The organism is Kitasatospora sp. NPDC087315 (genome assembly GCF_044744345.1).
Lineage (GTDB): Bacteria > Actinomycetota > Actinomycetes > Streptomycetales > Streptomycetaceae > Kitasatospora.
The window spans coordinates 173,345-287,825 of the sequence record NZ_JBIUYD010000007.1 but is presented as its reverse complement, the minus strand read 5'-3'; the positions used below and the strand labels follow the sequence as shown (position 1 = coordinate 287,825).

Annotated in this window: 96 protein-coding genes and 1 tRNA gene (2 of these 97 cut by a window edge); 39 read left to right on the top strand and 58 right to left on the bottom strand. The window is 73.5% G+C overall.

Annotation, left to right across the window (positions count from 1 at the left end; genetic code table 11):
* From ACIO5D_RS12990 to proC, 4 genes are all read right to left on the bottom strand, one after another.
* A protein-coding gene (locus tag ACIO5D_RS12990; RefSeq protein ID WP_363605997.1) for an acetoin utilization protein AcuC crosses the window boundary here: on the bottom strand, positions 1-772 show its 5' portion. The gene continues 425 nt to the left of window position 1, outside the view; 772 of the gene's 1,197 nt are visible here — the first part of the coding sequence; it begins with the start codon at positions 770-772; the stop codon falls past the left edge of the window.
* Positions 773-902: 130 nt separating this feature from the next.
* Positions 903-2,090 (bottom strand): MFS transporter, encoded by a 1,188-nt coding sequence (locus ACIO5D_RS12985; RefSeq protein WP_363605999.1) that lies wholly within the window; start codon positions 2,088-2,090, stop codon positions 903-905.
* 142 nt (positions 2,091-2,232) lie between these two features.
* Positions 2,233-2,883 (bottom strand): HAD family hydrolase, encoded by a 651-nt coding sequence (locus tag ACIO5D_RS12980; RefSeq protein WP_363606001.1) that lies wholly within the window; start codon positions 2,881-2,883, stop codon positions 2,233-2,235.
* Positions 2,884-2,937: 54 nt separating this feature from the next.
* Positions 2,938-3,765, bottom strand: coding sequence for a pyrroline-5-carboxylate reductase (gene proC / locus ACIO5D_RS12975; RefSeq protein WP_363606003.1), 828 nt, complete (start codon positions 3,763-3,765; stop codon positions 2,938-2,940).
* Between the two features lie 161 nt (positions 3,766-3,926).
* On the opposite strand from proC, the gene ACIO5D_RS12970 reads away from it, so the two are divergent.
* Both ACIO5D_RS12970 and ACIO5D_RS12965 read left to right on the top strand, forming a co-directional pair.
* Positions 3,927-4,376, top strand: a complete 450-nt coding sequence (locus ACIO5D_RS12970; RefSeq protein ID WP_363606004.1) for a hypothetical protein — start codon at positions 3,927-3,929, stop codon at positions 4,374-4,376.
* Between the two features lie 113 nt (positions 4,377-4,489).
* Positions 4,490-5,842, top strand: a complete 1,353-nt coding sequence (locus tag ACIO5D_RS12965) for a hypothetical protein (RefSeq protein ID WP_400654341.1) — start codon at positions 4,490-4,492, stop codon at positions 5,840-5,842.
* A 15-nt stretch (positions 5,843-5,857) separates the two neighbouring features.
* Here ACIO5D_RS12965 and ACIO5D_RS12960 read toward each other — a convergent pair whose 3' ends face one another.
* The 8 genes from ACIO5D_RS12960 to ACIO5D_RS12925 all read right to left on the bottom strand — a co-directional run bounded on the left by ACIO5D_RS12960 (position 5,858) and on the right by ACIO5D_RS12925 (position 16,707).
* Positions 5,858-6,385 (bottom strand): hypothetical protein, encoded by a 528-nt coding sequence (locus ACIO5D_RS12960; RefSeq protein ID WP_400654339.1) that lies wholly within the window; start codon positions 6,383-6,385, stop codon positions 5,858-5,860.
* A gap of 226 nt (positions 6,386-6,611) precedes the next feature.
* Entirely contained in the window at positions 6,612-8,456 is a 1,845-nt protein-coding gene (gene ilvD / locus ACIO5D_RS12955; protein WP_363606007.1) for a dihydroxy-acid dehydratase, read from the bottom strand.
* Positions 8,457-8,572: 116 nt separating this feature from the next.
* Positions 8,573-9,352 carry a class I SAM-dependent methyltransferase gene (locus ACIO5D_RS12950; protein WP_400654336.1) on the bottom strand — a complete coding sequence of 260 codons (780 nt, stop codon included), beginning with the start codon at positions 9,350-9,352 and terminating at the stop codon, positions 8,573-8,575.
* A 30-nt stretch (positions 9,353-9,382) separates the two neighbouring features.
* The gene (locus ACIO5D_RS12945; protein WP_363606063.1) at positions 9,383-10,186 is read right to left on the bottom strand and encodes a sugar phosphate isomerase/epimerase; all 804 of its coding nucleotides are present in this window, start codon (positions 10,184-10,186) and stop codon (positions 9,383-9,385) included.
* A gap of 554 nt (positions 10,187-10,740) precedes the next feature.
* Entirely contained in the window at positions 10,741-11,700 is a 960-nt protein-coding gene (locus ACIO5D_RS12940) for a Ppx/GppA phosphatase family protein (protein ID WP_363606009.1), read from the bottom strand.
* A gap of 153 nt (positions 11,701-11,853) precedes the next feature.
* Positions 11,854-13,161 (bottom strand): SUKH-4 family immunity protein, encoded by a 1,308-nt coding sequence (locus ACIO5D_RS12935; protein WP_400795052.1) that lies wholly within the window; start codon positions 13,159-13,161, stop codon positions 11,854-11,856.
* The gene (locus ACIO5D_RS12930; protein WP_400795050.1) at positions 13,158-16,208 is read right to left on the bottom strand and encodes a toxin glutamine deamidase domain-containing protein; all 3,051 of its coding nucleotides are present in this window, start codon (positions 16,206-16,208) and stop codon (positions 13,158-13,160) included. Before ACIO5D_RS12930 ends, ACIO5D_RS12935 begins: the two co-directional genes overlap by 4 nt.
* A 67-nt stretch (positions 16,209-16,275) precedes the next feature.
* Positions 16,276-16,707, bottom strand: a complete 432-nt coding sequence (locus ACIO5D_RS12925; protein ID WP_363606013.1) for a hypothetical protein — start codon at positions 16,705-16,707, stop codon at positions 16,276-16,278.
* Positions 16,708-16,990: 283 nt separating this feature from the next.
* Here ACIO5D_RS12925 and ACIO5D_RS12920 point away from each other — a divergent pair, with 283 nt between their 5' ends.
* The gene (locus ACIO5D_RS12920; RefSeq protein ID WP_363606065.1) at positions 16,991-17,797 is read left to right on the top strand and encodes a hypothetical protein; all 807 of its coding nucleotides are present in this window, start codon (positions 16,991-16,993) and stop codon (positions 17,795-17,797) included.
* 72 nt (positions 17,798-17,869) lie between these two features.
* Here ACIO5D_RS12920 and ACIO5D_RS12915 read toward each other — a convergent pair whose 3' ends face one another.
* Together ACIO5D_RS12915 and ACIO5D_RS12910 are read right to left on the bottom strand one after the other, a co-directional pair.
* Positions 17,870-19,039 carry an NADH-quinone oxidoreductase subunit D gene (locus ACIO5D_RS12915; RefSeq protein ID WP_363606014.1) on the bottom strand — a complete coding sequence of 390 codons (1,170 nt, stop codon included), beginning with the start codon at positions 19,037-19,039 and terminating at the stop codon, positions 17,870-17,872.
* Entirely contained in the window at positions 19,036-20,073 is a 1,038-nt protein-coding gene (locus ACIO5D_RS12910; protein ID WP_400654329.1) for an SAM-dependent methyltransferase, read from the bottom strand. The genes ACIO5D_RS12915 and ACIO5D_RS12910 overlap by 4 nt, the downstream gene beginning before the upstream one ends.
* A gap of 129 nt (positions 20,074-20,202) precedes the next feature.
* Between ACIO5D_RS12910 and ACIO5D_RS12905 the strand changes: the two genes are divergently transcribed.
* From ACIO5D_RS12905 to ACIO5D_RS12830, 16 genes are all read left to right on the top strand, one after another.
* On the top strand, positions 20,203-21,429 hold the full coding sequence (locus tag ACIO5D_RS12905) for a sensor histidine kinase (protein ID WP_363606018.1): 1,227 nt from the start codon (positions 20,203-20,205) through the stop codon (positions 21,427-21,429).
* A 29-nt stretch (positions 21,430-21,458) separates the two neighbouring features.
* Complete coding sequence (locus ACIO5D_RS12900) at positions 21,459-22,148, top strand: response regulator transcription factor (RefSeq protein WP_363606019.1); 690 nt, start codon at positions 21,459-21,461, stop codon at positions 22,146-22,148.
* Positions 22,149-22,244: 96 nt separating this feature from the next.
* A complete protein-coding gene (locus ACIO5D_RS12895; protein ID WP_400654324.1) occupies positions 22,245-23,210 on the top strand; it encodes a Rossmann-like and DUF2520 domain-containing protein in 966 nt (321 codons plus the stop codon).
* Positions 23,210-24,115 (top strand): pantoate--beta-alanine ligase, encoded by a 906-nt coding sequence (panC, locus tag ACIO5D_RS12890; protein WP_363606020.1) that lies wholly within the window; start codon positions 23,210-23,212, stop codon positions 24,113-24,115. The genes ACIO5D_RS12895 and panC overlap by 1 nt, the downstream gene beginning before the upstream one ends.
* A gap of 45 nt (positions 24,116-24,160) precedes the next feature.
* A complete protein-coding gene (panD, locus tag ACIO5D_RS12885) occupies positions 24,161-24,637 on the top strand; it encodes an aspartate 1-decarboxylase (protein ID WP_400654322.1) in 477 nt (158 codons plus the stop codon).
* Positions 24,638-24,654: 17 nt separating this feature from the next.
* Positions 24,655-26,328: an L-aspartate oxidase gene (locus ACIO5D_RS12880; protein ID WP_400654320.1), complete on the top strand. Its 1,674-nt coding sequence runs from the start codon at positions 24,655-24,657 to the stop codon at positions 26,326-26,328.
* 4 nt (positions 26,329-26,332) lie between these two features.
* Positions 26,333-27,304 carry a carboxylating nicotinate-nucleotide diphosphorylase gene (nadC, locus tag ACIO5D_RS12875; RefSeq protein ID WP_400795047.1) on the top strand — a complete coding sequence of 324 codons (972 nt, stop codon included), beginning with the start codon at positions 26,333-26,335 and terminating at the stop codon, positions 27,302-27,304.
* A 51-nt stretch (positions 27,305-27,355) separates the two neighbouring features.
* On the top strand, positions 27,356-28,141 hold the full coding sequence (locus ACIO5D_RS12870; RefSeq protein ID WP_363606025.1) for a type III pantothenate kinase: 786 nt from the start codon (positions 27,356-27,358) through the stop codon (positions 28,139-28,141).
* Positions 28,142-28,325: 184 nt separating this feature from the next.
* A complete protein-coding gene (locus ACIO5D_RS12865; protein WP_363606026.1) occupies positions 28,326-29,054 on the top strand; it encodes a hypothetical protein in 729 nt (242 codons plus the stop codon).
* Between the two features lie 66 nt (positions 29,055-29,120).
* Complete coding sequence (gene lysX / locus ACIO5D_RS12860; RefSeq protein ID WP_400795078.1) at positions 29,121-30,725, top strand: bifunctional lysylphosphatidylglycerol synthetase/lysine--tRNA ligase LysX; 1,605 nt, start codon at positions 29,121-29,123, stop codon at positions 30,723-30,725.
* 4 nt (positions 30,726-30,729) lie between these two features.
* On the top strand, positions 30,730-30,852 hold the full coding sequence (locus ACIO5D_RS12855; protein ID WP_030304873.1) for a hypothetical protein: 123 nt from the start codon (positions 30,730-30,732) through the stop codon (positions 30,850-30,852).
* Positions 30,853-30,970: 118 nt separating this feature from the next.
* Positions 30,971-31,387, top strand: coding sequence for a BlaI/MecI/CopY family transcriptional regulator (locus ACIO5D_RS12850; RefSeq protein ID WP_363606030.1), 417 nt, complete (start codon positions 30,971-30,973; stop codon positions 31,385-31,387).
* A gap of 9 nt (positions 31,388-31,396) precedes the next feature.
* Positions 31,397-31,933: an amino-acid N-acetyltransferase gene (locus tag ACIO5D_RS12845; RefSeq protein WP_363606031.1), complete on the top strand. Its 537-nt coding sequence runs from the start codon at positions 31,397-31,399 to the stop codon at positions 31,931-31,933.
* Between the two features lie 92 nt (positions 31,934-32,025).
* Complete coding sequence (locus ACIO5D_RS12840; protein ID WP_363606033.1) at positions 32,026-32,376, top strand: Lsr2 family protein; 351 nt, start codon at positions 32,026-32,028, stop codon at positions 32,374-32,376.
* A gap of 635 nt (positions 32,377-33,011) precedes the next feature.
* Entirely contained in the window at positions 33,012-35,531 is a 2,520-nt protein-coding gene (locus ACIO5D_RS12835; protein ID WP_363606034.1) for an ATP-dependent Clp protease ATP-binding subunit, read from the top strand.
* Positions 35,532-35,883: 352 nt separating this feature from the next.
* The gene (locus ACIO5D_RS12830) at positions 35,884-38,232 is read left to right on the top strand and encodes an immune inhibitor A domain-containing protein (RefSeq protein ID WP_363606036.1); all 2,349 of its coding nucleotides are present in this window, start codon (positions 35,884-35,886) and stop codon (positions 38,230-38,232) included.
* Between the two features lie 97 nt (positions 38,233-38,329).
* Here the strand turns inward: ACIO5D_RS12830 and ACIO5D_RS12825 are convergent, their stop codons facing one another.
* On the bottom strand, positions 38,330-39,499 hold the full coding sequence (locus ACIO5D_RS12825; protein ID WP_363606038.1) for a beta-eliminating lyase-related protein: 1,170 nt from the start codon (positions 39,497-39,499) through the stop codon (positions 38,330-38,332).
* Positions 39,500-39,847: 348 nt separating this feature from the next.
* Here ACIO5D_RS12825 and ACIO5D_RS12820 point away from each other — a divergent pair, with 348 nt between their 5' ends.
* Positions 39,848-40,780, top strand: coding sequence for a M23 family metallopeptidase (locus ACIO5D_RS12820; protein WP_400795044.1), 933 nt, complete (start codon positions 39,848-39,850; stop codon positions 40,778-40,780).
* Positions 40,781-40,935: 155 nt separating this feature from the next.
* On the opposite strand, the gene ACIO5D_RS12815 is transcribed toward ACIO5D_RS12820, so the two are convergent.
* Positions 40,936-41,565, bottom strand: a complete 630-nt coding sequence (locus tag ACIO5D_RS12815; protein WP_363606041.1) for a helix-turn-helix domain-containing protein — start codon at positions 41,563-41,565, stop codon at positions 40,936-40,938.
* Positions 41,566-41,797: 232 nt separating this feature from the next.
* Between ACIO5D_RS12815 and ACIO5D_RS12810 the strand changes: the two genes are divergently transcribed.
* On the top strand, positions 41,798-43,414 hold the full coding sequence (locus ACIO5D_RS12810; RefSeq protein WP_400654307.1) for an MDR family MFS transporter: 1,617 nt from the start codon (positions 41,798-41,800) through the stop codon (positions 43,412-43,414).
* A gap of 75 nt (positions 43,415-43,489) precedes the next feature.
* Here ACIO5D_RS12810 and ACIO5D_RS12805 read toward each other — a convergent pair whose 3' ends face one another.
* Positions 43,490-44,422, bottom strand: coding sequence for an A/G-specific adenine glycosylase (locus ACIO5D_RS12805; RefSeq protein ID WP_400756259.1), 933 nt, complete (start codon positions 44,420-44,422; stop codon positions 43,490-43,492).
* A 196-nt stretch (positions 44,423-44,618) separates the two neighbouring features.
* On the opposite strand from ACIO5D_RS12805, the gene ACIO5D_RS12800 reads away from it, so the two are divergent.
* Both ACIO5D_RS12800 and ACIO5D_RS12795 read left to right on the top strand, forming a co-directional pair.
* On the top strand, positions 44,619-45,485 hold the full coding sequence (locus tag ACIO5D_RS12800) for a hypothetical protein (RefSeq protein WP_400795042.1): 867 nt from the start codon (positions 44,619-44,621) through the stop codon (positions 45,483-45,485).
* Positions 45,486-45,985: 500 nt separating this feature from the next.
* Complete coding sequence (locus ACIO5D_RS12795; protein ID WP_363606046.1) at positions 45,986-47,200, top strand: S8 family serine peptidase; 1,215 nt, start codon at positions 45,986-45,988, stop codon at positions 47,198-47,200.
* A 96-nt stretch (positions 47,201-47,296) separates the two neighbouring features.
* Here ACIO5D_RS12795 and disA read toward each other — a convergent pair whose 3' ends face one another.
* Positions 47,297-48,403 (bottom strand): DNA integrity scanning diadenylate cyclase DisA, encoded by a 1,107-nt coding sequence (disA, locus tag ACIO5D_RS12790; RefSeq protein WP_363614417.1) that lies wholly within the window; start codon positions 48,401-48,403, stop codon positions 47,297-47,299.
* A 138-nt stretch (positions 48,404-48,541) separates the two neighbouring features.
* Positions 48,542-50,086, bottom strand: a complete 1,545-nt coding sequence (gene radA / locus ACIO5D_RS12785; RefSeq protein WP_363614419.1) for a DNA repair protein RadA — start codon at positions 50,084-50,086, stop codon at positions 48,542-48,544.
* A 174-nt stretch (positions 50,087-50,260) separates the two neighbouring features.
* Here radA and ACIO5D_RS12780 point away from each other — a divergent pair, with 174 nt between their 5' ends.
* Entirely contained in the window at positions 50,261-52,123 is a 1,863-nt protein-coding gene (locus tag ACIO5D_RS12780) for a sigma-70 family RNA polymerase sigma factor (protein WP_400795039.1), read from the top strand.
* Positions 52,124-52,240: 117 nt separating this feature from the next.
* Here the strand turns inward: ACIO5D_RS12780 and ACIO5D_RS12775 are convergent, their stop codons facing one another.
* From ACIO5D_RS12775 to ACIO5D_RS12755, 5 genes are all read right to left on the bottom strand, one after another.
* The gene (locus ACIO5D_RS12775; RefSeq protein WP_363614423.1) at positions 52,241-52,912 is read right to left on the bottom strand and encodes a GAP family protein; all 672 of its coding nucleotides are present in this window, start codon (positions 52,910-52,912) and stop codon (positions 52,241-52,243) included.
* Between the two features lie 76 nt (positions 52,913-52,988).
* Positions 52,989-54,365, bottom strand: coding sequence for a DUF1254 domain-containing protein (locus tag ACIO5D_RS12770; protein ID WP_400795037.1), 1,377 nt, complete (start codon positions 54,363-54,365; stop codon positions 52,989-52,991).
* A 102-nt stretch (positions 54,366-54,467) separates the two neighbouring features.
* Positions 54,468-55,793, bottom strand: coding sequence for a DUF1254 domain-containing protein (locus ACIO5D_RS12765; protein WP_400795035.1), 1,326 nt, complete (start codon positions 55,791-55,793; stop codon positions 54,468-54,470).
* 903 nt (positions 55,794-56,696) lie between these two features.
* Positions 56,697-57,746, bottom strand: coding sequence for a family 2 encapsulin nanocompartment cargo protein polyprenyl transferase (locus tag ACIO5D_RS12760; protein WP_363614429.1), 1,050 nt, complete (start codon positions 57,744-57,746; stop codon positions 56,697-56,699).
* Positions 57,747-57,829: 83 nt separating this feature from the next.
* The gene (locus ACIO5D_RS12755; RefSeq protein WP_400659831.1) at positions 57,830-59,257 is read right to left on the bottom strand and encodes a family 2B encapsulin nanocompartment shell protein; all 1,428 of its coding nucleotides are present in this window, start codon (positions 59,255-59,257) and stop codon (positions 57,830-57,832) included.
* Positions 59,258-59,630: 373 nt separating this feature from the next.
* Here ACIO5D_RS12755 and ACIO5D_RS12750 point away from each other — a divergent pair, with 373 nt between their 5' ends.
* Entirely contained in the window at positions 59,631-60,695 is a 1,065-nt protein-coding gene (locus tag ACIO5D_RS12750; RefSeq protein ID WP_400795033.1) for an ATP-grasp domain-containing protein, read from the top strand.
* A gap of 45 nt (positions 60,696-60,740) precedes the next feature.
* Here the strand turns inward: ACIO5D_RS12750 and ACIO5D_RS12745 are convergent, their stop codons facing one another.
* From ACIO5D_RS12745 to ACIO5D_RS12730, 4 genes are all read right to left on the bottom strand, one after another.
* Positions 60,741-61,286 (bottom strand): methylated-DNA--[protein]-cysteine S-methyltransferase, encoded by a 546-nt coding sequence (locus tag ACIO5D_RS12745; protein ID WP_400659833.1) that lies wholly within the window; start codon positions 61,284-61,286, stop codon positions 60,741-60,743.
* Between the two features lie 122 nt (positions 61,287-61,408).
* A complete protein-coding gene (locus ACIO5D_RS12740) occupies positions 61,409-61,642 on the bottom strand; it encodes a hypothetical protein (RefSeq protein ID WP_363614437.1) in 234 nt (77 codons plus the stop codon).
* Positions 61,643-61,781: 139 nt separating this feature from the next.
* Positions 61,782-63,377, bottom strand: coding sequence for an oleate hydratase (locus ACIO5D_RS12735; protein WP_400795031.1), 1,596 nt, complete (start codon positions 63,375-63,377; stop codon positions 61,782-61,784).
* A gap of 90 nt (positions 63,378-63,467) precedes the next feature.
* Positions 63,468-64,802 (bottom strand): MFS transporter, encoded by a 1,335-nt coding sequence (locus ACIO5D_RS12730; protein WP_400795029.1) that lies wholly within the window; start codon positions 64,800-64,802, stop codon positions 63,468-63,470.
* A 203-nt stretch (positions 64,803-65,005) separates the two neighbouring features.
* On the opposite strand from ACIO5D_RS12730, the gene ACIO5D_RS12725 reads away from it, so the two are divergent.
* Positions 65,006-65,833 (top strand): hypothetical protein, encoded by an 828-nt coding sequence (locus ACIO5D_RS12725; protein ID WP_400795027.1) that lies wholly within the window; start codon positions 65,006-65,008, stop codon positions 65,831-65,833.
* Positions 65,834-65,855: 22 nt separating this feature from the next.
* Here ACIO5D_RS12725 and ACIO5D_RS12720 read toward each other — a convergent pair.
* Positions 65,856-65,929 (bottom strand) — tRNA-Thr (locus ACIO5D_RS12720).
* A 281-nt stretch (positions 65,930-66,210) separates the two neighbouring features.
* Here ACIO5D_RS12720 and ACIO5D_RS12715 point away from each other — a divergent pair.
* From ACIO5D_RS12715 to ACIO5D_RS12705, 3 genes are all read left to right on the top strand, one after another.
* Positions 66,211-67,302, top strand: coding sequence for a sn-glycerol-3-phosphate ABC transporter ATP-binding protein UgpC (locus ACIO5D_RS12715; protein WP_363612509.1), 1,092 nt, complete (start codon positions 66,211-66,213; stop codon positions 67,300-67,302).
* A gap of 248 nt (positions 67,303-67,550) precedes the next feature.
* On the top strand, positions 67,551-67,994 hold the full coding sequence (locus ACIO5D_RS12710; RefSeq protein WP_363612507.1) for a hypothetical protein: 444 nt from the start codon (positions 67,551-67,553) through the stop codon (positions 67,992-67,994).
* A gap of 53 nt (positions 67,995-68,047) precedes the next feature.
* Positions 68,048-68,851: an NDP-sugar synthase gene (locus tag ACIO5D_RS12705; RefSeq protein ID WP_400659846.1), complete on the top strand. Its 804-nt coding sequence runs from the start codon at positions 68,048-68,050 to the stop codon at positions 68,849-68,851.
* A gap of 112 nt (positions 68,852-68,963) precedes the next feature.
* Here ACIO5D_RS12705 and ACIO5D_RS12700 read toward each other — a convergent pair whose 3' ends face one another.
* The 7 genes from ACIO5D_RS12700 to ACIO5D_RS12670 form a co-directional block, all read right to left on the bottom strand.
* The gene (locus tag ACIO5D_RS12700) at positions 68,964-70,595 is read right to left on the bottom strand and encodes a DoxX family membrane protein (RefSeq protein WP_400659849.1); all 1,632 of its coding nucleotides are present in this window, start codon (positions 70,593-70,595) and stop codon (positions 68,964-68,966) included.
* Between the two features lie 306 nt (positions 70,596-70,901).
* Entirely contained in the window at positions 70,902-71,897 is a 996-nt protein-coding gene (rlmB, locus tag ACIO5D_RS12695) for a 23S rRNA (guanosine(2251)-2'-O)-methyltransferase RlmB (RefSeq protein WP_363612501.1), read from the bottom strand.
* Positions 71,898-72,031: 134 nt separating this feature from the next.
* Positions 72,032-73,426 carry a cysteine--tRNA ligase gene (gene cysS, locus ACIO5D_RS12690; protein ID WP_363612499.1) on the bottom strand — a complete coding sequence of 465 codons (1,395 nt, stop codon included), beginning with the start codon at positions 73,424-73,426 and terminating at the stop codon, positions 72,032-72,034.
* A 118-nt stretch (positions 73,427-73,544) separates the two neighbouring features.
* The gene (locus ACIO5D_RS12685) at positions 73,545-73,940 is read right to left on the bottom strand and encodes a PPOX class F420-dependent oxidoreductase (RefSeq protein ID WP_400795026.1); all 396 of its coding nucleotides are present in this window, start codon (positions 73,938-73,940) and stop codon (positions 73,545-73,547) included.
* 164 nt (positions 73,941-74,104) lie between these two features.
* Positions 74,105-74,596 carry a 2-C-methyl-D-erythritol 2,4-cyclodiphosphate synthase gene (ispF, locus tag ACIO5D_RS12680; protein ID WP_400795025.1) on the bottom strand — a complete coding sequence of 164 codons (492 nt, stop codon included), beginning with the start codon at positions 74,594-74,596 and terminating at the stop codon, positions 74,105-74,107.
* Positions 74,586-75,344 carry a 2-C-methyl-D-erythritol 4-phosphate cytidylyltransferase gene (ispD, locus tag ACIO5D_RS12675; protein ID WP_363612513.1) on the bottom strand — a complete coding sequence of 253 codons (759 nt, stop codon included), beginning with the start codon at positions 75,342-75,344 and terminating at the stop codon, positions 74,586-74,588. Before ispD ends, ispF begins: the two co-directional genes overlap by 11 nt.
* Before the next feature lie 257 nt (positions 75,345-75,601).
* A complete protein-coding gene (locus ACIO5D_RS12670; RefSeq protein ID WP_030244332.1) occupies positions 75,602-76,084 on the bottom strand; it encodes a CarD family transcriptional regulator in 483 nt (160 codons plus the stop codon).
* A 416-nt stretch (positions 76,085-76,500) separates the two neighbouring features.
* Between ACIO5D_RS12670 and ACIO5D_RS12665 the strand changes: the two genes are divergently transcribed.
* Positions 76,501-77,151, top strand: coding sequence for a DUF461 domain-containing protein (locus tag ACIO5D_RS12665; RefSeq protein WP_400795023.1), 651 nt, complete (start codon positions 76,501-76,503; stop codon positions 77,149-77,151).
* Positions 77,152-77,264: 113 nt separating this feature from the next.
* Here the strand turns inward: ACIO5D_RS12665 and ACIO5D_RS12660 are convergent, their stop codons facing one another.
* Both ACIO5D_RS12660 and ACIO5D_RS12655 read right to left on the bottom strand, forming a co-directional pair.
* Positions 77,265-77,960, bottom strand: a complete 696-nt coding sequence (locus ACIO5D_RS12660; protein ID WP_363612491.1) for a response regulator transcription factor — start codon at positions 77,958-77,960, stop codon at positions 77,265-77,267.
* A gap of 2 nt (positions 77,961-77,962) precedes the next feature.
* On the bottom strand, positions 77,963-79,348 hold the full coding sequence (locus ACIO5D_RS12655) for a sensor histidine kinase (RefSeq protein WP_400795021.1): 1,386 nt from the start codon (positions 79,346-79,348) through the stop codon (positions 77,963-77,965).
* A gap of 307 nt (positions 79,349-79,655) precedes the next feature.
* Here ACIO5D_RS12655 and phoU point away from each other — a divergent pair, with 307 nt between their 5' ends.
* Complete coding sequence (gene phoU / locus ACIO5D_RS12650; RefSeq protein WP_363612487.1) at positions 79,656-80,342, top strand: phosphate signaling complex protein PhoU; 687 nt, start codon at positions 79,656-79,658, stop codon at positions 80,340-80,342.
* 631 nt (positions 80,343-80,973) lie between these two features.
* On the opposite strand, the gene ACIO5D_RS12645 is transcribed toward phoU, so the two are convergent.
* Positions 80,974-81,732 carry a phosphoglyceromutase gene (locus tag ACIO5D_RS12645; protein ID WP_400659861.1) on the bottom strand — a complete coding sequence of 253 codons (759 nt, stop codon included), beginning with the start codon at positions 81,730-81,732 and terminating at the stop codon, positions 80,974-80,976.
* Between the two features lie 162 nt (positions 81,733-81,894).
* Between ACIO5D_RS12645 and ACIO5D_RS12640 the strand changes: the two genes are divergently transcribed.
* Positions 81,895-83,235, top strand: coding sequence for an MDR family MFS transporter (locus tag ACIO5D_RS12640; protein WP_400795019.1), 1,341 nt, complete (start codon positions 81,895-81,897; stop codon positions 83,233-83,235).
* 19 nt (positions 83,236-83,254) lie between these two features.
* On the opposite strand, the gene ACIO5D_RS12635 is transcribed toward ACIO5D_RS12640, so the two are convergent.
* Positions 83,255-83,767 (bottom strand): YbjN domain-containing protein, encoded by a 513-nt coding sequence (locus ACIO5D_RS12635; RefSeq protein WP_363612481.1) that lies wholly within the window; start codon positions 83,765-83,767, stop codon positions 83,255-83,257.
* Between the two features lie 66 nt (positions 83,768-83,833).
* Positions 83,834-85,198, bottom strand: coding sequence for a D-inositol-3-phosphate glycosyltransferase (gene mshA / locus ACIO5D_RS12630; protein WP_400659881.1), 1,365 nt, complete (start codon positions 85,196-85,198; stop codon positions 83,834-83,836).
* A 338-nt stretch (positions 85,199-85,536) separates the two neighbouring features.
* Here mshA and ACIO5D_RS12625 point away from each other — a divergent pair, with 338 nt between their 5' ends.
* Positions 85,537-86,367, top strand: coding sequence for a class I SAM-dependent methyltransferase (locus ACIO5D_RS12625; protein ID WP_400659868.1), 831 nt, complete (start codon positions 85,537-85,539; stop codon positions 86,365-86,367).
* Positions 86,368-86,549: 182 nt separating this feature from the next.
* Here ACIO5D_RS12625 and ACIO5D_RS12620 read toward each other — a convergent pair whose 3' ends face one another.
* On the bottom strand, positions 86,550-87,128 hold the full coding sequence (locus tag ACIO5D_RS12620) for an O-acetyl-ADP-ribose deacetylase (RefSeq protein WP_400795017.1): 579 nt from the start codon (positions 87,126-87,128) through the stop codon (positions 86,550-86,552).
* Between the two features lie 232 nt (positions 87,129-87,360).
* Between ACIO5D_RS12620 and ACIO5D_RS12615 the strand changes: the two genes are divergently transcribed.
* A complete protein-coding gene (locus ACIO5D_RS12615) occupies positions 87,361-88,854 on the top strand; it encodes a SpoIIE family protein phosphatase (RefSeq protein WP_363612473.1) in 1,494 nt (497 codons plus the stop codon).
* A 121-nt stretch (positions 88,855-88,975) separates the two neighbouring features.
* Here ACIO5D_RS12615 and ACIO5D_RS12610 read toward each other — a convergent pair whose 3' ends face one another.
* The 6 genes from ACIO5D_RS12610 to ACIO5D_RS12585 form a co-directional block, all read right to left on the bottom strand.
* Entirely contained in the window at positions 88,976-89,329 is a 354-nt protein-coding gene (locus tag ACIO5D_RS12610) for a DUF2516 family protein (RefSeq protein WP_363612471.1), read from the bottom strand.
* A 152-nt stretch (positions 89,330-89,481) separates the two neighbouring features.
* Positions 89,482-90,066 (bottom strand): hypothetical protein, encoded by a 585-nt coding sequence (locus tag ACIO5D_RS12605; protein WP_363612469.1) that lies wholly within the window; start codon positions 90,064-90,066, stop codon positions 89,482-89,484.
* 18 nt (positions 90,067-90,084) lie between these two features.
* Entirely contained in the window at positions 90,085-90,555 is a 471-nt protein-coding gene (locus ACIO5D_RS12600; protein ID WP_363612467.1) for a helix-turn-helix transcriptional regulator, read from the bottom strand.
* Positions 90,556-90,773: 218 nt separating this feature from the next.
* Positions 90,774-91,901 (bottom strand): MerR family transcriptional regulator, encoded by a 1,128-nt coding sequence (locus tag ACIO5D_RS12595; protein ID WP_400795014.1) that lies wholly within the window; start codon positions 91,899-91,901, stop codon positions 90,774-90,776.
* Positions 91,902-92,199: 298 nt separating this feature from the next.
* Positions 92,200-92,454: a hypothetical protein gene (locus ACIO5D_RS12590; protein ID WP_400659965.1), complete on the bottom strand. Its 255-nt coding sequence runs from the start codon at positions 92,452-92,454 to the stop codon at positions 92,200-92,202.
* Complete coding sequence (locus ACIO5D_RS12585) at positions 92,451-95,765, bottom strand: SNF2-related protein (protein ID WP_400795012.1); 3,315 nt, start codon at positions 95,763-95,765, stop codon at positions 92,451-92,453. Before ACIO5D_RS12585 ends, ACIO5D_RS12590 begins: the two co-directional genes overlap by 4 nt.
* Positions 95,766-96,033: 268 nt before the next feature.
* Here ACIO5D_RS12585 and ACIO5D_RS12580 point away from each other — a divergent pair, with 268 nt between their 5' ends.
* On the top strand, positions 96,034-96,645 hold the full coding sequence (locus ACIO5D_RS12580) for a YceI family protein (RefSeq protein ID WP_363612459.1): 612 nt from the start codon (positions 96,034-96,036) through the stop codon (positions 96,643-96,645).
* Positions 96,646-96,827: 182 nt separating this feature from the next.
* Here the strand turns inward: ACIO5D_RS12580 and ACIO5D_RS12575 are convergent, their stop codons facing one another.
* The gene (locus tag ACIO5D_RS12575; protein ID WP_400795010.1) at positions 96,828-97,796 is read right to left on the bottom strand and encodes a LysR family transcriptional regulator; all 969 of its coding nucleotides are present in this window, start codon (positions 97,794-97,796) and stop codon (positions 96,828-96,830) included.
* Between the two features lie 129 nt (positions 97,797-97,925).
* Here ACIO5D_RS12575 and ACIO5D_RS12570 point away from each other — a divergent pair, with 129 nt between their 5' ends.
* Together ACIO5D_RS12570 and ACIO5D_RS12565 are read left to right on the top strand one after the other, a co-directional pair.
* On the top strand, positions 97,926-99,230 hold the full coding sequence (locus tag ACIO5D_RS12570) for an MFS transporter (RefSeq protein WP_400659954.1): 1,305 nt from the start codon (positions 97,926-97,928) through the stop codon (positions 99,228-99,230).
* Between the two features lie 173 nt (positions 99,231-99,403).
* A complete protein-coding gene (locus ACIO5D_RS12565) occupies positions 99,404-99,886 on the top strand; it encodes a macro domain-containing protein (RefSeq protein WP_400795008.1) in 483 nt (160 codons plus the stop codon).
* A gap of 13 nt (positions 99,887-99,899) precedes the next feature.
* On the opposite strand, the gene ACIO5D_RS12560 is transcribed toward ACIO5D_RS12565, so the two are convergent.
* Positions 99,900-100,493: a GNAT family N-acetyltransferase gene (locus ACIO5D_RS12560; RefSeq protein WP_363612451.1), complete on the bottom strand. Its 594-nt coding sequence runs from the start codon at positions 100,491-100,493 to the stop codon at positions 99,900-99,902.
* 184 nt (positions 100,494-100,677) lie between these two features.
* On the opposite strand from ACIO5D_RS12560, the gene ACIO5D_RS12555 reads away from it, so the two are divergent.
* Positions 100,678-101,511: a TetR family transcriptional regulator gene (locus ACIO5D_RS12555; RefSeq protein ID WP_400795006.1), complete on the top strand. Its 834-nt coding sequence runs from the start codon at positions 100,678-100,680 to the stop codon at positions 101,509-101,511.
* 180 nt (positions 101,512-101,691) lie between these two features.
* Here the strand turns inward: ACIO5D_RS12555 and ACIO5D_RS12550 are convergent, their stop codons facing one another.
* From ACIO5D_RS12550 to ACIO5D_RS12515, 8 genes are all read right to left on the bottom strand, one after another.
* Positions 101,692-103,005: a GNAT family N-acetyltransferase gene (locus ACIO5D_RS12550; RefSeq protein ID WP_400659947.1), complete on the bottom strand. Its 1,314-nt coding sequence runs from the start codon at positions 103,003-103,005 to the stop codon at positions 101,692-101,694.
* Between the two features lie 115 nt (positions 103,006-103,120).
* A complete protein-coding gene (locus tag ACIO5D_RS12545) occupies positions 103,121-104,440 on the bottom strand; it encodes a C40 family peptidase (RefSeq protein WP_400795004.1) in 1,320 nt (439 codons plus the stop codon).
* A 323-nt stretch (positions 104,441-104,763) separates the two neighbouring features.
* The gene (locus ACIO5D_RS12540; RefSeq protein WP_363612445.1) at positions 104,764-105,855 is read right to left on the bottom strand and encodes a hypothetical protein; all 1,092 of its coding nucleotides are present in this window, start codon (positions 105,853-105,855) and stop codon (positions 104,764-104,766) included.
* A 78-nt stretch (positions 105,856-105,933) separates the two neighbouring features.
* The gene (locus ACIO5D_RS12535; RefSeq protein WP_400659942.1) at positions 105,934-107,751 is read right to left on the bottom strand and encodes a threonine/serine exporter family protein; all 1,818 of its coding nucleotides are present in this window, start codon (positions 107,749-107,751) and stop codon (positions 105,934-105,936) included.
* Between the two features lie 129 nt (positions 107,752-107,880).
* On the bottom strand, positions 107,881-108,534 hold the full coding sequence (locus ACIO5D_RS12530; protein WP_400659939.1) for a DedA family protein: 654 nt from the start codon (positions 108,532-108,534) through the stop codon (positions 107,881-107,883).
* A 136-nt stretch (positions 108,535-108,670) separates the two neighbouring features.
* Complete coding sequence (locus tag ACIO5D_RS12525; protein WP_400659937.1) at positions 108,671-111,028, bottom strand: hypothetical protein; 2,358 nt, start codon at positions 111,026-111,028, stop codon at positions 108,671-108,673.
* Positions 111,029-111,114: 86 nt separating this feature from the next.
* Positions 111,115-113,031, bottom strand: coding sequence for an ATP-binding protein (locus ACIO5D_RS12520; RefSeq protein WP_400795002.1), 1,917 nt, complete (start codon positions 113,029-113,031; stop codon positions 111,115-111,117).
* 109 nt (positions 113,032-113,140) lie between these two features.
* Complete coding sequence (locus tag ACIO5D_RS12515) at positions 113,141-113,329, bottom strand: hypothetical protein (RefSeq protein ID WP_363612436.1); 189 nt, start codon at positions 113,327-113,329, stop codon at positions 113,141-113,143.
* 156 nt (positions 113,330-113,485) lie between these two features.
* Between ACIO5D_RS12515 and ACIO5D_RS12510 the strand changes: the two genes are divergently transcribed.
* A protein-coding gene (locus ACIO5D_RS12510; protein ID WP_400756287.1) for an acyl-CoA dehydrogenase family protein crosses the window boundary here: on the top strand, positions 113,486-114,481 show its 5' portion. Its footprint extends 162 nt past the window's final position; only the first 996 of its 1,158 coding nucleotides appear in the window; it begins with the start codon at positions 113,486-113,488; the stop codon falls past the right edge of the window.

Below are 114,481 nucleotides of genomic sequence, written 5' to 3'. Positions count from 1 at the left end.
CCTGCGGGCGGAACGCGGCCAGCAGTTCGGGCACCAGGGCGTGGAAGGCGCGCAGCCAGCCGGTGTCGCCGGTGCCGGCCGGCAGCGGCAGGTTCGCGGCGGAGCCGGGGGCGTCGGGGCCTCCGGTCTCGGTGGCCCAGCCGGTCTGCGGGAAGAGCGTGGCGGGGTGCTCGTGCAGCGAGACGGTGAGCACCCGCGGGTCGTTCCAGAACGCCTGCTGGACGCCGTCACCGTGGTGGACGTCCACGTCGACGTAGGCGACCCGCTCGGCGCCGAGTTCGAGCAGCCGGGCGATGGCGAGCGCCGGGTCGTTGTAGATGCAGAAACCGGAGGCCCGGCCGGGCATGGCGTGGTGCAGCCCGCCGGCGAAGTTGACGGCGTGCGGGGTCTCGCCGCGCCAGACGGCCTCGGCGGCGGCCACGGACTGGCCGGCGATCAGCGCGGAGGCGGAGTGCACGGCGGGGAAGGCCCAGTTGTCGTCGGTGCCGAGCCCGTGCCGGGCGTCCTGCTCCTCGGGGTGGGCGGCGGCGTGCTTGACCGCCGCGACGTACTCGCGGGTGTGCACCAGGCGCAGGGTGGACTCGCCGGCCGGCGGCGCGGCCCGGACCGTCACCCCGGGGCCGCTGCTCAGCCCGAGGGACTCCACGAGGCGCATGGTGAGCGCCAGCCGGGTCGGGTCCATCGGGTGGCCGGGGCCGAAGTCGTAGGCGGTGACGGCCTCGTCCCAGAAGAGGTGCAGGCCGCAGGGGGTGTCACGCTCGGCTTCGGGCATGGCCTCCACCGTAGCGGGTGGCTCCGCTCCGGCGGCCGCCAGGGCGCGCCGGTTCCGGGCCGCTCCGGCCGTCCGCCCCGGCCGTGGGTGCCGGCCGTCCGCTCGGGCGGTTCGCTCGGGCGGTTCGTGCTCAGGCCACCGCGGGCCGGGCGACCGGGGCGGGGGCGAAGCGGCCGGCGAGCGGGAGGACGGCGAGCACCAGCAGCATCGGGGCGAGCAGTGCCCAGCGGTAGGAGCTCGCGCCCGCGATCGCCCCGACCAGTGGTGAACCGACCAGGAAACCCACGTAGTTGAAGAGGTTGAGCCGGGCCACGGCGGCGTCCGAGTCGGCCGGGAAGAGCCGTCCGCCGGCCGCGAAGACCTGGGGGATGATCGCGCAGATTCCGAAGCCGAGCACGGTGAAGCCGGCGATGCCCGCCCCGGCACCGGGCGCCGCGGCGGCCACCGCGAAGCCGAGCGCGGCCAGCGCGGCGCCGCCGCGGACCACGGGGACGGCGCCCCAGCGCTGCACCGCGCGGTCACCCAGGGCCCGGCCGAGCAGCATCGCCACCATGTAGCCGAGGTAGGAGAGCTTGGCGACGTCCTTCGGGCTGCCGAGGCCGTCGGTGAGGTACTTGACGCTGTAGTTGGAGACCGAGGCGTCCGCGATGTACGCGAAGGCCATCGCCAGGCAGAGCGGCAGCAGTGGCCGCCACGGTACGGACCGGGCGGCGGCCTCGGCGGCCTCCCGGACGGCGTCGCCCAGTTCGGCGGGCCCGGCGAAGCGGGTGCCGGCGAGGACGGCGAGCGGGGCGATCACCGCGGCGGCCGAGCCGAACAGCACCGGCAGGCCGAGGTCGTAGCGTGAGCCGAGGCCCGCGACGGCGGCGCCGAGGATGCCGCCGAGGCTGAACGCGGCGTGGAAGCCGAGCATGACCGAGCGCCCGTAACGGCGCTGGAGGCCCACCCCGAGCATGTTCATACTGGCGTCCAGCGCACCGACCAGAAGCCCGAACGCGCCGAGGGCCAGGGCGAGTTGCCAGAGCGTGCCGCCGAGCCCGGCGCCCGCCAGGCTGAGGCAGACGGCGGGCTGGACGACCCGCAGCACAGCCCGGGCCCCGGTGCGCCGCACCAGCCATTCGGAGCCGATCGAGCCCACCCCGGCCAGGATCGGCACGGCCGCCAGGAAGACCGGCAGCAGGGCGTCGCTCAGCCCGTACCGGTCCTGGATCTCGGGGATACAGGTGACCAGCAGGGCGAAGGTGACGCCCTGGAGCAGGAAACTCGCGGCGAGCGCGGCTCTGCCCGCGCGCAGCCGAGGAGGGATCACGGTACTCATGCCAACCTCGCTACTGGCCGGTACAACGATGTTGGCGAGAGCGTAGGCGGTGGCGCGCGATCGCGGGAGGGGTCGCGCAGCAGTTCTGCGAACAGCCGTTCCGCGCGGCTGTTCCGCGGCGGCCCTCCCCGGCCGGGCGGGCTCAGAGCAGCGCCGGGACCTCCGCCAGATCGGCGATCAGCCCGGTGGCACCGGCGGCGGTCAGCTTCGCCGGGTCGGTGAGCGCGGTGTACCCGTACACGTCCATACCGGCGGCCCGGGCGGCCAGCACGCCGTTGACGCTGTCCTCCAGGACCAGGCAGCGGCCCGGCTCGACGCCGAGGGTGCGGGCGGCGTGCAGGAAGAGGTCGGGCGCGGGCTTGCCGACGCCGACGTCCTGGGCGCTGAAGATCCGCTCCTCGACGAAGTTCCCGCGCAGGCCGGTGACGTCGAGCGCGGTCCGGATCCACTCGTGGTGCGCCGAGGAGGCCAGGCAGTAGGGCACGGAACGCTGCTGCAACTCCTTCAGCAGACGCTCCGCGCCCCGGACGGCGGCGAGTTCGGCGCCGAACGCGGCGAACACCCGGGCGTGGAACAGGTCGTCGAAGCCGTCCGGCAGCTTCGCCCCGTCGAACCGCTCGGCGATCACGTCGTGGACCCGGTGGGCGGCGGTGCCCATGAAGTCCCGGTACGACTCCTCGACGGTGGTCGGGTAGCCGAGTTCGGTCAGGTACTCGGCCAGCAGCCGGTTGGAGAGCGGCTCGCTGTCCACCAGGACACCGTCGTTGTCGAAAATCACCAAGTCGTAGGACATGCCGTCGAGCCTACTGGGCCCCGCCTCCGGGCCCGCCGGGCCTTGTGTCCGGGCCTACTTGCCGCCGGAGGCCAGCTCCCGGGAACGGTCCCTGGCCGCCTCCAGGGCGCCCAGCAGGGCCGCCCGTACACCGTGGTTCTCCAGCTCGCGGATGGCGGCGATGGTGGTGCCGGCCGGCGAGGTGACGGCCTCGCGCAGCTTCACCGGGTGCTCGCCGGAGTCCCGCAGCATCACCGAGGCGCCGATCGCCGACTGCACGATCAGGTCGTGCGCCACCTGCCGGGGCAGGCCGAGCAGGATGCCCGCGTCCGTCATCGCCTCGACCAGGAAGTAGAAGTACGCCGGGCCCGAACCGGAGAGCGCGGTCGCCGCGTCCTGCTGGGACTCGGGCAGCCGCACCGCCTTGCCGACCGAGCGGAAGATCTCCTCCGCCCGCTCCAGGTGCGCCTCGGTGGCGTGCGAGCCGCCGGAGATCACGCTCATGCCCTCGTCCACCAGGACGGGCGTGTTGGGCATCACCCGGACCACCGGGGTGCCGGCCGCCAGCCGCGCCTCGAACCAGGCGGTGGGGACGCCGGCCGCCGCCGAGATCACCAGCCGGTCCGGGCTGACGTGCGGCGCCAGCTCCTCCAGCAGGGTGCCCATGTCCTGCGGCTTCACCGCGAGGATCAGGGTGTCGGCGAGCTTGGCGGCCTCGGCGTTGGTCGCGGTGCCGACGCCGTACTTCCCGGCCAGCTCGGCCGCGCGCTCCGGGCGGCGGGCCGTCACCAGCACGTCCGCCGGGTCCTTTCCGGCCCTCAGCAGACCGGAGAGCAGGGCCTCGCCGATCTTGCCGGTGCCCAGGAAGGCGATCTTCTGTCCGTGTGCTCCGCTGCTGGCCATGGCCGCTCCTTACCTCCGGTACTGCGGCCATCCTCGCACCGCGACCGGGCCGGCGGCGGGAGCGTCCACCCAGCGGTCGGACTGCCGCCCGCCACGCCCTAGGGAGAAACTCGGGGTTCTCCCCTATGGCCCCGGGCCGTGTGCGGGCGCACCGTGGAGGTATGGCACACGAAGAGATGTCCCGACGTGAGAACCGGCAACTCGCCGTCGCCGCCGCGACGGTGGGACCGTGGCGGACGGCCGCGGGAGTCGGTGCGGTGGTGGGGGCGACGGCCCTGGGGATCGATGCGATCACCGGTGACTGGTCGCTGAGCATGCTGGCCGGACCGGCCGGCTGGGCGCTGTTCTTCTTCTTCCTGGTCGGCACGGTGGGCGGCCAGCTGCGCCGCGACACCGGCGACCGGCGGCTGCGCCGGTGGGCGGCCGAGCACCCGTGGCAGTCGGCGCTGCCGGCGGCCGGCGGACTGCTGGTGCTGAACATGCTGGCGCAGACGTTCCTCGGCGACGCCGGCCTGTTCGGCGCGTTCTTCCTCTCGCTGCTGCCGGCCGGCGTCCTGCTCGCCGTGGCGGGCGTGGTGGGTTCGGTGAAGCAGGCCCGGGGCAAGGGCTGACGCCGTTTCCGGAACGGCGGAAACAGGGGCGATCTCCGCACATCGCGCACGCGTTCACCACCTGGTGTGCCCCCGATCAGCGAATCGTCACACCCCGTCGGCATACTGGCGCGATGCCGATAGCCGAAGATCCAGAACCGCGCCCGTCCGAGGGCCGGGAGCCGGGCGGGTCCGACCCGTCCGAGGCGGGCGGGAAGGACCCGTTCGCGGACCTCGTTCTCGACGAGGAGTTCGTCAAGGGCGCCACCGTGAAGGAGCAGTCCGGCCGGACCCGGATGCTCGCCGCCCGCTGGCGCCACACCCCGCCGGTCGACCCGGGCGGCCGCCGCTCGGTGAACGACGGCCCCTCGAAGGGCAAGCGGTTCGGCCGCGGGCCCCGGCGGCCCGACGCCTTCGGCAACCCGGGCCCGCGCCGCCGCCTGGAGTGGCGGGCGCCGCTGTACGTGGTGCTGACCATCGCGGTGCTGCTCGCCGCGCTCAACATCGACGGGCTGCGGAGCTGGTACTCCGAGCACTACGGCGACGCCGGCACCCCCGGCCCGTCCGCCGTCGCGCCGGCGCCCACCGTCGCCCCGGAGACCGCCCGGCCGACCGCCGCCCCGCCGTCGGCGGCCGAGCAGCAGCCGACCGTCGACCACCCGTGGGCCGGCTCCCCGGCCGAGGGCTGGCCGAGCGGGGCGGAGGCCTTCGTGCTGCCTGCGGCGCAGGCCACCGGGGTCTTCGGCGCCGAGGAGGTGGCCGGCCAGCTCCAGCTGGTCAAGGACTACCTGACGGCCGCCAACCTGGACCCGAAGGTGACCGCGGGCGGCCGCCCCGAGGCGGCACTGGCCCTGCTGGACCGCGGCGACCGGGACAGCGCCGAGGCGGCGCTCGCCAAGCCGTCCGAGGAGCGGAACGCCATCTCCTACTTCAGCCGCTTCAACCCGGCCGAGGCGATCCCCGTGACCGACGTGGTCAAGGTGCAGGGCCGGACGACGTTCGAGAGCGACGGCGAGAAGGGCGTGCTGGTGCACACCGACTACACCTTCGTCTACGCGATCCGCCCCGGGCCCGAGGCGGCCAAGCAGGCCCTCCCCGGGAAGCCGTCCACCAGGCCGTCCACGACGGGCGAGCCCGCGCCCGGCCTGCCGAGCGGCCCCGGAGTGGCCAAGCCGGTGGCGCTGACCAGCGTGAACGGCGATGTCCCCGGCGACACCTGGACCGCCAGGACCATCGTGCGGCGGATCACGGACTTCCGCTTCTACGACCCGGCCAGGTACCAGTCCAACCCGAAGAAGATCAACCTGCGGCGGTACGACTCCGAGTCCGGCAACAGCGCCTGCAACGTCCACGACGGCTACTACCACCCGCAGTTCGACCAGTTCGCTCAGCCGGACCCGGAGCGGACCGGGCCGAGCCTGGACCCGTACGACCGCAGCAAGGACATCGACGGCGAGCGGGAGTGCGGCTCGGTCAGCCGCAGCTGACCGGTCCGGTCGCGCTCAGCGCCTGCGCTTGCCCCGGCCCGGCGCCTTGGTGTCGGGCCGGCCGCCGCGGGTCGCCTGCCGGCGCTCGTACTGGGCGACGGCCCGCTCGTACCCGGCCCGCCGGACGGCCTCGCCGGGGGCCTCGATGAGGCTGCGGACGAAGTAGGCGAGGAGCGCGCCGACCCCGCCGATGAGCCAGACCACGCCGAGCGACTTGTCCTCGGCCATCCAGCCGCTCAGCTGGTCCCTGCCCTCGCTGAGCAGCTTCCAGGTGCGCAGACCGGCCATCAGCGAGCAGACCGCGATGGCCGCGACCAGCAGCCCGTTCACGAAGCCGCCACCGGAGGAGAGCCGGACGCCCTCGACGCCGAAGCGCAGCACGAACGCTCCGGCCAGCGCGGCCAGCAGGGCGCCGATCGGCACGACGACCCGGCGCAGCCGGTAGTCGGCGCCCCGGTCGACCCAGCTGGTGCCGAACCAGCGGATCGGTTCCGGCTCGGGGGCGCCGGCGGGCTTGGGGGCGGGGGCGGGGTCCTGGGTCACAGGTCCGATTATCACCCGGTGTCGCGGGAACGCGGAGGGGTGGGGGCGCCGCGGGGGGGGGGCCCCCCCCCCGGGGGGGGGGGGGGCCCCCCCCGGGGGGGGGGGGGGGGGGGGGGGGGGGGGGGGGGGGGGGGCCCGGGCCCCCCGCCCCACACCCCCGGGGGGGCGGGGCCGGGGGGGGGGGCGCCCCCGGGGGGGGCCCCCACCCCTCCTCCGTGCTGCGGGCTCAGCCGAGCCTGGTCACGTCGCGGACGGCGCCCTTGTCGGCGGAGGTGGCCATCGCGGCGTAGGCGCGCAGGGCCTGGCTGACCTGGCGGTCGCGGTTCTTCGGCCGGTAGCCGCCCTCGGCCTCCAGCTTCAGCCGGCGCTCGTGCAGTTCCTCGAAGGAGACCTCCAGGGAGATCTTCCGGCCGGGGATGTCGATGGCGATGAGGTCGCCGTCCTCGACCAGCGCGATCGCGCCGCCGGACGCGGCCTCCGGGGAGGCGTGGCCGATCGAGAGGCCCGAGGTGCCGCCGGAGAAACGGCCGTCGGTGACCAGGGCGCAGGCCTTGCCAAGGCCGCGGCCCTTCAGGAAGGACGTCGGGTAGAGCATCTCCTGCATGCCCGGGCCGCCCTTGGGGCCCTCGTAGCGGATGACGACGACGTCGCCCTCCTTGACCCGCTTGGCGAGGATCGCCTCGACGGCGTCCTCCTGGGACTCCACCACGACGGCCGGGCCGCTGAACGTCCAGATCGACTCGTCGACGCCGGCGGTCTTCACGATGCAGCCGTCCTCGGCGAGGTTGCCGTACAGCACGGCGAGGCCGCCCTCGACGGAGTAGGCGTGCTCGACGCCGCGGATGCAGCCCCTGGCGGCGTCGGTGTCCAGCGAGTCCCAGCGCTCGGACTGGGAGAAGGCCTCGGCGGAGCGGACGCAGCCGGGGGCCGCGTACCAGAGTTCGACGGCCTCGGCGGACGGGGAGCCGCCGCGGATGTCCCAGGTCTTGAGCCACTCGTCGAGCGAGCCGGAGTGGACGGTGTGCACGTCCTCGTTGAGCAGTCCGCCGCGGTACAGCTCGCCGAGCAGGGCGGGGATGCCGCCGGCCCGGTGGACGTCCTCCATGTAGTACGAGCCGTTGGGCGCGACCTTGGAGAGGCAGGGCACCTTGCGGGAGATCGCGTCGATGGCCCGCATGTCGAAGTCCAGCTCGGCCTCCTGGGCGGCGGCGAGCAGGTGCAGGATGGTGTTGGTCGAGCCGCCCATCGCGATGTCCAGCGCCATGGCGTTCTCGAACGCGGCGCGGGAGGCGACGGAGCGCGGCAGGACGGAGTGGTCGTCCTGCTGGTAGTGCCGGTTGGTGATCTCGACGACCGTCCGGCCGGCGTTCTCGTAGAGGGCCCTGCGGGCGGTGTGGGTGGCGAGGAGCGAGCCGTTGCCGGGCAGCGAGAGGCCGATCGCCTCGGTGAGGCAGTTCATCGAGTTGGCGGTGAACATGCCGGAGCACGAGCCGCAGGTGGGGCAGGCGTTCTCCTCGATGATCGCGATGTCCTCGTCGGAGACGTTCTCGTTGACCGCCTGGGCGATCGCGTCGACCAGGTCGAGCTTGCGCACGGTGCCGTCGACCAGGGTGGCCTTGCCGGCCTCCATCGGGCCGCCGGAGACGAAGACGGTCGGGATGTTGAGGCGCAGCGCGGCCATCAGCATGCCGGGGGTGATCTTGTCGCAGTTGGAGATGCAGATCAGCGCGTCGGCACAGTGGGCGTTGACCATGTACTCGACCGAGTCGGCGATCAGGTCGCGCGAGGGCAGCGAGTAGAGCATGCCGCTGTGGCCCATCGCGATGCCGTCGTCGACGGCGATGGTGTTGAACTCGCGCGGGATGCCGCCCGCCTGCTTGATCGCCTCGGAGACGATCCGGCCCACCGGCTGGAGGTGGGTGTGGCCGGGGACGAACTCGGTGAAGGAGTTGGCGACCGCGATGATCGGCTTGCCGAAGTCCTCGCGGGCTACGCCGGCGGCCCGGAGAAGCGCCCGGGCGCCTGCCATGTTGCGACCGTGGGTGACCGTACGGGACCTCAGCTCGGGCACTGTGCTCCACTCCTTCGGGGCTGCTGGCGGCCCCGCGGGTAGGAGGGTGCGGCGCCGCTGTGGCTATCGAGCCTACGCCCGCCGTCCGGGCGGTGGACGGCGCGTCCGCGATGCGGTCAGGCGTCGCCGCCCGGGGTGATCGCCACCGTGAGGTCCAGCAGGTACGACTCGGTCACCCAGCCGTCGGGGAATTCGGCGAGCAGCGCCTCGCGTTCGACGGCCAGCAGCGGCTCGCGCTCCTCGGGGGCGAGGGCGGCGATGTAGGAATGCGAGGTGAGGTCGGTGATGACGCCCTCGACGGTGATCCGGCGCTCCCAGCGCAGCACGGCGGTGCGGGTCCGCAGGCCGAAGGGGAGCAGCTGATCGGTGACCTCGTTGAGCCGGCCGTACCAGCGGTAGGGCCCGGGCAGCGCGACGGAGAGCCGCTCGCCCATCGCCCGCACCCAGCCGACGCCGCCGTCCCTGACATTCCACCAAGTGGCGAGGGCGCCGCCGGGGCGCAGCACCCGGATCGCCTCGGGGACGGAGCGCTCGGCCACCGTCCAGTGAAAGGCCTGGGCGTAGGTGATCAGGTCGGCGGAGCGGTCGTGGAAGGGCAGCTCGTCACCGGTGCCCTTGACCAGGGGGATCTCCGGGGAGACCGCGTGCAGTCGGGCGGCCATGCCCGGGCTGGGCTCGACGGCCACGACATCGGCACCGCGGGCGGCCAGCAGGCGGGTGGAGATGCCGGTACCGGCGCCGACGTCCAGCACCCGGGCACCCTTGAGGCTGCGGCCGGCCAGGCGCTCCAGTTCGTCGAAGAGCTCGTCGGGGTAGGAGGGCCGGGCGCGGTCGTACTCGGCGGCGACCGAGTCGAAGGACTTGGCGAGGCCCCGATAGTCCTGTTCGCCCGTCATATCCCCTCCAGGGAAACCTGGTTCGTTCGGTCAGCGTACGCGGGAGGGGGTCGCGAGGTGCAAGCGGGTGAAGGCGAGCGCCTCGGCGAGGTCGGCCTCGCGTTCGGCGGGGGAGGCGGAGCGCCGGGTGTTGACCTCCAGCACCACATGGCCGTCGAAGCCGGTCCTGGCCAGGTGTTCCAGCAGTTCGGCGCAGGGCTGCTTGCCGCGGCCGGGGATCAGGTGCTCGTCCTTGCCGGAGCCGCTGCCGTCGGCGAGGTGGATGTGGGCGAGGCGGTCACCCATCCGCTCGACCATGGTGAGGGCGTCGATCCGGGAGGTGGCGGCGTGCGAGAGGTCGATGGTGAAGTGCCGGTACTCCTCCTCGGTGACGTCCCAGCCGGGGGCGTAGGCCAGCATCTCGCGGTCGCGGTAGCGCCAGGGGTACATGTTCTCGACGGCGAAGCGGACGTCGGTCTCGCCCGCCATCCGGTCGATGCCCTCGACGAACTCGCGGGCGTACTGGCGCTGCCAGCGGAACGGCGGGTGGACGACGACGGCGTCGGCGCCGAGCTTCTCGGCCGCCGCCCGGGCCCGGACCAGTTTGGTCCACGGGTCGGTGGTCCAGACCCGCTGGGTGATCAGCAGACAGGGCGCGTGGACGGCCAGGATCGGCATCCGGTGGGCGTCGGAGAGCCGGCGCAGCGCCTCGATGTCCTGGCTGACCGGGTCGTTCCAGACCATCACCTCGACACCGTCGTAGCCCAGCTTCGCGGCCAGCTCGAAGGCGATGGCGGTGCCGGCCGGGTACACCGAGGCGGTGGAGAGGGCGATCCTGGTGTCGGGGATGTGCAGGGCGGGGTGCGGGGGCAGCACCAGGCGGTCGGTGGTGCGCAGCAGCGGGGCGGGGCGGGCCGCGGCCTGCCGGGCGGCCTTGACGGACTTCACCGACTGCACGGCGGCCTTGGCGGCGCCGGCGGCCCGGGCCGTCCGGGTGTCGCGGGGGCTCTTGGCGGCGCGGGCGGTGGCCCGTCCGGTGCCGCGGCCGCGTTCCGGGCCGCGTTCGGCGCCGGGGGTCTTCTGGACGGCTTTCTTCGCCGCCGTCTTCACCGCCTGCACGGTCTTGGCGGTCTTCGACGCCCCGGCCGCCTTGGCGGCCTTGGCGGCCTTGGCCGTCTTGACGCCCTTCACGGCCTTGCCGAGCTTGCGGGCACGGCCGGTGGTCCCGGGTTCGGCGCCGCCCTCGTCCGGGCGGGTGCGGCGCGGGCCGTCCGGCCGCGGCTGCCCGGTTCCGGCAGCGCGGCCCCCCTGCGTCCCGTCCTCGTCCGCTGGTTGCGCCACGGGAGACAGCGTAAGCGGACCGCGCCCGGAACGGAGCCAGGTCCCCCCGCCGGTGCGGGCCGAAGGCCTCAGCCGGCGAGGGCGGGGTGCCGGTCGGTCGGGCTGTCCATGGCGTCCAGGCGGCGCAGGATGATGCCCTCGCGCAGCGCCCACGGACAGATGTCGAGCTCGTCCAGGCCGAAGAGGTCCATCGCGGCGTCGGCGACCAGGGCGCCGGCCAGCAGCTGCTTGGCCCGGCCCTCGGAGACGCCGGGGATCTGCGCCCGCTCGGCGACGGTCATCGCGGAGAGCCGGGGCACCCAGGCGGCCAGGCCGCTGCGGGTGAGCCGGCGGTCGGTGTACGGGCCGGCCTCGGCGGGGGCGGCGCCGCTCATCCGGGCGAGCTGCTTGAAGGTCTTGGAGGTGGCGACGGCGTGGTGGGGGGCGCCGAGCCGGGAGATCTCGCCGACCACGCTGGCGATCTCGGCCCGGATGTGGCGTCTGAGCTCGCGCAGGCCGTCCGGGTCGGCGACGTCGCCGGGCAGCCAGCGGGCGGTGAGCCGGCCGGCGCCGAGCGGCAGCGAGCAGGCGATGTCGGGCTGCTCGTCCTGACCGCAGGCGATCTCCAGCGAGCCGCCGCCGATGTCGAGGTTGAGCAGCCGGCCGGAGGACCAGCCGAACCAGCGGCGGACGGCGAGGAAGGTGAGCCGCGCCTCGTCCTGTCCGGAGAGCACCCGCAGTTCGACGCCGGTCTCCTCGGCGACCCGGCGCAGCACCTCCTCGCCGTTGGCCGCCTCGCGGACGGCGGAGGTGGCGAAGGGCAGGATGTCGACGACGCCCTTGTCCTCGGCGACCCGGATGGACGAGGCGACCATGCCGACCAGCCGCTCCACCCCGGCCTCGCTTATCGCCCCCTGCTCGTCGAGGAGTTCGGCGAGCCGCAGCTCGGCCTTGTGGGAGTACGCGGCCAGCGGGGCGGCACCGGGATGGGCGTCCACCACGAGGAAGTGGACCGTGTTGGAACCTACGTCGAGAACACCGAGTCGCATAACTCTCCACGCTACGCGATACGGTGCCGCGCCCACCCGGCCGCGGCGGTATTCGCGCTGGTCCGGGTGGGTCGGTACGGACCCCGGCCGGTCACCGCGCGCGACGGGCCGACGCGGGCGCCGGTGCGGGCGCCGACGGGCCGGCGGCGGGGCTCACAACAGGCCGTCCCAGAGCTGCTCGACGATGACGGCCCACCAGTTCTCCGGATCGTCGAAGACCGTCGGGTCGATCGCCGCCAGGCCCCGCTGGAGGTCGGCGACGGCGGTCCCGGCGGCACGTCGGTCCGGGCCGCGCAGACCGGGGAGCCGCCCGGCGAACAGCTCCAGGCAGCGGACGAAGGCCGCCGGGCCGTCGTTGCAGTGCCGGGCGGTGGCGTAGTCGGGGTCGACCGCCCGGACGGCGCCGCGGGCGGTGTCCACGGTGATCAGCGCCCAGCCGTCGGTGCCGAGCAGCAGCTGCGGGGCCAGCGCCCGGCGCTCCCGATCGGCGATCCTGGTGCCGCGTCCGGCGTCCGCCAGGTGGGCGGCGAGCGGCGGCAGCACCGGGCCGGGCCGGGTGCCGTCCGCGATGGCCTCGGGCCGGGGGTGGTGCAGCGCGAAGAAGCCCTCGACGGCCACCGGCACGCCGACCGTGAGCAGCAGTCCGGCGCAGTCCTCCGGCAGATCGGCCCGGGCGACGTCGTCCGGGCCGAAGCGCTGGACGCCGCCCGCCCCGAACCGCCGCACCAGCCGGGCCGCCAGGGCACCGGCCGGCTCGGCGGCGGCCCGCTCGACGGCGGCCGACGGCGCGGTGCGCGGGAACGGCACCCGGTTGGGGGCCGGTTCGCCGGGCACGGCCGGCAGCGCCCGGACGGCCGCCGCCCGGTGGTCGAAGCGCGGCCCGTACGGCAGGTCGAAGCCCACCCGGGCCCCGGGCAGCTCGGCGGCCAGCGCGTGCGCCCAGTAGCCGCCGGGCAGCGCGCCCAGCCGCAGGTCGGTGTGGACGGCCAGCACGTCCTCGGCCCGGACGCCCTGTTCGCGCAGCCGCCACCAGCCGCGCAGCGCCGGATGCGGCAGCCCGGGCGCCGAGCGCAGCGCCATGGTGCGGACCTCGCCGAAGCCGTCCCGGTAGGTGAGTTCGGCCCGGGTGCCCCGGCCGGTGGCCGGTGGCAGGGCCGGGTCGTACCCGCCCGCGCCGAGGAAGTCCCGGTACAGCGCGACCACCTCGTCCACCGGCACGGACGGCCAGACGGTGAACCGCCCGGTCTCCCGGTCCACCACGGCGCAGGCCGCGCCGATCTCCTCGGGGGCCCGCCGCTCGCCCGTCCTCGGGTCGACCCGGACCGGCGGTGGCTCGGCCCAGAGCACCCAGCCGAGGTCGAACTCGTGCGAGCGCACCGGGCGGCTCCCGGCCGAGGCCCCGGGCAGTTCGCCGTTGATCCAGCGGTGGGCGGCCTCGATCGCCTGCGCGCGAGTGGTCACGGGGTGGTGCTCCTTGCGGCGGCCCGGCCGGAACCGGAAGGGACGGACGGCACGGTCGTCGAGGCCGCACCCGGCGCGGGCGCGGCTTCGACGGCCTCGGCAGCTTCGACGGCCTCGACGGCCTCGAACCGGCGGACGGCGAGATCGAGCGGGCGGCCCTCGGGGTCGAGGGCGATCGCCCAGAGGCCGTGGCGGCCGTCGTGCAGCGGGGCCGGGCCCTGGCGGCCGACCTGGTGGTCGAGATAGGTCACGGTGTCCCGGTGGTTGACGGCGTTCCAGGCGTGCGGGCGGCCGAAGCCGTCCAGGGTGAGCAGGAGCGCCTGGGAGCCGTGGCCGGCCCGGCGCAGTTCGCCGGCCAGCCGGCCGAAGGCCGGGCCGCCGTCGCCGAGGTCCCGGAACGGCGCGCCGAGTTCGCGCTCCGCGCGGTCGCGTCCGCCGCGCTCGCCCGCGTCGCCCTCGGTGGGGACGCGCGGTGCGGCGCAGGTCGGCCGGCCGGTGAAGGTGTCCACGGCCGAGAGCGCGATCTCCAGGCTGTTGTTGGCCCGGCCCGGTTCGCGGGGGCCGCCGTCGTTGACGGCCTCGGCCCAGCCGCCGGCCGCCGGGGCCGGGTGGCGGACGGGCAGGCCGTCGCCGTCCCGGGGCGCGCGGCGTTCGACCTCGCGCTGGTGCTCGGGGTCGACCTGGGCGAGCCCGCCGGGCCGGCCGTACGGGCGGCTGTCGGCGATGGTCCGCAGGCGGACCACCGGACCGCCGGGGGCGGTGCCGGTGCGCGGGGCGCGCAGGGCGAGCTGGAGGGCCATCGCGTGGGCGGTGGCGACCGGGACGGCTCCCCAGCCGGTCCCCGGCTGGCCCTCGGCCGGTGATCCGTCCGGACGGCGGCGGGTGTCGCCCGGGTGGGGCTCGGGGCGTCCGCCGCCCGGCCCGGCCGGCGGCGGGACGGGCAGCGGTGGGGCGACCGGCGGCGGGGGGACGGGCAGCGGGCCGGGGGTGGTGACCGGGTGCGGGGCACCGGTGGCCGCGCGAGGTCCGCCCGGGCCCGCTCCGACGGCGCCCGGACGCGGTTCGGTGGGCGCGGGCTGTCCGGGGGCGGCCGGGCCTGATCCGGGCTGCCCGGGCACCGGGGCGCCCGCGCCGGGGAGCGCGACCGTGATGGCCGGGCCCGCCGGTCCGGGGTGGAGGGCACCGGCCCCGGCCGGGGCGCCCGCGCCGATTCCGCTGCCGAACGGCGCCGGGCCGTGCCCGGCCGCACCGGGGCCTCCGCCGTAACCGCCCGCGCCGCCCACGCCGCCCGCACTGCTCGCGAGCGGGCCGGGGCCGACCGCTCCCGCGCCCACCGGCCCGCCGTAGCCGCCCCCGTACGAACCCCCGTACGCACCCGGGTAGGAGCCGCCGCCCGGGCCGCCGGTGGCCGCGTCCGGACCGGGGTGGTACGGCGCGGACCAGGAGGGCGGCGCCGCGGACGCGGGCGGCGCGAGCACCGAGTCCGTCCGCACGGTGACCGGCACTCCGCCGCCACCAGCTCCTCCTCCACCACCGCCGGAGTGCGAGGACGCGGGCGCCAGGGTGTAGTCGCCGCCGTCCGAGCCGCCGCCACTCTGGTGTGCCGGGGCCGCCGGGGCCCGGACCGGGCTCTCGGCCTGGGCGGGGGCCCGGTCGGCAGCGCCCACCGGCCCGGTCCGCACCTGCCGGCCGTCACCGGAGCCGCCCGCCGCAACGCCGGGGTCACCCGCCAGGCCGACGGACCCGCCGGAGCCGGACTCCTGGCCGGCCGCCCGCACCACGGCGTCCGGCCCGGCGCCCGGCACCACCGGACCGGGCTCCCCCGGCGGTGTGCCGTCCGGGGAGCCGCCGAGGACACCGTCCGGCCCGACACCCGCGCGGTGGGCCCGGCCCGGCCCGGCGTCGCCCGCCGCGAGGCCGGTCAGCGGCACACCGAGGACCTCCGTGCCGTCCTTGTCGGTCAGCACCGGCCGGCCGTCCCTGCCGAGCAGCGGCCGCCCGTGCTCGTCCAGCCGCACGGTCAGGTCCTCGACCCCGACCACCGGCCTGCCGTCCGGGCCCTGGACGACGAGCAGCCCGCTCGCGTCCGCCACCGGTGTGCCGTCCGCCCGGACGATGACCGGGTTGCCCGCCTCGTCCAGCACCGGCCGGCCGGCCTCGTCGAGCCTGACGCTCAGACCGGGCACCCCGACCACCGGCTGCCCGTCCGCACCGGCCACCGGCTTTCCGTCCGCGCCGATCACCACCGCCAGGCCCGCACCGCCCGCGCCCAGCACGCCCGGCTCGGCGAGCGCGGCCGGCAGCCCGGCGGCCAGCGGGTCGAAGGCCCCGCCGGGGCCGGTGGCGCAGGAGGCCGTCCGCACCCCGGCCGCGCCGGGCGTGCTGGGCCCGAGGCGCAGCAGGGCGACCACCGCGGGCTCCTTGAGCGCCGTGGCCAGCCCGTCCTTCATGGCCCGGCCGAGTTCGTCCAGCAGCCCGCCGATCCTCAGCCGGGCGGCCTCGACGGCGACCGCCGCCATCGCCTCGGCGACCTGCCCGGTGGCCGTGTTCCGCACCCCGGCCGCCAGCCCGCCGAAGACCCCGCCGGGAGCGGCGCCGCTCCCGTTCCGGGCGGACTCGGCGGCCTCGGCGGCCTTGACGGCGGCCGCCCTGGCCCTGGCCGCCTGTTCCTCGGCCTGCTTCAGCTCGGCGGCCAGCTCGGTGAGGGCCGCGACGACATCGGCCTTGCAGCCGTCCACGGCCCGGGCGGCCCGGTCGAAGGCGCCGGCCACCAGCCCGGCGGCGGAGTGGGCGTCGTCCAGGTGGCCCTTGCCACCGCCGCTGAACGCCCGCCAGTACTCGCCGAAGGCCTCCACCGCCCGGCCGGAGTTCTCCCCGGTGACGCGCCTGGCGGAGTCGCCGCCGCGCCTGCCGAGGCGCTCCGCCTCGGCGCCGAGTTCGCGCCAGAGCCCGGCCGCCTTGCGCAGCCCGTCCTCGTCGGCCTGCGGCCACCGGTGGCCGGTCCTGGCCAGCAACGGTGCGAGCTCCTCGGGCAGCTTCCGGGACACGCGCGTTCCCCTTTCGGGAGGCGGATCACCGCCGGGCGGCGGCACGGGCGGGCGGGGAGGGCCGGTGTCAGGCCGGCCTGTCCTCGGGGACGGTCCCCACGGCCGCCGGGGTTGCGGACGTCACCGGGGCCGTCGAAGGTGCCGGGGCCGCCGTCGGCCTGCCGTCCGGCCCGGTGCCGGCCGTCGCGCCGAAGCCCGCCGCGGCCGAGGTGTCGGCGTCCGTGGTCCGCTCGGCCATGGTGTGCAGCCCGGCCCCGACCTGGCCGAGCCGCCCGGCCAACCCGCGCAGGCCGCCGAGCAGTTCGCCGTGCGCCTCGCGGTAGACGGTGGCGAAGCCGCTGCCCGGCCGGTCCGGTCCCCAGGGGCTGCCGAGCGCGGCGAGGCCCTGTTCCAGGGCGGCCGCGGCCTTCCCGAGGTCCGCCGAGATCTTCTCGAACTCCCGCCCCTCGCCGTGCAGTTCCCAGGGCTTGATGACGAACTTGCCGCTGCCGCCGGCCATCCCCGTACCTCCCGTCGCGGACCGGCCGCCCATCCTAGAGCTGAAGTCCTGGAGCCGGATCCCGCCCCGGCCGCAGGACGCCGGTGACCTCTTCGCCCCGCCTCCACCTCCCCCCGAGGCCCCCGCCGCGGGCCCACGGGCGGTGGACCGCCGGTGAAATCACCGCAAATGCCCCGGCCACGGGCGGTTCGCACCTCCGCGAAGGCTCTACCCTTGCCGGGTGGCAGCAGCAGAAACGTCCAAGAAGAAGCCCAGGGCCGGAACGACCGCGATCGATCTCGCCATGCCGACCCTGCGCGCCGAGGTCCCGCTCGACTTCCCGCGCGCCTGGGTCGAGTTCACCGACCCCGACGACGAGGAGCAGGTCTTCCGCTGCGACCTCACCTGGCTGACCTCCCGCTGGACGTGCATCTTCGGCCGCGGCTGCCAGGGCATCCGCGAGGGCCGGGGCGAGTCGGACGGCTGCTGCACGCTCGGCGCCCACTACTCGGACGAGGACGACGAGCAGCGGGTGGCCGGTCACGCGGCCCGGCTGACGCCGGAGATCTGGGAGAACTTCGAGCACGGCACCGACGACAGGGGCCGGATCAGGCTCGACGGCGGCATCACCATGCTGGACGAGGACGGCGACCGGCAGACCCGCCGGGTCAACGGCGCCTGCCTCTTCCTCAACAGCCCGGGCTTCCCCGGCGGCGCCGGCTGCGCGCTGCACACCCTCGCCCTCAAGGAGGGCAAGGAGCCGCTGGAGACCAAGCCGGACGTCTGCTGGCAGCTCCCGGTGCGCCGCACCTACGACTGGATCGACCGCCCGGACGACACCCGCTACCTCCAGGTCACCATCGGCGAGTACGACCGCCGGGGCTGGGGCCCGGGCGGCCACGACCTGCACTGGTGGTGCACCGGCAGCCCGGACGCGCACACCGGCCCGGACCCGGTGTACGTCAGCTACCGCCCCGAGCTCACCGAGCTGATGGGCAAGGCCGCGTACCAGGTGCTGGCCGGCCTCTGCGAGCAGCGGATCGCCACCAAGGGCGACCGCAAGGTGGCCCCGCACCCGGCCGACCCGGCGAAGCCGAAGAAGAAGGCGTAGCCGCGGCGCGCGGGTGGCCGCCGTACCCGGCCGGCCCGCCGCGCGCCGGGGTCGCGGACGGCTACCCGCCGGTCACTTGTCGATGTCCCCGACGACGAAGAACATCGAGCCCAGGATCGCCACCATGTCGGCGACCAGGGTGCCGGGCAGCAGCTCGGTCAGCGCCTGGATGTTGTTGAAGGACGCCGAGCGGAGCTTGAGCCGCCACGGCGTCTTGTCACCGCGCGAGACCAGGTAGTAGCCGTTGACGCCGAGCGGGTTCTCCGTCCAGGCGTAGGTGCTGCCCTCGGGTGCCTTGAGCACCTTGGGCAGCCGCAGGTTGACCGGCCCGGGCGCCAGCGTGGCCAGCTTGTCCAGGCAGGCGTCCGCCAGGTCGAGGGAGTTGACCGTCTGCTCCAGCAGGCACTCGAAGCGGGCCAGGCAGTCGCCCTCCTCGCGGGTGACCACGGTCAGCACCCGGCGCAGTTCCTCGGAGCCGTACGCCAGGTAGGGCTCGTCCCGGCGCAGGTCGAAGTCGAGGCCGCTGGCCCGCGCGATCGGGCCGCTCACCCCGTACGCCTCGGCCTGTGCCCTGGTGAGCACGCCGACGCCGGCGGTGCGGACCCGGAAGATCTCGTTGCCGAGCACCAGCTCCTCGAAGACCGGCAGCTGGGAGCGGACGGTGGCGACCGCCGCCCGGACCCGGCCGAGCCAGCCGGCCGGCAGGTCCTCCTTGAGGCCGCCGACCCGGTTGAACATGTAGTGCATCCGCCCGCCGGAGGCCTCCTCCAGCACGTGCTGGAGGTCCTCACGGCCGGTGAAGGCGTGGAAGATCGGGGTGATGCCGCCCAGTTCCAGCGGGTAGGAGCCGAGGAACATCAGGTGGTTGAGCACCCGGTTCAGTTCGGCGAGCAGGGTGCGGATCCACACCGCGCGCTCGGGCACCTCCATGCCGAGCATCCGCTCGACGCCCAGCACCACGCCCAGTTCGTTGGCGAAGGCGGAGAGCCAGTCGTGCCGGTTGGCCAGCATGATGATCTGCCGGTAGTCGCGGGCCTCGAAGAGCTTCTCCGCGCCCCGGTGCATATAGCCGATCACCGGCTCGGCGGTGACGATCCGCTCGCCGTCCAGCACCAGCTTCAGCCGCAGGACGCCGTGCGTCGCGGGGTGCTGCGGGCCGATGTTGAGCACCATGTCGGTGCTGCCGGCCTCGCCCGTGAAGCTCTCGGCTCCCGCTCCGATGCCGACCGTGGTCTCCCTCATGGGGTCAGAGTCTGCCATCCCGCCGGCCGCTCCAGCCCCTGTGCCCCCTTCAGGATTTCGGGCAGCGGCATCCGGACGGCCTGCGCCAGCCAGCCGAAACCGCCGAGGCCGGCCGGGTCGGTCAGCTCCGCGCCCTCGCCCGCGCCACCGAGCGCGCGCAGGTAGGCCACCGGGTCGGAGGAGGCCAGTGCGAGCGGCGGCCTGGTCCCGCTCACCCCGAGCGCCCGCAGCGCCTCCCGCTGCGTCGTCCACAGGCTGTGGACGGCGGGCACGGCCACGGCGTCCAGCGCGACGTGCGCGGTGAGGTCGCAGGAGCCGTCCGGCACCGGGGGCACCTCGCGGCCGGCCCGGAAGCCGGTCAGGGTGGTCAGCGGCGGGCGGGCGGCGGCCGTGTGCCCGTAGTCCACCGCGACCGCCAGCCCGCGCTCCAGGGCGCCGACGGCCGAGGCCCAGGCGGCGTCCCGGGGGCCGCCCAGCTCCACCACGTCCCCCGGACGGCCGCCCGGCCACCAGCGGGCGGCCCAGGCGGCGTCCGCCTCGGTCACCGGCTCGCCCGGGCGCTCCGCGCCCGTCGCGGTGTCCACCTCGACATAGCGCAGCCGCCCGTCCTCGCCCACCTCGGCCAGGTCCAGCGGCACGTTGTCCAGCCACTCGTTGGCGAACAGCAGGCCGGTGACACCGCGCGGCACCACGGTCGTCCACAGGGCTGTGGACGGCAGTCCCGCCGGGCGCGGCGCCCCGATCTCCACGCCGTACGGCCGCAGCCGGGAACGCACCGCGTCCGGCAGCTCGGCCAGCACCCCCGTCAGCAGTTCGCCGCGCCCCGCCCCGACGTCCACGAAGGCCAGCTCCGCCGGACGGCCGAGGGCCGCGTCGACCTCCAGCAGCAGCCGGGCCACCGCGCGGGCGAACAGCGGGGAGGCGTGCACCGAGGTGCGGAAGTGCCCGGCCGGGCCCTCCGGCCGGCGGTAGAAACCGCCCTCCGGGGCGTACAGGGCCTCTTCCATGGCGGGCCGCCACCGCATCCAGCTCATGCGGCGGGACGCTACCGGGACCGGCCACGACCCGCCCAACCGGAACCGGGGCTTCTCCGACCTAGGGAGTAGGCGGGATCGCCCTCCCGGTGGACCTGAACACGCCAGGTGGCTGCCTACCCTTGAGGCGTGCATCGACTCAACGCCTGGCTCCGCCGTCACCCCATGGTGGTCGACGCCGCCTGGGCGTCGATCGTGCTCTTCCTCGGCGTACTGCCGGACAACGGCAGCAACCACGGCTGGCGGTACGGCGTCCAGCTCGCCATCGCGGTGGTCCTCCCGCTGCTGATGGTCGTCCGGCGCCGGTGGCCCGACGCCACCGTGGCCACCGCCGCCGCGATCGGCGTCGGCCAGGTCGCGCTGGACGTCGATCCCGCCATCTCCAGCATCGCGTACCTGGTCTTCGCCTACACCGGTGCCGCGTTCGCCTCCACCTGGGTGTCCCGGCTGGCGCTGGCGGCCGGGCTGGCGGCCGGACCGCTGGTCTTCTGGCGGCTCCACCCGACCAAGACACAGCTCGACGGCGAGGGCAACATCCTGCAGCAGCCGTACCACCTGGGCGAGTCGGTCGTCATCACGCTCCTGATGAGCACCCCGTTCATCCTCTGCTGGGCGTGGGGCCGGCTCACCCGGGTCCGCCGGGCCTACCTGGTCGAGCTGGAGGACCGCGCCGCCCGGCTGGAGCGCGAGCGCGACGCCCAGTCCAAGGTGGCGGTCGCCGCCGAGCGCGCCCGGATCGCCCGCGAGCTGCACGACGTGGTCGCGCACAACGTCTCCGTCATGATCGTCCAGGCCGACGGCGCCGCGTACGTCCTGGACAACTCGCCCCAGCAGGCCAAGCAGGCGCTCAGCACGATCGCCTCCACCGGCCGCCAGGCCCTGGTGGAGATGCGCCGCCTGCTGGGCGTGCTGCGCACCGCCGACACCGCCGACGAGTACATGCCGCAGCCCGGCGTCGAGGAGCTGCCCGAGCTGCTGGACCAGGTCCGCACGGCCGGCCTCCAGGTGGACTTCGCCACCTCCGGCGACCCGCGTGAACTGCCGCGCGGCGTCGAGCTGACGGTCTACCGGATCGTCCAGGAGGCGCTGACCAACGTCCGCAAGCACGGCGGCCCCGACGTGCACGCCCGGGTCGCGGTCGACTTCGGCGAGCGCGAGCTGGCCGTCCTGATCGAGGACGACGGCCGCGGCACCACCGACGAGCAGTTGTCCTCCGGTGGCACCGACGGCCAGGGCCACGGCCTGATCGGCATGCGGGAGCGGGTCGGTATGGTCAGCGGCAGCCTGGACATCGGCCCCCGCCCCGGCGGCGGCTTCCGGATCCGCGCCGTACTGCCGCTCAAGGCAGCCCACTGACCCCGCCGCCGCGCCCCCTAGGAGCCACCTTGACCATCCGCGTGATGCTCGTCGACGACCAGGAGCTGCTGCGCACCGGGTTCCGGATGATCCTCCAGTCGCAGGGCGACATCGAGATCGTCGCCGAGGCCGGCGACGGCGCGCAGGCCGTGGAGAAGCTGCGGCACACGGAGGTGGACGTGATCCTGATGGACGTCCGGATGCCCCGCCTGGACGGGGTGCAGGCCACCCGCCGGATCTGCCTCGCCGAGGACGGCAGCCCACTGCCGGACGCCCCGCACGTGCTCATCCTCACCACCTTCGACCTCGACGAGTACGCCTTCGCCGCGCTCAAGGCCGGCGCCAGCGGCTTCCTGCTCAAGGACGTGCCGCCGACCGAGCTGGTGGCCGCGATCCGGGCGGTGCACGGCGGGGACGCGGTGGTCGCCCCGACCACCACCCGCCGCATGATCGACCGCTTCGCCGAGGTGCTGCCCACCCCGCACAACGCGCCGGGCCCGAACACCCTCGGCCCGCTCACCGAGCGCGAGCGCGAGGTCTTCCTGCTGGTCGCCCAGGGCCTGTCGAACGGCGAGATCGCCGCCCGGCTGGTCCTCTCCGAGGCCACCGTGAAGACCCACGTCGGCCGGATCCTGGCCAAGCTCGGCCTGCGCGACCGGGTCCAGGCCGTGGTCCTCGCCTACGAGGCGGGCCTGATCCGGGCCGGGGCCTCGGACTGATCCCGGCCCGGGGCCGCCGGGCCCGGCCGTAGAATGGGCCGGTACGTCCGGTACCCGAGGAGGACCGGAACGGAGAGTGAGGACGAGGGCCTGGCCGTGAGCACGTCCGACAGTGCCGACTTCCCCGCGTTCGGCGACCCCGCCCCGTTCCCCGACGGCTTCGGCGACCCCACCGACCCCGGCAACCGCCCGGCCCGGCTCTCCGTCGGCGTGGTCGGCACCGGCCGCGTGGGCCCCGCCCTCGGCGCCGCCCTCCAGCTCGCCGGGCACCGCGTGGTCGCCGCCTCCGGGGTCTCCGCCACCTCCCGCCGCCGCGCCGAGGCGCTGCTGCCCGGCGTCCGGATCGTCACCCCGCCGCAGGTGCTCGCCGCCGCCGACCTGGTGCTGCTCACCGTCCCCGACGACGCCCTCGCCGACCTGGTCGCCGGCCTCGCCTCGACCGGCGCCGTCCGCCCCGGCCAGCTGGTAGTGCACACCTCCGGCGCGCACGGCGTCGCCGTCCTGGAGCCCGCCACCCGGGCCGGCGCGCTGCCGCTCGCGCTGCACCCCGCGATGACCTTCACCGGTACCTCCGTCGACCTCGCCCGGCTGGCCGGCTGCCCGTTCGGCGTGACCGCCCCCGAGGAGCTGCGCCCGGTCGCCGAGGCGCTGGTGGTCGAGATGGGCGGCGAGCCCGAGTGGGTGCCGGAGGGCGTCCGCCCGCTCTACCACACGGCCCTCGCGCACGGCGCCAACCACCTGGTCACGCTGGTCGCGCAGGCGCTGGAGCTGCTGCGCACGGCCGGCGTCGCCGAGCCCGGACGGCTGCTCGGCCCGCTGCTCGGCGCCGCCCTGGACAACAGCCTGCGCTCCGGCGACGCGGCCCTCACCGGCCCGGTCGCCCGGGGCGACGCGGGCACCGTACGGCGCCACCTGGCGCAGCTCAGTACGGTGTCCCCGGACATCCCGGCGGCCTACCGGGCGATGGCCAGGGCCACCGCCCAGCGGGCGCTCGCCAACGGGACGATCGACGAAGCGTCGGCGGCGGCGCTGCTGGACGTACTGAACGAGGAGAAGCACTGATGGCACGCGGCAAGCAGCCCGGCAAGGCGCAGCGGGCACCCAAGGTCCACCGGGCCGTCGTCACCCACACCGTCGCCGACTTCGAGGCCGCCTTCTGGCCGGACGAGCAGCCGGTCGACAACGCGGTCGTGATGACCATGGGCGCGCTGCACGAGGGCCACGCCGCGCTGATCCGGGCCGCCCGCAAGCAGGTCGGCCACGAGGGCCGGGTGGCCGTCACGGTCTTCGTCAACCCCCTGCAGTTCGGCGCCGGCGAGGACCTGGAGCGCTACCCGCGCAGCCTGGACGAGGACGTCCGGCTGGCCGAGGAGCACGGCGCCGACGTGGTCTTCGCGCCGTCCGTCGAGGAGGTCTACCCGAACGGCGAGCCGCAGGTGCGCCTGGCGGCCGGCCCGATGGGCGAGCGCTACGAGGGCGCCACCCGGCCCGGCCACTTCGACGGGGTGCTGACCGTGGTCGCCAAGCTGCTGCACATCACCGACCCCGACTACGCCTTCTTCGGCGAGAAGGACGCCCAGCAGCTGGCGATCGTCCAGCGGATGACCGCCGACCTGGACTTCGACGTCGAGATCGTCGGCGTGCCGACCGTCCGCGAGGAGGACGGGCTGGCGCGGTCCTCCCGCAACCGGTACCTCTCCGCCGAGGACCGCGAGCACGCGCTCGCCCTCTCCAAGGCGCTGTTCGCCGGCCGCGACGTGGCCGCGCAGGGCCCGAAGGCCGTGCGCGAGGCGGCCGCGGCCGTCCTCGACGCCGCCGGGGGCGTCACCCTCGACTACCTCGCCCTGGTCGACCCGCACGACTTCACCGAGGCGGCGGACGGCTTCCAGGGCGAGGCGGTGCTGGCCGTGGCCGCGAAGGTGGGCACCACCCGCCTGATCGACAACGTCCGCATGATCGTCCGATAACGCAGCAGCACCCCTCAGGCATGCACTCACAGGAGGCGTGACCCCATGCTCCGCACCATGCTCAAGTCCAAGATCCACCGGGCCACGGTGACCCAGGCCGACCTGCACTACGTCGGCTCGGTCACGGTGGACGAGGACCTGCTCGACGCCGCCGACCTGCTCCCCGGCGAGCTGGTCCACATCGTCGACATCAACAACGGCGCCCGGCTGGAGACCTACACCATCGCCGGCCCGCGCGGCTCCGGCGTGATCGGCATCAACGGCGCCGCCGCCCGCCTGGTCCACCCCGGCGATCTGGTCATCCTGATCGCCTACGGGCAGATGGACACCGCCGAGGCCAAGGGCTACCTGCCCAGGGTCGTCTTCGTGGACGACCGCAACCGGATCACCGGCCTGGGCGGCGACCCGGCCGAGGCCGGGGAGGGCACCGGGCTGGTCCGCGGCGACCTGGGGGCACCCCCCGGCCGCCGGGCCGGGGGCGCGTACGGTGACCGCAACGGCGCGGCCCCGACCGCGCGCTGAAGGAGCCACTGAACGCCATGTCCGTCACGCACCGCCTCACCGCCCCCGCCCCCGGCTGGACGGCCACCACCGACGTCGTGGTGGTCGGCTCCGGGGTGGCCGGCCTCACCGTCGCCCTCAACGTCCGCAAGGCCGGCCTGCGGGCCACGGTGGTCACCAAGGCGATGCTGGACGACGGGTCCACCCGGTGGGCCCAGGGCGGCATCGCCGCCGCCCTGGGCGAGGGCGACACCCCCGAGCAGCACCTGGACGACACCCTGGTGGCCGGCGCCGGTGTCTGCGACGAGGAGGCCGTCCGGGTCCTCGTCACCGAGGGCCCGGAGGCCGTCCGCCATCTGATCGCCACCGGCGCGGCGTTCGACCGCGACGCCGAGGGCGAGATCCTGCTCACCCGCGAGGGCGGCCACCACCGGAGCCGGATCGCGCACGCCGGCGGGGACGCCACCGGTGCCGAGATATCGCGCGCCCTGGTCTCCGCCGTGCGGTCCGACCCGGACCTCGAGCTGATCGAGCACGCGCTCGTCCTCGACCTGCTGACCGACGCCGACGGCCACGCGGCCGGCCTCACCCTGCACGTGATGGGCGAGGGCCAGCGCGACGGCGTCGGCGCCATCCGGGCCCGCGCGGTGGTGCTCGCCACCGGCGGCATGGGCCAGGTCTTCTCCGCCACCACCAACCCGGCGGTCTCCACCGGCGACGGCGTGGCGCTCGCCCTGCGGGCCGGCGCCGCCGCCGCCGACCTGGAGTTCGTCCAGTTCCACCCGACCGTGCTCTGGCTCGGACCGGACGCCGAGGGCCAGCAGCCGCTGGTCTCCGAGGCGGTCCGCGGCGAGGGCGCCCACCTCGTCGACGCCGACGGGACGCGCTTCATGGTCGGGCAGCACGAGCTGGCCGAACTGGCCCCGCGCGACATCGTCGCCAAGGCCATCACCCGGCGGATGCAGCTCCAGGGCACCGATCACATGTACCTGGACGGGCGGCACTTCGGCGCCGACATGTGGGAGCGGCGGTTCCCGACCATCCTCGCCTCCTGCCGCGCGCACGGCATCGACCCGGTCACCGAGCCGATCCCGGTCGCCCCGGCCGCCCACTACGCCTCCGGCGGCGTCCACACCGACCTGCGGGGCCGCACCACCGTGCCCGGCCTGTACGCCTGCGGCGAGGTGGCCTGCACCGGGGTGCACGGCGCCAACCGGCTGGCCTCCAACTCGCTGCTGGAGGGCCTGGTCTTCGCCGAGCGGATCGCCGCCGACCTGATCGCCCGCCACCGGGCCGGCGAGCTGCCCGAGCGGTCGGTGGACGTGGCCGCGGCGCGCGCCGCGCACCCGGTGCCGCTGCCCGCTCCCGAGGCACGCGCCGAGATCCAGCGGCTGATGTCGCGCGGCGCGGGCGTGCTGCGCTCGGCCACCTCGATGGCCGACTCCGCGGCCGGGCTGGCGCTGCTCGCCGAGCAGGCGTACGCGGACGCCGCCGAGGCGAAGCCGGCCGACCCCCGGGTGGAGACCTGGGAGGCCGCCAACCTGCTGCTGGTCGCCACCGCCCTGGTCACGGCCGCCGCGCAGCGCGCGGAGACCCGTGGCTGCCACTGGCGCGAGGACTTCCCCGAGCGGGACGACGCCCACTGGCGGCGCCACCTGATCACCACCCTCACCGCCTCCGGCGATCTTGTCAGCACCCCTGAGGAGCAGTAGAACCATGACCCACTCCCACGAGGAACTCTCCCTGGCCGACTCCCAGGGCGGTTGCGGCGACGGCTGCGCCTGCGGGGACGGCGAGGGCTACGAGACCGGCCTGGACCCGCAGCTCGCCGAGCTGCTGGAGGAGGCCGGGCTGGACCCGGTCGAGGTCGAGGACATCGCCACCCTGGCGCTGGCCGAGGACCTGGCCGGCGGCGAGGACGTCACCTCGGTCGCCACCGTGCCCGCCGACGCCGTCGCCACCGCCGACTTCACCGCCCGCGAGGCGGGCGTGGTGGCCGGCCTGCGGATCGCCGAGGCCGTCGTCTCGCTGGTCTGCGAGGAGGAGTTCGAGGTCGAGCGGCACGTCCAGGACGGCGACCGGGTCGAGGCCGGCCAGGTGCTGCTCTCGGTCCGCAGCCGTACCCGCGACCTGCTGACCGCCGAGCGCAGCGCGCTCAACCTGCTCTGCCACCTCTCCGGCATCGCCACCGCCACCCGCGCCTGGGCGGACGCCCTGGAGGGCACCGGCGCGGTGGTCCGCGACACCCGCAAGACCACCCCGGGCCTGCGCGCGCTGCAGAAGTACGCGGTGCGCTGCGGCGGCGGCGCCAACCACCGGATGGCGCTCTCCGACGCCGCCCTGGTCAAGGACAACCACGTGGTGGCGGCCGGCGGTGTGGCCGAGGCCTTCCGGGCCGTCCGGGCCGCCTACCCGGAGCTGCCGGTCGAGGTCGAGGTGGACACCCTGGAGCAGATCCCGCCGGTCCTGGAGGCCGGGGCCGACCTGATCCTGCTGGACAACTTCACCGTCCCGCGGCTGAAGGAGGCCGTCGACCTGGTGGCCGGCCGGGCCCGGCTGGAGGCGTCCGGCGGTCTGACCCTGGCCACCGCGCGCGAGGTCGCCCAGACTGGTGTCGACTACCTGGCCGTGGGCGCGCTCACGCACTCCTCGCCGATCCTGGACATCGGCCTGGACCTGCGCGCCTAGGGCTTGTCGGTCAGCTCGACCCCGCCCGCTCCGACCCGCAGAAAGCACCCCATGCTGCTCACGATCGACGTCGGCAACACCCAGACCACGCTCGGCCTGTTCGACGGCGAGGAGGTGGTCGAGCACTGGCGGATCTCCACCGATCCACGCCGTACGGCCGACGAGCTGGCGGTGCTTCTGCAGGGCCTGATGGGCGCCCACACCGCGGTCGCCGAGGCCGCGGTGGAGGGCCTGGCGATCTGCTCCTCGGTCCCCGCCGTGCTCCACGAGCTCCGTGAGATGGCCCGCCGCTACTACGGCGACGTCCCCACGGTGATCGTGGAGCCGGGGGTCAAGACCGGCGTGCACGTCCTGATGGACAACCCCAAGGAGGTCGGCGCCGACCGGATCGTCAACGCCCTGGCCGCCAACCACCTGTACGGCGGCCCGTGCATCGTGGTCGACTTCGGGACCGCCACCACCTTCGACGCGGTGAGCGCCCGCGGCGACTACGTCGGCGGGGCGATCGCCCCCGGCATCGAGATCTCGGTGGAGGCGCTCGGTGTCCGCGGCGCCCAGCTGCGCAAGATCGAGCTCGCCCGGCCGCGGAACGTGATCGGCAAGAACACCGTCGAGGGCATGCAGTCCGGCATCCTCTACGGCTTCGCCGGCCAGGTCGACGGCCTGGTCGACCGGATGGCCCGCGAGCTCGCCAAGGACCCGGACGACGTCCAGGTCATCGCCACCGGCGGGCTCGCCCCGCTGGTCCTCGGCGAGGCGACCACCATCGACGTCCACGAGCCCTGGCTGACCCTGATCGGCCTGCGCCTGGTGTACGAGCGCAACCGCCCCAGCTGAGGCCTTCCCGCAGCTTCACCCGATGGCGTGTCCCCCCGCGGACACGCCATCGGCGTGTGGCGGGCGCCACATCCCGGCGAACGGGGCACCTCACCCGCGGCCCGGACCCCCGGCACCGGGCCGAACGTGCGGATTCGGCGCGACGCTACCGACAAATCGGATATTCCTCACGTAGTGTCAGCCCATGCCTACGCCACACGGATCGCGCGGCGGCATGGCCTTCAGCGCCGACGAAGTCCGCGTGCTGCGCCGCGCCCTCGCCCAAGCCCTGCACCCCGCCGTACCCGTCCACCTCCAAGGACCGCTGCCGTTCGCCGGCGCGGGCGCCGAACTGTGGGCGGAGGACGTCCAGGACGCACTGCGCCTGACCGAGGCGATCGACGAAGCCGTCCAGGAAGGCGGCCGGCTCCGCGCCTTCCTCCTCGCCGACCTCGGCCGGTACCGGTCGGCGCTGCCCGGCAGCGCCAGCGGCTACCTGGAACGTCTGGAGGAGGCCGTGGCCGACGGCTACCTGCCCGGACCCGAGGACCTCACCGCGCTGCGCGGCCTGACCCGTCAGCCGTGCGGCCACGGCGAGCGGGTCCGCCGTTCCCGGCTCGCCGGGCGCTGCCACGCGCTGGCCGAGGCCGCCGTCCGCGAGCGGCTCGCCCTCACCACCGGCCAGCGCCACCTCATGGCCGTACCGAGTCCTGCCGCACCCCTGCGCAGTCTCCCCACCCCTGTTGGAGGACGGATTCCGATGAGCAGCACCGACTCCCCCGCCGAGCAGCCCGCCGCTCCCCCGACCGAGCCCCGCCCCCACCGGATGCCCACCCCCGCCGAGCTCTTCGGCCGCCGCCCCAAGCCCCCGGTCCGCCCGGCTCCGCCGACCGACGGCCCGGAGGAACTGGAGCTCGCCACCGGCACCGGCTGACCGTCCGCCGCACCCGCCGGAGGGGGAGACCGCAGCCGCGGTCTCCCCCTCCGGCGTGCGACGCGGATATCCCGTGGCGGAGCACCGACGGGGGCTGGCTACCCTTGTGGGGTGAGCGATCAGAGCCCCATCCCCGCGACCGACGACCTTCCCGAGCAGATGCGCGTCCGGCGCGAGAAGCTCGACCGGCTCCGGGCGGCCGGCGTCGACCCGTACCCGGTCGGCTTCCCCCGCACCAGCACCATCGCGGATCTCCGCGCCAAGCACCCCGACCTGGCCCCGGACACCGCGACCGGCGAGCGGGTCGGCATCACCGGCCGGGTGATCCTCTCCCGCACCGGCGGCAAGCTCTGCTTCGCCACGCTGCGCGACGGGACCGGAGACCTCCAGGTGATGTTCTCCCTGGACAAGCTGGGCGAGGAGCGGCTGGCGGCCTGGAAGTCGGACATCGACCTGGGCGACCAGGTCGGCGTCGAGGGCGAGGTGATCACCTCCCGCCGCGGCGAGCTGTCGGTGATGGTGGACCGCTGGGCGCTCACCGCCAAGTGCCTGCGCCCGCTGCCGGACAAGCACAAGGGCCTGACCGACCCGGAGGCCCGGGTCCGCCAGCGGTACGTCGACCTGATCGTCAACCCCGAGGCCCGCGAGATCCTGCACCTGCGCAGCAAGGTGGTCCGCTCGATCCGCCGCACCTACGAGGAGCGCGGCTACATCGAGGTCGAGACCCCGATGCTGCAGCCGGTGCACGGCGGCGCCAACGCCCGCCCGTTCAAGACCCACATCAACGCGTACGGCATCGACCTCTTCATGCGGATCGCCCCGGAGCTGTACCTCAAGCGGCTGGTGGTCGGCGGCGCGGAGAAGGTCTTCGAGATCAACCGCAACTTCCGCAACGAGGGCGCGGACTCCACCCACAACCCCGAGTTCACCTCGCTGGAGTCGTACGAGGCCTACGGCGACTACGACACCCAGGCCGAGCTGATCCGGGCGACGATCGTCAACGCCGCCCGGGACGCGCTGGGCACCACGGTGATCCGCGGCCTCGACCCGCACGGCGTCGAGCACGAGATCGACCTGGCCGAGCCGTGGGACGAGGTCGGCGTCTACCCGGGCATCTCCGCCCGCCTGGACACCGAGGTCACCCCGGAGACCTCGGTGGAGGAGCTGCGCGAGCTGGCCGCCGAGCACGGCATCCCGTTCGAGAAGGACTGGGGCCACGGTCAGATCGTGCTGGAGATGGTCGAGCGCCTGCTGGAGGAGAACGCCGTCCGGCCGACCTTCATCAAGGACTACCCGACCGAGGTCTCCCCGCTGACCCGCCAGCACCGCTCGGTCCCGGGCGTGGCCGAGAAGTGGGACCTGGTGATCTTCGGCACCGAGATCGGCACCGCCTACTCCGAGCTGGTCGACCCGGTCGAGCAGCGGGCCCGCCTCACCGCGCAGTCCCTGCTGGCGGCCGGCGGCGACGTCGAGGCGATGCAGGTCGACGAGGACTTCCTGCGGGCCCTGGAGTACGCGATGCCGCCCACCGGCGGCCTCGGCCTCGGGGTGGACCGCCTGATCATGCTGCTCACCGGCAAGAACATCCGGGAGACCGTGCTCTTCCCGCTGGTGAAGCCGGAACCCAAGGCGTCCGCCGCCACCGCGGCGGAGAAGACCGAGGAGGAGTGACCTGATGGACTACGTCAGCGCGATCGTCCCGCCGCTGGTCATGGCGATCGGCTTCGGCTTCCTGGTGCGGGCCATCATCCGCAGCCAGGGCGGAGCCCAGAAGGCCAAGGAGGATCTGGCCGACTGACCTGTCGGCCGTCCGCGAACACCACCGCGCCGCCATTCCCGATTCCGGGGGTGGCGGCGCGCCGGTTTGGCGGTACTTCACAAGATTTGCCCCATTCACTCCCTATCCTGGCCGCACTATGGTCCGGCAACTCGGCGAACTTGAGAACGCCATCATGACCCGGGTGTGGCAGTGGAACCGACCGGTGACGGTTCGCGAGGTTCTCGTGGATCTGCAGTCGGAACGCGATATCGCGTACACCACCGTGATGACCGTCCTCGACAAGCTCCACAGAAAGGGCTGGCTGCGCCGCGAGCGCGCCGGACGGGCCTATCGATATGAGCCGGTCTCGTCCCGCGAGGCCTACACGGCGGCCCTGATGAACGATGCCTGGGCCACCAGTGACAATCCCGCGGCGGCCCTGGTGCACTTCTTCGGCCTGATGTCCCCCGAGCAACGGGAGGCACTCCGCGACGCGTTGCGGGTGGCCGCTCTGTTCCCGCCCGATCCGGATAGCCCGGATACCGAGGAGACCGCGCCGGGCCCGACGCGATAGCGTCCCGCCATGGAGGTCACCATCCGCCGGGCGCGGACCACGGACGTGCGGGCCGTACGCGGGCTCATCGACGCCTACTCACGCGACGGCATTCTGCTCGACAAGCCCACCGTCACCCTGTTCGAATCCGTCCAGGAGTTCTGGGTCGCGGAACGCGACGACAACGGGGCCGTGGTGGCCTGCGGCGCGCTGCACGTGATGTGGGAAGACCTCGCCGAGGTGCGCACACTCGCGGTGGATCCGTCCTGCCGCGGACACGGGGTGGGACACCTCCTTCTGGAGAAGCTGCTGCAGACCGCGCGCTGGCTCGGCGTCCGTCGGATTTTCTGCTTGACGTTCGAGGTGCCCTTCTTCGCGAAACACGGTTTCGTCGAGATCGATGAGCTCCAGGAAACCGATGATGGTACGACAGACCCGGCGGCGGTCGCTACGGATGTCTATGAAGAACTTCTCCGCTCGTACGATGAAGGTGTCGCGGAGTTCCTGGACCTGGAGCGGGTGAAGCCCAACACACTGGGCAACTCACGCATGCTGCTGCACCTCTGAGCGGCTCCCGGCGCGGTCAGGGGTTTGTGTTTTCCGGGGAAAGGCGCTTTCCTTTCCTTAGGCAATGGGTCGTTTAACGGAAAGGGAAGCCCGTGGCACAGAGGGTGCAGGTCATTCTTGAAGACGATCTCGACGGTGGTTCGGCGGACGAGACGGTGACGTTCGCGCTCGACGGCGTTGCCTACGAGATCGACCTGAAGAGCGCCAACGCGGACAAGCTGCGCGGTCTGCTGGCGCCGTATGTGGAGAAGGGCCGCAAGCAGAGCGGCCGGCTGGCCGGCGCCCGGCGCCCCGGCCGCGGCACGGCACCGCGCCCGTCCGGCAGCGCTCCGGACACCGCCAAGATCCGCGCGTGGGCCAAGGAGCAGGGCCTGGAGGTCAACGACCGCGGCCGGGTGCCGAGCACCGTCCGCGAGGCCTACGACAAGGCCAACGCGTCCTGATTCCGGCGCCGTCCGACCGCCGGAGCGGATGCGGGGCTCCGGCGGCCGCGTGAGACGTCACACGGCACACGTGCGGGGCGCGGGGGGAATCTCCTCCGCGCCCCGCGGTGCGCCCCCGGTGCCCGCCGCCGGCCCGGGCGTCCGGGGCACCGGCTCGGGCGGCGGAACAATCACGAGCCGTGCAACGCTGTAAGGGCGAAGCGGTAACGCGGACACCACCGGGACGGTGCGACGGCCGCGGCTGAACCACCGTCACCGCCGGCCGACTTCTCGCCAGGCGAACACCATCGCCACGGAAACTGCGCGAGAACCACCCCGATACCGGGTATGAATGCCGGTGGACGGGGTCGTGTACCCCGCCCGGGGCAGTACGCGTGACCGGCCGGGGGCCGTCCGGCTGCGCCGAGGCAGGTGTTGTTCGCCGATGGCGTAGCGGTATCCGGTGCATCCGGCCCACCTGTGGGAACACCGTCTCCCAGCATCAGGTTGGGATTGGTGTCGGCTGGTCGCGCAGCATCTCGCTCCCGTAGCGGGGAGTGAATCCGTGGGCCGCGCCGCTGAGCGGGACTAGCATGCGGAAGGACAGGGCGGGGACCGACCCCGAACTGCCCGACCGCTCTGAGGAGCGATAAACGATGTTCGAGAGGTTCACCGACCGCGCGCGGCGGGTTGTCGTCCTGGCTCAGGAAGAAGCCCGGATGCTCAACCACAACTACATCGGCACCGAGCACATCCTCCTGGGTCTGATCCACGAGGGTGAGGGTGTCGCCGCTAAGGCCCTGGAGAGCCTCGGGATTTCTCTTGAGGCCGTTCGCCAGCAGGTCGAGGAGATCATCGGCCAGGGCCAGCAGGCCCCGTCCGGTCACATTCCCTTCACCCCCCGGGCGAAGAAGGTCCTGGAGCTGTCGCTCCGGGAGGCCCTGCAGCTCGGTCACAACTACATCGGCACCGAGCACATCCTGCTCGGCCTCATCCGCGAGGGCGAGGGCGTCGCCGCCCAGGTCCTGGTGAAGCTCGGCGCCGACCTCAACCGGGTGCGCCAGCAGGTCATCCAGCTGCTCTCCGGCTACCAGACCGGGGGCGGCAAGGAGTCGGCCACGGCCGGCGGGCCCGCCGAGGGCACCCCGTCGACCTCGCTGGTCCTGGACCAGTTCGGCCGCAACCTCACCCAGGCCGCCCGCGAGGCCAAGCTCGACCCGGTGATCGGGCGCGAGAAGGAAATCGAGCGGGTCATGCAGGTGCTGTCCCGCCGCACCAAGAACAACCCCGTGCTGATCGGTGAGCCCGGCGTCGGCAAGACGGCCGTGGTCGAGGGCCTGGCCCAGGCGATCGTCAAGGGCGAGGTCCCGGAGACGCTCAAGGACAAGCAGCTCTACACGCTGGACCTGGGCGCCCTGGTGGCCGGCTCCCGCTACCGCGGTGACTTCGAGGAGCGCCTGAAGAAGGTCCTCAAGGAGATCCGCACCCGCGGCGACATCATCCTGTTCATCGACGAGCTGCACACCCTGGTCGGCGCGGGCGCCGCCGAGGGCGCCATCGACGCCGCCAGCATCCTCAAGCCGATGCTGGCCCGCGGCGAGCTGCAGACCATCGGTGCCACCACCCTGGACGAGTACCGCAAGCACCTGGAGAAGGACGCCGCGCTGGAGCGCCGCTTCCAGCCGATCCAGGTCGCCGAGCCCTCGCTGCCGCACACCATCGAGATCCTCAAGGGTCTGCGCGACCGCTACGAGGCCCATCACCGGGTCTCCATCACGGACGCCGCCCTGGTCGCCGCCGCCACCCTGGCCGACCGGTACATCTCGGACCGCTTCCTGCCGGACAAGGCCATCGACCTGATCGACGAGGCCGGTTCGCGCATGCGCATCCGCCGGATGACCGCGCCGCCGGACCTGCGCGAGTTCGACGAGAAGATCGCCGACGTGCGCCGCGAGAAGGAGAGCGCGATCGACGCGCAGGACTTCGAGAAGGCCGCGTCCCTGCGCGACGACGAGAAGCAGCTCCTGCAGGCCAAGACCAAGCGCGAGAAGGAGTGGAAGGCCGGCGACATGGACGTCGTCGCGGAGGTGGACGAGGAGCTCATCGCGGAGGTCCTGGCCACCGCCACCGGCATCCCGGTCTTCAAGCTCACCGAGGAGGAGTCCTCGCGGCTGCTGCGCATGGAGGACGAGCTGCACAAGCGCGTCATCGGCCAGAAGGACGCCATCAAGGCGCTCTCCCAGGCCATCCGGCGCACCCGTGCGGGCCTCAAGGACCCGAAGCGCCCCGGCGGCTCGTTCATCTTCGCCGGCCCGTCCGGTGTCGGTAAGACCGAGCTGTCCAAGACGCTCGCCGAGTTCCTCTTCGGCGACGAGGACGCACTGATCTCGCTCGACATGTCCGAGTTCTCGGAGAAGCACACCGTCTCCCGGCTCTTCGGTTCGCCCCCCGGCTACGTGGGCTACGAGGAGGGCGGCCAGCTGACCGAGAAGGTGCGCCGCAAGCCGTTCTCCGTCGTCCTCTTCGACGAGGTGGAGAAGGCCCACCCGGACATCTTCAACTCGCTGCTGCAGATCCTGGAGGACGGTCGGCTGACCGACTCCCAGGGCCGCGTGGTCGACTTCAAGAACACCGTCATCATCATGACGACCAACCTCGGCACCCGGGACATCTCCAAGGGGTTCAACCTGGGCTTCGCGGCCACGGGCGACTCCACCACCGGGTACGAGCGGATGAAGGCGAAGGTCGGCGAGGAGCTCAAGCAGCACTTCCGCCCCGAGTTCCTGAACCGTGTCGACGACATCGTGGTCTTCCACCAGCTGTCCGAGGAAGACATCATCCAGATCGTCGACCTGATGATCGACAAGGTGGACGGTCGGCTCAGGGACCGTGACATGGGCCTGGAGCTCAGCATCGAGGCCAAGAAGCTGCTGGCCAAGCGCGGCTACGACCCGCTGCTCGGTGCCCGTCCGCTGCGCCGCACCATCCAGCGCGAGATCGAGGACCACCTCTCCGAGAAGATCCTCTTCGGCGAGCTGCGGGCCGGCCACATCGTGGTCGTCGGGGTCGAGGGCGAGGGCAAGGAAGCGAAGTTCACCTTCCGGGGCGAGGAGAAGTCCGCGGTCGCGGACACTCCGGCCGCGGTCGCCTCGTCGGGTCCGGACCTGACGAAGTAGCAACAGTTAACAGATAACAGCACACGGTCTGGGCCCCTGGCGTTCGCGCCAGGGGCCCGGGCCGTTTTGCGTGGCATCGCGGAAGCCGTGACGCGTCCCACGAAGTCGCAGCTGGCGGGCCCGGCCGGGGGCTGGTGTGCGTGCGACCGGATTTCAAGGCAACTTTAACGCTACGGATATTGACAGATCGTCAGCTGATAGGGAGTCGCGGAGCATAGCGCTGTGGCCATGTCACGGTCAAGGTCTATCTTTTCCGCCCCCGCTTGGATCAAATACGTCCCACCTGTCTTTCATTGGTTCACCGGAAGGCCAAGAGCCGGACCGGTTTGGGGAGGACGTCACAACGTTGAAGATGACCAGGAAAGCCGCTGCGGCCGCCACGGCCGGGGCGGTCATAGCCGCGCTCGGCGCGGGGCTGTTCCCGAGCATGGCCGTCGCGGCCGGCTCTGCCCCCGTCCCGAACGACCCGGCCGACGCCGTTCAGATCAGCACTGATCACAACATTCCGGGCCCGCTGACCGAGAAGGTCGAGGCCGAGCAGAAGCTCGCCACCGAGCAGCTGCTCGCCGGCACCGCCAAGATCGAGCAGCACGGCGGCGGCAGCAGCATCAAGCTCGGCAAGGACAAGTACGTCGAGCTCGCCCGTGAGCGCACGGACAAGATCTTCACCATCCTGGTCGACTTCAGCGACCAGGTGGACAACACCACCAAGACCGCCGATGGCAAGATCAAGTACGGCGGCACCCCCGGCCCGCAGCGCAACCAGATCGAGAAGCCGGACCCGGCCACCAACAACTCGACGCTGTGGCAGGCCGACTACAACCAGCAGCACTACCAGGACCTGTACTTCAGCAAGAACCAGGACTCGCTGAAGACCTACTACGAGAAGCAGTCCTCGGGCCGCTACTCGGTGGACGGTCAGGTCACCGACTGGGTGCGGGTGCCGTGGAACGAGGCCCGTTACGGCTCGGACTTCTGTGGCCAGCACGTCTGCAACAACGCGCAGGACCTGATCCGCGACGGCATCAACGCCTGGGTCGCCGACCAGAAGGCCAAGGGCCAGACGGACGCTCAGATCAAGGCCACGATCTCGCAGTACGACCAGTGGGACCGGTACGACTACAACCACAACGGCAACTTCAACGAGCCGGACGGTTACATCGACCACTTCCAGATCGTGCACGCCGGTGAGGACCAGTCGGCCGGCGGTGGCAAGCAGGGCACCGACGCGCTCTGGGCCCACCGCTCGTACGTCTACAGCACCCAGGCCGGCTCCACCGGCCCGTCCGACAACAAGCTGGGTGGCACCCCGGTCGGCGACACCGGCATCTGGATCGGCGACTACACCATGCAGCCCGAGAACGGCGGCCTCGGTGTCTTCGCCCACGAGTACGGTCACGACCTCGGCCTCCCGGACCTGTACGACACCACGGGCAGCGGAATCGACAACTCGGTCGGCTTCTGGTCGCTGATGTCCTCCGGATCCTGGCTCGGCGAGGGCAAGAACTCGATCGGCGACATGCCGAACGACCTCGACGCCTGGAGCAAGCTCAAGCTCGGCTGGCTGAAGTTCGACAAGGCCAAGGCCGGCACCGAGTCGACCCACCACATCGGCCCGGTCGAGTTCAACACCAAGCTGCCGCAGGCACTGGTCGTCGACCTCCCGAAGAAGCCCGTCACCACCGTGATCAACACCCCGTACGCGGGTGCCAACGAGTGGTGGAGCGGCAGCGCCGACGACCTGAACGTCACGCTGACCCGCGACGTCGACCTGACCGGCAAGACCACCGCCTCGCTCACCGCGAAGGCCTGGTACGAGCTGGAGCAGGACTTCGACTACGCCTACGGCGAGGTCTCCACCGACGGTGGCGCCACCTGGAAGGCCCTGGACGGCACCTTCAACGGCGTCGCCCTCCCGCACGACCCGGCCGACAACGCCGCCCTGAGCGGCACCTCGGGCAACAAGTGGGGCGACCTGGTCTTCCCGCTGGACGCCTACGCCGGCAAGGCCGTCAAGGTCCGCTTCCACAACACCACGGACGGCGGCCTGCACCTCAAGGGCCTGGCCCTGGACGACATCGCCGTCACCGCCAACGGTGCCACCGTCTTCTCCGACGGTGCCGAGAACGGTGACAACGGCTGGACCGCCAACGGCTTCTCGCGGACCACCGGCAAGTTCACCCAGGACTACGCCCAGTACTACATCGCCGAGAACCGTCAGCCGATCTCGTACGACCGGACCCTGAAGACCGGCCCGTACAACTTCGGCTTCGCCGACAGGCCGAACTGGGTGGAGCACTACCCCTACCAGGCCGGTCTGCTGATCTGGCTGTGGGACACCTCCCAGAGCGACAACAACGTCACCAACCACAAGGGTTCGGGCCTGCTCCTCCCGATCGACTCGCACCCGACCCCGCTGAAGTGGAACGACGGCACCCTGATGCGCCCGCGCATCCAGGGCTACGACTCCACCTTCGGCTCGCGCAAGGTCGACAGCCTGACCCTGCACAAGAACGGCGTCGAGACGGTCGTCCCGAAGGCCAAGGGCATCGACTCGTTCAGCGACCTGAAGTCGTACTGGTCGGCGGACAACCCGTACAGCAGCGTCATCGTCCCCAAGACCGGCACCAGCATCGAGGTCGAGAACGAGTCCTCGAACTACCTCGAGACCTGGATCCGCGTCCGCCCCGTCGACAACTGATCGAACCGAGCAGTGACGATCAGCCTGTGACCAGGCAGCACTGATACACCCTGTCCGGCCCGTCCCCGCACCGCGCGGGGGCGGGCCGGACGTCTGTTCAGGCCGACCGGCGCGGCAGCAGGGCGAGGAAGGCCGCCGCGGCCTCGGCGACGTCCGCGGCCGTCCACTCCAGGGCGTCGGCGGCCACCGTGACCTCCGTCATCGACAGACCCGGCAGGCCGTTCTCGCGCCAGCCGCCGAACAGCGCGGTCCGCGACTCCTCCGCCAGCCGCAGACCCGCCTCCTCCAGCTCCCCGGGAGCGTGGGGAAGCCAGAGCTGGAACTGGTGGGTGTGCGGCGGGGCCGGGTGGACCCGGGCCCCCGGCACGGCCGCGAACGCCTCGGCCAGGGCCGCCGCGACGGTCCTCGCATGCGTCACATACCCCTCCAGGAGCGGCAGTTCACGATCCAGCCCGGCGAGCGCGGCCAGCGCGGCCGGCCACTGCTGGAAGAGCTGGCCACCGTACCGGTGCCGCCAGGTCCTGGCGGTCCGGACGAAGCCGGCCCCGCCGGCCAGCGCGGCGCCGCTGAGCCCGCCGAGGGTCTTGTAGAAGGAGACGTAGACCGAGTCGGTCAGCGCGACGATCTCCGGCAGCGGGCGGCCGAGATGGACCACCGACTCCCAGATCCGGGCGCCGTCGAGGTGCAGCGCCGCGCCGTGCTCCGCCCGGACGACCTCGGCGACGGCCGCCAGTTCCTCCCAGTCCGGCAGGACGAACCCGGCCTCGCGCAACGGCAGCTCCAGGATCATGGCGGCGTACGGCTCGTCGAAGCCGCGGAGCTCGGCCACCGTGGGCAGACGCGGCGCGATGGTGGGCCAGACGCTGCGCAGCCCGCTGAGGGCGCTGAGCGCGTGCCGCTCGTGCTGCTCGGTGTGGCCGAGCGGATGCGCCGCGACGGTCCGCAGCCCGGCGGCCTCGGCGTGGATCCGCAGCGCGATCTGCTGCGCCATGGTGCCGGTGGGGAAGAAGGCCGCGTCCTCGGTGCCGAGCAGCCCGGCGATCCGGCACTCCAGGGTCCGGACCACGCCGTCGCCGTACATGTCCGGCCGGCGGTCCAGGTCGTACACGCTCGCGCCCTCCTCGGCCAGGGCGGCGAGGCGGTCGCGCAGGCTCTGCGGCCGGGCGCCGGAGAGCAGCCGCTCACAGCCGCGCAGTGCGGCGAAGCGGCGGTCCTGGATGCTCTGCCGGTCGCCGCCTTCGGTCTCTTTGCTCCTATTGGCATACATGCGTTGATGGTCCCGCAGCAGGACCGTCCGGTCAGCGGTGCGGACAGGGGCGGACGGCCAAACCCCGGCGGCGGGTGGCACTGGTCACAGCGCCGCGCTCCGATACGAGCGGCGGTAGTAGAGCGGTGCGGTGGCCGGCCGGGGCGACGAAAGCCGTGAACTGACGATCGGATCACGTGATCGTTACTCCGTCGGCTTGAATCTCCGACGCAACGCTGACTACACGCCGTAGTAGGTCACGCCGTTTGGGACTCCGCTCGGTGACGGTTAAACCTGAGTGGTCCCCCGCTCAGCACGCCCGAACGGGCCCCTGTGCTGCCCCCGTACGTTCGTGAGGTTGAGCTACCGATGTCCTCTGTCCCGCCCATGGGGCCGGCTCTGCGCCGCCTCGCCGCCCGCACGGCGGCCCAGGCGGCGGCCTGGCAGCCCAGGCTCGGCCGCGCCGTCCGCACCCATACCGCACCGCTGCGCGCACTCGCGGCGCCCGCTCCCGCCCTGCCCTGCACCCGGCTCTGGGACGACCGGCACCGCACCGTCACCGCGGTCGGCGCCACCGCGGTGATACTGTCCGGCGCCCTGCTGGTCGCTTCCCCGGGCAGCGCCTCGGCCCAGACGGTCATACCCACCACCCCCGGCAGCTCGGCCTTCACCGCCCCGCAGGGCGCGGCCCCCGCCCCAGGCCTGGTCCAGGTGTCGGGGCCGAGCCCGTACAAGCTGCCGCACGAGCAGGACTCGGCACAGGAGTACGTGACGGTCGCCGCGAATCTCCTGCCCGTCGAGCCACCCGTCGAGGTGCCCGCCGAGCCGGCCCCCGCCGAGGACCAGGCGCCCGCGCCCGAACCGGCCCCGGAGCCGGCGCCCGCCCCCGCGCCGGAGTGGTCCGCCCCGGTGCCCGGCGCGCCCACCAGCAACCCGTACGGCGTGGCCAACCCGGAGTACGCGGCCGGCTATCACACCGGGGTGGACTTCGCGGTCGCCCCGGGCACCCCGCTGCTCGCGGTCGGGAACGCCACCGTGGTCTCGGCCGGCTGGGACGGCGCCTACGGCAAGGAGGTCGTCCTGCGGCTGGCGGACGGGCGCTTCGCGCAGTACGCGCACCTGTCGTCGGTCTCGGTGTCGACGGGCGACCGGGTGGCGGCGGCCGAGGAGATCGGCCGGTCCGGGAACACCGGCAACTCGACCGGGCCCCACCTGCACTTCGAGATCCGTGCCAGCAACCACTACGGCGCGGTGATCAACCCGATCGCGTACCTCTCCGGGCACGGGGTCACCGGGTTCTGACGACCGCGCCGGTGGCCGGGCGGCCCGGTCACCGGCGCTTTCGCCGGTCGGGCCGCCCTTCGGTGTGCTCCGCCGCGGGGCGGCCCGGGCGGCCACGAGCCGGCTGCGGGTCGGACGTGTGGACCGGACGTGTGGACCGGACGGGCGCGGGCGGGTCAGACGTGCGCGGCCGGGTGGCCGATCAGGCCGCCGATCTCCAGCGCGACCTGCTGCGCGGCCGTCATGGCCTCCCCCAGGGTGGCCACCTTCGCCTCGCCGTCCTGCGGGTGGTCCGCCGCCTGGCATTCGGAGATGTCCTGCTTGAGCATGAACAGCGCCGAGTTGATGGTGAACAGCGACATCGCGGCGCGCAGCCGGTTCTGGAAGCTCGCGTCCGGGCCGTGCACCAGCCGGATCATCGCGACCATGCGCTCCTTGAACTCCAGCCCGGCCGGCGACTCGCGCAGCGCGGGCTGGTTCTCGTGGAAGAACCGCAGCAGCGGCGCCCGCTCGGACATTCCGGCCGCGAACCGCCGGATCAGCTCGTCCCGGAGCTCCGGCGTCCACGGCTGCTCGCGGCCCCACGCGATGGTGTCGTCGATCGGCGCGGCCATGCTCTGCACGATGCCGTGGACGATGTCGTCCTTGGTCTTGAAGTGGTAGTAGAGCGCGGCCTTGGTGACACCGAGCCGGTCGGCGATCTCACGCAGCGAGGTCTGCTCGTAGCCGTGCTCGGCGAAGAGCTCCAGTGCGACCGCGATGATGCGGGCCCGGGTGTCGCTACGGGGGCTGTGCGTGGTGCCCATGGCCTGCCTCATGACTGCGTCGGTGACTGCTGCTGCGCTCGGCGGGCGCCGGTCGGAGCGCCCGCCTCGGGCTCATTCTCCCTGGCCCGGAGATCCGTGGGAAAACTGGCTTGACGCCCGGCTGGTAAACAACCTACCGTGCCGACGGTCAGGAAACTAGCCGGGCGACAAGTAAGTAAGCCGTTGCAGGCCCGACGGTCGTCCAACATCCAGTCCGGGAGACACGGAACCCATGTCACAACCGAAGGCCGACAACCCGGCACCGGAGAAGAGGACGGCCGAGGAGGAGGTACCGCGGTCACCCCGCGAGATCCGCCTGGTCATGGTCGGCCTGGTGGTCACCATGCTGCTGGCCATGCTCGACAACCTGATCGTCGGCACCGCGATGCCGACGATCGTCGGCGACCTGGGCGGTGCCGAGCACCTGTCCTGGGTGGTCACCTCGTACACCCTGGCCACCGCCGCCTCCACCCCGATCTGGGGCAAGATCGGCGACCTCTACGGCCGCAAGGGCACCTTCCTCACCTCGATCGTGATCTTCCTGGCGGGCTCGGCCCTCTCCGGGCTCTCGCAGAACATGAACGAGCTGATCGGCTTCCGCGCCCTCCAGGGCCTCGGCGCCGGCGGTCTGATGGTCGGCGTGATGTCGATCATGGGCGCGCTGGTCCCGCCGCGCGACCGCGGCAAGTACCAGGGCATGTTCGCCGCGGTGATGGCGCTCGCGACCATCGGCGGCCCGCTGGTCGGCGGCTTCATCACCGACCACCTGAGCTGGCACTGGACCTTCTACATCAACCTGCCGCTCGGCGTCGTCGCCCTCGCCGTCGTGGTGGTCACCCTGAAGCTGCCGAAGGTCCGCAGCAAGGCCCGGATCGACTACCTCGGCGCCGTCCTGCTCACCACCGGCATCACCTCCCTCACCCTGATCACCACCTGGGGCGGCCAGGAGTACGCCTGGGGCTCCAAGCAGATCCTGGGCCTGGCCGCGCTCGCCGCCGCCACCCTGATCGCCTTCTGCTACGTCGAGCAGCGGGTCCAGGAGCCGATGCTCCCGCTCGACCTGTTCAAGAACCTGAACTTCACCCTGGTCTCGCTGATCGGCTTCATCGTCGGCTTCGTGATGTTCGGCTCGACCGTCTTCCTGCCGCTCTACCAGCAGACCGTGCAGGGTGCCTCGGCCACCAACTCCGGCCTGCTGCTGATGCCGATGATGTTCGGCATGCTGGTGGTCTCGCTGGTGGTCGGCCAGGCGGTGACCAAGACCGGCAAGTACCGGATCTTCCCGATCATCGGCACGATCGTGATGACCGTCGGCATGGCGCTGCTCTCCACCCTCTCCACCGAGACCAGCAGCTTCACCTCCGCCTGCTGGATGGTGGTACTGGGCGCCGGCATGGGCTTCCTGATGCAGATCACCATGCTGGTCGCGCAGAACAGCGTCGAGCTCAAGGACATGGGCGTGGCCAGCTCCACCGCCACCCTGTTCCGCACCATCGGCGGCTCCTTCGGTGTGGCGCTGTTCGGCGCGCTGTTCAACAACCGGGTCACCGCGACCATGAAGGAGCGGCTCGGCGACGCGGCCTCGGGCGGCGGCGCGCAGGCCGACCCGGGCCAGATGAGCCCGGCCGCGCTCCGGGCGCTGCCCGCCCCGGTCCAGGACGCCTACCACCACGCGGTGGCCAACGGCATGCACACCGTCTTCCTCTGGGGCGCGGGGGTCGCGGTGATCGCGATCGCCGCCGCGGTCTTCATGCGCGAGGTGCCGCTGCGCGGCGCCGGGACGCCGCCGGAGGACGGGAAGGACGGCGGGAAGTCCGCCGAGCTCAACGCCGAGGCAGTGGCGATCTGACCTTACGCAAATCCCCCCTCTCACCCGAGAGGGGGGATTTCTTTTTCTCCGGGCTCCGCCCCGGAGTTCGTCACGTCATTGCGGCAGGCGGTAGACACCCTGCTCGACCGGCTCGACCAGGCCGTCGGCCACCAGCCCGTCCAGCGCCCGGGCCCGCTGCACCGCGTCCGGCCAGACGGCGTCCAGCCGGGCCTGCTCCACCGAGCCGTGCGCGTCCCGCAGCACCGCCAGCAGCTTGCCGCGCACCTGCCGGTCGGTGCCCTCGTACGACTGGCCGCGCCGGGCCGGGCCCTCGTAGGGCGGGCAGCCGGCCCGCTGCCAGGCGCAGTGGCTGAACAGCGGGCAGCCGCCGCACTCGGGGCTGCGCGCGGTGCAGACCAGCGCGCCCAGTTCCATCACACCGACCGCCCAGGTCGCCGCCGTCTCGGCCGCGTCCGGCAGCAGCGCGGTCGCCGTCCGCCGCTCGGCCGCCGTGGTGGCCTGCGCGGGGTACTCCACGCCCGTCACGGCGCGGGCGAAGACCCGGCGGACGTTGGTGTCCAGCACCACATGCCGCTGGCGGAAGGCGAACGAGGCCACCGCCGCCGCCGTGTACTCCCCCACCCCGGGCAGCGAGAGCAGCGTCGCGTGGTCGTCCGGCACCTGGCCGTCGTGCCCCTCGGTGATCGCCACCGCCGCCGCGTGCAGCCGCAGCGCCCGCCGGGGGTAACCCAGTCGCCCCCACATCCGGACGGCCTCGCCGGGCGCGTCCGCCGCCAGGTCCGCGGGGGTGGGCCAGCGCTCCAGCCACGCCCGGTACGCGGGCAGCACCCGCTTCACCGGGGTCTGCTGGAGCATGAACTCGCTCACCATCACCGCCCAGGGCGAGGCCTCCGGCGTCCGCCACGGAAGATCGCGCGCGTTGGCCTCGTACCAGCCGAGGACGGTCGAGTGCAGCACCGGCAGCGGCAGCGCCGACGGGGCGGCGGCGGGTGCGGGGACGGCGGGGGTGACGGTGATGGCAGCCATGGCCCTTCGATCCTCCCACGACCGCGCTCACGCCCGCGCCCCCGGCCGAATCGGAGCGCGCTGCTCCGGATGGTCTACGGAAAAACCCTCGTTTCGGTCTCCCCCGAACGGCGCAAATGGCGGATCATGTGAAGGAAGGGGCGACTGTGCGGTGTTGGTACGTCAAGGGACACACACTGTCTCGTAGAGTTTGGGCGTGCCTTCTCTGCGTCAACCCGTGGGACCACTGCCGGCCTCGATCTACTGGCGCCGGCGCATCGTCGTGCTCGCCGCCGCCGTCGTGGTCATCGCCCTGATTCTCTGGCTGATGTCCGATCAGGGCGGCGGTGGCGACGACTCCCAGGGCAAGGCCGCCCAGGCCGTGCCGTCCCAGTCCCAGTCACCCGCCCAGGCGATCACGCCCGGCGCCTCCCCGAGCGGCCCCGTGAGCGGCGCACGCCCTGGCGGCGGTGCCGCTCCGAGCGGCGGCGCGGTCGCCGGCTCCGGCGGCGGCGATGTCAGCCTCAGCACCGGCGGCACCGGCGGGGGCAGCGCGCCCAGCCCGGCCCCCGGCGGCGCGGGCGGTGGTACGGGCGGCGCGGGCGGCAGCGGCGGCTCGACCGGCGGCAACGGTGGCGGCACGCCGCCGGTGAACACCACCGAGGTGATGGCCCTGCCGGTCTGCGCCTCGTCGCAGGTGACGCTGGAGCTGGCCAGCGCGCAGAACTCCTACCAGCCCAAGGACAAGCCCCGGCTGGCGCTGACCATCCACAACTCCGCCGGCAGCAACTGCCGAGTGGACCTGGGCCGGACGACCTCCGCCATCACCGTGACGGCCGCCAACGGCGACCGGATCTGGTCCTCCGGCGACTGCCCGGCGGACCGTGGCAGCAGCTGGGTGCAGGTCCCGGCGAACGGCGGCATGACCGAGACCTTCACCTGGGACCGCAGCCGCAGCAAGCAGCAGTGCGCCACGGCCGACCCGGCGCCCGCCACGGCCGGCACCTACCTGGTGGTCGCCGACCTCGCCGGCCTCTCCGGCGGCCAGGTCTCGGCGCGCTCCTCGATCCGGCTGGAGAACTGACCTCCACTCAGCCGTCCCGTCCGAAGCCCCGGCCACCGCGCCGGGGCTTCGGCGTTTCCGGCCCTTCCCGGCGTTCCCAGCACCTCCCCGCACTTCCTGTGCCTCCCGCACTTCCCGGGCACCCCTGGCACCCCTGACACCCCTGGCGCCCCCGGGCACGCCGCCCGGACGGCGTTCCGCGGCGCCGTCCGACGCGTTCCGGCCGCCTCGACGGGGCACCGCGCGACCACGGCGTTGAGGAACGGTATCGGCCGGTGACGCCCGGATGGCCCCGGGTGGCACCGAGGCCGGGCCGACGCCCGCCGGATGCCCGTTTCATCCGCTTTGGCCGCGGCTCCGCGTGTCCCCGGAGTGTCTCCGCAATGTCCCCGGCATAGCGACCCCATGACGACCCGAAACCCTTCTTGTCGCGTTCCTGCCATCGGCCGAATCCTGATGACCCCGGGCCGTGACACCGCCCGGACCCCGCTCCGCACCACCGACGAGGAGGAACACCTCTCATGGCAGTGCAGCGCATCACCCGCCGCCGGACCGCGGCCGCCCTCACCACCGCGATCGCCACCGCCGTCCTCTGCGGCGCCGCCACCCTGCCGGCCGGCGCGGCAGAGCTCCCGGAAGGCGTCGTCCAGCAGGCCGACTCGCCGACCGCCGTCCCGGGCAGCTACATCGTCATCCTCAAGGCGGCCTCGGGCATCAAGGCCGGCTCCGCGCAGGGCCGGCAGGTGGTGGCCCGGCACGGCGGCCAGGTCCGGCAGACCTGGGACCGGGCGGTGAACGGCTACGAGGCCGCCCTGACGGCCGAACAGGCCCGCCGGCTGGCCGCCGATCCGGCCGTCGCGGCGGTCGAGGCCAACCAGACCTTCACCGTCGCCGCGACCCAGGTCAACCCGCCGTCCTGGGGCCTGGACCGGATCGACCAGCCGGCTCTCCCGCTCGACTCCCGCTACACCTACCCCGACGCGGCCGGCGCCGGGGTGACCGCGTACGTCATCGACACCGGCGTACGGGTCTCGCACACCGACTTCGGCGGCCGGGCCTCCGACGGCTACGACTTCGTCGACAACGACGCCGTGGCCCAGGACGGCAACGGCCACGGCACGCACGTCGCCGCGACCATCGCGGGCAGCGCCTACGGCGTGGCCAAGAGCGCCAAGGTGGTCGGCGTCCGGGTGCTCGACAACAACGGCTCCGGCACCACGGCCGGCGTGATCGCCGGCGTCAACTGGGTCACCCAGAACGCGAAGAAGCCCGCCGTCGCCAACCTCAGCCTCGGCGGCTCGCCCAGCACCACGCTGGACAGCGCCGTGGCCAACTCGATCGCCTCCGGCGTCACCTACGCCATCGCGGCCGGCAACTCCGCCGCCCCGGCGCAGAACTACTCCCCGGCGAGGGTCCCGACCGCGATCACCGTCGGCGCGACCACCGACACGGACGCCAAGGCCAGTTACTCCAACTACGGCAGCCGGGTGGACATCTTCGCCCCCGGCACGAACATCACCTCGGCCTGGAACACCAGTGACACGGCCACCAACACCATCTCCGGTACGTCGATGGCCAGTCCGCACGTGGCCGGCGCCGCCGCGATCTACCTCTCGTACCACCCGGGGGACACCCCGGCGAGCGTCACCAGCGCCCTCACCGCGGCCGCCACCAGCGGCGTGCTCACCTCGATCGGCAGCGGCAGCCCCAACCTGCTGCTGCGCGTCACCCAGTAGGACGGCCGGAACGACCGCAGTACGGCCGGAACGACGGACGGCCCCCGGGGAGTGGAATCCCCGGGGGCCGTCCCGTGCGTGCGGGTGCGCCGACCGTCAGACGTAGCGCTCCAGGATGGACGACTCGGCCAGCCGGGACAGACCCTCGCGGACCGAGCGGGCCCTGGTCTCGCCGACGCCCTCGACCGTCTGCAGATCGTCGATGCTGGCGGCGAGCAGCTTCTGCAGCCCGCCGAAGTGCTCGACCAGCCGCTCTATGACGGTGTTGGGCAGCCGCGGGATCTTGGCCAGCAACCGGTAACCCCGCGGCGAGACCGCCGAGTCCAGCGACTCCGGCGAGCCCGAGTAGCCGAGCGCCTTGGCGACGGTCTGCAGGTCGAGCAGTTCGGCGTGGGTCAGCGCCTCCAGGTCGGCGAGCACCTCGGCGACCGTCCGGCCCTTCTTGGCGGCCCGCTCCGGGAAGTAGTCCCGGGCGACCAGCTCGCGCTCCGGCTCCACACCGGCGATCAGTTCGTCCAGCTGGAGCGAGAGCAGCCGGCCGTCGGTACCGAGCTCCAGCACGTAGCCGGCGATCTCGGTGGCGATCAGCCGGACCATCTCCAGCCGCTGGGCGACGGCGGTGACGTCCCGGACCGTCACCAGGTCCTCGATCTCCAGCGCGGAGAGCGTGCCGGCCACCTCGTCCAGGCGGAGCTTGTACCGCTCCAGGGTGGCGAGCGCCTGGTTGGCGCGGGAGAGGACGGTGGTCGAGTCCTCCAGCACCCGGCGGGTGCCGTTGACGTACATCGCGATCAGCCGCATCGAGTGCGAGACCGCGACCACCGGGAACCCGGTCTGCCGGTTGACCCGCTCCGCGGTGCGGTGCCGGGTACCGGTCTCGTCGGTGGGGATGGTGGAGTCCGGCATCAGGTGCACCCCGGCCCGGACGATCTTGGTGATGTCCTTGTCCAGCACCACCGCGCCGTCGAGCTTGCACAGCTCGCGCAGCCGGGTGGCGGTGAACTCGACGTCCAGGACGAACCCGCCGGTACAGATCGACTCGACCGTCTTGTCGAAGCCGAGCACGATCAAACCGCCGGTGTTGGCCCGCAGCACCCGCTCCAGGCCGTCACGCAGCCCCGTGCCGGGCGCGATGGCGCTGAGGGAGGCCCGCAGCAGGGCCTCCTCGCGGGAGGACTTGTCCGCCCGGTCGCTGGCTGCCACGTGACTCCTCCGGTCGACCCGTACCGCGCGCCTCGCGCGTGCGCCGGCCTACGGTCTGTTGCTCTGTCGCTTATTACTGCCTTATCGGCAATTAGACAGGGGAAAGTCTAACTGCGTGCGGCATCGACAGGGCTTGGGTCAGCGCAGTTCGTCGGAGTCGACCGGCTCCCACCCCTCCATGAGCTCCTCCGGGTAGGCCGCGACCGGGGTTTCGCGCCGCCCCGCGCGAGGGGCCGGCGGCGTCTCGCGCGGGGCCTCCGAAGCCCCGCGGCGGGTCGACGGTGCCTCACCACGCGGCTTGGCGGCGGCCCGACGGCGGCCGGGAATGGCCCGCAGCGCCTCGCCGATGTCCGCGACCTCGACCACCGTCATGCCCGCCGGCACCTTGCCCGGGTCCGGCGGGACCAGCGCGTGGGTGAAGCCCAGCCGGTGCGCCTCGGCGAGCCGCCGCTGCACACCCGTCACCCGGCGGACCTCGCCCGCGAGACCGACCTCGCCGATCGCCACCAGGTTGCTCGGCAGCGGGGTGTCGGAGGAGGAGCTGGCCACCGCGAGCGCGATCGCGAGGTCCGCGGACGGCTCGGTCAGCTTCACCCCGCCGACCGTCGCGGTGTAGATGTCCTGCTTGCCGAGCTTCACCCCGCCGTGCCGCTCGACCACGGCCAGGATCATCGCGATCCGGGGCGACTCCAGACCGGAGGTCGTCCGGCGCGGGGACGGGATCTGCGAATCCACCATCAGCGCCTGCACCTCCGCCACCAGCGGGCGGCGGCCCTCCAGGGTGACGGTCAGGCAGGTACCGGGAACGGGCTTGTCGCGCCTGGTCAGGAAGAGGCCGGAGGGGTCGGCCAGGCCCGTGATGCCCTCGTCGTGCAGTTCGAAGCAGCCGACCTCGTCGGTGGCGCCGTACCGGTTCTTGATACCGCGGATGATGCGCAGCCGGGCGTGGCGGTCCCCCTCGAAGCTCAGCACCACGTCCACCAGGTGCTCCAGCAGGCGGGGGCCGGCGATCTGGCCGTCCTTGGTGACGTGGCCGACCAGCAGGGTCGCCATGCCGCGGTCCTTGGACGCCCGGATCAGCGCGCCCGCCACCTCGCGGACCTGGGCCGGGCCGCCGGGGGCGCCGTCCAGCTCGGCGGAGGCGATGGTCTGCACCGAGTCCAGGATCAGCAGGCCCGGGCTGACCGCCTCGATGTGGCCGAGCACCGCGCCGAGATCGGACTCGGCGGCGAGGTAGAGGTGTTCGGAGAGCGCGTTGATCCGGTCGGCGCGCAGCCGGACCTGACCGGCCGACTCCTCACCGGTGACGTACAGGGTGCGGTGCCGGGCGCCGGCGGCCTTGGCCGCGACGTCCAGCAGCAGGGTCGACTTGCCGACGCCGGGCTCGCCGGCCAGCAGGACCACGGCGCCGGGGACGATGCCGCCGCCGAGCACCCGGTCGAGCTCGGGGACGCCGGTGGAGCGGGCCGTCGCCACCTGGCCGTCGACCTGGGCGATCGGCCGGGCGGGCGCGCTGACCGGGCCGGCGGCGGTGGTCCTGATCGGCACCGCGCCGTACTCCTCCACCGTGCCCCAGGCGTTGCACTCCGGGCACCGGCCGACCCACTTGGGCAGCTGGTTGCCGCACTCGGTGCAGCGGTACGCCGGGCGCGGCTTGGCGGTGGTCTTGGTACGGGCAGCCATGCGGCCCACCGTAGCGCCTGGGTCCGACAGCCCGGGTACGACGGCGACGACGGTGGTCGGGGCTCCGGTCGTGGACCGGGGTGGGTCCACAGATGGGCGATGTTGTTACCCGAAAGAAGTACAACAGCAGGGAATGGCCCGGGTGCGGCCTCCGGGCTCTCTACCGTCGGACAGGTGACGACGAGTGCTGAAGAGCCGCGCGACGCCGTGCTCGCGGCGTACGACCGGCAGGTGGACGGCCTGTTCACCTACTGTCTCTCGGTGCTGTGCGAGCACGACGCGGCGGCCGACGCCCTGCGGGAGGTACGGGAGCTGGCGCTGCGGCACGGGGCCCGGCTGGCCGAGCCCGGGCTGCTGCGGGCCTGGCTGTACTCGTTGGCTCGGTACTGCTGTCTGCGCCGGTTGCAGAACGGGCCGGGGACCTGGTCCGGTGCGGGCCACGGGGCCGGTGCGGCGCACGGGCCGCGGCCGGGGCTCCCGGCCGTCGAGGCCGCCCGGCGGCGGCGCGAGCTGGCCTCGCTGGCCTGGCCCGCGGCGGCGGGCACCGATCCCGAGCAGCGCGAGGCGCTGGAGCTGTCGGTACGGCATCGGCTGAGCCCGATCGAGGTGGCGGCCGTGCTGGGCGTGCCGTTCGACACCGCCCGGACGCTGCTCGCCTCGGCGCAGGCGGAGGTCGACCAGACCGGGGCGGCGCTGCTGGTGCCCGGCGTCCGCGGCTGCCCCGGGCTGGACCGGCTCGGCGGGGCCGGGGCGGAGAGCCGGCGGGACCGGGTGCTCGGCCCGGCGCCGCGCCGGGAGCTGGTGCGGCACGTGATGGACTGCCCGACCTGCCGGGGTACGGCGGAACGGGTGGCCGGAGGGGCGGCCGAGAGTGCGGCGGGGCTGTCCGGGCTGCCGGTGCTGTCCGCGCCCGCCGCCCGGCCCGGGCGGAGCGGCGGTGTGGTGTTCCTGCCGCAGGCGGCCCGGACGGTGGGGCGTGCGGGGTCGGCGGGACGGGTAGCGGTGGTCGAGCCGGGGCTGCGGTTCGACCAGAGCGGTTTCCCGCGTCACCGCGCGCCGGACGCGGGTCGTGGGTCGGCGGTGCGCCGGCGGGTCATGACCACCGGGGTGCTGGCGGCTGTGCTGTTCGCTCCGGTGGCCGCGCTCTGGGCCGGCCACCGGAGCGGTGGCACCGCACGGGTCGCCGCTTCGGTCTCGTCGGTCCGGGTGGACGCGCACGGGCGGCCCGCCGGATACCGGCCGGAGGGCCCCGGGTCGGCCGTGGACCGGCCGGATCCGGTGGGCCGGATGGGCCAGGACGGTGCCGCACCGGCGACGGCCGGGCTGGAACTCGCCGGTACCGGGGTGGTCAGTGCAGAAACGTTGCCCCCGGGGGCCCCGGGCCCCGCAATCGCCGTACCGAGCCGTGGCGCGACCCCGCTCGGCAGCCCCCTGCCGGTCACCGCGTCGGCCCCCGGCGGCGGCCTCCCGGCCGGGCCCACAGCCGGCGGACAGCCGGCGCCGCCCGCTCCGGCCGGACAGTTGACCGTCGAGGCGGGCGAGTACGGCAACCGGACCGTACTCACCCTGACCAACTCCGGCAGCACCGAGATCCGCTGGCACGCCGCCGTGGACGCGGCCTGGCTCCGGCTCGGCCGGGACGCCGGGACGCTCGCCCCGGGCCAGCGGATCACGGTGATCGTCACCGTGGACGAGGAGCTCGCCCCGGCCGTGCACTGGTCCGCCCGGATCGCGCTGCCGCCCTCGCAGGCCGTGGTCGCCCTGGAGGGCGGCCCGCACAACCGGGGCGGTGGCACCTCCGCCTCGACCGACCCGACCACGAGCCCCGCCGACCCGGACCGGCCGTCCCAGGGCGGCACGCCGGGTGGCACGCCGTCCGCGACTCCGACGGGTCCGGGGCCCACGGCGGTCCCCTCCTCCCCGGCGCCGACCGCCTCACCGACGGCCGCCCCCAGCACGCCCTCGCCCTCGCCTTCGCCCCCGGCCCCGACCGTCACCGCGTCCACACCCGCTCCGGTCTCTCCCTCGTCGCGCTGAGCCGAGACGCGGGCGAGGCCCGAACCGGGCGGATGCCGAGCCGGGCGGATGCCGGACCGGGCTGGGTGCCGGACCGGGCTGGGTGCCGGGTCGTCGGGCCACCAGATGGCCGGTTCGTCAGATGGTCAGCCTGGAGATCGCGTCGCCGACGTACGTCGCGCCGAGGACGACCAGGGACACCAGCACGATCGCCGGGTTGTGGGCGGCCGTCCACGCCTTCCACTCCCCCAGCGTCCTGGCCGCCCCGTCGCCGCCGAACAGGTGGACCGCCGACGGCAGCAGTGTGCAGAGCGAGCCGACCAGCACCAGCAGCGCGGCCGCCACCGCCTTGCCGCTGCCGGACGCCGTGCTGGTGGCGATCGAGAGGGCGCCGCCGACCGCCAGCACCAGGTTCTTCGGGTCGGCCGTCAACAGGACGGCGGCCAGGCCGACCACTCTGCCGGGGGTGGACCGGTGGACCGTCCGCATCCATGTCGGCGGGCCGTGCACATGCCCCTCGCGCGGGCGGTCCTTCCACCGCGTGAGGCCCAGGAGGAGAAGGAACACGCCGATCGCCAGCTTCAGCCACCACGCCCAGACCGGTTTCGAGGAACCGGTGGTCAGCCCCGAACCGGCCAGCACCACCACGGTGACCACCGCCGCCAGCGCCACCGCCCAGCCGGCCGCGAACGCCGCTCCGTTGACCCGGCCCTTCGGCGTGGCCAGCATCAGGATCACCGCGATCAGCGGCAACGGGCTGATCGCGATACCCACGGCCGAGGCCAGCATCTGGCCGACGGCGTCGCCCATGCTCCTGCCTCTCGTCGGTACGACGCCTCGGGGCTCCGCGAACCGGGCGCGGTGACCCTCGGGCGGCTACTCGGGGTCAGTCGCTCGGGGTCAGTTGCTCGGACTCGGAGAGCCGGGTTAAGTGCCGCTGGATCGGTGGCACCCGGTAGGTGCCGTCCAGGGCGGGCCGTTTCGGCTGGTAGAGCCGGATGATCGGCCGGAACCCGCCCTCCGGGGTGGGCAGCCAGTTCGCCACCGCGGCGGGGTGGGCGGGCGGTTCGTGCTGGAGCAGCAGGGTCAGCGAACCGTCCTCGCCGTACACCAGGCCGGGGGTGCGGTCGCCGATCGAGTAGCGCGCGATCGGGTTCGCCACCAGGTGGTACTCCGGCAGCCCGTACATGGTGACGGACCAGAAGGCGTCCGCCGGCGGGGGTTCGTCGAAGCGCAGCGTGTACGCGTGCGCGCCGCTGAGCGGCCGGCCGTCGGCGTCGTCGTACGTCGTCGCGTAGACCGCCTCGTACGCGTGGTTGCCCCAGAGGCCGGCGCGGGCGGCGGCGGCCCGGCTGAGGTAGGCGGCGCGGCGGTCGGGGATGCGCCACTCGGAGTCGTCGATGGTGCCGGGGCCGAGGAAGTCGACGTTGTAGTCGAAGAGGTGCAGCCCCGCCCGCCACTCGCCGGCCGGGTGGTCCTCCGGTGGCCGGGTGGCGGCCTCGACCCGTTCGCGGCCCGCCGCCATGCCCTTGAGCAGGGCCAGCGTCCATTCCGGCGCGGGGGCGCGGTAGGGGGAGGGGCCGACGTCGAGCAGGCCGAGCGGGGCGAACCGCTGCTGGTACTCGATGTCGGCCGCGGCGGGCGGGAAGGCCGCCATCCAGATCCGCAGCCGTTCGAAGAAGGCCAGCCGCTCGGGCACCTCGAAGTCGGGTTCGGGCAGTCCGGCGACCAGGCCGCCCGGCTCCAGCGGTTCGAGCGTCAGCCCTTCCTGGAGCGCCCGGACCCGTGGCAGGTCGTCGGGGCCCGTGCAGGCGAAGCGGCCGACGATGCAGGCCACCGTGGTCGGCGCGACGATCACCCGCTGGGGGTCGGCCGGGGTGCCGTGCCAGTCGGGCGGGACGATCAGCCAGGTCTGCCCGCCGGTGCCGGTGGCCCGCGAGCCGAGGTAGGCGAAGTTGTCGGTCCACGCGTCGACGAACTGCAGCACGTAGTACGCCCCACCGGTGTCCGGCACGCTCAGCACCTGCGGGCCCTCGGAGAGGTCGAGCTGGGCGACCGAGTAGACGGTGTCGTTGTTGACCGAGGCGAAGGGGTCGTCCGGCCCGGCCAGCCGGGTGGCGTGGCTGAAGTGGTTGAACGGCGCCGCCGGCAGGATCCCCACGCCGCCCTGGGTGAAGCGCTCGACCATGGTGAGGTCGGAGACGAGCGGGTAGCCGTAGACGTAGGCGTCGGCGGCCAGGGCCTCCAGCTCGGGCTGGGTCATCGGGAGTCCTTCTCGGGTCCGGGGGAACGGGCGGTGCGGCTCGGGGTCGGGGTCGGGGAACGGGCGACGGCGCGGGTTCGGTGCGGGGGGTCGGAGCGGAGGTCAGAGCGGGGTCAGTGGCGGGAGTCGCCAACGGCCGTCGAGGACGGACTGGTCCGGACCGTAGAGCCGGACGACGATCGTGAACGGTCCGTCGGGCGCGGGCAGCCAGTTGGCCGAGTGCTGGGTGTTGGCGGGCCGCTTGTGCTGGATGTGGAGGGTGAGGCCACCGTCCGGCTCGCGGACCAGCCCGGGGGTGCGGTCGCCGATCGCATAGCGGTCCAGGGTGTTGTCGACGAGCCGGCGCTCCGGGAGCGCGTACATGGTGGCCGACCAGAAGAAGCGGGCGGGCGGCAGGTCGTCCGGGCCGAACCGGACGACGTAGTCGCGGTCGCTGGCGTTCGGCGGCTGGTTGCCCGCGCTGTCGGCGGCCCAGCCGCCGTACCAGGTCTCTTCGGCGGGCAGCCCGTACAGATCCACGGCGGCGGCGACCGCCTGCTTGAGGTACTCGGTGCCGATCTGCTCGCGGGTGCCGAAGAGACCGGTCGAGGTGGTGGTCCGGTCGGCGGCGCTTCGCAGTTCGGCCTGACCGTCGGCGATGCCGCGTTCGATCTCGGCGCGCACCACGATCGGCAGCGCGGCGGGCTCGAAGTCGCCGCGGCCGTCGATGCCGAGGTCGGTCAGGCGGGTACGGAGATCGGCCTCGGCGGGGAGCACCGGGAAGAAGCCGAGCAGGAAGTCGAGGAAGCTGAAGAACTCGATGCCGTCCATGACCTCCTCGCGCCAGACCGGCCAGACCGGGTGGGGGGCGGGCGGGGGCGCCGGCGTGCCCGCGTACTCGTGCAGCGGGCGCAGCCGGTAGCCCTGCTGGACCAGCTTCAGCTCCTCGACCGCCTCGGGTGCGGGCCCGGCGAGGTGGGTGCGGCCGAGGATGCCGACCAGCTGGGTGGCGGTGCGGATGACGCCCTTGATGCCCGTGGGGACCTCGCCCTGCCAGCCCGGGCCGGCCACCAGGTAGTCGCCGGCCTCCTGGCCGGTGGCCCGGGCGCCGATGAACCCGGCGTACACGGTGTCGAGTTCGTGCAGCGGGAGGACGTAGTAGCGGTCCTCGGCGGGGACGGAGACCACCCAGGGCTCGGTGCGCAGATCGAGCCAGGCCCGGGAGCGGGAGGTGTCGTTGTCGGGGGTGTCGGCATCGGTGTCGGCCGGGGTGAAGGGCTGCGGATAGTGCCGGAAGACGCCGAAACCGCCGACGTACCCCGGGTCCGCGTCGTCCACGGCCTGCGCGTACAGGGTGCGGTAGTTCCGCAGGATCGGGTAGCCGCGGATCCACGCTTCGGCGGCGGTCGCACGGATGGTGGCCGGGTCCACGAGTGCCGGGTTGCCCATTGCTGTCGCTCTCCCCAGTGGTCGCTCGCCCCGGTGCCGGAGCACCGCTCCTATACGGACATATCGATACAAAGGGGATGCTATGCGGGCCGGATTCGATCAGCACCTCGGCCGGGGGCGCCGACGGCCGGTCCCCGCCGCACCCGACTGCCCTGCTCCCCGGGCTCCCCTGACTCCCCTGCGCCTCCGCTCAGCGCGAACGGGGGCATGCGGGCGAGGGGGACAGAAGAGCTTTCCGGTATGAAGATCCTCCTGCTTGGGGGTTCGTCCTTTCTGGGGCGCGCCTTCGCCTCCGAAGCCCTGGCCCGCGGCGATGAGGTGACCACCTTCAACCGAGGCCGTCCCGGCACCGACCTGCCCGGCGCCCAGGCCGTCCGGGGCGAGCGTGACTCCGCCGCCGACCTGGCGCGCCTGGTCGAGGGGCGGCACTGGGATGCCGTCGTGGACACCTCGGCCCAGCAGCCCGCCCAGGTGGCGCTCTCCGCCGGGCTGCTGCGCGAGCACGCCGGGCACTACACCTTCGCCTCCTCCGCGCACGCCTTCGCCGACTGGCCGGCCCGAACGGTGGACGAGACCTCACCGCTGCACCCCTGCCCCGCCGGCACCCCGCCCGGCCAGCCGTTCAGCAATGCGCTCAAGGCCGGTTGCGGGCGTGCGGCGCTGGAGCGGACGGCCCAGTGCCGGCCCCGGGGGATCCGAACCGGACGATGCAGTTGGAGAACACCGATGCCGACGGCCGAAAGGGCCGCCCGGGTGGCACGATGCCCGGCATCACGCCGGCCAAGGGGCAGCGACTGCTGGCCGTCCTGCCCTAAGGCCTGTCTGAGCCATGCCGACCGCAGGGCCAGGAGTGGAACGTTGGCCGGTCCGACGCCCCACTCCCCTGCATCCACCCCGGACCGCTCAGTGGGTACGGCGCGTGACCAGCTCGGCGAGCGCGAGCAGCTCATCGGCGGCGGACGGCTCGGGAACCGCCGTAGCCAGCTGGGCAAGAGCGGCCGCCATCCGCTCGCAGGACTCGCCCTGCGCCCAGCCCCGCCCGCCGGCCCCTTCGACCGCGACCGCGCAGTGCGCCAACTCCTCGGTACTGAGCGGCCGTTCGAGTGCGTAGAGCTCCGCGAGCCGGGCGCCGTCGGTGGTGCCGGAACCCAGGGCCGCCACCACCGGCAGTGACTTCTTGCGTGCGACCAGGTCCGCACCGACCGGCTTACCGGTGACGGCCGGATCTCCCCAGATTCCGATCAGGTCGTCGATGAGCTGGAACGCCAGGCCGATCTCCCGGCCGAAGCCGTCCATCGCCTGCGCGACCTCCTCCGACGCGCCCGCGTACTGTGCGCCCATCGCACAGGCGGCACCGAGCAGCGCGCCCGTCTTCGCCTCCGCCATCGCCAGGCACTCGGCGAGCGAGACGTCACTGCGCTGTTCGAAGGCGCAGTCGATCTGCTGACCCTCGCAGAGTTCGACCACACAGTCCGCGAGCCGGCGGACGGCCCCCTGGGCGGCCGGGTGGGTGTCCTCGGCGAGGATCCGCAGCGCCAGCGAGTGCATGGCGTCCCCCGCCAGAATGGCCTCGGTGGTGCCGAACACCCGCCAGGCGGTGGGACGGTGGCGCCTGGTCTCGTCACGGTCGATGACATCGTCGTGGAGCAGGGTGAAGTTGTGGACCAGTTCGACGGCGGCGGCCGCAGCCGTGGCCGTGGCCGGCGTGCCGCCGAGGGCCTGGGTGGCGGCGAGGACCAGGGCCGGGCGGATGGCCTTGCCCGAGGGGGCGGCGACCGGCGAACCGTCGGCCTCCCACCAGCCGAAGTGGTAGCCGGCCACCCTGCGCATCGCGCCGGGCAGCGAGTCGACGGCGGTGCGCAGGACCGGATCGACCAGGGCACGGGCGCGGGCGAGCACGTCCTCCGCCTCGTGGCCCTCTCTGTGGTCCCGCTCCAACGTGAAGATTCCCATGGGTTCCTCCCCCTGGTGTTCGGTGGGCGCCACCGGGCCGGGGCGTGGCTGCGACCCGGCGGCGCGGTTCCGGCCGGACCCGGTCAGTCTCGGCGGTGTGCGACGTCGACGTTCTCCAGCACACCGATCGCGTCGGGCACCAGAATGGCGGCGGAATAGTAGGCACTGACGAGATAGGAAATAACGGCCTTCTCGTCGATCCCCATGAAACGCACCGAGAGGCTCGGCTGGTATTCGTCGGGAATTCCGGTCTGGTGGAGTCCGATAACGCCCTGGTTGTCCTCTCCGGTGCGCAGGGCGATGATCGAGCTGGTACCCCCGCCCAGGACCGGGATCTTGTTGCACGGGAAGACCGGCACGCCGCGCCAGGCCGTGACGGCCCTGCCCTGGACATCGACGGTGCCCGGGTAGAGGCCCCGGCGGTTGCACTCCCGCCCGAAGGCCGCGATGGCCCTGGGGTGGGCGAGGAACATCTTGGTGCTGCGGCGGCGGCTGAGCAGCTCGTCCATGTCGTCCGGGGTGGGCGGGCCGGAGTGGGTCTGGATCCGCTGGTCGTACTCGGCGTTCCGCAGCAGCCCGAACTCCGGGTTGTTGATCAGCTCGTGCTCCTGGCGCTCGCGCAGCGCCTCGATGGTCAGCCGGAGCTGGTGCTCGGTCTGGTTCATCGGCTGGTTGTAGAGGTCGGCGACCCGGCTGTGCACCTTGAGCACCGTCTGCGCCACGCTCAGCTCGTACTCGCGCGGCTTCAGCTCGTAGTCCACGAAGGCCCCGGGCAGCTCGTACTCGCCCTGATGGCCGGCCGAGAGCCCGATCTGGGCCTCACCGTGCTTGTTCTGCGCCTGCTGGAACCCGGCCAGGTACTCCATGATCTGCAGCTGCAGCGCCTCGGAACGGTCCGCGAGCTCCTGGAAGTCGGGCCAGGAGAGCACCAGCGCGGTGCCGGCGGTGGCTGCCTTCACCGTGTACGGCCAGGCGCCGTCCTCCTGCCGCAGGGCCTCGTCGCCCAGGTGGTCGCCGTCCGCGAGGGAGCCGAGCACCGCCTCCTCGCCGTACTTGCCGGTGGCGAGCCGGTCGAGCTTGCCGTGCGCGATGATGAAGACCTCGGCGATCGGGGTGCCGGCCGTGACCAGCACCTCACCGACGGAGAAGTCACGCTGGACGAAGCGCCCGGCCAGCTCCTCCAGCACCGCGTCGTCGTCGAAGCCGCGCAGCACCGGCACCTCGCGCAGGCTGGGCGGGACGATCCGTACCTCGGCGCCCGTCTGGACGAAGCTCACCCGGCCCCGGCCGACCGAATAGCGCAGGCGGCGGTTGACCCGGTAGGTACCGGCGGACACCTGGACCCACGGCAGCATCCTGAGCAGCCAGCGCGGGCTGATGCCCTGCATCTGCGGCGCGGACTTGGTGGTCGTCGCGAGATTCCTCGCGCCCTCCGTGCCGAGACTCTGCTGCTGCCGGGTTGGCGACGGCCCACCCTGCGCAGGAATACCGACGTTGGTTTCGGTCGACATGGGGAGCCCTTCGCGTGCCCGATGAAGTGTCGCCTTGCAGCCCTCATGGTGGGCCCATTCGGGGGAGTATGGCAATCACTCTTTCGAGTGGTTGAAATAGCGGAACAAATAGTACGAATGGATCATTTGATCGATATTAGTTCGAGAATTATTCGAAAACTCCGGAACGAGTCCCTCCGCCTCTCCGGCACCGGCACCCCCGGCCCGCCTCCCACGCGCGGCCCCGCGACCACCCGCCGAGCGGACCACCCGCCGTCCACGCCCGCGCAAGGGGCCGCTAAGGTGCCACCTCAAAGGGCCACGGGGCCAGTTGACGAGTGTGTGGCCGCACCGGATGCCCTCCCCTCGTTCACCCCTGCCCTGGGAGGCCTTCATGAGCGCCCCCGTACGTGTCTGGCTCAACCGCACCTACGCGGAGAACGTGTTCTTCGTCGAACAGCTGCGCGAGGCGCCGCGCCCCGTCGAGGTCTACGCCACCCACGCCGACCCCGACTCCCCCGTCCTCGCCGCAGCCGACCACGGCACCCTCGAACCGGCCGACCTGCCGCCCGACGCCTACGTCGCCTTCGCCCTCGACTACTGCGCCCGCCACTCCGTCGACGTCTTCCTGCCGCGGCTCAACCAGCTCGCGATATCCCTGCACCACAAGGAGTTCGAGGCCATCGGCACCGCACTCGCCTGCCCGCCGGCCACCGCGATCGCCGCCTTCCACAGCAAGGCGGACGGCTACGCGGCGATGGCCGACGCCGGGCTGCCCACCCCGCCGTGGTGGCAGGTCCGCACCGCGGAGGAGCTGCTCGCCGCCGTCGAGCGGATCGAGTCCGCCGGGCTCACCGCCTGCCTCAAGCCCGCCTCGGGCGCCGGCGGCGAGGGCTTCCGGCTGCTCACCCGCGAGCCGTTCGGCCTGCACCGGCTGGCCGGCTGGGACAGCCGCGTCCAGGTCGACCAGGTGGCCGCCGCGCTGGAGGCCGCCGACGAACCGGCCGACCTGCTGGTGATGCCCTACCTGAACGGCCCCGAGATCTCCGTGGACTGCCTGGCCGACCGGGACGGCACCCTCCTCACCGCCGTCGGCCGCAGCAAGCGGGGCCGCCGCCGCGGTTTCACCACCGACCCCCGGTACCTGGAGCCGGCCCGCCGACTGGTCGAGTCCACCGGGATGGCCTTCCTCTCCAATGTGCAGTTCCGCCACCTGGCCGGCGAACCGGTGGTGATCGACGTCAACACCCGCCCGTCCGGCGGCCTGCACCAGCTGCGCCTCTGCGGCCTCAACCTCCCCTGGAACGCCGTGCAGTTGGCGCTCGGCGAGCGGCCGGACACCGAGTGGAGCACGGACCCGGACCCGATCGAGTACACCCTGGTCTCCGGGATCCAGCCGGTGCCGCCGCGCCGGCTCCCGTTCGCCCGGAACCTCGCCCCGGCCGAACTCGTCCACTAGCTTCTACGGGCCAGGCCGGGCGGCCCGCGGAACCCATGACCGGCTCTACAGCGGGCCGTTCCAGTCCAGCGTCGGCTCCAGCACCCCCTCCAGGGTGAGCAGCCAGCGCTTCACGTCGATCCCGACCCGGCCGCCGCCGAAGCCGCCGATCCCGTCCGCCGCCACCACCCGGTGGCACGGCACCAGCAGCGCGACGGGGTTGGCGGCCATCATCTGCCCGACCGTCCGGGCCGCCAGCCCGGGCTCCGCCACGTCCTCGAACACCCCGCTGCGGGCGGCCAGTTCGCCATAGGTGATGGTCCGTCCGTACGGCACGTCGGACAGCAGCGTCCGCAGCACCGCCCGATGCGGACCGGTACTCAGGCTCCAGTCGATCGGCAGCCCCAACTCCCGCCGCCGGCCGGAGAGATACTCACCTATCCGGTCGGTCACCGCGGCGGTCTTCGACTCGTCCGTACAGCGCGGCGACTCCCCCGCGCGCTCCCCGTACCCGGCCGCCGCCACACCCAGCGGCGTGACCGCGATGTGCATCGGCCCGCTCGGCAGCGGCGTCGGAACCGTCAGCCAGGACATCGACCAGGACTGCGACACGCTCGGGCTCCCGCCCTCCACCGGACCGGCCGCCGGTTGCACCGGCACCCGGAAGGCGCGCGAGGACCACCCGCCCCGCGCGCCATCGTACGGCGGCTGCGACCGGTCCGGCGCGGCCGTCGTCAGAGCCGCCCCTTCAGCTGCGCGGCGATCCCCCGCGACCAGTGCGACAGCTCGGCCCGGTCGGGCGTCCGGCCCTCGCACAGGGCGCCGAGCTGCGTGTCGTTGAGCCGGTTCGGCCCCGGGATCTCCAGCAGATAGGCCAGTTCGTCCAGCACCGCGGCGAGCCGCTTGGCGTCCGAGTGGTCCAGGGTGACCGCCGCCTCGTGGTGGCTGATGGTGAGAGAACCGGGCATGGCCAACCTCCTCCGTTCGCCCCCGCACTCCCTCCACCGTACGACCGCCCCGGCCGCCGCGCCCGCCATGGTGCGGCGGGGGTACGGCGGCCGGGGCGGGGCGGGAGGGCCGTGGGCGGGGCGCGCTCGCCGTCCGGGCTCAGCCGAACGCGGTGCGCAGCGCGTCGAAGGCGACCTTGGGGTCCGAGAGCCCGTGGTAGATCCCCGGGATCTCCCGGTCGACGCCGAAGAGCTCGTACACGGCGTGCATCGCGCCGCGCACCGAGTACTCCACGGTGAACACCACGTCCTCCGGGACCTCGGTGTACTGCCCGAGGAAGGCGAAGTTCGCCGAACCGGCCGGCACCACCAGCGGGCGGTCGCCGATCGCGCGGCGCTCGAACTGGCTGGTGATGTACGGCATCATCACCGTGACCACCTGCGTGGTGCGGCGGATCTCCGCCAGGTCGTCCTGGAAGCCGAGGTGGCCGATCAGCTCGGTGAGGATCTCCTGCCCGGTGGCCTGCGACATCGGCTTGCCGATGTAGTCGCCGTCGTTGTCACCGAGCAGGCTGTAGCCCCAGAGCGTGAAGACGTCGTCCGGCTGGCCGTCGAAGTGCGGCTGGTGCGGCACCACGATCGACAGCAGCCAGCTGGAGTCCGCGAAGGTCATCAGTGCGCCGGTGCCGGGCGCGTTGCCGGAGAACTCCGTGATGCGGTGGAGCAGGAGCGGACTGCGCATGGTGAGGGTGAAGGACTCCCACTTGGTCTCCTCCACATTGCCGTTGAACGCGCCCGGCCGGCCGAAGTCGGGCGCCTTGCGGGCGATGTTCTCCCAGAGCGACCATCCGCCGTCGCGCTTGTCGCGGATCAGCTCCGGTACCGAGTCGTCGTATCCGTACGAGGCATCGGCCGTCATCGAGCCGATGGTGATGAACGCGTGGTCGTCATCGCCGAGTTCGATCGTGCCGGGCGTGCCGTCACGCTCGACGTGCAGCCGGGTGGCGCGCCGCTCGCCGTCGTTCCCGGCGAAGTCGACGTCGGTGACCTTCACCCCGTAGTCGGTGCGCACTCCCTGTTCGGCGAGCCAGCGCTGCACCGGACGGACGATGGAGTCGTACTGGTTGAGCCTGGTGCGGCGCACCCCCGAGAGGGTGTGGATCCGGGGGAACTCCTGGATGAAGCGCAGGAAGTAGCGCTTGAGCTCGATCGCGCTGTGCCAGTTCTGGAAGGCGAAGGTGCTGCGCCACATCGCCCAGAAGTTGGTCCGGAAGAAGTGCTCGGAGAAGAAGTCCTCGATCCGGCGGGTGCCGATGACCCGCTCGGGAAGGGCCAGCAGCCTGGTCATCTCGGCCCGGTCATGGGCGTTGAGGCCCAGGTCGGCGGCGTCGAGGACGGTGTGGTCGCGGTCGATCAGCCGGGCCTGGGCGTTGGTGTGCCAGACCTTGTTGAAGGCGACGATCTCCTCACGGACCGTCGTCTCCGGGTCGGTGAGGGTGGGGATGCTCTCCAGCAGGTCCCAGAGGCAGACGTACGCCTCGTCCTCCAGCATCCGCCCGCCGCGGGAGACGTAACCGCGCTCGGGGACGGGCGCCGGGGCTCCGTCGAGCGCGCCGCCCGCGATCCGGCTCTCCTCCAGGATGTGCACGGAGGAGCCGGGAAGCTTGGCATCGCGCACCAGGAACACCGCGGCGGCCAGGGAGGCGATGCCTCCGCCGACCAGATAGGCCTGCGGCTGCGAGTCTGCTGAGGTCATGACGTCACCCTTCATCGAGAAGACGGGAGTCGGTTCCGGCCCGGTGGGCCGCAGCTCGGCACCCATCTTGGTCCATATGCGAAGGAATTTCTATTTGCCCGTTTTGTGACCCAGCCCACGTTCGCCCCGCACCCCCTCGACGGCCTGCTCCCACCGTCGCCGACGGACCACCGGAACGGCCAACACCACGCCACCGGCGATGAGTTGCCAGAGAGCACCGAACAACAGCACCCTCGCGGAACCGATCTGATCAGCCGCCGGACCAGCTGCGGCCAGCCCGACGGGCCCGAGCACAAAGGCCCCCAGCGCCCCGAACGAGGCCACCCTGGCGAGCACTTCGGGCGGCACCCAGCTCTGCATGGTGGTGCTGTACAAAGTGCCGCAGACCGCCGAACCGGCGCCCGCCAGCAGCGCCGCCGACACCACCCACGCCAGCGACGCACCGGCCGCGAGCGCCGCCGACGGCAGCACCCACCCGAACGTCGCCAGCGTCGCCACCGCGAGCGGCCGGCCGGGCCTGCGACCCAGCATCAGCAGACCGCCCATCACCGCACCGACCCCGTACACGCCCATCACCAGCCCCCAGCCGCGCGCGCCGCCGAGACCCTGCCGCGCGGCGAGCGGCCCGAGCACCAGGAACGGCGCCCACACCAGCAGGTTGAACAGGCCCATGTGCGCCGTGGTGATCCAGAGCCACGGCCGCGAGCCGAACTCCCACCAGCCGGACCGCAGATCGCCGAGCATCGAGCCGGACCGGTCCGCGCCCCCTTCGGCACGCCCGGGCAGGCTCAGCCGGGCGAGCGCCAGGGCGCCGACGCCGTACGTCACCGCGTCGACCAGCAGCACCGCGGCCGGCCCCTGCGCCGCCGTCACCACGCCGGCGACGGCCGGGCCCGCGACCGTCCCGACCGAACGGGCCAGGCCGAGCAGCGTGTTGGCGTCCGGGAGACGGCTCCGGTCACGCACCAGGCCGGGCACCAGCGCACCGAGCGCCGGCATGAAGAGCCCCTCACCGACGCCCCAGACGGCGACCAGCACCACCATCGCCCAGACCGGGGCCCGACCCGCCATCAGCACCGCCGCGAACACCGCCTGCACGACACCGCGCAGCACATCCGAGGCCAGCATCACCCGCCGGCCGCCCAGGCGGTCCGCGATCACCCCGCCGGCCAGCAGCACCAGCACGATCGGCAGGATCCGGGCCGCCATCACCCAGCCCAGGTCGGTGCCGCTCCCGCCGTGGCCGCCGCTCCCGCCCCCGCCGTCCAGCACCGCGAAGGCCACCGCCACCGGCGCCATCGAGGAGCCGAGCAGCGAGGTCGCGTACCCGACGAAGAACCACCTGAAGTCACGCTCGCCCAGCACGGCGAGACGGCCGGCGAGCCGCCGTTGGCGGGCCGGAATCCGTTCCATGTCCACTGCCATGGGCGGCAAGTCTGCCTCCGCGCCGGAGGGGTGTTCAAGGCTTTCCGGCGAAAAACCTGAGCCGACTCGCATCAATTTCTCGAAACCCTGCCACCACCGCAGTAAATGACCCCAACAGGCCACTCCTACCTGCCATTTACTGCATCAACCCGATATTCTCCAGACGGCCCGTCGCCCATCGTTTACTGCGGAAAGAAGGCTCCATGCCCGAGTCGCCACCGGTCGAGTACACAGTGGCCGTCGAGCGCTATCTCGCCGCCTCCGGGCTCGGCGCCGGCTCCCGCCGGATCTACCGGATCGCACTGAACACCTGGGCCTGGGCACTGGCCGACCGCCCCGCCCCCACCGGCCCCGAACGGCGGCGCGCCCGACCGCCCGTCCTCCCGCTGGCCCTGCTCGACCACCCCGGCGCGGCCACCCGCCTCCGGACCGCCGCCGCCCGTCGCGCCGCCGCGACCGACCCGCGCACGCTCAACCGCGAACTCTCCACCCTGCGCGCCGCGGTCACCTGGTGGCGCGCCCAGGGCTGGATCGACACCGACCCCACCACCGCCCTGCGCCCACGCCCCCTGCCCGGCACCGGCCCGGCACCGCTCACCCCCGCCGAACTCCGCGCGCTCCTCACCCTCCGCGCGCCGCTGCGCGAGCAGACCCTCTGGCACCTGCTCCACGAGAGCGGCGCCGCCATCGAAACCGTCCTCGCCCTGAACGCCGACGACCTCGACCTCCGCCACCGCCGCACCCGCCCCTCGGCCGCCCCCCTCCAGTGGCAGACCGGGACCGCCCGGCTCCTCCCCCTCCTCCTCGCCGGCCGCACCGCCGGCCCCCTCTTCCTCACCGACCGCCGCGCCCCCGCGTCCACCCCCGCCCCCGACCGCTGCCCCCACACCGGCCACGCCCGCCTCTCCTACCGCCGCGCCGCCGAACTCTTCACCACCCTCACCCGCCACCTCTCCCCCACCACCCCCTGGACCCTGCGGCAACTGCGCCCCAACGACACCGGCCCCGGGCACAGTGCCCGGGGCCGGTGATCAAACGATGAGTGGCGCGCTGAGCCCCCTGTCGGGTTCGAACCGACGACCCCCGCTTTACAAGAGCGGTGCTCTGGCCAGCTGAGCTAAGGAGGCATGGTGGCCGTCCGCGACGGATCACGGCGGCACCGGGGGCAGTCTACCGGGCCGGGGCGGGGCGGTGCTGGCATATCCGGGGGTTGGCGGGACGGGTGGGCGTGATGGAACCGATGCCGAAATCGGGCTTGCTGGGGGCTGACAAGCGACGGAAGCGCAGGTAGCGTCGCCGGGAGTCGGTTCGCACAGTGGTTCAGACCACTTGACGGGCCGACGGGTACGACATCCGCCCTTTACTCGGATCGTCCGGCACGTTCCTGCCGGTGAAGGAGAGCACAGCCATGGCTTCTGTGACGTACGACAAGGCGACCCGTGTCTACCCCGGGGCCGACAAGCCCTCGGTGGACGCGCTGGACCTGCAGATCGAGGACGGCGAGTTCCTCGTGCTGGTCGGCCCCTCGGGTTGCGGCAAGTCGACCAGCCTCCGGATGCTGGCCGGCCTGGAGGACGTCAACAGCGGTGCGATCCGCATCGGCGACCGCGACGTCACGCACCTGCCGCCGAAGGACCGGGACATCGCGATGGTGTTCCAGAACTACGCGCTGTACCCGCACATGACCGTCGCCGAGAACATGGGCTTCGCGCTCAAGATCGCGGGCGTCAACAAGGCGGAGATCCGCGCCAAGGTCGAGGAGGCCGGGAAGATCCTCGACCTCACCGAGTTCCTGGACCGCAAGCCGAAGGCGCTCTCCGGCGGTCAGCGCCAGCGTGTCGCGATGGGCCGTGCCATCGTCCGCGAGCCGCAGGTCTTCCTGATGGACGAGCCGCTGTCGAACCTGGACGCCAAGCTCCGCGTCTCGACCCGTACCCAGATCGCCGGCCTGCAGCGCCGCCTGGGCATCACCACGGTGTACGTCACCCACGACCAGACCGAGGCGCTCACCATGGGTGACCGCGTCGCGGTGCTCAAGGGCGGCGTGCTGCAGCAGGTGGACAGCCCGCGCACCATGTACGACCGGCCCGCCAACCTCTTCGTCGCCGGCTTCATCGGCTCGCCGGCGATGAACCTGGTCGAGGTGCCCCTGGTCGACGGCGGCGTGAAGTTCGGCGGCTCGGTCGTCAACATCTCCCGCGAGGACCTGGCCGGCTCCGGCACCGACAAGACCGTGACCGTCGGCATCCGCCCGGAGCACTTCGAGGTCGTCCCGTCGGGCGGCATCGAGGGCGTCGCCGTCACCGTCAACGTGGTCGAGGAGCTCGGCTCGGACGGCTTCGTCTACGGCACCACCAAGATCGGCGGCGAGGACCGGGACCTGGTCGTGCGCGTGCACGGCCGTCAGGTCCCGCAGCGCGGCGAGACCATTCACGTGGTGCCGATCGCCAACGAGACCCACGTCTTCTCCACCAGCACCGGCGCCCGCCTCTCCAGCTGAGGCCCGCGCAGGACAGCGGCCGGAGCCCCGTCGGACCACCCGTGGTCCGACGGGGCTCCGTCGTGTCGGGGGTGCTCCGTCGCCTCGGCAGCCCTCGGCCGACCCCGGGCCCGCAGGGTCACCGGCACCCGCTTCCCCGCCCGGAGCGCCGCCGCGTCAACACGGTGAGGGGACGAACCCGGACACGATGTCACTCGATGGGGTAACGGAGGGCAATCCGGACCACACTCAGCGCTACTCTCCTGATCGTGAAGCAGCTTGTTCGCCGTATCGGCCAGACCATCGCCCTCACCCTGCCCGTCGTCCTGGTGACCACCGGCACCCTCGCCGTGACCAGGGTGCCGTGGGCCCCTCCGACCGGGCTCGACCAGCAGGTCGTGGCCGCGTCCAGCGGCGACGGCGCCGGGATCGGCCGGGCCTCCGGAGCCGGCAAGCCCCAGGACGGCCTGGCTCCCCAGGAGTCGCTGCGCGTCGCGCTGCTGGACGAGCTGCGCGCGCACAACCCGGGCTCCGCGCTGGACCTGCTGGAGCGTTCGATGCGGGAGCAGCCGTCGCTGACGCCGTACTGCTCCTCGCTCGCCACCGAGCTGGGCAAGGCCGCGGTGCGCAAGTACCAGGGCGACGTCCAGCGGGCCCGCTCCTTCGCCCGCCCGGTATGCGACGGCTCGTTCGCATCGGGTATCGCGGGCTAGGGTTTGTCAGACAGCCCTATGAGTCCATCGCGGGGCGCGCCTATTGTTCAGGCATGACCGCTGACTCCGGCCCCACCGCCGACCTCACGTCCCCGCAGCCCCTGCCGGCCCCGTCCGCCGGGGCGAGCGCCCGGCCGGCCGTGACGCAGGCCGTCATCCTGGCCGGCGGCCAGGGCTCCCGGCTGCGGCCCTACACGGACGACCGCCCGAAGCCGCTGGTGGAGATACCGGGCACGGGCACGCCGATCCTGGGGCACCAGCTGGCCTGGCTCGCTTCCGAGGACGTCACCGACGTGGTCATCTCCTGCGGGCATCTGGCCGACGTGCTGGAGGAGTGGCTCGACAAGGCCGACCTGCCGCTGAACGTCCGCACCGTCGTCGAGGCCGAGCCGCTCGGCCGTGGCGGCGGCCTCAAGCACGCCGCCAAGGCGCTGCCCCGCCCGGACGAGCCCTGGTACGCCACCAACGGCGACATCTGGACCCGCTTCAGCCTGCGCGACATGGCGGCCTTCCACTACGAGCGGGACGCCGTCGCGACGCTCGCGCTGGCCCGCCCGCGCATCCCGTGGGGCGCGGTGGAGACGGACCAGTTCGGCAACGTGCTGGACTTCATCGAGGCCCCGCCCTCGCCGTTCCTCATCAACGCCGGCCTGTACGTGTTCAGCCCGGAGTTCGCGGAGCTGCTGCCGGACGTCGGCGACCACGAGCGCACCACCTTCCCCCAGTTGGCCCGGGGCAAGCGGCTGGCGGGCTACCAGCTGCCGCAGGGCGTCTACTGGCGCGCCATCGACACCGCGAAGGACCTCACCGAGGCGGCCAAGGAGCTCGCCGCCGGGGCCGGCCGCGCCCCGCAGTAGGGCAGGCCGCCAGGACCGGCTCAAGGCCCCGCGCGGCGGACAGCACACCGGCCGGGTGCTCCCCCATGGAGCACCCGGCCGGTGTGTCCGCCCCGAGGGGCCGGACGGCCCGTCAGGTGGACGTCGGCGAACCCGGCCGCGAGGACCGGCCGTCGGCACCGGACAGCTCGGCCAGCGGCCCGCTGCCCAGCACCCCGCCGAGCAGACCGGGGCCCGACCCGGAGGCCGCACCACCGCTGGGGCTGGGCCTGGACGCCGACCCCGAGCCGCCGCCCGGGGCCGGACTGCTGCGCTGCGCGGGCGCCGCCCCGGCCGACGCCGGGCCGCCCGACGCCGCCGTCGACGGGGCCGGGCTCGCACCGCCCTCCGGCTTGGTCGAACGCGCCTTGCCGGTCGGGGTGGCCGTCGCGGCCTTCGGCGAGGCCGGGGCGGTGGACGGCGGTCCGGACGAACCACTGGGCGCGGGAGCTCCCGGGCGCGGGCCCCCGGGCGAGGGCGAGGCGGACGGGCCCGGCCCGCCGGGGGCGACGGACGGTCCGCCGCTGGGCCAGATCGGGGTGCCGTAGTCGGTGGCCGGCCGGGACGGCGCCGGGTGCGGCCGGCTGCCGGTCCGTACCGCCGCACCCAGCATGGAGCCGAGCAGCAGGGTCAGACCGACGACCACCGCGGTGACCACCGCGCCCCGGCGCAGTACCCGGCGGCGCAGCGCCGCCGGGGCCCCGGAGCCGTGCCGCCGCCAGGCCTCCAGGTTGAGCCGCCCGTCCAGCGAGGCGAACGGCGCACCGGCGATCAGCAGCGGGCTCCACGCCGCGAGGAAGATCAGGTCGGGCGTGTCGTAGACCGGCACGGCCCGCCAGCTGACGGTGAACAGCAGCACGGCGGAGAGGAGCATCGCCGCGCCGGCCGCGAGTCGCTGCCAGAGGCCGAGGACGGTCAGCACGCCGACCACGATCTCGGCGAACGACACCACCAGGCCGGAGCCCACCGGGTGCGCCATGGCGAAGGCCAGCAGCGGCTCGGCGACCTTCCATGGGTGCAGCGAGGAGAGCCAGCGCATCATCGAGCCGCGCTCGCCGCCGTCAAAGTACACCGGGTCGCAGAGCTTGCTGAACCCGGCGTAGACGGAGAGCGAGCCGAGTACGGCGCGCAGCGGCAGCAGCACCAGGCCGAGGTCGACCCGGCGGCCGGGGTACCAGGGCTGCCTGGCGTCGCCCGCCGTCGCGGAGACCTCGGGCAGCTCGCCGCTGGGTGTCCAGCCCTGCGGCGCGCCGACCGGGCCGTGGCCGGCCTCGGTGGCGGTGCCCCCGCCCTCGCGCGGCTGGCGCGGGACGGTGCGGGCGCCCGCGTACGGCGGGATCAGCCGGGTGTCGTCGCCGACCACGGCCGTGCCGCCCCTGGCCGGTGCCGGTACGCCGGTCAGCCGGACGGCCTCCAGCAGTTGGGTGGCCGCGAGGTCCCCGGGGGGTGCCTGGCCGGTCCAGGTGACGGCGGTGACCCGGCCCTTGCGGCGCGGCGCGGCCCCGCCGCCGGCCCCCGCGAGGGCCGGCACGGCGGAGGCGGGCACGATCACCTGCGGGGTGACCAGCGGACGGCGGATCAGGCCCTGGGTGGCGTACGGGTCGCCGAACGCGGCACCGGTGGACAGCAGTCCGGCCGGGGCCTCGATCAGCGGCGCCACCGGGGCGCCGAGCCGGAGCCGGAAGCTCGCCTGGGTGATGCTGAGGCGCGCGGGGTCGGACGGCACCTTGACCGTATTGAGGCCGGGGCCCGCGTCTATCCCGGTGCTGCCTTCGCCGAACAGGGGGCGCCGAGGTGTTCTGGTGTCCACGCCCGTCTAACGGGCGACCCCCGGTTAGGACACTCTCCCGAGTGGACATCCGGCGCACACTTGAAGTGATCATGAGAAAAGCGATCGGGCCCGGTCGGGCCCGATCGCTTTCACCAGGATTGCGGAGAGTTCAGAAGATCTCCTGCGCGCCGCACACCCCGTGTGATCGGCGCGGACGCGGCGGCGTCAGGCACTCCGCCGACGCTCCTCCGGCCCGGCGGCTCAGCCGACCTTGCTCCGCAGCCGCGCGGCCTCGTACAGCACGATGCCCGCCGCGACACCGGCGTTCAGCGACTCGGTGGCACCCGGCATCGGGATCCGCACCCGGATGTCGCAGGTCTCCGAGACCAGCCGGGACAGGCCCTTGCCCTCGCTGCCCGCGACGATCACGACCGGGCCGGTCAGCGCCTCCAGGTCACCGATCTCGGCCTCGCCGTCGGCGGCCAGGCCGACCACCAGCAGGCCGGCCTTCTGGTAGGCCTCCAGCGCCCGGGTCAGGTTGGTGGCACGGGCGACGGACAGCCGCGCCGCGGCACCGGAGGAGGTCTTCCAGGCACCGGCGGTCATCCCGGCCGCCCGGCGCTCGGGGATGACCACGCCGTGCGCGCCGAAGGCGGCGGCGGAGCGGACCACGGCGCCGAGGTTGCGCGAGTCGGTGACGCCGTCCAGCGCCATGATCAGCGCGTCCTGGCCGGCGTCCGCGGCCTCGCCGAGCAGGTCCTCGGGGTGCGCGTACTCGTACGGCGGGACCTGGAGCACCAGGCCCTGGTGGTTCAGGCCGCCGGTCATCTGGTCCAGCTGCGGGCGCGGGGCCTCCATCAGCGGGATGCCGCGGTCGTTGGCGGCCTGGAAGGCGTCCCTGACCCGGTCGTCGGTGTCGATGAACTGCATGACGTACAGCGCGGTGGCCGGTACGCCGCCCTGCAGGGCCTCGACCACCGAGTTCCGGCCGACGACCAGCTCGGCGGCGCCCGCCCCGCCCCGGCCGCCACGACCGCCGCCACCGCTGCGGCGCATGCCGGCCCGCGCCTTGGCGTCGCGCTCGCGCTTGACCGCGGCGTTGGCGGCACGCTGCTTCGGGTGGCCCTTGCGCTCGGCGCCGGGCGGGGTCGGGCCCTTGCCCTGGAGTGCCTTCCGGCTGTGGCCGCCGGTACCGACAGACGCGCCCTTCTTCGATCCGGCGTTGCGGCGGTTCCTGCGCTGGCTGTTGCCGGCCATGGCTGTACTTCCTGTCTGTCCGGCATGCCCGGCCGCCCCGGTGAGACCGGTGACGGCCGACGGCATGCGCTACGTCATGCGGGAGGGCCGCACCGGTCCGGTACGGCCCACCCTCACCCCATGGTCAGATGGGGTTACTGGCTGTTGATCGTCCAGCGCGGGCCGGACGGGGTGTCCTCGATCGCCAGCCCGGCCAGGCCGAGCTGGTCGCGGATGGCATCCGCGGTGGCGAAGTCCTTGCGGGCCCGGGCCGCCTGTCGCTGCTCCAGGACGAGGCGGACCAGCGAGTCGACCACGCCGTGCAGGTCCTCGCCGCGCTCCGCCCCGGCCCACTGCCGGTCGAGCGGGTCGAGACCCAGCACTCCGAGCATCGCACGGACCTCGGCCAGACGCGCCACCGCGTTCTCCTTGTCGTCCGCGGTGAGGGCGCTGTTGCCCTGGCGGACGGCGGTGTGCACGATGGCCAGCGCCTGCGGCACGCCCAGGTCGTCGTCCATCGACTCGGCGAAGGCCGGCGGCACCTCGGGCGCGGCGTCGACCGGGCCGAAGCGCTCGACCACGCGCTGGACGAAGCCCTCGATCCGGCCGAATCCGGCCTCGGCCTCGCGCAGCGACTCCTCGCTGTACTCGATGGTCGAGCGGTAGTGCGGGGCCGCCAGGTAGTAGCGGAGCACGATCGGACGCCAGCGCCCGACCATCTCGGAGACCAGCACCGAGTTGCCGAGCGACTTGCTCATCTTCTCGCCGCTCATGGTGACCCAGGCGTTGTGGACCCAGAAATTGGCGAAATCGTCGCCGTACGCCTTGGACTGCGCGATCTCGTTCTCGTGGTGCGGGAAGATCAGGTCGATCCCGCCGCCGTGGATGTCGAACGCCCGGCCCAGGTACTTGTGCGCCATCGCGGAGCACTCCAGGTGCCAGCCGGGACGGCCGCAGCCCCACGGGGTGTTCCAGCTGGGCTCGCCCGGCTTGGCGGCCTTCCACATCGCGAAGTCGCGCGGGTCCCGCTTGCCGGTCTCGCCCTCGCCCTCGGGCTGGCGCAGGTTCTCCAGCTTCTGGTTGGAGAGCGACAGGTACTCGGGGAAGGACTTCACGTCGAAGTAGACGTTGCCGTCGGCCGCGTAGGCGTGGCCCTTGGCGATGAGCGCCTGCATCATCTCGATCATCTCGGGGATGTGCCCGGTGGCCCGCGGCTCGACGGTCGGGGGCAGGCAGCCCAGCACCGAGTAGCCGTCGTTGAAGGCCCGCTCGTTGGCATAGGCGATCTGCCACCAGGGCGTGCCGAGCTGGCGCTCCTTGGCGATGACCTTGTCGTCGATGTCGGTGACGTTCCGGGCGAAGGTCACCTGGTAGCCGCGGTAGGCGAACCACCGCTGCATGATGTCGAAGTTCAGGCCGGACCGGATGTGCCCGATGTGCGGGGCCGCCTGGACGGTAGCGCCACACAGGTAGATCGAGACACAACCCGGTACAAGCGGGACGAAGTCGCGTACCTGGCGGGTGCTGGTGTCGTACAGGCGAATGCTCACAGCGTCAAGCGTAGTGGGCAGCAGGGGGTGCCCCGCGACATTCTCAAATGTCAATACCGCGGCAGCGCCGTTTCTTCTCCATGACGGGGAGGAGGCACCCCCTCCGCTCAGGGTCGGCTCAGAGGTGGCCGACCACCTTGTGCGGGGTGAGCCGGACGACCACGCGGACGTCGTCCGGGCCGTCGAAGCCGTAGGAGTCCGCCCCCTGGTACTTCCGCGCCAGCTGGTCGATCAGCTCCCTGCCGCCCTCCCGCGTGACGGTGACGGAGCCGCGCACCTCGACGTAGGAGTACGGGTTCTCCGGCGGGTTGACCAGCAGGGAGGCCCGCGGGTCCTTCACCAGGTTGAGGTGCTTGCGGCGGCCCTCGACGGTGGAGAACAGAATGTCGTCGCCGTCCCGCGCCACCCAGACCACGGAGGACTGGGGGCTGCCGTCCGGCTGGACGGTGGAGACCACGGCGAAACTCTTGCCGTCGATCAGGGCTTTGGCCTGGTCGGTGAGATGGGCGGTCATCGGGAACCTCTTCTCGTCACGCGGCGTCGGACGCGGGCCCGGTAGCGAGGGCCTGGCCTCGCGGGGCCCGCGTCGAACGGTAGCGACCCGGGCCCCGGCAAAGGCTTCTGAACACCCGTCACCCGACGGTTATTCCCGAGGGGCCCGCCCGCGGCCCCTCGGGTTCAGCGGCGCTCGTAGACCAGGGCGGTGGCGATCGCCGCCAGCCCCTCGGCCCGGCCGGTCAGGCCGAGACCGTCGGTGGTGGTGCCGGAGACCGAGACCGGCGCGCCCACCGCCGCCGAGAGCGCGGCCTGCGCCTCGTCCCGGCGCTTGCCGATCTTCGGCCGGATCCCGATCACCTGGACCGAGACGTTGCCGATCTCGAATCCCGCCGCGCGGACCAGCCGGGCCGCCTCGCCGAGCAGCGTCACGCCGGACGCGCCGGACCACTCCGGCCGGTCGGTACCGAAGTGCGCGCCCAGATCGCCGATCCCGGCGGCCGAGAACAGCGCGTCGCAGGAGGCGTGCGCGGCCACGTCGGCGTCCGAGTGCCCGGCCAGGCCGTACTCGGCGCCCGGCCACTCCAGGCCGGCCACCCAGAGCGGGCGCCCGGCCTCGAAGGCGTGCACATCGGTGCCGATGCCGATACGGGGCAGGATCGGGTCAGTAGCCATCGGAGGCCCTCCTGCGGGCGAGTACGGCCTCGGCGAGCACGAGGTCCAGCGGACGGGTCACCTTGAACGCCTCCTCGTGGCCGGGCACCACGACCACCGGGCCGCCGAAGCGCTCCACCAGGCCGGCGTCGTCGGTGACCGGCGGCAGCGCGCCCGCGCCGCCCGCGCTCTCCTCGGCCAGCGCCTTGGCGTGCACCTCGACCAGCGTCGTCCGGCGGAAGCCCTGCGGGGTCTGGACCGCGCGCAGAGTGGCCCGGTCGGGCGTGTCGAGCACCGGTTCCGGCCCGCCGGACCTCGGCTCGACCCGCTTCACGGTGTCGGCGAGCGGCACGGCGGGCACCACGGCCTCGGCCCCGCCCCGGACGGCGGCCGCGACGGCGTCCACCACCTCGACCGGGACGAGCGGGCGGGCCGCGTCGTGCACCAGGACGATCTCCACCTCGGCCGGGATCACGGCGAGGCCGAGCCGGACCGACTCCTGGCGGGTCGCCCCGCCGGCCACCACCCGGATGTCCTTGCCGTCCAGACCGTGACTGTCGAGCAGGGCGGCCACCTCGGCCACCCCGTCCGCCGGCGCGGCCACCACGACCAGGCCGACCGCCCGGCTGCGGGCCAGCGCCCGCACGGCGTGCACCAGGAGCGGCACTCCGCCCAGTTCCCGCAGGGCCTTGGGGGCGCCGGGCCCCAGCCGCTCGCCGCGTCCGGCGGCGGGCACCACTGCTGCTGCGACTGCTGCTGTGGCGTTCAGGTTTCACTCCTTCGGCGAAGTGGGTATGGCCATGGCGTGCACGACGGGCGGGTGGACCCCTTCCGAAGAACCATGGTCCCGCCGCCCGCAGAACAGCAGAAACGATCTTGCATGCCCGGGTCGGCTCGGGGTGAGAGGCGTCGTCCGGACACGCCTCAGCGCCCGAGGTGTCAATGCACCACTCGCAGGACATCACATCCGGTGAGTGGCGCGCCGACATCGGGCGCTGTGAGCGGGCGGGCGGCAGCCCGACTGCGCTACGAGGCGAGGACCTCGTCGAGCAGCGTCTCCGCCTTGTCCTCGTTGGTGTTCTCGGCCAGCGCCAGCTCGCTGACGAGAATCTGGCGAGCCTTGGCGAGCATGCGCTTCTCGCCGGCCGAGAGACCGCGCTCGCGCTCGCGACGCCAGAGATCGCGCACAACCTCGGCGACCTTGATAACGTCACCCGAGGCGAGCTTCTCCAGGTTCGCCTTGTAGCGACGGGACCAGTTGGTCGGCTCTTCGGTGTACGGTGCGCGGAGCACCTCGAAGACCCGGTCCAGACCTTCCTGGCCGACCACATCGCGAACGCCGACGAACTCCGCGTTCTCAGCGGGCACGCGGAGCGTCAGGTCTCCCTGCTGCACCTTGAGCACCAGGTAGGTCTTGTCCACACCTTTGATCTGGCGAATTTCGATGGCCTCGATCAGCGCGGCCCCGTGATGGGGGTAGACCACCGTGTCGCCAACCTTGAACGTCATGTGACAGGACCCCTTCCGTGGCTTTCCAGAATAACACGCTTTTCGGCGCACCCGAAGGGCGTTTTCGCAGGTCAGGGCCGGTCTCGGGGCTTGACAAGGACCCCCATGACGTGCTGCGACCGGCCTTCGGCGGGGGCTTCCCGCAGGTCGGAGGCGGTTCCGGCGCTTGCCGAAACCTGCGGCAACACTCCCGAAACCGTGATTGGATCTTGGGTTTTCACCGTTTATCGGGCCGTTTCCCGATCGTGATCCGATCTTGGTCGACTGTTGACCTGAACACGCGGAAGTGCCGCCGTATGGGGGCCCCACGAACCTTCGGCGCACGACACGGGGGACCACCCCGTGAGGGGCGTATAAGTGGGGTCGATAATCTGAGGCCTGACCATCCGCCACGCGACCTAGGAGAAGCCGCCGCCGTGAGCCGCAGCCTTCGACGCGGCAGCATCGCCGCCATCGCCGCCCTTGCCATCGTTTCGCTGTCCTCCTGCGCGGCCGGCAACACGCCGGAAACTCTGGAGATCAAGCCCGACAACGCCTCGGCGACACTCGGCACCACCCTCCGACTGAACAACATCGTCGTCGTGACCGGGGACGAGTCCTCGGGCGAGCACACCGGCCCCGCCAATGTGACGGTGAACATCAGCAACACCGGGACCGAGCCGGCCGAGCTGCAGTCCATCACCGTCGGCAACGGTGCCGGCGCGGTCTTCGCCGACGACAAGGGCGCTCCGCTGAGCAGCATCGTCGTCCCGGCCGGCGGCGCGGTGCTGCTCGGCGGGAGTGGCAACCCGTCCGCCAAGGTCGCTTCCGTCAGCGTGAACGTCGGCGGCTTCGTGCCCACCGCCTTCGCCTTCAAGGACGGGAGCAAGGTCGAGACCCAGGCCGCCGTCAGCCCGAACAAGGGCCTGTACAAGGGCTGGGGCCCGACCGCCGGCCCGGCGGCCGCGCCGTCCAAGGCCGTCGGCTCCCCGGCCGCCACCACCCCGGGGGCGACCGCCCCGGTGACGACACCCGCCGGTGCGACCACGCCGTCCGGTGCCACCACCACCCCCGCCGGCACCCACTGACGTCCGCCCGCCCGGGCGCGGCAGTACGAGAAGACCCCCTCCGGCGCTTGCCGGAGGGGGTCTTTCGTCTGGCCCGGCACCGGTTCGGTGGCCGGTGCCGGGCCAGACGCGGTTTACGGCTCGAACTTGTAGCCGAGGCCACGCACGGTGACCAGGTAGCGCGGCGCGCCCGGGTCCGGCTCGATCTTCGCCCGCAGTCGCTTGACGTGGACGTCCAGGGTCTTGGTGTCGCCGACGTAGTCCGCGCCCCAGACCCGGTCGATCAGCTGCATCCGGGTGAGCACCCGGCCGGCGTTGCGCAGCAGCATCTCCAGCAGGTCGAACTCCTTCAGCGGCAGGTCGACCTTGGCACCGTCCACCGTGACCACGTGCCGGTCGACGTCCATCCGGACCGGGCCCGCCTCCAGCGCGCCGGGGCCGCCGCCGTTGTCACCGGCGCCGCCGTCCTCGCCGCGGCGGCGCAGCACCGCGCGGATCCGGGCGACCAGCTCCCGGGTGGAGTACGGCTTGGTGACGTAGTCGTCCGCGCCTATCTCCAGGCCGACCACCTTGTCGATCTCGCTGTCCTTGGCGGTGACCATGATCACCGGGACGTTCGAGCGCACTCGGAGCTGGCGGCAGACCTCGGTGCCGGGCAGCCCCGGCAGCATCAGGTCGAGCAGGACGAGGTCGGCGCCGTTCCGTTCGAACTGCTCGAGCGCGTCGGGGCCGGTGGCGGCGATGGCCACCTCGAAGCCTTCCTTGCGGAGCATGTACGAGAGAGCGTCGCTGAACGACTCCTCGTCCTCGACCACCAGTACTCGGGTCACGATCAGGCCTCCGGGGCAAGCTGGGTTGTCTCTGACAGGGGTTCTTCCCGCTCCCCGGCGGGGAGCGACCGGTCCGCGCGGCCCGTGCTGGCCGTCCGGTCCGTGGTGAGGGTCCTCGGTGCCGCCGGCGACGCCGTGGCGGCGGTCGGTCCGGCGTCGGTCGTGTCGGTGGCGGGGGCCTGACCGGCGGGCAGGCGCAGGGTGAAGGTGGAACCCTGGCCCTCGACGCTCCACACCGAGACCGTACCGCCGTGCGAGGCGGCCACGTGCTTGACGATGGAGAGGCCGAGGCCGGTGCCGCCGGTGGCCCGGGAGCGGGCCGGGTCGACGCGGTAGAAGCGTTCGAAGACCCGCTCGCGGTCCTTCTCGGAGATGCCCATGCCCTGGTCGGTCACCGAGATCTCGATCAGCTCACCGTCGGCCTCGCCGAGGGCGGCGGCGCTGGAGATCCGGCGGGTGGCGATCGCGACCCTGGTCCGCGGCGGGCTGTAGTTGACGGCGTTCTCGACCAGGTTGCCGAGGGCGGCGGCCAGCTGGCCGCGGTTGCCGTACAGGTAGAGGCCGGCGATGCCGCCGGCGGCGATCAGGATCTGTTTGGCGGCGGCCTGCTGGCGGCAGCGGTCGATCGCCTCGACGATCAGTTCGTCCACCGCGACCGGCTCGGGGTCGACCATCAGCCGGTCGTCCTGGACCCGGGAGAGGTCGATGATCTCCTGCACCAGGCTGGCCAGCCTGGTCGCCTCGATCTGCATCCGGCCGGCGAAGCGCTGGACCGCCTCCGGGTCGTCCGCCGCGTCGGCGACCGCCTCGGAGAGCAGCGACAGGGCGCCGACCGGAGTCTTGAGCTCATGGCTGACATTGGCGACGAAGTCGCGCCGGACCGCCTCGACCCGGCGGCGCTCGGTCTGGTCCTCGACCAGGACCAGGACCAGCCGGGAGCCCAGCGGGGCCACCCGCACCGACACCGCGAGCGGTTCGACGGCGCGCGCGGTGCCCGGGCGCGGCAGCTCCAGCTCGACCTGGCGGATCTCGCCGTCCCGGCGGGTGGCGCGGGCCAGCGAGAGCATCTGGTCGACGGCGACCGCGCCGCCCCGCACCAGGCCCATCGCGTACGCCGCCGAGCTGGCCTTGACCACCTCGTCGCCGTCGCCGAGCACGATCGCGCAGGAGCGCAGCACGGAGAGCACCGTGTCGACCCCCGGAGGCAGCGGGGCCTCATGGGTGGGGGCGCTCAGCCCCTGGTGCCGACCACTGCTTCTGCCGCTGGTGCCGCTGTTCCTGCCCCTGGCCTGTTCGCGCTCGCTCCAGCGGAATGCGATGGAGGCCGTGAGGCCGACTCCGAGCCCGGCTATGGCGCAGGCAGCGGCGGCGGCCACATTCACGTCCATGCGGCCAGCCTAAGCGCACGGCCAGGGCGCTCCCCAAGGATCGGATCAAGGCATCGGCTGGACGTTGCCGAGAATTCACCTTCACGTAGCTGCCGGTTCACCGCACGGGTCGTGCGTGGTCGCCCGGACGGCCCAGAGTTGGCCGGGCAGCCAGTGCGGGAAGGGGCGACGGACCGGACACCCGCCTGTCGCCCCCGGTGCGCGCGTACGATTCGCGCCACCAGCAGCGGTTACCCGAAGGCCGGACCGACGGTCGTACGGGACGACCGGTCGGCACCGCCACCGACACAGCTACTGAGGAGAGAGCATGCGCGACGCGTACCACGAGGAACTCGACTCGATCGGCGACAGCCTGGTCGAGATGGCCCGGCTGGTCGGTTCGGCCCTGGGCCGGGCCACCACCGCGCTCCTCGATGCGGACCTGGCGCTGGCGGAGAGCGTGATCGCCGCCGACGAGAAGGTCAACGACCTGCACCATGACCTGGAGAACCGGGCCATCGACCTGCTCGCCCGCCAGCAGCCGGTCGCCACCGATCTGCGCATCGTCGTCACCTCGCTGCGGATGAGCGCCGACCTGGAGCGCTGCGGCGACCTGGCCCGGCACGTGGCCAAGGTGGCCCGGCTGCGCTACCCCGAGTCGGCGGTGCCGGCGGACCTGCACGCGACGGTGCTGGAGATGGGGCAGCTCGCCCAGCGTCTGGTGGCCAAGGTCGGCCTGGTGATCGCCACCAAGGACGTCGACAAGGCACTGGAGCTGGAGCAGGACGACGACGCGATCGACGCGCTGCACCGCGAACTGTTCGCGCACCTGATCGACGACCGCTGGCACCACGGCATCGAGACGGCCGTCGACGTCACCCTGGTCGGCCGCTACTACGAGCGGTTCGCGGACCACGCGGTGTCGGTCGCCAAGCGGGTGGTGTACCTGGTCACCGGTGAGCACGTGGACGAGTTCGTGGCCTCCACGGAGGCCGCCGCCGCCGCTGGGGAGTGAGGCCGCCGGGGGCCTCGGCGCCTGGGCCCCCCGGGGTGGGGCCTCAGGGGTGGGGCCCCGGCGACGGGGCTCCCCCCGGAGGGTGAGTAAACCTCGAACAGGAGTGGTGGGGGCGCACGACCTCTCGGGCTCCCCACCACTGCGCGCCTGTTGACGCTCCCTCCGATTGGCGGTTTCACTCGATGCCGTAGGCACCGAAGTGTGCCCGTCACAAGGAGGAGCCAGCGCGATGAAGGCAAACCCGACCCGACCGGCACCGGCACACGCCACCGTTGAGCCGCCCACCCCGAACCTGCTGCCCGTCCTCGCGGCCGGCTGCGGTTGTGGCCCGGGCTGCGGCTGCGGCTGCCAGTCCGGCGCCCCCTGCCAGTGCGGTGGCGTCAGCGGCGGCTGCTGCGGCCACTGAGAACCCTGCACCCCCGAGGCCCCGCACCCCGGGGCCCTGAGCGCCTGCGCGGCCGCTTTTACGTCCACCTGATGCCGGAACAGCCGGCACCGGGCCCGGAAGGCGATCGGGGAGGTGTTCAAGCCCCGGGATCACCAAGGCTGACGGCCCACAGCCGGTCCGGAAATGACGACGGCCCCTCACCAGCGCCATACGCGCAGGTGAGGGGCCGTTACGTCTTCGGGCTTACTTCTTGCCCTGGTTCTTGACCGCCTCGATGGCGGCGGCGGCGGCCTCCGCGTCGAGGTAGCGGCCGCCCTTGGTGACGGGCTTGAAGTCGGCGTCCAGCTCGTACACCAGCGGGATGCCGGTCGGGATGTTGAGGCCGGCGATGTCCTCGTCCGAGATGCCGTCGAGGTGCTTGACCAGCGCGCGCAGGCTGTTGCCGTGCGCGGTGACCAGGACGGTCCGGCCGGCGGCCAGGTCCGGCACGATGGCGTCGTACCAGTACGGGAGCATCCGCTCGACGACGTCCTTCAGGCACTCGGTGCGCGGACGCAGCTCGCTCGGGATGTCGGCGTAACGGGCGTCACCGGCCTGCGAGTACTCGGCGCCGTCGGCGAGCACCGGCGGCGGGGTGTCGTACGAGCGGCGCCAGAGCTGGAACTGCTCCTCACCGAACTCGGCCAGGGTCTGGGCCTTGTCCTTGCCCTGGAGCGCGCCGTAGTGCCGCTCGTTGAGGCGCCAGCTGCGGCTGACCGGGATCCAGTGGCGGTCGGCCTTGTCCAGGGCGATCTGCGAGGTCCGGATCGCGCGGCGCAGCAGCGAGGTGTGCAGCACGTCGGGGAGCAGACCCTCGGCGGCGAGGAGCTCGCCACCGCGCGCGGCCTCCTTCTCGCCCTTCTCGTTGAGGTCGACGTCGACCCAACCGGTGAACAGGTTCTTCTGGTTCCACTGGCTCTCGCCGTGACGGAGCAGGATGAGTCGGTACGTCGTGTCAGCCATGGCCCCCAGCTTAGTGGAGCCCGGAAAACCCCTGGTCGGGACCTATGGCCATGTGTAATGTGTGCTCAGCAGTTTTGACTCTTACCTATCTGCTGGGCGGTTCCGCCTGCCCCGCCCAGCGGACACCCTGCCAACGCCGCCTGCCGCCCCGGGGAGCCCCGCATGCCCGCCTCGTCCGACCTGCCCCTCACCGACCGGATCCGAAGAGCGGCGGGCGAGACGATGGGCGGGCTGCCCCGGCAGTTCTGGTGGCTCTGGACCTCGACCCTGATCAACAAGCTCGGCGGGTTCGTGGTCCCGTTCCTGTCGCTCTATCTGACCACCAGCCGGGGCTATCCGCCCTCGTACGCGGGCCTGGTCGCGGCGCTCTTCGGCCTGGGTTCGTCGATCTCGGCGGTGGGCGCCGGCGTGCTGACCGACCGGATCGGGCGCCGCCCCACACTGGTCGCCGCCCAGTTGGGCACCGCCCTGTTCACGGCGGTGCTCGGCTTCACGGACGGTCAGGTGGCCATCGCCGTGGTCGTCTTCCTGGTCGGCCTCTGCAACAACGCGACCCGGCCGGCCACCTCGGCGATCATCGCGGACATCGTGCCCCCCGAGGACCGGGTCCGCGCCTACTCGCTGAACTACTGGGCGATCAACATCGGCTTCGGCCTCTCGGCGGCGGCCGCCGGCCTGATCGCCACCCACGGCTACCTCACTCTCTTCCTGCTGGACGCGCTCTCCACCCTGATCTGCGCGGTGGTGATCTTCATCCGGATCCCGGAGACCAGGCCGGCCGAGCCGGTCGGCCGACCGGACGAACCGAGGATCGGCCTCGGCACGGTGTTCCGGGACACCCGCTTCATGACGGTGGTGGCGCTCAACCTGCTGCTCGCCCTGGTCGCCCAGCAGGGCAGCACCACGCTCGCCGTGGACATGGGCCTGGCGGGCATCACCTCCGTCCAGTACGGCCTGGTGATCGGGCTCAACGGTCTGCTGATCGTGCTGCTTCAGATCCCGCTCACCCGGTGGATGGAGGGCCGCGACCGGACGGCCCTGCTGGTCGCCAGCGCGCTGTTCATCGGCTGGGGCTTCGGGCTGACCGCGCTCGCCGGGTCGTCCGCGTGGTTCTACGCGTTCACCGTCGCGGTGTGGACGATCGGCGAGATCCTGAACGCGCCGACCATGATGGGCCTGATCGCGGAGTTGTCACCGACCCACGCCCGAGGCCGCTACCAGGGCGTCTATTCGCTTTCCTGGTCGCTCGCCTCGTTCCTGGGCCCGGCGGTCGGCGGTGTGCTGCTGGAGTGGGTCGGCAGCACGGCGGTGTGGGGCTCCTGCGCGGTCTGCGGCACGGTGGCGGCGGCCGGGTACGCGGTGCTGGGCCGGCGGCCCGGAGCGGCGACGGCCGCCGCCGTCCCGGGCCGCCGGAACGGCACGACGGCGGTCGGCGGCCCCGCCGACACCGGGCCCGAGCCGGCATCGGCGCCGGCGCCGGCGTCGGCCTCCACGGGCTCCTGAGCGGCGGCCGGGCCGATCGTTACTCGGCCGCCGGGGCGGCGAGGTGGGCGAAGGCGGCCAGGTTGCGGGTGGACTCCCCGCGCTTGGTCCGCCACTCCCACTCGCGCCGGATGGCCGACGCGAAGCCCAGCTCCAGCAGTGTGTTGAAGGGCTCGTCGGCGTTCTCCAGCACCGTCCCGAGCAGCCGGTCGACGGTGTCCGCGGCCAACGCCTCCAGGGGCAGCCGGCCCGCCAGGTAGACGTCCCCGAGCTGGTCGATCGCGTAGGCGACGCCGTACAGCCGGGTGTTGCGTTCCAGCAGCCAGCGGTAGACGCCCTCGTGGTTCTCGTCCGGGCGGCGGATCACGAAGGCGTTCACCGAGAGGGTGTGGTCGCCGACCCGCAGGGCGCAGGTGGTGCTCAGCTTGCGGGTGCCCGGGAGGGTCGCGACCAGCGTGTACGGATCGGCGGTGGCCGGCTCCCAGGCCACCCCGGCGTCGTCCAGGGCGGTGCGCAGGAGGGTCAGGGCCTCGTCCTTGGTGCGGATAGCCATGAGGGTGACGTTACTCGGCGGTACCGGCCGCGCGCAGCAGCGACCGGCCCCGACCGGTGCCCGTGCTCAGGCCAGCCGCAGGCGGGAGCCGGTGAGCCGGCCCGCCGGCCTGGACAGGCTGCCCGCGTACACCTCGGCGGTGGCCGCCGCGGCGGTGTCCCAGCCGAAGCCGGCCGCGTGCCGGGCCGCCTCCTCGCCCCGCCGGGCGACCAGGCCCGGCTCCGTGGCGTACGGCTCCAGCGCGTGTGCCCAGGCCTGCGGGTCGTGGCCGTGGACCAGTGTGCCCGTCACACCGTCCCGGACGGCGACCGGCAGACCGCCGACCGAGGCCGCCACCACCGGTGTGCCGCAGGCCTGCGCCTCCAGCGCGACCAGCCCGAAGGACTCGCTGTACGAGGGCATCACCAGCGCCGTCGCCGCGCGGTACCAGTCCGCCAGCTGACTCTGGCCGACCGGCGGGTGGAACCGGACCACGTCCCCGATGCCCAGCTGGGCGGCGAGCTTGTGCAGGCTCTCCGGCCTGGCCAGCCCGGTGCCGGACGGGCCGCCGACCACCGGCACCACCAGCCGCTCCCGCAGCCGGGGCCGCCGCTCCAGCAGCGCCGCGACCGCCCTCAGCAGCACGTCCGGCGCCTTCAGCGGCTGTATGCGGCCGGCGAAGAGCAGCACGGCGGAGTCCTGCGACAGGCCGAGCCGGGCCCGGGCGGCGCGGCCGTCCCCCGGGCGGAAGACGTCCAGGTTGACGCCCGGGTGGACGACGGCGAGCTGGTCCGGCCGGGCGGAGTAGTGCAGCGCCAGCTCGGCGGCCTCCTCGGTGGTGTTGGCGATCAGCCGGTCCGCGGCCTCCACCACCTGGGTCTCGCCGATCACCCGGGCGGCCGGCTCGGGGGTGTCCCCCTCGGCCAGCGCGGCGTTCTTGACCTTCGCCATGGTGTGCATGGTGTGCACCAGCGGCACGCCCCAGCGCTGGGCGGCCAGCCAGCCGACCTGGCCGGAGAGCCAGTAGTGCGAGTGCACCAGGTCGTAGTGGCCGGGGCGGTGGCCGGCCTCGGTACGGAGCACCCCGTGGGTGAAGGCGCAGAGCTGCGCCGGCAGGTCCTCCTTGAGCAGGCCCTCGTACGGCCCGGCGGTGACGTGCCGCACCAGCACGCCCGGGGCCAGCTCGACGGTGGGCGCGTCGTCCGAGCAGATCGACCGGGTGAACACCTCGACCTCGATGTTGAGGTCGGCGAGCCGCTTGGCCAGCTCCACGATGTAGACGTTCATCCCGCCCGCGTCGCCGGTGCCGGGCTGGTGCAGCGGCGAGGTGTGCACGCTGAGCATGGCTATCCGGCGGGGCCGGCGCTGGCGGCCGGTGACGAGCGACTGGAGCCGGCCGCGTACGGGCGGGGTCGGCTGGGCACGGCGTACCGAACGGACGGGGTGCTGGATCACCTGGCTGAAGCCTCCTCTGTGCTGCCCGGTCGCTGCAGCCTGCCTGCTGCCTGCTGTTCGGTCTGTGCGCTGCCGCCGGCGCCACACCGCCGCGTCGCGGGTGCGGCGCGGCGGCGTGCTGCCCCGTCCGGGCAGACATCGCCACCAGTGTGCCAACCACCAGGTCATCGATCGGCATTCCCGTCCCGGCACATGAGATGGCGCACGCCCTGAGCGGGCGGGGCGGCCGGTGGTCGGGGCCCGGCCCGAGGCGGGCCGGGAGCGGGCGGGTCCGGAGGGCCGGCGGCCGGGCTCGGACGCGGAGGGCGGGTGGGCGCGCGCGTACCCTTCTGGGCATGGCCGCCTCCTTCGACTCCGTGACCGCGCCCGCCCGAGGGCGGGCGGGGCGGCCGGTGGGGACGGTCACCCGGGGCACCACCAACACCAACCGGCTGCGGCGGATGGACCGCTGGATCGCGCACACGCTGGGCCACGCGTTGCGGTCCGCCGACCGGCCGCCGGTGGCCGTCGACCTCGGATACGGCGCCGCGCCCTGGACGGCGGTCGAGCTGGCCGGACGGCTGCGCGCGGTACGGCCGGACGTCCGGGTGGTGGGGATCGAGATCGAGCCGGAGCGGGTCGCGGCGGCACTGCCGTACGCCCAGCCGCCGCTGCTGACCTTCCGGCGCGGCGGGTTCGAGGTGCCGCTGGACGGCGGCGCGCCCGCCCGGCTGATCAGGGCCGCCAATGTGCTGCGGCAGTACGACGAGGCGGCGGTGGCCGGGGTGTGGGAGCGGCTCTGCGCCCGGCTGGCGCCGGACGGGCTGCTGGTCGAGGGGACCTGCGACGAGATCGGGCGGCGGCACGTCTGGGTCGCGCTCGGCCCGGAGGGGCCCCGCACGGTGACCTTCGCGGCCCGGCTCGGCGGCCTCGGGCAACCGTCCGACCTGGCCGAACGGCTCCCGAAAGCACTGATCCACCACAATGTGCCGGGCCGGCCGGTGCACGCCTTCCTCACCGACTTCGACCGGGCCTGGGCGGCGGCCGCGCCGTACGGGGCGTTCGGCGCCCGGCAGCGCTGGGTGGCGGCGTGCACGGCGCTGTCGGGCAGCTGGCCGCTGGTGGACGCGCGCGGGCGATGGCGCCAGGGCGAGGTCACCGTGCCGTGGACGGCGCTCGCGCCGTAGTGGGCGTTGCCTCCAGCCGGCAGACGATGGCGGGCGGCGGGGCGGCACCGGCAGGAGCTGGTGAGCGATCCCAGGGATTCACTCGAACGAGTTATCGAATACCTCTGGCATGTTGACGCCTTGTCACGCCACCATGGAGGCATCCGATCGGCGCCACCACCGTCGCTCGGGCCCCACCCTGCTCAGTCGTTCCGCTCGAACCCGCGCAACTCGTCCGCCACCCGCAACGCCCGCTCGAACACCCCGTACGCCTCCCTTCCGAACAGCACGAACCGCACTTCCTCCAGCTCCACCGCTTCGCCCGCCCTGTCGCCGCGCACCACCTCGGCGACGGTGCCCACGGCGATCCGGGCCGCATCCTCCAGCGGCCACCCGTACACCCCGGCCGACACGGCCGGGAAGGCCACCGTGCCCGCGCCGAGTTCCACCGCCACCCGGATCGACTCGCGGTAGCAGGAGGCCAGTTGCTCCGCCCTCTTGTCGTACTCGTCCGCCCAGTAGACCGGCCCCACGGTGTGCACCACCCAGCGGGCCGGCAGCCGCCCCGCCGTCGTCCCCACCGCCTGCCCGGTGGGCAGCCCCTTGCCGTAATGCGAGGCTCGAAGCCGGCGGCACTCCTCCAGAATCTGCGGCCCGCCCTTGCGGTGGATCGCACCGTCCACCCCACCACCGCCCAGCAGAGAGGAGTTGGCCGCATTCACCACCGCGTCCACCCGCTGTTCCGTGATGTCACCCTCGACCAGGGTGATCCGCGTCACCATCGCGTGCTCCTTCTCCGCCCGCCCGCGCGTCCCCGGTACGGGCCTCATCCGTCGTCCACGTCCATTCACCACACCGCCACCGGCGTGGCAATAGCCACAACGGTGCCGGTCGGCCAGAGAAATCCCCGGAGATCACGTTATGGTCGCGAGAAGTTCCCCGCCGCACCGTGCCAGGCGGGCACTGCGGACGGGCGCCGGCCGTTACGCACTCGGGGAAAGGGAGGATCGACCGATGCCCGCAACGGGAGACGGGCGGGCACCTGGTGCCGCTGACCTGACGGGCGCCCTCAACGGCGCTCTCTCCGGCCATGCCCGCAACCGCCCAGGCCCCGCCGAACGGTCCGTGGGCCCGGCCACGGCCACCGCGCCGATACCGCACCCCCGGTCGGACGCCGCGGCCGCCACCTCCCTCTGGCACTCCCCGGCCGGACGTTCCGCACCCTCCGCCGCCCCGCTCAAGCTGCTGGTGATCGAGGACGACGCCTCCGACGCCCAGTTGATCAGGGCGGCGGTGGCCGACAGCGGCACCTCCATCGAGATCCACTGGGCCCGCGGCCTGGACCAGGCCACCGAGCTGCTGGCCCCCGCCCCGCCGTGGAACCGGCGCGGCCGACCGCGCGGCTCCGACTTCAGCTGCGTCCTGCTCGACCTCGCCGCACCCGCCGACCTGCCGCACCCCTCGGACGCCTCCGACGGTCTGGAGGGCCTGCACGAGCTGCTCCGCCGAGCCCCGCACACCGCGGTCGTGGTGCTCACCGACGCCGCCGGGGCCGAACTGGGCGCCGCCGCCGTGGCCGCCGGAGCCCAGGACTTCCTGATCAAGCACGAGACGGACGGCCCCCTGCTGGCCCGGGCCCTGCGGTACGCGGTGGAGCGCAAACGCGCCGACGAGTCGCAGCGCCGACTGGTCGAGGCGGAGCTGCGCGGCCAGGAGAACGCCCGGCTCCAGCGCCATCTGCTGCCCACCCCGCTGCTGGACGGCGCCGGTCTCTCCTTCACCCGGCGCTACCGCCCGGGTCGCCGCCGCGCCCTGCTCGGCGGCGACTTCTACGATGCCGTCCGCACCGACGACGGCAGCGTCCACGTGGTGATCGGGGACGTCTGCGGGCACGGCCCCGACGAGGCCGCCCTCGGAGTGGCGCTCCGGATAGCGTGGCGCACCCTCGTCTTCGCCGGTCTCACCGGGGAGACGCTGCTGACCACCCTCCAGCACGTCCTGGAGCACGAACGACGCAGCGACGAGATCTTCGCGACGCTCTGCATGCTGGTCATCGAGCCCGGCGGTGCGTCCGGCGAGCTGGACTCGCTGGGTGCTGTCGAGCACGCCCGGCTCTACCTCGCCGGGCACCCCGCTCCGCTGCTGCTCGGCCATGACCACAAGCCCGAGATGCTTCCGTCCGACCTCGCCGGGCCCGCGCTCGGCCTGCTGCCGTGCGACGACGGCCAGGCCGTCTGGCCGTCGCACCGGTTCGAACTCCGTCGCGGCTGGCGGCTGCTGCTGTACACCGACGGGCTGATCGAGGGCCGGGTCGGAGCCGGCTCCCGCCGCCTCGGCCAGGACGGGCTGGCTGATCTGGTCGGCGACCACCAGTCCGCCGGGCTGACCAGGGGCCGGCTGGTGGACAGCGCGATCGCCGAGGTCGAGGAGCTGAACGGCGGCGCGTTGACGGACGACGTCGCCGTCCTGCTGCTGGAGCGCAACCCGGTCCAGCTGATCCTGGGCTGACGCGGCACCGGAGCAGCGGCGTCCGGCTGACCGTCCCGGTGACCGGAGCCCTGCGCACAAAGCCCCGGCGCTCGGGGTGGTCCCGCGCGCCGGGGCTCGCTGTTCGTCTGGGCCGACCGGTCTACCAGGGTCCGTACGGCCCCATGTTGCGCCGGTCGCCGCGCCCGCCGCCGCGGTTGGTCAGCTCCCGGATCGCCGGGCGCACGTCGACCATGTAGACGATCGCGGCGACCAGGCCGCCCAGGGTCAGGAAGCTGGTCAGGAAGTTCGCCCCGAACAGCAGATCGAGACCGAAGGCGATCCCCAGGATCGCCAACCAGAACGGCTTGGTCTTCTTGTCCGCCGCCCGGTAGGCGTCCTCCGGGCGGGCGGCCGCGTCGATCAGTGCGAAGAGCTTGAAGCCCAGAATCGCCACGGCCAGCCACCAGAACGGATTCAGGTAAGCCAAGTCCAGGATCTGACCCACTCCGCCCATCACGGTCTCCTCTGTGTCTCGGCTCCGGCGTCCCGGTCCCACCCATCCTGGCACGGTGAACCGTCCGCCGAGGTGTCAACGTCCCGGGGCCACCGGATGTGCCCCGGACCACTGCTCCGCGACCGGCCTTCGACCGGTCCGGGCCGGAGCGGCTACTCGGCCGCCCCGCTGCTCTTCCGGGCCCGGGGGCCCTTCTTCGGCCCGGACTCCTCGGCGGCCCCGGCCGGCGCACCGTCCTCGACCAGCTCTGCCTCGACCAGTTCGGCCTCGACCAGTCCGGCCTCGACCGGCTCCTGCTCGGTCTCCGCCCGCTCCGGCTGCTGGTCCCGCGCCGGCTCGGTGAGCGCGTCCGCGCCACCCGGACGGCCCCGGTCCACCACGCCCTTGCCGCGCTCGGCCAGCTCGTCGTACGTCTCCTTGGCCTTCACCGCCAGCTCGACCGCCCGGCCCACCTGCTGGAGGGCGAAGGTCTGTGCCTTCTCCTGGAGCACCTTGAGGTCGGTGGGCAGGGTGGTCACGGTACCCGCGACCTTCGCCTGCGCCTCGACCAGCCTGGCCTGCGCCTCCTGGAGCTTGACCGTGGCCTTCTCCTGCGTGCCCCTGCGGTCCGCGGCGATCGCCTCGACCTTCCCCGGGACCTCGCGCAGCTTCTCGTAGGCGAGGTCTCCCGCGCCGGCCAGGGCGTAGAGCGGGGTCGGGTCGCTCAGGGTCTTCTTGATCTCGTCAGTGATCGGCATGACCGGTCCTCCCGGTGTCTAGGTTGCTGGGCCGACGGTTTTCGGGCCATCGGTCGTGGGACCTGCGGTCCCGAGGCGATCGGCCTTCGAACCGTCGGCCTGCGGGCCACCGGTTTCCGGGCCGTCGGAGACCGCGCCCTGATGAGCGGCGTTCTCCTTGAGGAAAGCGTCGTAGACCGCGAGCAGCGCCTGCTTCTGCCGCTCGTTGATCAGCGGATCGGCCAGGATCGAGGCCCGTAGCTCCAGGCCCTCGTCCCGCCGCTCCTCCAGAATCCCGGCCTGGACGTACAGCGTCTCCGCCGAGATCCGCAGCGCCTTCGCGATCTGCTGCAGGATCTCCGCGCTCGGCTTGCGCAACCCTCGCTCGATCTGGCTGAGGTAGGGGTTGGACACGCCGGCGGCCTCCGCCAACTGCCGCAACGAGTACTGCGCATTTCGTCGCTGCTCGCGGATGTACTCGCCCAACGAGCCGACATTCAGTGAGGCCATGCGACCACCCTGCCCCACCCTGCTTGCATGTGCAAGCAGGGTGCTAACAACAGCAAACGCGCCGGGCCGGGCCGGCGCAGTTCGCCCAGCTGCGCACCACCGTCCCCGCCGACGCGCTGGGCCCCGGAAGATCCGCTGGACAGGTCGCCGCAGGGCGCAGTGGCCCCCGGTGCTTCCGGTGGGGCCGGGCCGGGGAGGGCGGGACCGCGCCCGGCGGATCACCCGAGGTCGGGGACCCGGATCGGCATCAGGATGGAGAAGGTGCCGTCCCGGTCCGCCGAGCGGATGGCCAACGGGGCGATCGGACCGGTCAGTTCGAGGACGAGCTGCTCGGGTCGGCCGGCGGCCCGGAGCGCCTCCAGCAGGAAGTCGCGGTTGACGGCCACCCGGACCTCGCCGGGTGCGGCGGCGGTGTCGGCCGGGGCGACGGTGAGCCGTCCGTCCTGGCCGAGGGCGAGGACGGTGACCTCGCAGGCGGCCCCGTGCGGCCCGGAGGGCAGGGTCCGGGTGGCGCCGGACTCGACGGCGCCGCGCAGTTCGACGGCGGGCAGGCCGACCCGGTGGACGGGGTCGAGGCGGATCAGCGACCGGTAGTCGGGGTAGTCGTGGTCCGGGGTGGCACCCTCGATGCGGTGCCCGCCGGTCTCGACCCGGACCAGGCCGCCTCCCAGGGTCAGCTCCGCCTCCTCGCCACCCGCGCCGAGCAGCGCGCGGATGCCGTCCACCAGGGCGGTCGGAACGATCGCGCCGGCCGGAAGACCCTCGGTCGCCGGCTCTTCGGCCGGGGACGCGCCCCGCACCGGGACCTCGGCGAGCGCCATCCGGTACCGGTCGGTGGCGACCAGGCGCAGCAGCGCACCGTCCAGGTCGAACAGCACGCCGGCCAGGACCGGCAGTTCGGGATCGCCGCCGACCGCGAAGCGGACCGCGTCCAGCGCGGCGGCCAGCTCACCGGCCGGGACGGTGAAGCGGAGTTCGGTGGGTGTGGTGGTCACGGGGTTCTCCCTCTGGTCGATCAGCGCTCGGATCAGGGAGAGCTCGCGGCGGGCGTCGGCGAGGCCGTCCTCCAGCCTGCGCAGGTGTGCGTCCACCACCCGGTGGGCGGCGCCGGAGCCGGAATCGGCGCCGAGCACGGCCCGGATGCCGGCCAGCGGCAGACCGACCCGCCGCAGCCGGCAGAGCAGCCGGGCGTCGGCGAGCTGCCGGGGCCGGTACCAGCGATAGCCGGTCTGCGGGTCCACCCAGGCCGGGGTGAGCACGTCGGCGCCGTCGTAGAAGCGCAGGGTGCTGACGCTGAGACCGCTGTCGCGGGCCAGTGCGCCGATGCTGCGCAGGTCGCTCTCCATGCCGCCGACTCTGCCGTCTCGACCAGGTCGAGGGTCAACGCCGGCCGGGACCGGCCGTGGGATCCGCCGTAGGGAGCGGAGCGCGGGCCGCAGCGGTGGGTGGGCTGCCGGGGTCGCGCAGGGCCCGGATCCCGGTGATCCGGCCGCCGCCGTCCGCCTCGCCGAACCCGGACACCGCCACACCGCCACACCGCCACGCCGCCACACCGCCACGCCGTCACGCCGTCACGCCGTCGACCGGGCGGGGGCCATCACGAGGACCGGACAGGGCCCCGGTCTGTGACATCGGGCGGCGGGGTCAGGCCCGGAAGGCGTCGTACGCCGGGGCGAGCAGGGTGGCGAGGTCCCGGCCGCGGACGGTGATCCCGGACGGGCCGAGGCGGCTCAGCGAGGGTTCGATCCGGTCCTCGACCGCCTCGGCGCGCAGGGTGAAGTCACCGCGCCAGTAGTCGGCGACGGTCATGGGCGCCGCCTGTCCCCGCTCCGGCTCACGCGTCGACTCGCGGTCCGGTCCGTGCTCCGGCTGGTGCCCGGACGGGTGCTGCCCGGTCATCGGCCCTCCTCCTCGGCCACCGCGTCACGGGAGAGCGCGACCAGTTCGCGCAGTGCGTCGGCGGGCAGCTCGGTGAGCCACTGCTCGCCCTCCCCCACCACCGCCTCGGCCAACGCCCGCTTGGCCGCCAGCAGTTCGTCGATCCGCTCCTCGACCGTTCCCACGCAGACCAGCCGGCGGACCTGGACGTCGCGGCGCTGGCCGATCCGGAACGCGCGGTCGGTGGCCTGTTCCTCGACCGCCGGGTTCCACCAGCGGTCGAGGTGGACCACCTGATTGGCGGCGGTCAGGTTGAGGCCGGTGCCGCCGGCCCGCAGCGAGAGCAGGAACACCCTTGGCCCGTCCGGCGACTGGAAGCGCGCCACCATCTCCTCACGGCGCGCCCGGGAGACCCCGCCGTGCAGATAGAGCACCTCCTCGCCGAGCCGCCGGGTCAGATAGGGCTGGAGCATCGCGCCGAACTCCGCGTACTGGGTGAAGACCAGAACGCGGTCCCCTTCGGCCAGCGCCTCCGTCAGCAGCTCCGCGAGCCGGGCCACCTTGCCCGACCGCTCCCCCAGCGCCGAGCCGTCGTGCAGCAGTTGGGCCGGATGGTTGCAGACCTGCTTGAGCTTGCCGATGGACGCCAGGACGGTGCCGCGCCGCTGCACCCCCTTGATGCCCTGCACCCGCTGCAACAGGTCGGCCACCACCGCCTGGTAGAGGCCGGCCTGTTCGGCGGTGAGGTTGCACCAGACGGTCATCTCCTGCTTGGCGGGCAGTTCGGCCGCCACCGCCGGGTCGGACTTGAGCCTGCGCAGGACGAACGGCCCGGTCCGGCGCTGGAGTTCGGCGGTGAGGTCCGGGTTGCGGTGTAGCTCGACCGGGATCGCGTAGCGCTCCTTGAAACGCTCGGCCGAGCCGAGCAGTCCGGGGTTGGCGAAGTCCAGCACGGCGTGCAGTTCCGCGAGGCGGTTCTCCACCGGGGTGCCGGTGAGGGCGATCCGGTGGACGGTGACGGGCAGCGAGCGAATCGCCCGGGACTGCGCGGTGCCGAGGTTCTTGATGTGCTGCGCCTCGTCCGCGACCACCCGCCGCCAGCGGATCGCCCGCAGCGCGGCGAGGTCGCGCTGGACCAGGCCGTAGGTGGTGATGACCAGGTCCACCCCGCTCACGGCGGCGGCCAGTTCGTCCTCGCCGAGCCGGCCCGAGCCGTGGTGGACGTGCAGTCGCAGTCCCGGTGCGAAGCGCTCGGTCTCGCGCTGCCAGTTGCCGACCAGGGACATCGGGCAGACCAGCAGGGTCGGGCCGGTGACGCCCCGGGCCCGCTCGGCGGCCAGCAGGGCGAGGGTCTGGACGGTCTTGCCGAGGCCCATGTCGTCGGCCAGGACGGCGCCGAGACCGAGGCCGGCCAGCCCGCTCAGCCAGGCCAGCCCCCGCTCCTGATAAGGGCGGAGGACGGCACGGAAGCCCGCGGGGAGGGCGGGCACGGGGGCCGGGACGGCGCGGCCGGCGAGCAGTTCGCCGAGCGGGCCGTCCACCCTGACGGCGGTGACCGGCAGACCGGCCACCATGGCATCGGGGTCGAGCGCCGTACGCAGGACGTGGCCGGCGGACATCACCCCGTCGCGCCGGTGGGCGAGGAAGGAGAGCGCGGCGGCGATCTGCGCGGGGTCGGCCTCGACCCACTTGCCACGCACCCGGACCAGGCCCTGCTTGGCGGCGGCGAGGTCGGCGAGCTCCGCCTCGCTGAGCGGGTCACCGCCGTCGCCGAGCGCCGCCTGCCAGCGGAAGGCGACCACCGCGTCCCGGTCCACCTGGCTGGTGACGGCGAGCGAACCGGGGGCCGGGACCGTGGTGACCTGCAGGGCGAGCCCGAGCCGGGGGCGGCGGCGCCACCAGGCGGGCAGCAGGACGCCGAAGCCGGCCTCGGCGAGCGCGGGCGCGGCGTCGCGCAGGAAGTCCAGCGCACCGGCCCGGCCGAGGGGGAGCGCGGCCGGACGGGCGCGGTGGCGCAGCCCGTCCAGTGCGGGCCAGCGGTGGGCGGCCCGGGCCAGTTCGGCGGCGAGCACCTCCGCCGGGTCGTCCGCCTTGCGGGCCAGCGCGGCCAGCGCGGCACCGCCCTCGTGCAGGTCGGCGGCCCGGACGAGCAGCGAGGGCTCGTCGACGGCCTGGAGCAGGAACTCGACCCGCCAGTGGTCGTCGGACGGCCGCCCTTCCGGGTCGTCCGGGTCAGGGCCGAGCGGTTCCACCAGCCGGAAGCAGAGGCGCAGTTCGACTGTGGCGGGCTCGGCGGCGGCGTACCAGGCGGCGATCCGGCGCCGGAGTTCGGCGAACTCCGGCGGCTCGGCCAGGTCGGCCAGGTCGGCCGGGTCGGCCGGGACCGGTCCGGCGCCGGGGACAGGAAGGCCGTCCGGGGCGAGGCGCCCGTCCGGTGCAGGACCGCCCTCCGGGGCGAGGCGCCCGTCCGGGGCCGCCAGGGCGGCGAGCCAGCGCTCGGCCGCCCCCGGGCGGGCGACACCGGCGGGCTTCAGCAGTGGGGGCTCGGCGGCGAGCACGGCGCGGGCCTCGGCGTCCACCAGGGCGGCCAGAACGGCCTCCACCAGCGCCTCCCCGCTGCGCCCCGGCACATGGACGGGATCGGCGGGGGCGGCGGGAACAGCCCAAGCGGCGAGGGCTGCAGCGCCGGGGTCGGCGGGCCACTCGCCCCGGCAGACCGGCGGGCAGCCGGCCGCCAGCGCGGCGGCCTCCCGGCGTTCGGCCGGCCCCGGGTCCGGCCGCCAGCGGGCGGACGGCACGCCGCCCTCCAGGACGGCCACCGGCAGCACCCGGCCTCGCCCGACCACGCGCCAGGCGAGGTCGTGCACGGCGGTGAGCCAGCGCAGCGAGGGGCCGTAGGTGACCTCGACGGTCCCGGCACCGGGGAGTTCGGCGCCGGTCACGGCCCAGTGCGGGTCGAACACCTCCCCGAGCAGCTGGGCCGCCGCCGCCGCGTCGAACAGCAGGGCGGGCACCCGCCACGGCAGCAGGACCGCGCCGCCGCGCGCGGGGGTGACCGGCAGGTCGGGCGAGGGGGCCGGCCGGCCGCCGACGGCGGGCAGCAGCAAGGTGGCCCACCGCTCGGGGGCCTGTCCGGCCAGCCAGCCGAGGCCGGGGCCGATCCCGCCGAGCAGGGCGGCCACCTCCGCGGCCGGGCAGGCGTACGGGTGGGCGCGCGGGGACGGCCGGTCGGCGGGCGCGTCACCCGCCGTCGCGGCGGGATAGGCCCGGGCATCCTCGGCCCAGAGCGCCAGCTGCCCGTCCGCCCGCCAGAGCGCGTGCAGCACGAACATGAGCGGGGCCCTCCCGGGGTCTGCGGAACCGACGTTCGAAGACTATCCGGCGGCCCTGCGCTCAATGCGGACAGGAACTGGCCTGGTTCGCCGACGCCTCGGCCCCCCGAAGCGGAAAGCGCCACCGACGAGAGGCCGGCCGGGCGGGCACGGGCGCCGGCTCCGGGGAATCACCCGAACAGCATGGTTGAACTTTTAACGAAACTGCCCTAGGCTGAAGCCAACAAGTTGAAGCCTAAACAAATGGCTTCGAACCCGAGGGGGAGCCATGGGCCTTTTCAACCGCACCAAGAACACCGCCACCACCGTCACCGCCGTCAAGGCCCCCGCCGGCCCGGACCTCGGCCACCTCACCGGCGACTGGGCGATCGACACCACGCACAGCGAGGTCGGCTTCTCGGTCCGGCACGCGATGGTCACCAACGTCAAGGGCCGCTTCACCGAGTACGACGGCAAGCTCCACCTGGACGGCACCACCCCGGGCAACTCCACCGCCGAGCTGGTGATCAAGGTCGCGAGCATCGACACCAACCAGACGCAGCGCGACGAGCACCTGCGCACCGGCGACTTCTTCGCCGCCGAGACCCACCCCGAGATCCGCTTCCGCAGCACCTCCGCCGAGCGGCTGCGCGGCGACTCGTACCGGCTGACCGGCGAGCTGACCATCAAGGGCACCACCCGCCCGATCGTCCTGGACCTGGACTACACCGGCAGCGCCACCGACGCCTACGGCGCCGAGCGGGTCGGCTTCGAGGGCACCGCCGTCCTGGACCGCACCGACTGGGGCCTGACCTACAACGCCGCGCTGGAGACCGGCGGCGTGCTGATCGGCGAGAAGGTGAAGCTCAGCTTCGACATCTCCGCCGTCAAGGCGGCCTGAACCGGCCGACCACGGCCACCGCACCGCTTCGCCTCCGCGGCGCTTCACCACCGCGCCGCCGCAACACGTACCCGCACGCCCCGCCCCTGCCGACCCCCGAACGGCAGGGGCGGGTTCGTCTCCGGCCTCAACAACGGCCGGGCGGCGGGCCATTCCGCCCGGGGCGGGAGACTTCCGATCGCTCAGGCCCGCGCCACCAGCCCGGCGTCGGCCGTCGGCAGCCAGCTGCCCGGCGGGCGATGCAACCAGCCTTCGCGGGAGCCGAGTTCGGCGGCCGCGGCGGCCAGTGCGGTCAGCCCGGGGTGACGCAGGTCGGGGCGGTGCACCAGGCTCACCAGGCTGAGCGGCACCGGCTCGACCAGCGGCACGTTCACCACACCGGGGATCAGCGGGCCGCCCGTGGTGGTCAGCATCGGATCGCCGTGCCGGGCGAGGTAGCGGGCGGTCTCGTCCACGCCGACCGGCGGGACGTACGGCGCGGCGGCCACCAGGCCGTGCTCGGCCAGCAGCCGGGCGCCGAGGTCCGCCCACTCCGTGGTGGCCGGATTGCCGGCGCAGACGTCCACCGGGTGACCGGCCAGCTCGGCGAGGCGCAGCACCGACCGGCCGGCCAGCGGGTGGCCGACCGCCATCATCACCGAGATCGGCTCCAACCGAACCGGCACCTGGGCGAGTTGGGAACGCAGACCGGTCGACAGGCCGGCGAATCGGCCGAACGAGACATCCAGCCGGTGCGCCAGCAGCTCGCCGGCGGCCGCCGCGAGTCCGCCGAGGAAGCGCGCCAGGATCTCACCCTCCGGCCAGGCGGCCCGGGCCCGTTCGAGCACCCGGCCGGCCGTCAGGTCCGGTCCGGTGACGTCGCTGTTGAGGTCCAGCAGCAGCGGACGGTGCGCGGCGTCCATGACGATCTCGTCGTGCAGGGCCAGCAGCCGACGCGCCTTCGGCAGCAGCCGCAGCCCCGCCGGGGTGAGCTCGACGCTGCGGGTGGTCCGGGTGAAGAGCGCGTCGCCGAGCAGCCGCTCCAGCGCGCGGATGTCCCGGCTGAGCGCCTGCTGGGCGACGTGCAGCCGCTCGGCGGCCCGGCCGAAGTGCAGCGTCTCGGCGGTCGCGACGAAGCCTCGGAGCAGGCGGGGGTGCAGGTCACGGGGCATGGCGGCAGATTAACAACAGGGTGTTGTGAGTCCGGCGAAACAGGTGTTGGACGGGCGCCGGTCCGCCCCGCGAAGCTGAGGGCTCCCCCGGAAACCCCCGCCGCCGGGACCTCTCTGCCCTGGAGCCCCATGCCCGCGCGCGCCCCCGCCCTGTTCGCCTCCTACCGACGCCTGTTCGCCGCCCCCGGCACCGCCGCCTTCACCCTGGCCGGGCTCCTCGGCCGGCTCGCGATGTCGATGACCGGCGTCTCGCTGGTGGTCCTGCTCGCCGAACGGCGCGGGTCCTACGCGCTGGCGGGCACCGTCGCGGCGGCCGGACTGGTCACCGGGGCGATCGGCATGCCGCTGCTCGGCCGGCTGGTGGACCGGTACGGGCAGGCGCGGGTCGCCGTCCCGGCGACGCTGTACAACGCCGTCCCGTTCGCCGGCCTGCTGCTCTGCGTCCGGCTCGGGGCTCCCGACTGGACGCTGTACGCCTGCTGGGCGGCGTGCGCGGCGGCGCCGAACCTGGGTGGCATGGCGCGGGCCCGCTGGGCGCAGCTGTACCGGGACGACCCGGCGGCCCGGCACCTGGCCAACTCCTTCGAGCAGGCGCTAGACGAACTCTGCTTCATGGCCGGGCCGGTGCTCGCGATGACGCTCAGCACCACGCTGGCCCCGGAGGCCGGGATGGTCACCGCCGGTGTGCTCGGCACCACCGGCGCCCTGCTCTTCGCGGCCCAGCGGCGGACCGAACCGCCGGTCGCGGAGCGCCCGTCGCGCGAACGCCACGGCTCACCGCTGCGGGTGCCCGGCCTGCGGGTGCTGCTGCTGACCTTCCTCGCCACCGGCATGGTCTTCGGCTCGATGGAGATCACCACCGTGGCGTACGCCGACGCGCTCGGCCACAAGCCGGTGGCGGGCGGGCTGCTGGCACTGGTCGCGGCCGGCTCGTGCGCGGCGGGGCTGGCCTTCGGACTGCTGCGGCCGCGCCGGGCACCGGGCGTCCGTTTCCTGCTGGGCACCGGGGCGATGGCCGGTCTGCTGCTCCTGCCGCTGGCCGCCGGGCTGGGTGGGGCCGGGCTCGGCACGCTCGGGGTCGCGCTGTTCGCGGCCGGGACGGGCACCGCGCCGACCATGGTGACCGGCATGACGCTGGTCCAGGAGCTGCTGCCGCGGCGGAGGCTGAACGAGGGCATGGCGGTGGCGGTGTCCGGCATCGTGGTCGGCATCTCGGCCGGTGCGGCCCTCGCCGGGGCGGTCGCCGAGCACGCCGCCCCCGGCACCGGCTACTGGCTGCCCGCCGGCGCCGCCGCCCTCGCCCTGCTGATCGCACTGTCCGGCCGCCGCCACCTGCGGGGCCCGGACCGGCCGCCTGCCGCCGGGAACGCGGCCGGGAACCCGGCTGGGAACGCGGCCGGAAATTCCGAACGGACTGTCGGTACTGCGGGCTAGGGCTTGTCTGACAGTTCGCGTCGCATCAGCGCGCGGCGTTGGGCGCCCGGCTGGGCGTGCCGCCGGAGCGGCCTCGTACTGGACGTACTCGGCCGATTCGGCGGTGCGTCCAGGCGGGATGCCCGGCGCCGTGCGCGCGGCGGGAATTGTCAGACAAGCCCTAGCGTCGGGGCATGGAAGCGACGACCATCCGTTACGTCCGCGGCGATGCCACCGCGCCCCAGGCCAAGGGCGTGAAGGTGATCGCGCACGTCTGCAACGACCTCGGCGGCTGGGGCAAGGGGTTCGTGCTGGCGCTGTCCCGGCGCTGGCCGGAGCCGGAGGCCGCGTTCCGGCACTGGCACCGGGAGCGCGCGGGCAACGACTTCGGGCTGGGTGCCGTCCAGCTGGTGCGGGTCGAACCGTACGTCTGGGTGGCGAACATGGTCGGCCAGCGCGGCATCCGGACGGCCCGGTCGACGGGCGTGCCGGTCCGGTACGAGGCGATCGACACCGCGCTGACGGCGCTGGCCGGGCAGGCGCTGGCGCTCGGCGCGTCCGTCCACATACCGCGGATCGGCTGCGGTCTGGCGGGCGGGCGCTGGGAGCGGGTCGAGCCGCTGGTGACGGCCCGGCTGGTGGAGGGGGTGCCGGTGACGGTCTACGACCACGACTGACCGGCGGCCGGTCTCAGCCGGCGGCCGGCCAGGTGTACTCGTACTCCGGCAGCACATGGCCACCGGGGAAGACGCCCTCCCGCTGCGCCGTCCGGCGACCACCCTCGCGTTCGTAGAAGGCGACCGCCCGAGTGTTGGCACACAGGACCTCCAGGTAGAGGTCGGCGCCGGGGTGCCGCCGCGCGACGTGCGCGCGCGCCGTGTCCAGCAGGGCGCGGCCGATGCCGCCGCCGGTGCGGCCGGGCCGGACGTGCAGGTTGTCGAGCAGCACGCGGCCGTCCGGCTGCGGGACGAGATAGGCGAACCCGACGGCGGCACCGGCCTGTTCGGCGATCAGCAGCTCCGGGGTGTTGGCCGGTTCGCCGTAGTCGACGGCCAGCCGCAGCGACCAGACCTCGTGCCGCTCGGCGGGCAGCCCGTCGCCGAGCGCCTCCTCCGGGACGATGCCGGTGTACGCGGTACGCCAGCTGAGGCTGTGCAACTCGGCGACGGTCCCGGCATCGTGCGCGGTGCCCCGCCGGATCGTGGTGGCCGAGGCCGGGGAGCCCGTGGCGGCCGTCGCCCCGACGGCCGGAGTCGTCGTGGCGCGGTCATCGGATGCGGTCATGTGACGAGCCTCCCACACACCCCGGGTTGAACATGTTCAACGCTTACCTCTACAGTCGTGCCATGCTTTTGAACGCGTTCGAAATAAGCGGGGGCGAGGCGACGGCACCGGATGCGGAGGGGGCATCCGGTGCCGTACGCCACGACACCGGCTGGAACTGAGCGATCCGGCTAGGCTCGGATCCGTGGACGACCTGGCAGCGACGAACGGTACGGGCAGCACGAGCGCCGCGAACGGTACGCGTGGTGCGGACGGGACGCAGGTAGAGGCACCGGCGGCGCCCCCGGCGGCACCGCCCGCCGAATCGCGTGGCAGCCGTGCCCAGCCGAAGACCGACAAGAGCGAGCAGACCCGGGCGCTGATCCTGGAGACCGCCATGCGGCTCTTCCAGGAGCGCGGCTACGACAAGACCACCATGCGCGCCATCGCCGCCGAGGCCGGTGTCTCGGTCGGCAACGCCTACTACTACTTCTCGTCGAAGGAATTCCTCATCCAGGGGTTCTACGACCGGATGACGTACGAGCACGCCGCCGACGCCCGCCGACGGCTGGCCGGCACCAAGGACTTCACGGAGCGTCTGGAGATCGCCGTGAGCTCCTGGCTCGACTGCGCGGCGCCGTACCACGAGTTCGCCGCCCAGTTCTTCCGCACGGCGGCCGACCCGAACAGCGCGCTGAGCCCGTTCTCCAACGAGTCCCACCCGGCCAGGGCCACCGCCGTGGAGCTGTTCCGCGAGGTGCTGACCGGGTCGGAACTCGCCCCCAAGCTGGACGCCGAACTGGCCGAGCTGCTGCCCGACCTGCTCTGGCTCAACCTGATGATCGTCGTCCTCTACTGGGTCTTCGACCGCACCCCGGACACCGAGCGCACCCGCGAGTACGTCCGCCGCTCGACCCCGATGGTCGCCCGGATCATCAACCTCTCGCGCTACCGGGTGTTCCGCCCGATCGTCCGCGACGCCAAGGGCCTGATCCAGGACTTCATCCTCCCCACCATCGGGAAGACGGCCGCCAAGTAGGCCCGGAGCCACCATCAGGCGCCCGCTCCCGGAAAGGCGCCCGCTCCCGACGGGACCGGAGGCGGGAGCGGGATCCGGGCCACCGGGCCGGTCATGCCGACGGCCGGCCCGCCCGGCCGTCGGCGGTTGCCCGCACGACGGCCGCGGCGGACCGGCCGAAGCCCACCAGGGGTGCGCCGCTCAGAAATTGTCCGGGTTCCAGGCGGCCAGTGGGGTACGCAGCAGGAGGTCCGCGGCGGCGGCCGCGCCCGGGCGCAGCTCGGTGACCAGGCCCGCGGCGGCCAGCCTCGGGGCGGTCTCGCCGCCCAGGTAGAGCGAGCCGAGCGCGGAGGCGTCCAGCGCGAGGTCCGCCTCGTCGGAGGTGCGGGTGCAGCGGCCGGTGCCGTCGGCGGCGACCTCGATGGCCCAGCGCCCGGCCGTATAGCCGTCCCGGTCCTCGACCTCCAGCACGACCCGGCCCGGCGCGCCGTAGGTGCGGGCGTTGAAGGCGGCCTCGACGTCGAGCACCCGCAGCCAGGTGAAGTCGGCGTTGTCCACGTACGGGGTGGCGGCGCGCGGGTCGCTGAGCAGCAGCGGCAGCGGGTCGTCCACGCCGATGTTCTCCGCGACGACCTTGCGCACCCAGTCGACGGAGAGGACGAACCGCCACAGCTCGGCGGCGGCACCCCGGTCGAGGGCGAGGAAGTCGGCCACGGTGAGGGTGCAGTTCGGGTAGCTGCCGTCCCAGCTGTCGTCGACCCGGTAGACGACCAGGCCGGTGGCGGTGCCCTCGGCGTTCCGGTGGACGGCGGCGAAGGGCTCCTTCCAGTCGAAGCCGGGCACCTTGGTCTCGCCGGTCGTGCGCTTCCACCAGATGTCGTCACGGGCGATCGCGCCGGGCTGGGTGAGCCGCCAGCGGTCGTGCAGTTCGGGGCCGACCTTGCGCAGCTCCTCCATGCCGACGAAGTCGATCCGCCCGCCGGGGACGGTGGGCAGGCCCTCGCGCAGGCCGCGGGTGCGCAGCAGGTCGATGTTCCAGCCGTGGCCGCGGGTGGCCGGGCCGAAGCCGAACCGGCCGTAGATGTTGTACTCGGCCGCGATCAGGATGGCGACCGCCGAGCCGCGCTCGCGGGCCGCCGCCAGGTCGTGCGACATCATCCGGCTGAGCAGACCGCGCCGGCGATGGGTGGCGGACACGGTGACGGCGGTGACGGCGTCCGCCTGGACGGTGGCCCCGCCGGGAACGGTCAGCTCGACGTCGAAACTCCGGAACGTGGCGACGTGCCGGCCGTCGTCCACGGCCGCGAGCACCCGCCCCGGCTCGTACTGCAGCCGCCGGAAGTCGGCCGCGCTCTCCACGTGCGAGCGCATGAACCCCAGGGCGAGCGCCCGGTCCCACGCGGCGATCTCGTCCTCGGCGATCGCACGGATCTCGACGCCGCCCACGGTGTCGACGGTCTCCTTCAGCCGGCCACGGCCCGGGTCACGGGACTCGCCGTTCACTTCGTTGCCCATTGAGCCACCGTACGACCGGCCCGCGACGGCGGCATCTCATTTATTTCGGCACGGACCACCGGCCGCCACCACCGGAGATGACGCACCGCCACCTGGCGGCCGGAGGCCCGGCCCGCTACGGGCGGGCGTAGAAGTCCGGGGTGCCCATGATCCAGAGGCTGGCCTGCTTGACCGCCCGGCCGGGGCGGGGTGCCTCGATCATCTGGTCGTCGCCGATGTAGAGGCCGACGTGGTGGATGTCGGCGGCGCGGCCGGTGTCGGTCCAGAAGACGAGGTCGCCGGGGCGGAGCTGGGAGTAGCCGACCCGGCTGCTCTGGGCGTACTGGTCGGCGGCGAAGTGGTTGAGCTGCTTGCCGCCCTGGCGCCAGGCCATCATGGTCAGCCCGGAGCAGTCGTAGCCGTCGGGGCCCTCGCCGCCCCAGATGTAGGGCAGCCCGATCTTGGAGCGGGCGAAGGCGACGGCGGCGGACGCGGCCTCGGCCGACCACGGCCGGACGTCCGTGGACGGGGCGGCCTCCGGGAGCGGGGCCGCCTTGGCGGCTTTCACGTCCGCTGCTGCGGCGGCCGCGGCCGCGACGGCGACCTGCTCCGCGGCGGCCTCTTCGGCGGCGGCCTGCTCGGCGGCCGCGCGGGCGGCGGCCTCGGCCTCACGGGCGGCGATGACCTCCAGGGCCTCGCGCCGCTGCCGCTCCAGCCCGACCGTGGTGTTCCGGGTGGCGGCCAGTTCGGCGAGCAGCTGCTCGCGGCGCTGTCCGATGGCGCCGACCTCGGTCTGCTGGTCGGCCAGCCGGGCCTCGGCGCGTTCCCTGGCGGCGCCGACCTCGGCGGCGGCCTGCCCGGCGGCCTCGGCGGCGGCGCGGGCGGCGGCCGAGGCGCGGGCGGCGGAGGCGGCCGTGGAGGTCGCGGCGTCCAGGATCTGCCGGGTGCGGTCGCTGGCGACGCCGACCACCGCGGCGCGGTCCCCGGCCTCGCGCGGGCCGTGCGCGCCGAACAGGGCGTTGAGGGCGGAGAGCTCGGCGCCGGCGCCCTGGCGATACGTTTCAGCGGCCAGCTGGGCGGCGTCCTCGACGGCGGCGGCCCGCTCGGCCTCGGCGGCGGCGGCCCGCCCGGCGGCGGCGGCCTCCTCGGCGCGGGCTCTGGTGAGCGCGAGCTGTGCGCCGTTGTAGGCCTCGACGGCCTGTTCCGCGACCCGGCCGGCCCGTTCCAGCGCCGTCCTGGCGGCGGTGAGGCCGGCTTCGATGGTGCCGACCGACTCGGCCCGGCGGTCGGCCTCGGCGCGGGAGCGGTCGATGTCCTCGGTGGACGGGTACGCCTCGTCGGCGTGGGCGCCGGCCGGGGCCGGCTCCGGGTCCGCCGGTGCCGCCGCCGCGGCGGGGAGCAGCCCCAGGAGGGCGGCGAGGGAGAACAGGAGGGTCGGCAGGAGCCTGCGCGCCACGGGACATCCTTCTCACTGGTCGGACGCCGCGCCGCCACCGGCCCCGACGGATCGAGCGGGACGAACGGGACGAGCGGGGGTCCGACGGGGCTGACGAGATCTGATCGGGTCTGACAAGGCCTGACAGGGTCTGAGCGGGTCTGAACGGGCCCGGGAGACCGGCGATCCCCCGAAGAACATCTCATCGCGTGACAGGCCCATCACTCTTCGCATTATTCTCAGACCGCTCGGTCCGCCCCCACCAGCCCTGCGCCGCCGGGCGGGTGACCGACCGACGGATCCGACTGAACGTCAACTTCGGCCGGGAGCACCGGGTGGACGGCCTACCGGTGGATCCGGGGGGTGTGCGTCCGCAGCCGGGGGTGGCGGTCGGGCCGGGGCTCCAGACCGGTCGGACGCAGCGCGTAGGTGCGGTTGCGGCCGGCCCGGACCGTCCGGCGGCGCTGCTCCGCCCGCCGCTGCTGGCCGAGTTCGTACGCGGATCGGGGGTCGGCCGGCGCGGCCTGCGGGTATCCCCCGGCCGGCGCGGCACCGGGCCCGGCGGCCGCCGCCGAGCGGCGGTCGGCGAGCCGGGCGGAGCGGCGGGCCAGCGAGCGGGCGGCGTGCGCGTCGAGGTGGGCGCTGGCCCGGGCGGCCATCCGCTCGGCCACCCGCTGGGCGGCGGGGTGGTGGGCCGGGACCTTGTCGGGGGCGCCGGCGATCAGGTCGAAGAGCCAGGTACGGGCCCGGTCGGCGCGCCCGTGCAGCAGTCGCTCGCGCCGGAGCGCACGCGCCCGGCGGCGGGGGCGCGTGGCGTAGCGCCAGCGTGCCCAGGGGCTGCTGGGGCGGGCCAGCCGGATCGCGCCGATCCAGGAGAGGCCGGGCACCATGATGCCGAGCAGCCCCGTCCACATCTTGCCCTTGAGCAGGGTGACCACCGAGACCAGCGCGTTCACCGAGATCACCGCGACCAGGCCCCACCTGGTCTCCTGGCTCGGCACCACACCGAGCGGCACGTACCCGGTGAGCAGCAGCGCGGTGAACAGGATGCCGAAGATCACCGCGTCCACCGACTTGCGGCCCTGCTCGCTCCAGTAGACGTCGTCCAGGTGCAGGATCAGCGCGAACTCGTCCAGCACCAGACCGCAACCGATGCCGAAGAGCAGCCCGAACAGGTCGATCCACGGGTGCCCGCCGTAGGTCGCGAACACCCCGACGCCGCCGACCAGCAGAAAGCCCAGACCGAACACCATGTGGTGGATGTGCAGGCCACCGGGGGTGACGTTGCCCGGCCACCAGCGCACCTGGGCCCGGATCATCCGCACGCTGACCCGGATGAAGACGAACGAGGTGATGAACCCGACCAGCAGCAGGAACAGCGGTTGCTTGTGCGCCGCGACGATGTGCGCGCGGTAGCCGTCCAGCAGTGTGGTCATGGGTCTTACCTTCGTTCCTGGTACTGCGTCCTGCCTGCCGCGACATGACCCGGGGGCCAACAGCGGTCCAACGCGCGGTCAGAAGCCCCGAGTGCGCTTGGCCGCCCGCCGTGGGACGGCCGGGTACAGCGACGGGCGCTCGGCGCCGCCCGGGAGCTTCATGAAGAGGCGGGCGACCTCGCCACCGAGGTTCACGCCGATCGCCAGCGCCATCGCGATCGCGGCGGCGCGGCTGACCGAGACCAGCCCGGCGCTGGCGTGGCCCTGGGCGAAGGAGAGCATGCCGAGGTAGAGCGCCGAACCGGGCATCAGCGGGCCGATCGCGGCGGTCACGTAGGGCAGCGCGGAGCCGTAGCGGTAACGGGCCATCAGCTGGCCGAAGAGGCCGACCAGGCCGGCCGCCACCCCGGTGGCGACGATCGGGGAGAGCCCCGCGTTGTAGGCCAGCACGCCGTAGCTGGCCCAGCCGATGCCGCTGTTCAGGGTGACCAGGGCGAGCGAGCGGCGGTCGGTCTGGAGCAGCATCGCGAAGGCGAGCGTCAGCACCAGCGCGGCGATCATCTGGACCGGCGGGTAGTTGACGCCGACCAGGCTCTCGTCCGGTTTGAGCTTCGCCTCGAAGCCGACGCCGAGGTAGAGGATCAGCATCACGCCGATGACGATGCCCGCGACCAGGTAGATCACTTCGAGCAGCCGGGCGGCGGCGGTGATGTAGAAGCCGGTCAGGCCGTCCTGGACGGCGGCGACCAGGGCCCGCCCGGGCAGCAGGGCGAAGAGCCCGCCGGTGATCACGACCGAGCCGCGCAGGCCCCAGTCGTTGAGCGACAGGATGATGCCGGAGGCGGCGGCGGGCATCGCGGCCAGCACGAACTGGTAGAACTCCGGCAGTCCGCGCCGGGCGACCAGCGAGGCCAGCCGGTCGCCGAGGACGGCGGCGATGAAGGCGCTGGCGAAGACCAGCCAGGCCTTGTCGTCGGCCCGCCCGCCGACCAGGAAGGTCGCCGCGCCGGCCAGCAGGCCGGAGTTCAGCGAGAGCAGCCAGGCCGGGTACGGGTGCCGGTTGCGGCGGATCAGGGCGAGTCGGCGGTACGCGTCGTTGACGGTGACCTTCTCCGCGGTGATGTCGGCGACCAGCTCGTACACGGCGTTGAGCCGGATGTAGTCGGAGGTGCGGCGGCGCACCACCCGGTCCGCGGTGACCGGGGGCTCGACCAGCGAGGGCTGGTGGGAGATGCCGATCAGGGTGAAGGTGACCTGCGGCTCGCAGCGGTCCAGCCGGTAGGCGTGGGCGATGCCGAGCATGGCCGCCTCGACGTCCTCGGCGGCCTCGCCGCTGGCCAGCAGCAGCTCGCCGATACGCAGCGTCAGGTCGAGGATGCGCGGCACGTTCCGGGCGGCGGAGGGGTGCAGTTCGCGGGGCGTCCGCTCGAAGGCCGGGCGCTCGGACATCGGGGTGCGCAGCAGGGTGCGCATCCGGTCCGGCCAGGGCGCCTCGCCGGGGGCGCCGGCCCGCAGGGTGGGGACGGCGATCCCGGTGGGCGGCGTGTAGCCGGCGGCCCGCCACTCCTCGGGGGTGAGGGTGTCCTCGGCGACCGAGCGCCGGCGGGGGCCGGTGGTGCCGGCCCCGGCGGCGGGCACGGGTGCGGGCTCCGCCTCGGCCTCGGGCGTGGGCTCCGGGGTCAGCAGCCCCTTGGTGGGCGGGGCCGGCGGGGCGAGCGGGATCACCGTGGCGGGCTCGACGGCCGGAGCCGGGTGGCCGAGCAGGCCCTCGGTGGGCGGCGCTTCGGAGGGGTGGACCGGCCGGACCGGCGGTGTCTGCCGCGCCTGCCGTGCCTGGCGTGCCGCCCTGCCGCCCCTGGCCCGCTTGCCTGCGCCCGGCCGGCCCCGCTTAGGCACTTCCCGCTCCTTGCCGCCCCTGGTGGCGCCGGGCCACCCGGGCCGCCGTTCGATCTCCGCTTACACCTTGCCTGATCGAACTGCAGGACGCACATGTACGTCCCGGCGGGCGGCGGGGCGTACGGGCGCCTACCCGGCGCGGTGGCGGTCAGTGGAGGCCGTGCCGGAGCGGCGGGCGCGCAGCAGTTCGATGGCCACCGGGACCACCGAGAGCAGCACGATGCCGACCAGGATCGCCTCGATGTTGTCCCGGACGAAGGGAATCCGGCCGAGGAAGTAGCCGAGCACGGTGACGCCGCCGCCCCAGAGCACGCCGCCGACGAGGTTGAAGACGACGAAGGTGCGGTAGTTCATCCTGCTCACCCCGGCGACGATCGGGGTGAAGGTCCGCACGATCGGCACGAAGCGGGCCAGCACGATCGCCTTCGGCCCGTGCCGGTCGAAGAAGGCGGCCGCCTTCTCCACGTTCTCCTGCTTGAACAGCCGGGAGTCGGCGCGCCGGAACAGGCTCGGTCCGACCTTGCGGCCGAAGAGGTAGCCGACCTGGTCCCCGGCCACGGCGGCGGCCACGATCAGCGCGCAGACCAGCCAGAGCGGCTGGTGCAGGTAGGTGCCGCCGGCCACCAGGAGACCGGTGGTGAAGAGCAGGGAGTCACCGGGGAGGAAGAAGCCGATCAGCAGACCGGACTCGGCGAAGACGATGGCCAGGATGCCGAGCAGCCCGAAGGTGGAGATCAGGCTGGTCGGATCGAGCCAGGACGGGCCGAGGGCGAGGCTGGTCACAGGGCAGGCACTCCTGAGGTCGGGTCTTGGCAATGAAACAGTAAAGCACTGACCAAGAATCCTTGACTCAAGAGGGCCTGCGGGCGGTTCCCGTACCCGGTACCGGCGGGCCGCCGGTACCGGGTACGGGTGCGCCTCAGAGCCCGTAGCGCTCGACGATCTCCTCGTGGCGGCCGGTGTCCGCGCCCGCCGCCCTGGCCAGGTCGAGCCAGGAGAGCGGGTGCGGCCAGGAGCCGGTGAGCCGGTGGAGCAGGGCGTCGGCCTCGGCGGCCTGCGCGGTGGGCGGCACCGCGACGGCGGCGTAGATGCCGGGCAGCGACCCGTCGTCGTCCGCCGGGTCGGTGATGCTGTAGTGATCCCCGCTGTACGCCCACACCGCGTAGCCGGCCTGCCGCAGCTCCTCGCGGAGTTCGGCCCAGGCCTCGTCGCCGGGCCAGCCGCCGTCGATCCAGTAGGTGGTGTAGCCGGCCGGGTCGAGCAGCGTCAGCAGCTGGAACACCGGGCGCCAGCGCTCCTTCTCCTCCTCCGGGGCGTCGTCGGCGGGCGGCCGCTCCAGCAGGGCCGGGGCGAAGACCACCACGTCGCCGTGGTTGAACGTCAGGTCGTCGCCGAGCACCGGCAGGAGGCGGGCGGTGGCCGGGCCGGTGCGGACGGCCGGGAGGTCGGCGGTGGAGCCGTCGGTCCGCGGGGCCCGGACGGTGACCAGCTGCCACTCCTCGTCCACCGGGCCCTCGGGCTCGTCGAACTCGATGCCGATCAGGGCGCCGGTGGAACGGACGGCCGTCCAGTCCCGGTTGACGGTGGCCGCGGTGATCAGGTGCCAGAGGTCGGGCTCCTGGACGGTACGGTGCCGCTCCTCCGGCGGGGTGCCCTCTGCCGGCAGCGCGTGCTCCAGGATCTCCTGGTACAGCCGCTGCGCCGTCCCGTGGTCGCCGAGCTCGGTCGCCGCGGCGGCGGCCAGCCGGCGGGTGTTGATCCGGTCCGGGTGCGTGGCCAGGATCGCCTCGCACTGCTCCAGCACCTCGGCCCAGCGGCCCTCGGCGGCGGCCCAGCGGGCGCGGATCCAGTGCCCGTCGCCCGGGCTGGTCAGCGCCAGCCGGTCGGCCAGCCGGCGGACGCCCTCGCCGTCCCCGGCCTCGACCAGGGTGGCGCCGAGCATGCCGGTCAGCTCCTCGTTCTCCGGGTCGGCGTCGAGCCGCGCCCAGAGCAGGTCGGCGGCGGCCCGGGCGTGGCCGAGACCGCCCAGCACCGCGGCCAGGTTGATCGCCAGTGTGGTGGCGCCGGCCTGCTCACCCCGGTACCGGTCCAGGGCGACGGAGAGCAGGTCGGCGCCGGTCTCGTAGGGCACGCCCGCCTCGGCGAGGTGTGCCGCGAGCTCGGCCGGCGGGACGGGCAGCTCGGGTACCGGCAGCGCCTCGGCGGCGGCCCGCAGCGCGGCGACCTCCTCGGCGACGCCCTCCGTGCGGCGCAGCCGGGTGAGCTTGCGCTCGCCGGTGGCGGCCAGGGTGAGCGCGACCGTCCGGGCGCCGCGCCGCACGGCCAGCCGCCCGGCGGCCAGCAGCAGGTCCACGCAGGGCCGGTGCGAGCCGGTGCCGTCGAGGTAGGCGACCCAGCCGGCCACGGCGGCGCCGAGTTCGGCGTCGTTCTCCCAGGCGCCGGCCTCGACCAGCAGCTCGACGGTCCTGGTCCAGGCCGACCGCAGGTCGGCGTGGCGCTCGGCGTCCGCGAGGGAGGGCAGCAGGGCGAGCGCCTCCTCGGTGCGGCCGAGGGAGGCCAGCGCGCGGGCCCGCAGCAGGGCGCCCCAGCGCCGGTCGCTGTCGTCGATCCCGCGGCCGCGGGCACGCTCGGCCTGCTCGGCGGTGTCCAGCAGGGCCAGCACGTCCTCGTGCCGGCCGAGCAGGTGCAGCGTGCCGGCCCGGGCGTGGTGGAAGTGCAGGGAGAGCCGCTGGCCGGCCGCCTGCATCCGGGTGGCGGCGCTGTCGAGGTGGCTGAGCGCCTCGGCCGGGCGGCCGTCGTCCTCCAGGGCGTCGGAGTACTCCCGGGAGAGGCAGTCGAAGCAGGCCCGGGCGGGCTCGATCCGCTCCAGCGTCTCGCCGAGCACGGCGAGCCGCTCGGGCACGTAGCCGGGGCCGTCGACCCGGGCGTGGCAGATCGCGAAGTCCTGCACCACACAGACCGACTGCGGGCAGCCGGCCGTCTCCTCGCGGTGCGCGAACTCCAGCAGGTCCACCGCCTCGGGCAGGGCCTGCTCGCCCTGGTGGCGCTTGTTCAGCAGGTTCTGCATCCGCCAGTGCCGCAGGTAGACCTCGACCCAGGGCAGGCCGAGTGCCCGGGCGGCCGCGACGGCCTCCGGGTAGACGGCGTCGAGCTGCTCGTTGCGCCCCTCGTTGGCATGGCCGGGGAGCTCGTAGATGGCGTCGGCCAGCCGCCGGTGTCCGGCCTCGGCCAGCTGCTGGTGGGTGTCGTGGACCCAGGCCCAGATGTCGGTGCTCATACCGCTTCCGTCTCCCCCTGCGGGTGGTGCGCTGTGCTGGTGGGCAGTGTGCCGCCCCCCACTGACAATCCGTTCGGCGCCATCGGTCAGGCCCCGTCCGCCAGGCCGTCCGGGCTGTCCGGGACGGCGGGCAGGCCCTCCGGCAGGGCGGCGGTGAGCGCGGAGACCGCGGTGCCGATGCCGGACAGGGCCGCGGTGAGGTCCCCGCCGGACGAGCCGGCCGAGGCCGCGGCCATGATCACCTTGAGCGAGCGGAGCAGCCCGGCCGCGGTGGCGCTGCCGGTGTGCCCGTCGCGGTAGGCGGTGAGCAGGTCCTGGACGGCGGGGCAGGCGAGGTTGAGGTAGAGCCGGGCCTTCACCTCGCCGTCGGTGCGCGCGGTGAACGCCCGGGCCAGCCGCAGCGCGGCCGACGGGATGCGGGCGTCGGCCTGGTCGTCCTCGATCCTGGCCTTCAGCTCGGCCTCGCGGTCCGGGACGAGGACCAGCGGCAGGCCGGGCGGGTCGAACCGGGCCGGGACGAGCTGCTCGCCCGGGTCCGCGAGGGCGCCGGACAGCCAGGCGGCCTCCTCCGCGGGCAGCGGGCGTTCCGGGTCGCGGAACAGCTCGCGGTTGCCGCTCTCGCTGCCGAGTTCGACGATCCGGCAGTCCCTCAGCTGGGCGTAACGGCGCAGGAACGGCAGTACGGCGTAGCGGTCGCCGCGCGCGATCGGCACCTGCATCGCCCGGTAGAGCATCTCCTCGAAGCCGCCGCCGCTGCCGAGGGCGACGTGCACCGCTCCCCCGCCGGCCGCCCGCAGCGCGCCCGCGGTCAGGTCGCCCTGCGAGGTGGGCACCGGGACGTCGTCGGCGAGCAGGGTGAAGAGCCGGTCGTCGCAGAGTGCGGCCCCGAGCAGGTCCTGGCCGTGCCGGCTGAGGATGCGGCGCCAGACGGCGGGCCGCAGCCGGGCGGTCTCGTAGAGGCCGTCCACGATGGCGTCGGCGAGGGCCTGCTGGAGGGCGCGGTAGTGCCCGTCGCGCTGGAGGTCCTCGCGGCTGGCGGTGGGGGTGAGCCGGCCGGACTCGACCACGCCGCCGATGAACCCGGCCCAGCTGGGCAGCAGGTCACGGGCGTCCTCGGCGAGCAGCATGCCGCGCAGGTAGACGGCGAGGTCGCGGTTGTCGGTGCTGCCGTAGGTGCCGCCGTCCTGGACCCAGAGCAGGCCGACCGCGTCGGTGCCGTCCTCGGCCGCGTCCGGGGCCGGCTGCACCGGGAAGGCCGTCAGCGGTTCGAAGCGGCGGCCGAAGGCGGCGGCGAACCGCATCCGGGCGGCGTACTGGTCGCCGTCGGAAGGCTGGCGCCAGGGCACCCGGACGCCGTTGACGGGGTGTTCGTCGTCGCCCACGTAGACCGGGATCGGCAGCAGGACGCAGTACCGGCCGAGCACCTCGCGCAGCGCGTGCTCGTCGGCGAGGTGGGCGTGCTCGGCCTTGAGCGACAGCTCGACGACGGTGCCGGGCAGCGGCCGGGCGGCGACCCGTTCGACGCTGTACTGTTCGCCGCCGTGGCTGCGGTAGCGGTGGCCGAGGCCGGGCTCGCGGTGCGAGGTGGTGGTGACGACGACCTCGTCGGCCACCGAGAAGGCGGAGAGGAAGCCGAGGCCGAAGGCGCCGATGAGCTCCTGGTTGCCGGTGAGTTCGCGCAGCATCCGGGTGTAGCCGGTGCCGACGGTGGCGAGGTAGGCGTGGATCTCCGGTTCGGTGAGGCCGGCGCCGGTGTCCTCGATGCCGACGGTGCGCCGGTCGATGTCGCCGCGCACCCGGATCAGGGGCCGGTGGCCGCCGTCCGGGTCCTCCAGGAGGCGGCGGGTGTGCGAGTCGTGGGCGTTCTGGACGAGTTCGCGCAGGGCGACCAGCGGGGTGGAGTAGAGGTGGGTGGCGAGGACGTTCACCAGTCCGCCGAGATCGACCTCGGTCGTACGCAGATCCTCGGCGGGCACGCGGTCGGGCGGGAGACCTTCAGACATGGGTCCTCAGTGTGCCAGTGCGACTATCCGGCGACCATTTGTTTCTGAGGGGAGGTCGGGACTCGGTCAACCGGACGTTGACGGCGAGGTACCGCCCCCGGTACGCGCCTCAGGGCCGCACGCCGTCGGCCGCCTCCGACGGCCACCTCCGACGGCCGCCGCCTTCGGGCAGCCCGAGGACGGCCCGGACGACCCGCGGCAGGCAGTCGCCGAGGTCCGGACGGGCGCCGCACGGACGGTTCCGCACCCCGTCGTTGACCAGCGCGAACAGCGCGTGCACCCGGATCCGGGCCTCCACCGCGTCGCACTCCGGCCGCCCCGGACAGCGGCCTCGCGCAGGGCCCGGGCGGCCTCGCGCCGACCCTGGACAGCCGAAACTACCCGCGATTAACTTGTGGAGCGATCACCTGGCCCCGCCAGGCGTCAGCCGGGCACCACCGAAGGGAGCGCCACCGTGCGCCGCACCGTGTTCACCGAGGACCACGAGGCCTTCCGGGAGACCATCCGGGACTTCGTCGCCAACGAGGTCGTCCCCGTCTACGAGAGCTGGGAGGCCGAGGGCCACCCGCCGCGCGACTTCTACCGCAAGCTCGGCGACCTCGGCGTCTTCGGCATCGAGGTGCCGGAGGAGTACGGCGGCGCGGGCGAGAGCGGTTTCAAGTACCAGGCGGTGATCACCGAGGAGGTCGCCCGCGCGGGCGTGAGCTTCGGCTCGTCCGGCGTGCACACCGGCCTCGTGCTGCCGTACCTGCTGGAGTACGCCAACGAGGAGCAGAAGCGGCGCTGGCTGCCCGGCTTCGTCTCCGGCGACCTCATGACCGCGATCGCGATGACCGAGCCGGGCGCCGGCTCCGACCTCGCGGGCATCTCCACCACCGCCCGGCTCTCCGAGGACGGCACCCACTACGTCCTCAACGGCGCCAAGACCTTCATCACCGGCGGCGTGCTGGCCGACCTGGTCCTGGTGGTCTGCCGCACCGCCCCGTACGACCCGGAGAACCGCCGGGCCGGCCTCTCCATCCTCTGCGTGGACACCACGTCCGAGGGCTACACCGTCGGCCGCAAGCTGCAGAAGATCGGGCTGCGCACGTCGGACACCGCCGAGCTGGCGTTCAGCGACGTCAAGGTGCCGGTGGAGAACCTGCTCGGCGAGGAGGGCCGGGCCTTCTCGTACCTGACCCACAACCTGGTGCAGGAGCGGCTGGCGATCGCGGTCGGCGCGTACGCGGCCTCGGCGGCGGCGGTGCGGTTCACCGTCCAGTACGTCAAGGACCGCAAGGTCTTCGGCAAGGCGGTGGCCGAGTTCCAGAACACCAAGTTCTCGCTGGCCGACTGCGAGGCCCAGGTGATGGCCCAGCAGTCGATGGTGGACCGCGCGCTGGAGCTGTACCAGAACGGCGAGCTGACGGTCGCGGACGCGGCGGCGGCGAAGCTGTTCTGCACCGAGTCG

Bases quoted from the DNA above. Each gene is read 5' to 3' on its own strand.
- ACIO5D_RS12985 (WP_363605999.1), bottom strand. From the start codon at position 2,090: ATGAGTACCGTGATCCCTCCTCGGCTGCGCGCGGGCAGAGCCGCGCTC.
- ACIO5D_RS12980 (WP_363606001.1), bottom strand. From the start codon at position 2,883: ATGTCCTACGACTTGGTGATTTTCGACAACGACGGTGTCCTGGTGGAC.
- proC (WP_363606003.1), bottom strand. From the start codon at position 3,765: ATGGCCAGCAGCGGAGCACACGGACAGAAGATCGCCTTCCTGGGCACC.
- ACIO5D_RS12970 (WP_363606004.1), top strand. From the start codon at position 3,927: ATGGCACACGAAGAGATGTCCCGACGTGAGAACCGGCAACTCGCCGTC.
- ACIO5D_RS12965 (WP_400654341.1), top strand. From the start codon at position 4,490: ATGCCGATAGCCGAAGATCCAGAACCGCGCCCGTCCGAGGGCCGGGAG.
- ACIO5D_RS12950 (WP_400654336.1), bottom strand. From the start codon at position 9,352: ATGACGGGCGAACAGGACTATCGGGGCCTCGCCAAGTCCTTCGACTCG.
- ACIO5D_RS12940 (WP_363606009.1), bottom strand. From the start codon at position 11,700: ATGCGACTCGGTGTTCTCGACGTAGGTTCCAACACGGTCCACTTCCTC.
- ACIO5D_RS12925 (WP_363606013.1), bottom strand. From the start codon at position 16,707: ATGGCCGGCGGCAGCGGCAAGTTCGTCATCAAGCCCTGGGAACTGCAC.
- ACIO5D_RS12920 (WP_363606065.1), top strand. From the start codon at position 16,991: ATGCCGACCCTGCGCGCCGAGGTCCCGCTCGACTTCCCGCGCGCCTGG.
- ACIO5D_RS12915 (WP_363606014.1), bottom strand. From the start codon at position 19,039: ATGAGGGAGACCACGGTCGGCATCGGAGCGGGAGCCGAGAGCTTCACG.
- ACIO5D_RS12910 (WP_400654329.1), bottom strand. From the start codon at position 20,073: ATGAGCTGGATGCGGTGGCGGCCCGCCATGGAAGAGGCCCTGTACGCC.
- panC (WP_363606020.1), top strand. From the start codon at position 23,210: ATGGCACGCGGCAAGCAGCCCGGCAAGGCGCAGCGGGCACCCAAGGTC.
- panD (WP_400654322.1), top strand. From the start codon at position 24,161: ATGCTCCGCACCATGCTCAAGTCCAAGATCCACCGGGCCACGGTGACC.
- ACIO5D_RS12880 (WP_400654320.1), top strand. From the start codon at position 24,655: ATGTCCGTCACGCACCGCCTCACCGCCCCCGCCCCCGGCTGGACGGCC.
- nadC (WP_400795047.1), top strand. From the start codon at position 26,333: ATGACCCACTCCCACGAGGAACTCTCCCTGGCCGACTCCCAGGGCGGT.
- ACIO5D_RS12870 (WP_363606025.1), top strand. From the start codon at position 27,356: ATGCTGCTCACGATCGACGTCGGCAACACCCAGACCACGCTCGGCCTG.
- ACIO5D_RS12865 (WP_363606026.1), top strand. From the start codon at position 28,326: ATGCCTACGCCACACGGATCGCGCGGCGGCATGGCCTTCAGCGCCGAC.
- ACIO5D_RS12855 (WP_030304873.1), top strand. From the start codon at position 30,730: ATGGACTACGTCAGCGCGATCGTCCCGCCGCTGGTCATGGCGATCGGC.
- ACIO5D_RS12850 (WP_363606030.1), top strand. From the start codon at position 30,971: ATGGTCCGGCAACTCGGCGAACTTGAGAACGCCATCATGACCCGGGTG.
- ACIO5D_RS12845 (WP_363606031.1), top strand. From the start codon at position 31,397: ATGGAGGTCACCATCCGCCGGGCGCGGACCACGGACGTGCGGGCCGTA.
- ACIO5D_RS12835 (WP_363606034.1), top strand. From the start codon at position 33,012: ATGTTCGAGAGGTTCACCGACCGCGCGCGGCGGGTTGTCGTCCTGGCT.
- ACIO5D_RS12830 (WP_363606036.1), top strand. From the start codon at position 35,884: ATGACCAGGAAAGCCGCTGCGGCCGCCACGGCCGGGGCGGTCATAGCC.
- ACIO5D_RS12825 (WP_363606038.1), bottom strand. From the start codon at position 39,499: ATGTATGCCAATAGGAGCAAAGAGACCGAAGGCGGCGACCGGCAGAGC.
- ACIO5D_RS12820 (WP_400795044.1), top strand. From the start codon at position 39,848: ATGTCCTCTGTCCCGCCCATGGGGCCGGCTCTGCGCCGCCTCGCCGCC.
- ACIO5D_RS12815 (WP_363606041.1), bottom strand. From the start codon at position 41,565: ATGGGCACCACGCACAGCCCCCGTAGCGACACCCGGGCCCGCATCATC.
- ACIO5D_RS12810 (WP_400654307.1), top strand. From the start codon at position 41,798: ATGTCACAACCGAAGGCCGACAACCCGGCACCGGAGAAGAGGACGGCC.
- ACIO5D_RS12805 (WP_400756259.1), bottom strand. From the start codon at position 44,422: ATGGCTGCCATCACCGTCACCCCCGCCGTCCCCGCACCCGCCGCCGCC.
- ACIO5D_RS12795 (WP_363606046.1), top strand. From the start codon at position 45,986: ATGGCAGTGCAGCGCATCACCCGCCGCCGGACCGCGGCCGCCCTCACC.
- radA (WP_363614419.1), bottom strand. From the start codon at position 50,086: ATGGCTGCCCGTACCAAGACCACCGCCAAGCCGCGCCCGGCGTACCGC.
- ACIO5D_RS12775 (WP_363614423.1), bottom strand. From the start codon at position 52,912: ATGGGCGACGCCGTCGGCCAGATGCTGGCCTCGGCCGTGGGTATCGCG.
- ACIO5D_RS12770 (WP_400795037.1), bottom strand. From the start codon at position 54,365: ATGACCCAGCCCGAGCTGGAGGCCCTGGCCGCCGACGCCTACGTCTAC.
- ACIO5D_RS12765 (WP_400795035.1), bottom strand. From the start codon at position 55,793: ATGGGCAACCCGGCACTCGTGGACCCGGCCACCATCCGTGCGACCGCC.
- ACIO5D_RS12760 (WP_363614429.1), bottom strand. From the start codon at position 57,746: ATGGGAATCTTCACGTTGGAGCGGGACCACAGAGAGGGCCACGAGGCG.
- ACIO5D_RS12755 (WP_400659831.1), bottom strand. From the start codon at position 59,257: ATGTCGACCGAAACCAACGTCGGTATTCCTGCGCAGGGTGGGCCGTCG.
- ACIO5D_RS12750 (WP_400795033.1), top strand. From the start codon at position 59,631: ATGAGCGCCCCCGTACGTGTCTGGCTCAACCGCACCTACGCGGAGAAC.
- ACIO5D_RS12740 (WP_363614437.1), bottom strand. From the start codon at position 61,642: ATGCCCGGTTCTCTCACCATCAGCCACCACGAGGCGGCGGTCACCCTG.
- ACIO5D_RS12735 (WP_400795031.1), bottom strand. From the start codon at position 63,377: ATGACCTCAGCAGACTCGCAGCCGCAGGCCTATCTGGTCGGCGGAGGC.
- ACIO5D_RS12730 (WP_400795029.1), bottom strand. From the start codon at position 64,802: ATGGCAGTGGACATGGAACGGATTCCGGCCCGCCAACGGCGGCTCGCC.
- ACIO5D_RS12725 (WP_400795027.1), top strand. From the start codon at position 65,006: ATGCCCGAGTCGCCACCGGTCGAGTACACAGTGGCCGTCGAGCGCTAT.
- ACIO5D_RS12715 (WP_363612509.1), top strand. From the start codon at position 66,211: ATGGCTTCTGTGACGTACGACAAGGCGACCCGTGTCTACCCCGGGGCC.
- ACIO5D_RS12705 (WP_400659846.1), top strand. From the start codon at position 68,048: ATGACCGCTGACTCCGGCCCCACCGCCGACCTCACGTCCCCGCAGCCC.
- rlmB (WP_363612501.1), bottom strand. From the start codon at position 71,897: ATGGCCGGCAACAGCCAGCGCAGGAACCGCCGCAACGCCGGATCGAAG.
- ACIO5D_RS12685 (WP_400795026.1), bottom strand. From the start codon at position 73,940: ATGACCGCCCATCTCACCGACCAGGCCAAAGCCCTGATCGACGGCAAG.
- ispF (WP_400795025.1), bottom strand. From the start codon at position 74,596: ATGGCTACTGACCCGATCCTGCCCCGTATCGGCATCGGCACCGATGTG.
- ACIO5D_RS12670 (WP_030244332.1), bottom strand. From the start codon at position 76,084: ATGACGTTCAAGGTTGGCGACACGGTGGTCTACCCCCATCACGGGGCC.
- ACIO5D_RS12655 (WP_400795021.1), bottom strand. From the start codon at position 79,348: ATGGACGTGAATGTGGCCGCCGCCGCTGCCTGCGCCATAGCCGGGCTC.
- phoU (WP_363612487.1), top strand. From the start codon at position 79,656: ATGCGCGACGCGTACCACGAGGAACTCGACTCGATCGGCGACAGCCTG.
- ACIO5D_RS12645 (WP_400659861.1), bottom strand. From the start codon at position 81,732: ATGGCTGACACGACGTACCGACTCATCCTGCTCCGTCACGGCGAGAGC.
- ACIO5D_RS12640 (WP_400795019.1), top strand. From the start codon at position 81,895: ATGCCCGCCTCGTCCGACCTGCCCCTCACCGACCGGATCCGAAGAGCG.
- ACIO5D_RS12635 (WP_363612481.1), bottom strand. From the start codon at position 83,767: ATGGCTATCCGCACCAAGGACGAGGCCCTGACCCTCCTGCGCACCGCC.
- ACIO5D_RS12625 (WP_400659868.1), top strand. From the start codon at position 85,537: ATGGCCGCCTCCTTCGACTCCGTGACCGCGCCCGCCCGAGGGCGGGCG.
- ACIO5D_RS12620 (WP_400795017.1), bottom strand. From the start codon at position 87,128: ATGGTGACGCGGATCACCCTGGTCGAGGGTGACATCACGGAACAGCGG.
- ACIO5D_RS12615 (WP_363612473.1), top strand. From the start codon at position 87,361: ATGCCCGCAACGGGAGACGGGCGGGCACCTGGTGCCGCTGACCTGACG.
- ACIO5D_RS12610 (WP_363612471.1), bottom strand. From the start codon at position 89,329: ATGGGCGGAGTGGGTCAGATCCTGGACTTGGCTTACCTGAATCCGTTC.
- ACIO5D_RS12605 (WP_363612469.1), bottom strand. From the start codon at position 90,066: ATGCCGATCACTGACGAGATCAAGAAGACCCTGAGCGACCCGACCCCG.
- ACIO5D_RS12600 (WP_363612467.1), bottom strand. From the start codon at position 90,555: ATGGCCTCACTGAATGTCGGCTCGTTGGGCGAGTACATCCGCGAGCAG.
- ACIO5D_RS12595 (WP_400795014.1), bottom strand. From the start codon at position 91,901: ATGGAGAGCGACCTGCGCAGCATCGGCGCACTGGCCCGCGACAGCGGT.
- ACIO5D_RS12590 (WP_400659965.1), bottom strand. From the start codon at position 92,454: ATGACCGGGCAGCACCCGTCCGGGCACCAGCCGGAGCACGGACCGGAC.
- ACIO5D_RS12585 (WP_400795012.1), bottom strand. From the start codon at position 95,765: ATGTTCGTGCTGCACGCGCTCTGGCGGGCGGACGGGCAGCTGGCGCTC.
- ACIO5D_RS12580 (WP_363612459.1), top strand. From the start codon at position 96,034: ATGGGCCTTTTCAACCGCACCAAGAACACCGCCACCACCGTCACCGCC.
- ACIO5D_RS12575 (WP_400795010.1), bottom strand. From the start codon at position 97,796: ATGCCCCGTGACCTGCACCCCCGCCTGCTCCGAGGCTTCGTCGCGACC.
- ACIO5D_RS12570 (WP_400659954.1), top strand. From the start codon at position 97,926: ATGCCCGCGCGCGCCCCCGCCCTGTTCGCCTCCTACCGACGCCTGTTC.
- ACIO5D_RS12565 (WP_400795008.1), top strand. From the start codon at position 99,404: ATGGAAGCGACGACCATCCGTTACGTCCGCGGCGATGCCACCGCGCCC.
- ACIO5D_RS12560 (WP_363612451.1), bottom strand. From the start codon at position 100,493: ATGACCGCATCCGATGACCGCGCCACGACGACTCCGGCCGTCGGGGCG.
- ACIO5D_RS12550 (WP_400659947.1), bottom strand. From the start codon at position 103,005: ATGGGCAACGAAGTGAACGGCGAGTCCCGTGACCCGGGCCGTGGCCGG.
- ACIO5D_RS12540 (WP_363612445.1), bottom strand. From the start codon at position 105,855: ATGACCACACTGCTGGACGGCTACCGCGCGCACATCGTCGCGGCGCAC.
- ACIO5D_RS12525 (WP_400659937.1), bottom strand. From the start codon at position 111,028: ATGAGCACCGACATCTGGGCCTGGGTCCACGACACCCACCAGCAGCTG.
- ACIO5D_RS12520 (WP_400795002.1), bottom strand. From the start codon at position 113,031: ATGTCTGAAGGTCTCCCGCCCGACCGCGTGCCCGCCGAGGATCTGCGT.